Source organism: Streptomyces mauvecolor, assembly GCF_039532965.1.
Classification (GTDB): Bacteria; Actinomycetota; Actinomycetes; order Streptomycetales; family Streptomycetaceae; genus Streptomyces; species Streptomyces violascens.
The window spans coordinates 111,853-223,499 of record NZ_BAAASQ010000008.1 but is presented as its reverse complement, the minus strand read 5'-3'; the positions used below and the strand labels follow the sequence as shown (position 1 = coordinate 223,499).

The window sequence follows — 111,647 nt, the reverse complement described above, 5'->3', positions numbered from 1 at the left end:
ATCGTCGAGGAGCTCGACACGTACGGCTGCGCGCCGACCCACCGGCTCCTCACCGCGGCCCAGTGCCGGTCACTGGCCGCCGCGTACGACCGGGCCGACCGGTTCCGGGCGACGGTCGACATGGCGCGCTACCGCTTCGGATCAGGCCAGTACCGCTACTTCGCCGAGCCGCTGCCGGATGCGGTGCGTGAACTGCGCGCGGCCTTCTACCCCCTCCTTCTGCCCATCGCCCGCGACTGGGCGGAGCGTCTGGGCCGGCCCGCACCGTGGCCGGACACCCTGGAGGAGTGGCTGGCCCGGTGCCGCGAGGCCGGGCAGGCCACATGCGCGCAGATCCTGCTGCGGTACGGGCCCGGCGACTGGAACGCCCTGCACCGCGACGTGTTCGGCGAGGCGGTCTTCCCGCTCCAGGTCGTCGTCGGCCTGGACGCGCCCGGCACCGACTACACGGGAGGCGAGTTCCTCCTGGTGGAACAGCGGCCGCGGGCCCAGTCGCGGGGCACCTCGACCCTCATTCCGCAGGGCCACGGGCTGGTGTTCACCACCCGGGACCGGCCGGTGGCCTCCCGGCGCGGCTGGTCGGCGGCGCCCGTGCGGCACGGCGTCAGCACCGTACGCACCGGCCACCGCCGCACCCTCGGCCTCGTCTTCCACGACGCGGCCTGAAGGCGCGAACTCCCTCAGAAGTCGCCGTAGTTGACCTGCCAGGTGGGCAGTCCCATGCGGCGCCAGATCGCGACGACCCGGTCGCGGTCGTCGAGGCTCACCCGGACGTTGAACCGGTGGCGGACATGCGCGTCGAAGAGCTCGGCCTTCACCAGGTCGTCGCGTCGCCCGTCGCCGGCCGGCCGCATCCACAGCTCGTCGTACGGCACGTCGTGCGCGGCGAGCCACGCCTCGGTCTGCGGCCGGAACTCCTCGCCGCGGCCCGAGAGCAGCACGACCCTGTCCCCGTGCGCCTGCCGGAAGCCGGTCAGCGCGTCGCGGACGGACCCGTTGAGGCCGTCCTGCTCGCAGCGCGAGAAGTCGTACGGGTTGCGGTTGAGGTTGATGGCGAGCGTGCCGTCGATGTCGCACATCACCGCGCTGGGCAGGCTCTCGTCCGGGGTGTAGGGCTCGACCTCGGCGAGGACGACGGTGTCGTTCATCCAGGCGTCGGTGAGCCGCCATCCGTTGCGTACGGCCTTGGCGTGCTTGTCGGCGAGCAGGCGGATGATGTCCTCGCCGACCGGGTTGGCGCGGGCCGCGTCGCGGCGCAGGCACTCCTCGACGGGCACGTCCGTGAAGTCGTGCACGACGAACCGGGCCCGGCCCGCGACGGCGGCCTTGAGGCGCTTGGGGATGTTCGGGGTCAGATGTGTGTTGTCGACCACGACGTCGAATCCGGCGGCGATCGTCTCGCGCACGGCGGCGTCCTGGACCGCGAGGACGCTCTGCTCGGCGGTGTACGACCGCTCCCGCCCTTCGGCCGCGTTGTCGAACATGCCGCGCAGGTCGTCGAGGTTGACGCGGCGGCACTGGCCGTCGGAGTCCGCCACGAGCTTGCGGGCGGCGGTGGTCTTGCCGGAGGCGGGCAGTCCGGTCATGACGTGCACGGTGGGCATGGAACAGGTCAGCTTTCTTCGTCGTTCGTGAACGGGTCGGCGGCCGTCGGTTTGACGGACCGCCAGATCATGAGGCCGATGTCACGGCCGTCGAGCAGCTGGAACACGGCCGCGCGTACGGTGCGGTCCTGGATCTGCTGGGCGGCGCGGGCGAACGCGCCCCGGTCCTGGGCGAGCCGGGCGATCCCGCCGAAGTGCTCGGCGGCGAGGCGGGCCAGTTCGGCGGCCTGCCCGTCCAGGCGCGCCGCCACACTCTGCACCCAGGTGTCGAACTCGTCGGGGACCTGCTGAAGCATAGCTTCCAGCGGGTCGGCGCCGTCCGCGGTGAGTTCCGCGATCTCGCCGGGCGCGCAGCCCAGCGCCTGGCCGACCCGCTTGGGGTCCTCGCCGGCGAACCGGCGGAGGCCGAGGAAGCGCCAGATGTCCCGCTCGGTGATGCCGGTGAGCACCTTGTGCAGCCGTACGTACTCGCTGATCTTGGCTTTGACCCGCAACCCGGAGGCGTACCGCAGGACATAGCCCTCGGCGTCCGTGCCGGTGGCCTCGCGGCCGTCGGCGTGCACGTTGGACTCGGCGCGCGCCAGGAGTTCGGCGAGCGGCATCGCGGGCCACGTGCGCGCCACCGAGCCGACCGGCGCCCAGTCCTCGGCGGCCCGGGACAGGCCGATCTCCTCGCCCGTCGCGTCGTACGCGGCGAGGAGCACGAGGTCGCGGCGGCCGCCGTAGTCGACGACGATCCGGTTCTCGGGGTAGAGGATCTCCGCGAGGTAGGTGACTCCGGGCCGCAGCGCCGACGTGTCCCGCCCCTCGAGCCAGGCGGTCGCCCAGGCGGCCTGTTCGGAGGTGAACGAGCCCCGGGAGGCGACCCGCCAGCGGCCTTCGTAGTGGAAGGCGATGCCGAGCGAGCCGTCGACCTTGTCGTACACCTCGAACGGCTCGTCCGGGAGCGGTGGCGCGTAGGGGCGGCCGTGGGTGTGCTCGCCGACGTTGAAGAACTTGGGCAGGCAGTGCGCGACGACCGTCCCGCTCACGTCGTCGACCACGAGCCCGCGGCAGCGCGTGGTCACCTCGTCCCACGCCTGCTCGTACTGGCACGCCCTCGTGTAGGAGAGGATCGACAGCGGCAGTTCGGGGTGCGCCTTGCGGACGACATGGCCGGCGTCGATGGCGGCGGCCAGGCCTGCGGGCGGGACGATACGGTCGAGGTCGATCACTGCTTGCTCCAGGGAAAAGGTGCTGTCACCTGCAGCTTGACCGATCCCGACCGGCGGGGCGAGGGATTTTCGATCAGCGCTCAGGCCGCGAGCGGGATGCTGGGCGCGATGAAGTAGCCGTCCCGGTCGTACCAGCGGATCTCGGTGATGCGTATGTCGTGGAACCCGGTGCGCTGGAAGATGGGGTCCATGAGCGCGGCTCCCTCGGGCGCGTCGGCCGTCTCCAGGTCGAGGATGGTGACGGTGGGGTTCACGGGACTCGTCCGCCGGGCGACCTCACGGCCGGGCAGCGGGTTGCGCGCCGAGTCGATGTCGTGCAACAGAGCGGTGGCGACGTGCAGTTCGACGGTCATGGCGGACTCCAGGGCCGGGCTGCGACGGCCCGTGCGACGGCCGGGCGGTTGCAGGCGCGTATCTGCTTGAGGCCGCAGACCTTCTGGCGTACGCCTCGAGAGGCGCTGGACTGCCGCTGGAGCCGGCCTGGACGGCCGGTCGCGCGGGCGGCGGCCCCGGTTGGCTTCCAGAGCCGCCGCCCCGACGTTCCGTCAACCGAGCGCTACCCCTTGCTGGACCCCAGCGTCAGTCCCGCGATGAAGTGCCGTTGCAGCAGCAGGAACACGATCAGGGTCGGAAGCGCGACGATCACCGAGCCCGCCGCCAACAGGTTGTAGTCGGTGAAGAATTGGCCGCGCAGGTTGTTCAGCGCCGAGGTGATGGGAAGTTTGTCGCCGTCGGACATGAAGACCAGGGCCCACAGGAAGTCGTTGTACATCCAGGTGAACTGGAGCGTTGCCAGCGCTGCGAGGGCCGGGCGGCACAGGGGCAGGGTGATGCGCCAGTACTGGGTCCACACCCCCGCGCCGTCGACGATCGCCGCCTCCAGGATCTCCCGCGGCAGGGTGCGCATGAAGTTGGCGAGCACGAAGACGCAGAACCCGATCTGGAAGCCGACCTGGACGGCGATGACGGCCCAGTACGAGTCGAACATGGTCATCGAGTCGGACATCCAGTACGGCAGCGGGATGCGGTTGAACACGACGTACAGCGGCGTCACGATGACCTGCTGGGGCAGCAGGTTGCCCGCCGTGAACAGCATCAACAGGACCATGCCGCCCCGGAGTTCGAGGCGTGAGACGGCGAAGGCCACGAACGCGGCGAAGAACAGCACGATGATCACCCCCGGCACCGCGATGATCAGGGTGTTGACGAAGTACTTCGTCATGCCCGAGTCGGTGAACGCCTGCTTGTAGTAGGCGAAGGAGAGGTGCCTGGGCAGCGAGAAGTAGCCGTCGCGCGAGGTCTCCTCGTACGGGCGCAGCGACGCGTACACGGCGAGCAGCAGCGGTGCGAGGAAGGCGAGCGAGACCGCCATCAGGAACGCGTGCACGCCGAGGCGGCCCGGACGCACCCGGCGCCGGCGGGCGGCGGGGGCGGTCGCCGGGGCGGTGGTCGTGGGCGCGGGCGCGGTGTGGGTGGTCATCGGTTCTTCTCCCCTCGGATCTCCTGGACCAGGTACGTGATGACGAAGCCGAGGGAGACGGTCAGCAGCACCACGGCGATCGCCGAGCCGAACCCGATGCGGCTGGCCTCGCCGATGATGTTGTCGGTGACGAGCACCGAGAGCACTTCGAGGCCGTTGCGCCCGTGGTTGACGGCGTACACGATGTCGAAGGCGCGCAGCGACTCGATGACCGTGATGACGCCGACGATGACGTTGACCGGGCGGAGCGTCGGGAAGACGACCCGGAAGAAGGTCTGGCGCTCGCTCGCGCCGTCGATGGCCGCGGCCTCCTTGAGCGAGGGGTCGACGGCTTTCAGCCCTGCCAGGTAGAGGATCATCACGTAGCCGGTGTGCCGCCAGGCCGCGGCCAGCAGGATCATCCAGATGTTCAGGTTCGGGTCGCCGAGCCAGTCGGTCGGGTCGCTCCTGTTGCCGAGCACGGCGTTGAGCGCTCCCTGGTCGCGGGAGAAGACCAGCTGGGCGATGAATCCGACGACGGCGAGGGAGAGGACGACCGGCATGTACAGCGTCGACTGGTAGAAGCGGCTGAACCGCACGCCCTTGTCGATGAGCACGGCGAGCAGCAGCCCGAACGGCGTTGCCACGAAGCCGAGTACGCCCAGCCACATCAGGTTGTGCCGGACCGCCGGCCAGAACGGCGGGTAGTTGGTGAACAGGTCGGTGTAGTTCCGCGTGCCGACCCACTTGATGTCGCCGATGCCGTCCCAGCTGGTGAAGGACAGGACGACGGAGGCGAGGGTCGGGCCCCACACGATGGCGATGTCGAGCAGGACGGGCAGGCCAAGCAGCACGCCGAGGACGACGAGGTCGCGGGCGGTGAACCGCCTGGGGCCCCGTCGTCCTGTGCGCCGCGCGGTGATGAGCGCCACGGCTGAGTACTCCAAGTCGAAGCAAAGATGGGCCAGTTGGAGGAGCGCTGGGCTCTGGGGCCGGGGCTCTCAGCCCTCGGTGGCGAAGATGGACTTCTTCTGCCGCTCGATGTCGTTGACGAGGCCGTCGACGTCCTTCGGGTTGCCGATGAACTTCTGGATGGCCGGGATCATCACCGTGGAGGCGAAGTCGGGGCGGGTGTCGCGGTCCAGGAACTGCGAGATCTGCTTGGCCCCGGAGACCAGCTCGACCGCCTTCTTCTGCAGAGGGCTGTACTTCGCGGTGTCAGCCCCGGAGTTGACGGCGATGTTGTTCGGGTCGCCCGCGAGGTAGACGTCCTCCGCCTGGGGGGTGGCGAGCCACTTGAGCAGGTCCTTGGCGCTCTCCATGGACTGCTTGTTCTTCAGCTCCTTGGCGTTCCTGGCGAGCAGGAAGCCGTCGATGGGGGCCTCGACCGCGTCCTGGCCGTACTGCGGGTCGATCTCGGGGAACGGGAAGAACGCGATGTCGTCCTGGTCCTCCTTCGGGAACTGCTGGCCCACGTGCGGCAGTCCGAACACCGCCATGCCCGACTGCTTCTTCTGGAGGCTCTGCGCGGCCTCCTGCCAGGTGCGCCCGTTGGCGCCCTGCTGGCAGTACGGAAGGATGCGGCGCCAGCTGTCGAAGACGTCCTTGACCCGCTTGTCGGTCCACGCCTCCTTGCCGGCCATCAGGGACTTGTGGAAGTCGTAGCCGTTGGTGCGCATGTTGAGATAGTCGAAGGTGCCCATGGCGGGCCAGCCGTCCTTGTCGCAGAACGCGATGGGATCGAGCTTGTCCTTCTGCATCTGCTTGGCCAGCTCGACGTACTGGTCGAAGGTCTTGGGCGCCGTGTACCCGTGCTGCTGGAAGACGCTCGCGCGGTGGAAGACCGCCCACGGGTAGTAGTAGTACGGCACGAAGTACTGCTTGCCGTCCGCGCCGGTCGACTGCGCCTTGAGCGCGTCGGAGAAGCCCTGGAAGCCCGACCAGAGGTCGCTTATGTCGTAAAGGAGGCCCTTCTGCGCGAAGAACTGCATGCGGTAGCCCGCGAACCACATGAAGACGTCGTCCGGCTTGCCCTGCAGATAGCGGTTGATGTTCTCCTGGAAGGTGTTGTGGTCAACGGTGTTGACCTTGATCTTGCGGCCTTCCTTGGACTGCTTCTCGTACGCCGCGAACGCGTCGGCGAAGGCCTTTTTGGGCACGGTGTCCGAGGAATTCGAGCCCATCCGGATCGTCTTGGAGTCCCCGCCGGGCCCGCTGCCGCACGCCGCGAGCAGCGAGGGCAGCGCGACCGCCCCGGCTCCGACCGCCGCACCACGCAGAAGATTCCGCCGGGACATCCGATGTCCTGCCACGCTTTTGGGCGTTACAGGACCGTTGAACGATGACTGCGCCATGTCCCCCTCCTCCGGGGTGCAACCCAACACAACCAAACGCGAGGCTTGGATCACACCCCCAAGTCAGGGCGTCGTCAAGGGTTTTGACGCAACGGCGAGCAACCGTTACCGCTTCTCATCCAACAGAGTTCAACAAGCCCTACCGGAAACGCTCGTCACTGACGGGCAGCCGGCAAGGGCATGAAGTCGTCCCGCCTTGCCCGTTTTGGGCTCCGCGGGCAGAGACGTCGGAGCAGTCACTTCAGCAACGCCGCCGTGTCCGGCCGCCGCGCGGAAGCGGCCGCGGCCGCCCCCACCAGACCCGCGTCCGTACCCATCAGCGCGGGCGCGACGGTGAGGCGCTGGACGAAGGAGAGCGTGGCGTAGTCGCGCAGCGCGCGGCGCAGCGGGGTGAAGAGGACGTCCCCCGCGCCGGCCACTCCCCCGCCTATCACCGCGATCTCGATCTCGACCAGCGTCGCGGTCGCGGCGATGCCCGCGGCCAGGGCCTGGGCCGCACGCTCGAAGGAGGCGACGGCGACCGGGTCGCCGGCCCGGGCGGCCGCGGCGACGGCGGCGGCCGAGGTGTCGCCGTCGGGGCCGGGACGCCAGCCGTTCTCCAGGGCGCGGCGGGCGATGTTGGGGCCGCTGGCGATCCGTTCCACACAGCCGCGCGCCCCGCACGGGCAGGCGTCGCCGTCGAGGTCGACGCTGATGTGGCCGATGTGGCCCGCGTTGCCGGTGGGGCCGGGGTGCAGTTTGCCGCCGAGAACGAGTCCGCCGCCGACGCCGGTCGACACGACCATGCACAGCGCGTTGTCGTGGCCGCGGGCCGCGCCGAGCCAGTGTTCGGCGGCGGTCATCGCGACACCGTCGCCGACGAGCTCGACGTCGAGGCCGCCTGTCACCGCGCGCACCCGCTCGACCAGCGGAAAGCCGCGCCAGCCGGGGATGTTGACGGGGCTGACCGTGCCCGCCGACGCGTCCACGGGCCCGGCGCTGCCGATGCCGACCGCGCTCGTACGCTCCCACAGCGGGGATCCGGTCAGCTCGGCGAGGACCGCCTCGGCCGCGCGCATCACCGTGTCGCCGTCCTCATGGGCGGGAGTCGGCCGCTGGGCCCGGAGGAGAAGCCGGCCGTCGGCGTCCACCAGGGCTCCGGCGATCTTGGTGCCGCCGATGTCGAGCGCGGCCACGAGGTCGGTGTGCATCGAGGTCGGATCTCCTGGTGAGGGACGGGTAACGGCAGGTCAAGATGAGAGTCTCCATGCATGTGACAACGTTGTCCAGGGCCTATGCTCGACGCCACACACACCGTTATGGCACTCGACCGCGCCGGACGGCTCCCGACGACGACAGGACTGTGCACTGTGGCCGAGAATGCCCGCCACCACGAGCCCCGCTACGGCAACCGTCCGACGATGAAGGATGTCGCCGCGCGTGCCGGTGTCGGCCTCAAGACGGTGTCCCGGGTGGTCAACGGCGAGCCCGGGGTGACCCCGGACACCGAGCGCCGGGTGCAGGAGGCCATCGAGGCGCTGGGCTTTCGCCGCAACGACAGTGCGCGGGTGCTGCGCAAGGGCCGTACCGCCTCGATCGGCCTGGTCCTCGAAGACCTCGCCGACCCGTTCTACGGGCCGCTCAGCCGGGCCGTGGAGGAGGTCGCGCGGGAGCACGGGGCGCTGCTCATCAACGGCTCCAGCGCCGAGGACGCGGACCGCGAGCAGGAGTTGGTCCTCGCGTTCTGCGCCCGCCGGGTCGACGGGCTCATCGTGATCCCCGCCGGGTCCGACCACCGCTATCTCGAACCGGAGATAAAGGCGGGCGTGGCGACGGTGTTCGTGGACCGCCCGGCCGGGCGGATCGACGCCGATGTGGTCCTGTCCGACAGCTTCGGCGGCGCCCGCGCGGGCGTGGCCCACCTGATCGCGCAGGGTCACCGGCGGATCGGCTTCATCGGCGACCAGCCCCGCATCCACACGGCCACCGAGCGACTGCGCGGCTACCACGCGGCGATGGCGGACGCGGATCTGCCGGTCGACGCATCCTGGGTGTCGCTGGGCTCGACCTCCCCCGAGCGCGTGCGCGCGGCCGCCGAGTCGATGCTGGCGGCACCGGACGCGGTCACCGCGCTGTTCGCGGGCAACAACCGGGTGACGGTCACGGCGGTACGCGTCCTGGCGGGCCGCGAGCACCCGGTGGCCCTGGTCGGCTTCGACGACATCGAGCTGGCCGACCTGCTCGGCATCACGGTCATCTCGCAGGATGCCGCCGCCCTCGGCCGCACGGCGGCGGAGCTGCTCTTCCAGCGGCTCGACGGCGCCAACGAGACGCCCACGCGCGTGGAGCTGCCCACCGTCCTGATCCAGCGCGGCTCGGGCGAGATCCCGCCACCCTCCCTCGACTAGGCCGCCGCCCGGCGGGTCCGCGCGGTTCCCCGCGCCCCTGGCAGGACTGGTGTCGGGCGGGGTTTGCGCGGCCTCGGCCCCGGGCGGGGTCAGCAGGTCTTGAGGCCGGGGACCGGCTCGTTGTTGTTGCCGCCCTTCAGGTAGACCACGCTGACGTACACGTTCGTGTTGCCGCTGTCGTCGTCGGTCCTCGCCCACCAGGTGTTGGTCCACTTCCCGTACGTCTCGCGTCGGCCCAGGTCCGCCTGGCAATAGAAGTAGTTGGTACCCGCGTTGAGCACGCCCGCCGCGCCGCCGTCGTGCCGGATGGACTTCGCGCTACGCCACACCTGGCAGTTGAACTTGCCTCCCGCGATCGGCTGGCAGCTCCCGGCCGGGGGTGCGGTGCCGCCCGAGGTGCCGCCCGTGCCGGGGGCGCTCGGGGTGTTCTTCTTCGGGTCGGGCGCCTTGCCGGCGTCACCCTTCGCGTCGCCGCTCTTCCCGGCGTCCTCCTTGGCGGACGGCTTCGGGGTCGAACTCGCCCTGGACGAGGGCGAGTTGGGCGCGGCTCCCGCGGAGGGACCGGATGTGTTCAGACCTGCTGAGCCGAGCCGATCGTCCGCCGCGCCCGCGCCCGGCGTCGCGCCGTTCGCCGCCCCCACAGCCTGCTGGCCCCCTGTCGCGTCCCCGTGATCGAGGAGCGCGTACGCGACACCGCCACCGACGAGCAGCACGGCGGCCGCCCCGGCCGCGACCAGGACCTTGCCCCGGCTCCGCCCGGCCGAGGGGCGCGGCTCCGGAGTCGGTTCCGGGATCTGCGTCACCACCGGACCAAAGCCTTCCGGCTGCTCCGGCACGGGCGTGACCGGCCCGAATCCCTCCGGCCGGTGCGGCAGCACATCACGCACGGTCGCCGAGCGCGGCGGCGCGGGGGCCGGCGGCGAAATCCGCACCGCGGTCGGCCCCGTCTCCCCCGCGCCCGCGGCAGCCGCGACCTCCGCGAGCAGCCGGGCCGCGGTCCCCGCGTCGGGCCGCCGAGCCGGGTCCTTGTCCATGAGGCGCTGCAGTACGGGCCCGAGCGGCCCGGCCCGGCGCGCCTCGGGCAGTGGCTCGACCACGATCGCGTTCAGGGTCGACCAGGTGGAGGTGCGGCGGAAGGGGGCCGCTCCCTCGACGGCGGCGTACAGCGTCGCGCCGAGCGCCCAGACATCGGACGCGGGGCCGGGTTCCTGGCCCTGGGCCCGCTCGGGCGCCAGGTAGTCCAGGGAGCCGACCAGTTCGCCGCTGCGGGTGAGGTGTGTCTGGGAGCCGTCGCCCGGGTCGTCCATGGCAGCGATGCCGAAGTCGGTGAGGACCACCCGGCCCGAGGTGTCGAGCAGCACATTGCCGGGCTTCACGTCGCGGTGCAGCACGCCCGCCCGGTGGGCCGCGGCCAGCGCTTCGAGGACCTTGGCGCCGATGGCGGCGGCCTCGCCGGGCTCCAGGACGCCGCGTTCGCGGAGCACGTCATCGAGCGAGGGGCCGTCGACCAGCTCCATGACGATGACGGGCCGGCCCTCGTGCTCGGTGACGTCGTGGACGGCGACGACCGAGGGGTGGCGCACCCGGGCCGCCGCTCGCGCCTCGCGCTGCATGCGCAGACACAGATCGCCCAGCTCGGGCGCGGAGGCGTCGCTGAACGTACGCAGTTCCTTGACGGCGACCTCGCGGCCGAGCACTTCGTCGTGGGCACGCCACACGACGCCCATGCCGCCGCGGCCGAGCCGCTCGACGACCCGGTACCGGCCCGCCAGTAGTTGGCTCTCCCCCGTAGACACCGCTGCCCCGTCCCTCTGTGGCGATTGTGGTCGCGTACAGAGTACGGGGCAGGGGTGACAGCCCTCGGGGCCCGTCCGGTTCCGGTCCGGCTACGGAGCGGTGACGGTGAGGCTGCCGCGGCGGGGCGAGGCGAACGCGTCGAGGTCGGCGCGGGTCAGGCCGGTCAGGCGGGCCACCTCGGCGTTGTCGAGGGCGCCGCAGTCCAGGCCGCGCAGCAGGTAGCCGCTGAGCGCCTTGGCGGTGGCGGGCTCGTCCATGACGTCGCCCTCGGTCTTGGCGACGTACGCGGCGAGGCGTCCGGCGGCCTGTTCCAGGCCCTCGCGGTAGAAGGCGTACACGGCCGCGTAACGGGTCGGCATGTGGCCGGGGTGCATGTCCCAGCCCTGGTAGTAGGCGCGGGCCAGGGCACGGCGGGTGAGGCCGTAGTGGAGGCGCCAGGCCTCGTGGACGTGCCCGGTCGAGCCGACGGGCAGCACATTGGTCGAGCCGTCCGAGACGCGTACGCCGGTGCCCGCGGCGGCGACCTGCATGACGGCCTTGGCGTGGTCGGCGGCGGGGTGGTCGCTTGCCTGGTAGGCGGCGGAGACGCCGACGCAGGCGCTGTAGTCGAAGGTGCCGTAGTGCAGGCCGGTGGCGCGGCCCTGGGCGGCGTCGATCATCCTGGCGACGGCGGCGGTGCCGTCGGCGGCCAGGATGGACTGGCTGGTCTCGATCTGGATCTCGAAGCCGAGCCGGCCCTCGGGCAGGCCGTGCGCCTTCTCGAAGGCGCTGAGCAGCCGCACGAAGGCGGTGACCTGCTCGGGGTAGGTCACCTTCGGCAGGGTCAGGACGAGGCCGTCGGGCAGGCCGCCGTGCTGCATGAGGGTGGTGAGGAAGACGTCGGTGGTGCGGATGCCTCGGTCGCGTACGGCGGCTTCCATGCACTTCATGCGGATGCCCATGTACGGGGCCGCGGTGCCGTTCCGGAAGGCCTCGGCGATGAGGCGGGCGGCGCGCGCGGCGTCGGCGTCCTCCTCGGCGTCGGGGCGCGGGCCGTAGCCGTCCTCGAAGTCGACGCGCAGGTCCTCGATGGGCTCGCGCCGGAGCTTGGCGCGCACCCGGTCGTACACCGGGGCGGCGAGCTCGTCGGAGATGCCGAGCACCTTGGCGAAGGAGGCGGCGTCCGGGGCGTGCTCGTCGAGGGCGGCAAGGGCCTGGTCGCCCCAGGCCCGGATGGTGCCCGCGTCGAAGACGTCGCCGGGTACGTAGACGGTGTGCACGGGCTGGCGGGTGCCGGGGTCGCCCGGGTAACGGCGGGCGAGCTCCTCGTCCACCGCCACGAGGGAGGCACTGATCTCCTCGCTGACGACGCCGGCGAGGCTCGTTGCCACCTGCTCCTGCTGACCCATCCTGCACCCTCCACACGGTCGAAACTTTTCCGCTTCACGGAATCAACAATCCGTATAGCGAAGTTAATAGTCCGCCTCTCCTGCGTCAATGGTTGTCCGAAACGGCCCGGGGCCGCGCGGTGAAGATCACCACGCGGCCCCGGGACCGGAAGAACTCGCAGGTCAGCCCTTGCGGGAGTTGACCTCTTCGGTGAGCTGCGGGACGACCTGGAACAGGTCGCCGACCACGCCGTAGTCGACCAGGTCGAAGATCGGGGCCTCGGCGTCCTTGTTGACGGCCACGATGGTCTTCGAGGTCTGCATGCCGGCCCGGTGCTGGATGGCACCGGAGATGCCGTTGGCGATGTAGAGCTGCGGCGAGACGGACTTGCCGGTCTGGCCGACCTGGTTGGAGTGCGGGTACCAGCCCGCGTCCACCGCGGCGCGCGAGGCGCCGACGGCCGCGCCGAGCGAGTCGGCGAGGGCCTCGATGATCCCGAAGTTCTCGGCGCCGTTGACTCCGCGGCCGCCGGAGACCACGATCGCGGCCTCGGTCAGCTCGGGGCGGCCGGTCGACTCGCGCGGGGTGCGCGAGGTGACCTTGGTGCCGGTGGCGAGGGCGGAGAAGGTGACCGGCAGGGCCTCGACGGCGCCCGCGGCCGGGGCGGCCTCCACGGCGGCCGAGTTCGGCTTGACCGTGATGACCGGGGTGCCCTTGGAGACGCGGGACTTGGTGGTGAAGGAGGCGGCGAACGCGGACTGCGTGGCCACCGGACCCTCGTCGCCGACCTCCAGGTCGACGGCGTCGGTGATGATGCCGGAGCCGATGCGGACCGCGAGGCGGGCCGCGATCTCCTTGCCCTCGGCGGAGGACGGGACGAGCACGGCGGCCGGGGACACGGCGTCGTACGCGGCCTGGAGGGCGTCCACCTTCGGTACGACGAGGTACTCGGCGAACTCGGGGGCGTCGGCGGTGAGGACCTTGACCGCGCCGTGCTCGGCGAGCGCGGCGGCGGTGTTCTCGGCACCCGCACCGAGGGCGACGGCGACAGGCTCGCCGATGCGGCGGGCCAGCGTCAGCAGCTCGAGGGTGGGCTTGCGGACGGCGCCGTCCACGTGGTCGACGTAGACCAGAACTTCAGCCATGGGACTTCAATCTCCTGCAAGTGCGAAGAAAAGACGGGCAGTTGAGGGGCTCGGCGAGCCCTAAGTGCGGACTCGGCCCGGAAAGTTCCCGGACCGGCGGAGCACTTAGATGAACTTCTGGCTCGCGAGACTGCGACTTAGATGAACTTCTGCTCCGCAAGGAAGGCGGCGAGCTGCTTGCCGCCCTCGCCCTCGTCCTTGACGATCGTGCCGGCCGTGCGGGCCGGACGCTCGGCCGCGGAGTCGACCGCGGTCCAGGAGCCTTCGAGGCCGACCTCATCGGCGTCGATGTCCAAGTCGCCGAGGTCCAGGGACTCCACCGGCTTCTTCTTGGCGGCCATGATGCCCTTGAAGGACGGGTAGCGGGCCTCGCCCGACTGGTCCGTCACCGACACGACGGCCGGCAGGGACGCCTCCAGCTGCTCGGAAGCGGTGTCGCCGTCGCGGCGGCCCTTCACGACGCCGTCCTCGACGGAGACCTCGGAGAGCAGCGTGACCTGCGGGACGCCGAGGCGCTCCGCGAGCAGTGCCGGCAGGACACCCATGGTGCCGTCGGTCGACGCCATGCCGCAGATGACCAGGTCGTAGCCGGTCTTCTCGACGGCCTTGGCGAGGACCAGCGAGGTGCCGATCACATCGGTGCCGTGCAGGTCGTCGTCCTCGACGTGGACGGCCTTGTCGGCGCCCATCGAAAGCGCCTTGCGCAGCGCGTCCTTGGCGTCCTCGGGGCCGACGGTCAGCACGGTGATCTCCGCGTCGTCCGCCTCGTCGGCGATCTGCAGTGCCTGCTCGACCGCGTACTCGTCCAGCTCCGAAAGGAGGCCGTCGACGTCGTCGCGGTCGACGGTCAGGTCATCGGCGAAGTGCCGGTCGCCGGTGGCGTCGGGCACGTACTTCACACAGACAACGATCCTCAAGCTCACGCCGGCTCTCCTACTGCATCGTCATTTCTGGGCTGCCTTGTTGCACGCAGCATAGGCGCCTGATGGGGCGGTTTCCGGTCGGGGCGACCGGCGCTCCGAACGAAATATTACTCGCCAGTACACCCAGCTTGTTCCCAGTAAGCAAGCGCTTTGAACTGTGACCTTGCCAACGCTGAGTAATCGAACCGGTGAGGAACTCTCAGTCGCGCAGCGCGTTGAAGCGACCCTGGTGGTAGAGCAGCGGGCGGCCGGCGCCCGCGGGGTCGCCGACGACCGCCTGGCCGAGCACGATGCGGTGGTCTCCGGCCGGAATGCGGGCCACCACCTTGCACACCAGCCAGGCCAGGACGCCGTCGAGGACGGGCACGCCCTCGGGGCCGGTGCGCCAGTCGGTGGCCGGGCCGAACCGGTCTGCCCCACTGCGGGCGAAGGTGGCCGCCAGGTCCTGCTGGTGCTCGCCGAGTATGTGCACGCCGATGTGGTCGGCCTCGGCGACGACGGGCCAGCTGGAGGAACCGGTGCCGATCCCGAACGAGATCAACGGGGGCTCGGCCGCAACGGAGTTGAGCGAGGTGGCGGTGAAGCCGACGGGCCGGCCGCCGCGCTGGGCGGTGATCACCGCGACGCCCGCGGCATGCTGGCGGAAGACCGACTTGAACAGTTCGGGAGAGGCGGTCTGTGCGGTACGGAGCTCGGGCGAGGCCGTCATGGAATTGTCCTTCTGCAGTGGGTGCGACGGGGGCTGCGGGTGTTCAGCAGCCCGGACAGCGCGCACTCGCGTTGCGGGCGAGGTCCACGTGGGCGCGTCCGTAGAGAAGGAGGTCTGTCGGCACATCGTCAGACTGACGATTCGGCGCGGTCGCAGTCAAGTGGCTTCCCGGATATGGGAGATCCCTCACTGCGGACCTCGACGAGAAGGGGGGCGCGCACCTCACACCGCCTGCCCGAGGGCCGCGATGACGTCCGCGCGGCGCGGCTGTCCGGCCGCCCGGCGCACGATGCGGCCCGCCGCGTCCAGCACGAGCACGGTCGGGGTGCGCGCGATCTCCAGGTCCCGAACGAGAGCGAGCCGCTCCTCCGCGTCGATCTCCACGTGCGCGACGCCGTCCACCATCGCGGCCACCTCGGCCAGGGTGCGCCGGGTCGCCCGGCAGGGCTGGCAGAAGGCGCTGGAGAACTGCACCAGGGTGGCCCGCCGTCCGAGCCCGCACCCCAGCTCGGCCTCGCCGAGCCTGCGCCCGCCGTCGTCCACCGCGCCACCTTCCACAACCGACCCCGCCCACGTCTTCACGCCACCACTACCTGCCCTGTCGTACGGTTGCAGCGCGTATCGGTCCGCAATGATTCCCCGGGCCCCCACCTGCGAAGACGTGACGAGAATCTCCCCTGCGCACAGCGCCAGGACTGGCCAGCTCGTCGCGCATCGGGCACCATCTGCCCAAAGCCTAAAACCTACGGCTGCGTAACTTATTCTCCGGGAGCACCCTCCCCGGGCACACGAAGGGTCTCCCCTCAGATGGCAGAACTCGTCTATCGGCCGGTCATCGGCGCCGCACGCACGATGTTCAAGGCGCTCGACCTGAAGATCGACACCCAGGGTTCGGAGAACATCCCGCGCACGGGCGGGGCGGTGCTCGTCAGCAATCACATCAGCTATCTGGACTTCATCTTCACGGGGCTCGCGGCGCTGCCGCAGAAGCGGCTCGTGCGCTTCATGGCCAAGGAGTCGGTGTTCCGGCACAAGATCTCCGGCCCGCTGATGCGCGGCATGAAGCACATTCCGGTCGACCGCAAGCAGGGCGAGGACGCCTATCAGCACGCGCTGGCTTCGCTGCGTTCCGGTGAGGTGATCGGCGTGTTCCCGGAGGCGACGATCTCGCAGTCGTTCACGCTGAAGAGCTTCAAGTCGGGTGCGGCGCGGCTCGCCCAGGAGGCCGGGGTTCCGCTGATCCCAATGGCGTTGTGGGGCACCCAGCGGGTGTGGACCAAGGGGCGGCCGCGCAACTTCAAGCGCAGCCACATCCCCGTCACGATCCGGGTCGGCGAGCCCGTGGAGGCGCCCGCCGACCAGTTCGCGGGCGCCATCACGCGGCGGCTGCGCGAGCGCTGCCAGGAGTTGCTCGAAGCGGCTCAGCGCGCCTATCCCGTACGCCCGAAGGACGCGAGCGACACCTGGTGGGTGCCGGCGCATCTGGGCGGTACGGCGCCGACGCCCGAGCAGGTGAAGGCCGCCGAGGCCAAGGGCTGAATCGTCACTTCTGTACCGATACGGCGACCGGGGCATGGACGGTGATCCGCGCCCCGGGGCTGAACTTCTCCAGGAGCTCGGCCAGTTCGGCGCCGGCCGTGGCCAGGTCGCAGTGCGGCGCCATGCCCTCCAGGAGGAAGAGCGCGTTCACCGACTCCTCGGTGAGCCTGGTCCGCACTCCCTGACGCCAGTTCCAGCGGCGGCAGGTGACGCCCTCGTCGTCGCGCCACACCACTTCGCCCGTGTCCGGGTGCTCGACGGCCGGCTCGCCGCCCGCGACCGTGTGGAACGGCTCCTCGCCGGTGGCCCGCACCAGACGCATCGACCCCTTGATGTGATCGGTGTCCTCACCGCCGACCGGGACGAGGTGGGCGACGCTGATCGCGTTGTACACGTCGACGAGCCGGTTGATGCGCGGAAGGCCGCCGTCGGCCAGGGCTCGCTTGGCGAGCGCCTCGGCCGAGTTGCGGGTGCGGTTCGGCTTGGAGCCGAAGGCGGTGTAGGCGGCGCGCCAGGCGGCCATGTGCGGGTCCTCGTGCGGGGCCCGGCCCGCGAGGCGCTCGGCGAGCCGGCGCGCGGCGTCGTCGAGCAGCGCCGAACTCGCCTCGTCGCTGGGCGCGTTGACGAGTCCGGACGCCTCGACGGCGACGTGGGTGAAGCCGGGTGCGATGGCGCCGACTTCGTCGGACACCGTGAGTTCGAGCGTCATGATCGGTGGTGCCTCACAGTTCGGTCGGATGGATCGGCCACAGCGACGGCCGGTCGGGCGCGGCTTTGAGCGCCTTCATGACCGCCGGATGAGGTACATCATAAAGCACCAGATAGTCCACTTCACTAAACTCAGGCCGGGCCTTCCACGCGAGGCGTTCCTCGTCGAGCGAGAACTGGGCGTCGACCCCCGGTTTGTTGCCCCGCGCATCGATCCGCGCCCACGCGTCCCCACCGGGCAGCCGGACGGCGACCAGGCCGTGCACGAAGGGGTTGGAGCCGTCGTCGTCGGCGAGCCGCTGGTAGCAGAGGGCTGCGGGGATCGATTCGGCGCGCAGCAGCGCGGCCAGGGCGTGCGATTTGGCACAGCAGATGCCGGTGCACTCCGCCAGGACGTCGGAGGCCCGCCAGGTCACCTGCAGGTCACCGGCGTCCTGGGAGTGCGGGATCTCGTCCCGGACGAACTCGTAGGCAGCCTTGGCGTATGAGTATGCGTCGGTGGCGCCGTATGCGAGCCGGGCGGCCGCCTCGCGGACCAAGGGGTGCTGATGGTCGACGACGTCATCCGCAGCGAGGTAGGCGGCGAGTTGGGGGTTGCTTTGAATGAGCTCCATGGCACGCGAGCGTACGAATGCGGCCGACCGTAAGTCAATGACTTTACGGTCGACCGCATAGGTATTCAATTGTGTTCCGGTTAGCGGGCCATCTCTTCCTTCAGCGCCGCCAGGAAGCCGTCGACATCGTCCTCGGTGGTGTCGAAGGAGCACATCCAGCGGACGTCGCCGGCGCTCTCGTCCCAGAAGTAGAAGCGGTAGCGCTTCTGGAGCCGCTCGCTCACGTCGTGCGGCAGGCGCGCGAAGACGGCGTTGGCCTGCACCTCGTGGAGGATCTCCACGCCGTGGACCTGGCGCACGCCCTCGGCGAGGCGCTGGGCCATGGCGTTGGCGTGCCGGGCGTTGCGCAGCCACAGGTCCTTGGCGAGCAGCGCCTCCAACTGCACCGAGACGAAGCGCATCTTGGAGGCGAGCTGCATGGACATCTTGCGGATGTGCTTCATCTGCTGGACGGCGTCCGGGTTGAGCACGACGATCGCCTCGCCGAACAGCATCCCGTTCTTGGTGCCGCCGAACGACAGGACGTCGACCCCGACCGCGTTGGTGAACGTACGCATGGGCACGTTCAGCGAGGCGGCCGCGTTGGATATGCGGGCCCCGTCGAGGTGGACCTTCATCCCGCGCTCGTGGGCGTGCTCGCAGATCGCCCTGATCTCGTCGGGCGTGTAGACCGTGCCCAGCTCGGTGTTCTGGGTGATCGAGACGACCTGCGGCATCGCGCGGTGCTCGTCCTCCCAGCCCCAGGCCTGCCGGTCGATGAGCTCGGGCGTCAGCTTGCCGTCGGGCGTCGCCACGGTGAGCAGCTTGAGCCCGGCCATGCGCTCGGGGGCGCCGCCCTCGTCGACGTTGATGTGGGCGGTCTCGGCACAGACCACCGCACCCCAGCGGTCGGTCAGCGCCTGGAGCGCGGTGACGTTGGCCCCGGTCCCGTTGAAGACCGGGAAGGCCTCGGCGCCCGCGCCGAAGTGGCTGTGCATGACGCGCTGGAGGTGGTCGGTGTAGTCGTCCTCGCCGTACGCGATCTGGTGACCGCCGTTGGCGAGTGCGAGGGCCGCGAGGACCTCGGGGTGCGCGCCGGCGTAGTTGTCGCTGGCGAAGCCGCGCACCGCCGGGTCGTGGTGCTGTCGCGCGTCGGTCCTCACGGCTTGGGGGTCAGCCACAGGCGCTGTCCATTCACTTCCTGGGCGGGCCGGTCCCAGACGCCGGCGATGGCGTCGGCCAGTTCCTTGACGTCGGTGAAGCCCGCGAACTTCGCATTGGGTCGCTCGGCGCGCATCGCGTCGTGCACCAGTGCCTTGATCACCAGGATCGCAGCAGCGGCGCTCGGCCCGTCCTCGCCCCCCGCCTTGCGGAAGGCGTCGGCGAGCGCCAGCGTCCAGGCCTCGGCGGCGGCCTTGCCCGCGTTGTACGCGGCGTTGTTCGCGGTGGGCTTGTGCGCGCCGGACTGGCTGACCAGGACGAATCGGCCCCGGTCGCTGCGCAGCAGCGCGTCGTGGAAGGCCAGCGAGGTGTGCTGGACGGTCTTGATGAGGAGCTTCTCCAGGAAGTCCCAGTCGGCCAGGTCGGTCTCCGGGAAGGAGGTGCTGCCGCGCCAGCCGCCGACGAGGTGGACCATGCCGTCGACCCGCCCGAAGTCCTTCTGGATGCGGTCGGCCCAGTCGCGGGTCGCCTGGAGGTCGAGGAGGTCGACGGTGTCCCCGGTGACGGTGGCCCCGCCGTGGGCGTACCGCGCCGCGTCCACGGCCTCGGCCAGGCGCGCTGCGTCCTGGTCGGAGCCGACGACGACCGCGCCCGCCTCGGCGAGCCGCAGCAGCGCGGCCCGGCCGGCCGGTCCCGCGGCTCCGGCCACGGCGATGACGGCACCGTTGAGAGGTCCGTTGTTCATTTTCCTCGCCCCTTCCGTACGAGAGCTCACGCGGCAGCCCCGGTCGAGGCGGAAGCGGCGGTGATCCCCTTGGTGGAGGCGATCACGTCCTTCAGCTTCTTGGAGAGCGCCTCATAGAACATGCTGAGCGGAAACTCGTCCGGAAGCACGTCGTCGACGAGCTTGCGCGGCGGCTGGGACAGATCCAGGGCCTCGGGGCCCTTGGCCCAGCGCGATCCCGGGTGCGGGGCGAGATACGTGGAGACCAGCTCGTACGCGGCGAACCAGTGCACCAGCTTCGGACGGTCGATGCCGTCTCGGTAGAGCTTCTCGATCTCGGCGCACAGCTGGTTGGTGACCTGCGGGGCGCGGTCCCAGTCGATGTGCAGCTTGTTGTCGGTCCAGCGCACCACGTCGTGCTTGTGCAGGTAGGCGAAGAGGAGCTGGCCGCCGAGCCCGTCGTAGTTGCGGACGCGGTCGCCGGAGACCGGGAAGCGGAACATCCGGTCGAAGAGCACGGCGTACTGGACGTCACGGCCGTGCCGGTTGCCCTCGGCGTCCAGCTTCACCGCCTCCTTGAAGGCGGTGAGGTCGCAGCGCAGCTCTTCGAGGCCGTACATCCAGAACGGCTGGCGCTGCTTGATCATGAACGGGTCGAACGGCAGGTCGCCGTGGCTGTGGGTGCGGTCGTGGACCATGTCCCAGAGCACGAAGGCCTGCTCGCAGCGCTCCTGGTCGGCCACCATCTCCCGGATGTCCTCGGGGAGTTCGAGCCCGAGGATGCGGACGGAGGCCTCGGTCACGGCGCGGAAGCGGGCCGCCTCGCGGTCGCAGAAGATGCCGCCCCAGGTGAAGCGCTCGGGGGCCTCGCGCACGGCAATGGTCTCGGGGAAGAGGACCGCCGAGTGGGTGTCGTAGCCCGCCGTGAAGTCCTCGAAGGTGATGCCGCAGAACAGCGGGTTGTCGTAGCGCGTGGCTTCCAGCTCCGCGAGCCACTCGGGCCACACCATGCGCAGCACGACCGCTTCGAGATTGCGGTCGGGGTTGCCGTTCTGCGTGTACATGGGGAAGAGGACGAGGCGCTGGAGTCCGTCGGCGCGGTCGGCAGCCGGGTGGAACCGCAGCAGCGAGTCCAGGAAGTCCGGCACGTCGAAGGCGCTGTCGGCCCACTTGCGCAGGTCGGCGACGAGAGCGCGGTGGTAGGCCTCGTCGTGCGGCAGGAGCGGGGAGAGCTGCTCGACCGCGGCTATGACCTGGTCCAGGGTGGCCTCGACAACGGCACGGAGCGGGGCGCCCTCGGCGTCGAAGTCGATGGAGCCGTCCTTGGACTGCCAGGGCCGGATCTCCTCGACGGCATTCTTGAGCGCGGTCCATGCGGGGTGGTCGACCACCCGCCGGTCGGATACTGCGCCCCCCACGGCCGGGTCCTGCACAAGAATTTCCGTCATGTCACTTCCTCCACAGGAGAACCTCGCGTTAAGACACCGTATCCGCGTTCGGTTCCCCCGCTCAAGAGGTTTCCCAATAAATTATCCTGCCATCCCGCTGTCGCACCGCTCTTCTTCCTGTGTTAACGCAATGGCACGGCTATGGCTGCGGCAATGCCGTGATCGCGACCCGGCCGGCTGCGGCGGTGGCAGCCGGCACCGCCGCAGGGTGGAGAACCGGACAGCCACGACGGCCTGCCCGGCCCCGGACGAGACGTCGGCGCGAGTCGCGTCAAGGGCGGGAGGAATCGCCCACGGGCGGGTGACACGGGTTGGCCCACGCGGGGTGCGCACAGGTAGGACGGAAACCTTCCGCCCCGCAGCCCTCACCCCGGAGCCGCCCCCGTGAGTACCCGCGCAGTGCTTGTCGCAGCCGTCGTCACCGGCCTCGTCCTCGGGATCGCGTCAACCCGGTCGCAGGACGCCGATGCCCCGCGCGAGGCGGGGTCCGTTGCGGTGGCGGGCCGTTAGGCTGCGGCTGCCGCGTGCGCACGGGACCACCGCACGCGCCAATACCGCCGTCGACGGAAGCGAGGCCTGTCTTGACGTTCCTCACCATCGGTCATCGCGGGGTCATGGGTGTCGAGCCGGAGAACACCCTGCGTTCCTTCGTCCACGCAGAACGCGCGGGCATGGACGTCATCGAACTCGATCTGCACCTCAGCAAGGACGGCGCCCTGGTCGTCATGCACGACGCCGAGGTCGACCGCACCACGGACGGAAGGGGCCCCATCGGCGAGATGACCCTGGCCGAGCTGCGGGAGCTGGACGCGGGTCAGGGCGAGCGCATCCCCGTGTTCGAGGAAGTGCTCGACGCGGTGAAGACCCCGGTCCAGGCAGAGATCAAGGACGTCGCCGCGGCCCGCTCGCTCGCCGAGGTGATCCAGCGGCGCGATCTGGTGAGCCGGGTGGAGGTCCTGTCGTTCCACGACGAGGCGCTCGCCGAGATCGCCTCCCTCGTGCCCGGGGTGCGCACCGGGCTCGTCGACGACAGCTGGGGCCCCGACCTCATCGACCGGGCCCGGGCCGTCGGCGCGAAGACCCTGGTCCTGAGCATCCACCGGCTCACCCTGGAGACGGTCGAGCAGGCCCACGCGGCGGGGCTCAAGGTGATCGGCTGGACCGTCAACACCCAGGACCATCTGCGCCTGGTGCGCGCCCTGCAGCTGGACGGCGCGACGACCGACTACCCGGAGATCCGCCGCACCGGCCGCTTCACCGCGTAGTGCTCAGCGCGCTCAGCCCAGCTTCTTGACAAGGAGCTCGAATTCGAGGTCGTCGCGCTGCGGCACGCCGAAGCGCTCGTCGCCGTACGGGAAGGGCGTCATCGTTCCCGTACGGCGGTAGCCGCGCCGCTCGTAGAAGGCGATGAGTTCGTCCCGCACCGAGATCACGGTCATGTGCATCTCGCTCACGCCCCACTCGGCGCGGACGGTGCGCTCCGCCTCGGCGATGATCTGCTTGCCGAGGCCCGCGCCCTGGAGGGCGGGAGAGACCGCGAACATCCCGAAGTAGGCGGCGTCACCGCGGTGTTCGAGCTGGCAGCACGCGACGAGCACCCCGTCCCGCTCCACGGTGAGCAGCTTGCTCCCGGGACTCGTGATGACCGCGCGGACGCCTTCGGGATCGGTGCGCTGACCCTGCAGGATGTCGGCCTCGGTGGTCCAGCCGGCGCGGCTGGAGTCGCCGCGGTAGGCCGACTCGATGAGCGGCACCAGCGCCTCGACGTCGGCTTCGGTGGCGTCCCGGTAGCTCAGCTCTCCGGCGGCCCGGCTGACGGTGTCCATCGTGCGGTCTCCCTGCTGGTCGAATGCGCTGCGGCGGCCTCCCGAGCCTAACCCGGCCACTAGGGTCCCCGTCATGGTGCATGTACTGAGCAGCCGGACCCTTCTGCGCCCCACCGACCCCGAGCGTTCGCGTGCCTTCTACGGCGAACAGCTCGGGCTCGCCGTCTACCGCGAGTTCGGTACGGGGCCGGAGCGCGGCACGGTGTACTTCCTGGGCGGCGGCTTCCTGGAGGTGTCCGGCCGCGCCGAGCACCCGCCGGCGCCGGGCCTCCAGCTGTGGCTCCAGGTGGCGGATGCGGCGCAGGCGCACGAGGAGCTCGTGGGGCGACGGGTGACGGTCGTGCGGCCGCCGGTGCGCGAGCCGTGGGGGCTGATCGAGATGTGGCTCGAGGACCCGGACGGGGTGCGCATCGCGGTCGTGGAGGTCCCGGCCGACCACCCGCTGCGCTTCCGCCCCTGACGGCCCGGCGACTCCCGCGAACCCCCTCCCGACCGGTTGTGACCGATCCTGACCGGCGAAGATCCCCCGCGCGCTCCCTCTGTGTGTCCCTGCGCCCGCGTATGCGGCCCCGCGGCCGGGCATCGACCTGTCGGCAGGGCGATTCATCGAGCGGGGAGGTACGCCGTGCACGGTCCGGTGCTGCCCGGCTGGCTGCTCGTCGCGCTGTGCGCGGCGACGGGCTCGTACTGTCTGCTGCGGATGCGCAGCGGCTCCCCGCCGGCCCGCAGGGCGGCGGGCAGTGAGGCGGTCATGGGGTTCGGGATGGCCGCGATGGCCGTGCCGGCCGCGTTCCTGTCACCACCGCCGTGGATGCTGGCGGGGTATGCGGTGATCTTCGGCGGCGCCGCGCTCCGGGCTCTGTGGCCTGCGCGGGGCGGGGCGCACCATGTGCACCATGCGGTGGGCTCGCTGGCGATGGTCTACATGGCGCTCGCGATGACACCGGGTGCCGGGGGCGGGGCGCACGCCGGGCACGAGGGGCATGCGGCGGGCGGCGTTCCGCTGCTGACCGGGGCGCTGCTGCTGTACTTCGCGGGCCATGTCCTGTCCACGGGGGTGCGGCTGCTGCCCGCGGCGGGCGGGGGCGGGCCCGTGGCGGCGGTCTCCTGGAGCGCGCGGCCCGAACCGGCGCTGGCCTGCCGCCTGTCGATGGGGATCGCCATGCTCGCGATGCTGGTGACGGTCTGAGCGACATCGCGGGCATCGAAGGCTCCCATGGAGACGGCCCCATCGTGGCGTGCGTCACTTGGTGCCCGCGGCCATACCTATGACGGCGGCCCCGCTCATAGGCTGAGACCATGACGGTCTCCCTCGCGTTGCTGGTGCTCGGCCTCGTGTCCGCCGTCGCCGCTCCGCGACTCCTCGCCCGCGCCGACTGGGTCGAGCGCGAGCCCGTGGTGGCGTTGTGGGTGTGGCAGTGCGTGGTGGCGGCGGTCCTGCTCTGCTTCGGGCTCGCGATGGTCTTCAGCGCCGCGTCCGCCTGGCAGACCGTGCGCGGCCAGGTCTTCGCGTCCGCGCCCCGCGCCGTCGTCGAGGCGTACGCGCTCGGACCGTACGGCCCCTGGTCGGCGGCGCTCGCGGTGGTGCTCTTCCTCGGCGGCGCCTGGACCGGGGCGATGCTCACCCGGGAGATCAGGGACAGCTGGGCACGCCGGCGCCGGCGCCGGGCGGAGCTGCGGCTCCGCTCACCGCTGCTGCCGGGCGAGGAGCCCTCCGGCGAGCGCCTGGTGGTCCTGGAGGCGGCCCGGCCCGACGCCTGGTGGCTGCCGGGCCAGACGCCCCAACTGGTCATCACCACAGCGGCACTTCAGCGCCTGAAGGGTCGTCAGCTCGATGCGGTGCTCGCCCATGAGCTCGGCCACGCGCGGGCCCGGCACGACTGGCTGCTGCACTGTTCGGGAGCGCTCGCCCGGGGGTTCCCGCAGGTGCCGGTGTTCGCCGCCTTCCGCGACGAGATGCACCGCCTGGTGGAACTGGCCGCCGACGACGTGGCATCCCGGCGCTTCGGCCGCCTCACGATCGCGCTCGCACTGGTCGAACTCAACGAGCACCGCGGGGTGTTCGGGCCCTGCCCCGCCCCGGACGGCCAGCTCCCCCAGCGCGTGCACCGGCTCCTGTCGGCGGCCCCGCGGCTCCCCGCGAGCCACCGCCTGCGGCTGACCGCGTACGCCGCACTGGTCCCGGCGGTCCCCCTGGTCGTGGCCTTCGTGCCGGGCCTGCACGCCTTGGGCTAGCCGTACCCGGGCCGGATCGGCTTGGATCTCCCCCATGCTGCTCGCTCCCGCCGAGGCCCGCCCGCGCCCGGTCACGCCGCTCCGCGCCGGCCTCGTCTGTGCCCTGCTCGCCGCGGTACTGCTCGTTTTGGTGGTGGCCGAGTGGGGCCCGCTGATGGCACTCGACCGGACGGTCGCCGACGGGCTGCACCGCCGCGCCGTGGCCGACCCCGCGCTGACCCACGTCAACCGGATCCTCACCGACTGGGTGTGGGATCCGTGGACGATGCGGGCCCTGCTGGCAGTGGTCGTCGGGGTCCTTCTGTGGCGCGGCGAGCGGCTGCTCCCGGCGTGGGTCGCGGCGACGAGCGGCCTCGGTACGGCCGTGCAGCAGGGGCTGAAGGCGGCCGTGGACCGGGACCGGCCGCGGTGGCCGGACCCGGTGGACTCCGCCGGGTATGCCGCGTTCCCGTCCGGCCACGCGCTGAGCGTGACGGTGGCCTTCGGGCTGCTCATGTGGCTGCTCGCGCTGCACGGGGCCGGGCGCCGGACCCGTGCGGCGGTGCTCGTGACCGGAGCGGTCTCGGCGCTCGGCGTGGGGTTCACCCGGCTGTTCCTGGGGGTGCACTGGTTCTCGGACGTGGTGGGCGGCTGGCTGACCGGAGTGGCGATCGTGATGCTGAGCGCGGCGGCCCACGAGCGGTGGGCCTTGAACCGGCGGGGATGAGCGAGCGAGGATCGCGGGCATGACGATCAAGGGCGTTCTCTTCGACTTCTCCGGCACACTCTTCCGCGTCGAGCCGGTCCACGACTGGCTCTCCGCCGTCCTCGACGCCTCCGGCACCACTCTGCCGGACGCCGAACTCACCCGCTGCGCAAGGGAGTTGGAGGAGTCGGGCGCACTGCCCGGCGGCGCCAACCCGCTGAAGCTGCCCGACCATCTGGCCGACCTGTGGGCCGTACGCGACCGGAGCAGCGAGCTCCACCGGGAGACGTACACCGGTCTCGCGCGGCAGGTGGAGCTGCCCGATCCGCGCCTGTACGACCTGCTCTACGACCGCCACATGACCCCGGCAGCCTGGCGCCCGTACCCCGACACGAAGCGGGTTCTCGGCGGGCTGCGGCAGCGCGGCATCAAGATCGGCGTGGTCAGCAACATCGGGTGGGACCTGCGGCCGGTCTTCCGTGCGCACGGCATGGACGACTTCGTGGACGCGTACGTCCTGTCCTTCGAGCACGAGGTGCAGAAGCCGGACGAGCGGCTGTTCAGGGCGGCCTGCGAGGAACTCGGGCAGGACCCGGGCGAGGTTCTGATGGTGGGCGACGACCGGCGGGCCGACGGCGGCGCGGCGGCGCTCGGCTGTGCGGTGCACTTCGTCGACCACCTGCCGGTGGACGAGCGCCCCCAGGCCCTGCTGCCGGTGCTCGCGCTGGCCGGGGACGGCCGCTGAGCAGCGTCGAGGAGTGACCGGAAGGGGGCGGAGGAAAGGGGGGCCACCCGTTCGGGGTGATCCCCCGCGTCACCCCGAACGAGCAGCCGACGCCGCAGGTCAGACCCCGGCGAAGGGGTACCGTCCCACGACGGCCTGAGTATATTGGCTCCAAGCCAGTCAACGCAGGAGTTACAGCATGTCCCCGCGCAGCGCATCGGTCAATGAAGAATTGCGCAGGCGTTCTCGCGAGCGGCTGCTGCAAGCCACTGTGGAACTGGTGGCGGAACGCGGCTATGAGTCGACGACCCTCGGCGACATCGCGGACCGGGCCGGTTCGGCCCGCGGCCTGGTGTCGTACTACTTCCCGGGCAAGCGCCAGCTGCTCCAGTCCGCGGTGCACCGCCTCATGCATCTCACCCTCGAAGCGGGCCTGGAGCGCGAGCCGCAGACCACCGACGGGCACGAGCGCCTTGCCCGCGCCATAGACGCGATCCTCGGGCTCACGCATTCCCAGCCGGTCCTCATGCGGGCCCACATGGCGGGCATCCTGCAGGCCCAGGGGTTCGTGCAGTGCCCCGAGCAGCAGCGTCTGGCCGCCCTCCTGCGGGACACGGTGGAGCGGTACGGCTCGCAGGACGTGGACACCGAGTACCCGCTGCTGCGGGCCAACCTGATGGGAGCCGTCTTCGCCGCGCTCCTTCCGGGCGCCCCGATGGACGCGACGACCCTGCGGGCCGAGCTGTTCCAGCGGTACGGGCTCGACTGGGAGCTGGGCGCGCCGCCGGAACCGACCCCCTGACCGGCGGCGGATACCTATCCGCCATGCGCACCGCGGTGCCATCCTGAAGGTCCTCTGCGGTCTTCTGCGGTTCTCTCTCCCAAGGAGCACCCGCCATGCTGCGCATCGCCGTCGTCGGATCCGGGCCGAGCGGGGTCTACACCGCCCAGAGCCTGGTGGAGCAGAGCGCGGTCGCGGAGGTCCATGTGGACGTCCTGGACCGGCTGCCGTGCCCGTACGGCCTGGTCCGCTACGGGGTCGCCCCGGACCACGAGAAGATCAAGTCGCTGCAGAACAATCTGCGTACGGTCCTGGAGGACGGCAGGATCCGTTTTCTGGGGCATGTCGAGGTGGGTCCGGGCGGCGTCCCGCCCGAGCTGCTGCTGCGGCTCTACCACGCGGTGGTGTACTGCGTCGGAGCCAAGTCCGACCGGCACCTGGGGATTCCCGGCGAGGACCTGCCGGGCAGTTTCTCCGCGACCGAGTTCGTGTCCTGGTACAGCGCGCACCCCGACAGCGACGCCGACGCCTTTGTCCTGGGCGCCCGTTCGGCCGTGGTGATCGGTGCGGGCAATGTGGCGGTGGACGTCGCGCGCATGCTGGCGCGCGGCGCGGACGAGCTGCGGCCGACCGACGTGCCGCAGTCCGCGCTCGGCGCGCTCGCCGTCAGCCGGGTGCGCGAGGTCCACATGGCGGCCCGGCGCGGCCCCTCACAGGCCCGCTTCACCACCAAGGAGCTGCGGGAGCTGGGCGCGCTGCCGGGGGCGGACGTGACCGTGGACGCCGCCGAGCTGGCCCGGGACCCGGACTTCGTGGACCCCTCGGCGCTGCCGGGCGCGGTCCGGCGCAATGTGGAGGTGCTGCGCGGCTGGGTCGGGCGCGGGCAGCGGCACGGCGTGCGCCAACTTCATCTGCGGTTCTATCTGCGTCCCGCGGAGCTTGTGGAGCGGGACGGCCGGGTGGGCGCGGTGCGCTTCGAGCGGACGGTGCCGGACGGCACGGGCGGGGTGCTCGGCACCGGCACGTACGAGCACATCGAGGCACAGCTGGTGCTGCGGGCAGTCGGCTACCGCGGGGTGCCGCCGCAGGGGCTGCCGTTCGACCCGGCGACGGGGACGGTGCCGCACGCGGCGGGCCGGGTGCTGCGCGAGGGGACGGTGTCGCCGGGCGAGTACGTGGCGGGCTGGATCAAGCGCGGCCCCACAGGCGTGATCGGCACCAACCGCCCCTGCGCGAAGGAGACGGTGACCTCGCTGCTCCAGGACGCCCCGCGCCTCGCCGAGCGCCCGGTGGCGGCCGAACCCCTCGACGCACTGCGGGAGTTGGGCCTCCACCCGGTGACCTGGCAGGGCTGGCTGGCGATCGAGCGCGCCGAGGCCGAGCTCGGCGAGTCGCTCGGGCGCCGCTCGGTGAAGATCCCCGACTGGGACGGGCTCCTCACGGCGGCGCTCGGTACGGGCTGAGGCCGCGCCCGCACGGCTCAGGCGAGCGGCTCAGGCGTCGCCGCCGAGCCGCTCGGCCTCTCGTCCGGCCGCGTCCAGGATGCTGTCGAGCAGGCCCGGGAAGAGCGCGTCGAGGTCGGTTCGGCGCAGACCGTTCATCTTGGCGGTGCCCCGGTAGACCTGCTCGATCACGCCGGCCTCGCGCAGCACGCGGAAGTGGTGGGTGGTCGTCGACTTGGTGACGGGCAGCACGAAGTGCGAGCAGGAGAGTTCGTCCCCGGTCGTGGCGAGCGCCCGGACCACCCGCATCCGCATCGGGTCGGAGAGCGCGTGCAGGACGCACTCCAGGCGGATCTCGTCGCGCGCCGGGTGGGCGAGTTCACGGGTGTTCGTGGCGGTGGTCACGGAGCTCATTGTACGAGGCTCATCGTAGTTTGACATTCCCCGTACTACGAGAGTTATCGTACGAAGCGTTCCCGACGCCGCACCGGCGCCCCGGGCCATGTCGACTGGAGTCTGCCGTGTCTGCTGCGAGTGCCCTCTTCGAGCCCTACACCCTGCGGTCCGTGACCGTCCCGAACCGGGTGTGGATGGCGCCGATGTGCCAGTACTCGGCGGAGGCCTTCGGGCCGAACGCGGGCGTGGCCCACGACTGGCACTTCGCCCACTACGCGGCCCGCGCCGCCGGGGGCACCGGCCTGATCCTGGTCGAGGCCACGGCCGTCAGCCCCGAGGGCCGGATCTCGCCCGCAGACCTCGGCATCTGGAACGACACCCAGGTCGCGGCGCTGCGCCGGATCACCGCGTTCCTGGAGAGCCAGGGCACCGTCCCCGGCATCCAGATCGCTCACGCCGGCCGCAAGGCCTCCACGGACCGCCCCTGGCTGGGCGGCGCGCCGCTGGCTCCGGACAGCGAGGAGGGCTGGCAGCCGGTCGGCCCGAGCGCGGTGGCCTGGGACGAGCGCCACACCGTTCCCACCGAGCTGACGGTTGATCAGATCAAGGAAACCGTCGGCCTGTTCGCCGATGCGGCCCGCCGGGCCCTCGACGCCGGGTTCAAGGTCGTCGAGATCCACGGCGCACACGGCTACCTGATCGGACAGTTCCTCTCCCCGCACTCCAACAAGCGCACCGACGAGTACGGCGGCTCGTTCGAGAACCGCACCCGTTTCGCCCTCGAAGTCACCGATGCCGTACGCGCGGTGTGGCCCGAGGAGCTGCCGCTCTTCTTCCGCATCTCCGCCACCGACTGGCTGGAGGAAGGCGGCTGGAGCGCCGACGAGACGGTGCGCCTGGCCGCACTGCTCAAGGAGCACGGCGTGGACCTCCTCGACGTGTCGACCGGCGGCAACGCCTCGGGCGTACGCATTCCGACGGAGCCCGGCTACCAGGTGCCGTTCGCCGAGCGCGTGCACAACGAGAGCCCGCTCGCGGTCGCGGCGGTCGGCCTGATCACCGAACCGGAGCAGGCCGAGAAGATCCTCGCGAACGGCGAGGCGGACGCGGTCCTGCTGGGCCGCGAACTCCTGCGCAACCCGTCGTGGGCCCGCCAGGCGGCCCGTGAACTGGGTGGCGACGTGCACGTGCCGCACCAGTACCACCGCTCGGTCTGACACTCGACTGTCCTGCATGTCATGGGACTTGGAAGGGCTCGCTCACTCCGGTGAACGGGCCCTTCGTCGCACTGTCGCCGCGGTAAGCGATGCGGTACGAGCCCGGGGGTGCGTCCGGCGGGGATGTTCCGGGCGACCGCGGCGACGGAGGTCGCGCCGCCGGAGCGGGCCGAGCGCCACAGCGTGAACCAGGTTGACTGTGCGGGCCGGGCCCCGCTCTTCTCGAAGGCGAAGGCGCGGGCCCGCCGGCGGGTGTGGATGCCCGCGCTCTGCCGGTCCGCCTCGCCGTAGCCGGGCATGCCGCATTCGGCGGGCTCCCCGGCGATGTCGGCGATGCCGCGTTCGGCCCGAAATGCCGTACGGAGACGGCTAGTTGACGTGATCCGGGTCGGAGTCGGCGATCTGCTCGTAGAGCGGCTGGGCCTGGAACCAGCCCGCGAAGTGGCCGCCGAGCTGGCCGCGGGTGTGCAGGGCGGTGTCGCGGTCGATGTGCCGGGGGGTGCCGGCGGCCATGGCGAGGAGCTGGGCCTGGCAGGAGCGCTCCATGGTGATGAACCACCACACCGCCTCGGCGACGGAGTGGCCGACGGTGAGCAGCCCGTGGTTCTGGAGAATCACCGCCTTGTACGCGCCGAGGGCGGCCGCGATCCGCTTGCCCTCCTCGGCGTCGCTGACGACGCCCCGGTAGTCGCTGTAGAGGCCGTGGTCCTCGAAGAACGCGCAGGCGTCCTGGGTGATCGGGTCGAGCGGGATGCCGAGCGAGGAGAACGCCTTGCCGTGCAGGGAGTGCGAGTGGGCGGCGGCGATCGCGTCGGGGCGGGCCTGGTGGACGGCGGCGTGGATGACGAACGCAGCGCGGTTCACCGGGCGGGTGCCGTGCACGAGGTTGCCCTCGTGGTCGACGAGGATCAGGTCGGACGCCTTGATCCGGCCGAAGCTCATCCCGAACGGGTTCACCCAGAACCGGTCGGGGTGCTCCGGGTCGCGGACGGTGATGTGCCCGGCCACTCCTTCGGAGAAGCCGAAGCGGCCGAACAGCCGGAATCCGGCGGCGAGTTGCTCCTTGCGGTGGCGGCGCTCCTCCTCGACGTTCTCGAAGACGGGCGGCATGGGAATGGTGACCCCTTCGGGCATGGGGCCCGCCGCGCCCGCGATCACCTCGGCGGGGGCCTGAGCCGCGCCTTCGTCACTCATGTGCGTTCCTCCTGGAGGGAGTTGCCGAAGAGCCCGTATCGGATACATTCACGTATCCGATACGTCTCGGATGCTTTCCGAGTGCGTACGCGCTGTCAAGGGTCCGGGAGCGACAAGTGCCCAAGGGAACGACGAAGCGGCGGCCGCAGACGCTGGCCCGGCTGCTCGACGCCGCGCTGGAGGTGTTCGCCGAGTCCGGCTTCGGGGCGGCCAGGATCGAGGACGTCTGCCGGCGCGCGGGCTACACGCGGGGCGCGTTCTATTCCAACTTCTCCTCCAAGGAGGAGCTGTTCTTCGCGCTCTTCGACGCGCACGCGGCGCGCGAGCTGGAGCGGATCACCAGGCTGGCCGACGGGACGGACGACCGCGATCTGTCGGTGACGCGGGTCGCCGCGCTGCTCGCGCACGTCGAGCCCGACGAGCGCACCTGGTTCCTGGTGACCACCGAGTTCACCCTGTACGCGATCCGCAATCCGGAGGCGGCCGCCCGGCTCGCCGATCATGACGCGCGGCTGCGCGAGGAGGCGGCGGCCCTGCTCGGCGGCCTGCTGGCGAGGGCCGGGCTCCGGCCGCGCGGGGATCTGGCCGAACTCGTCCGGGTCGTGGTCGCGCTGCGTGAGGGAGCGCTCGGGCAGAGTTATGTGGAGCCGGACGCCCTGACGCCCGGCGCTCTGGCCGAGCAATTCCTCCCCTACCTCGTGGAAGCGGTGACGGAACCCCTCTGAGCTGCCTCTTTCCCGTCTTGGAGGCCGTTGTCAGTGGCCGGGTGCACACTGGCCACTATCCGGAACAACGGCGTTTTGGAGGGACCGGCATGACCGAGGTACTGCTCACGGTGGGTACGCGCAAGGGGCTCTTCGTCGGCCGCAGGCGCGGTGGGACCTGGGAGTTCGAAGGGCCGCACTTCAACGCCCAGGCGGTGTACTCCGTCGCCGTCGACACCCGGTACGAGCCGTCGCCCCGGCTTCTGGTCGGCGGGGACAGCATGCACTGGGGCCCGTCGGTGTTCCACTCCGACGACCTGGGCCGCACCTGGACCGAGCCGAAGCAACCGGCGGTGAAGTTCCCCGAGTTCACGGGCACTTCCCTTGAGCGGGTGTGGCAGCTGCGCCCGGCGGGGCCCGAGGCACCGGGTGTGGTGTACGCGGGGACGGAGCCGGCGGCGCTGTTCCGCTCGGAGGACGGCGGAGAGAGCTTCGAGTTGGTACGGCCCCTGTGGGAGCATCCGACGCGCTCGCGGTGGGTGCCCGGCGGCGGGGGCGAGGGCCTGCACACCATCGTCACGGACCCGCGCGACACCCGGGCGCTCACCGTCGCCGTGTCGACGGCGGGCGTGTTCCGCACAAAGGACGGCGGGGAGAGCTGGGCCCCCGCGAACAAGGGCGTCTCGGCGGTGTTCCTGCCGGACCCGAACCCGGAGTTCGGCCAGTGCGTCCACAAGATCGCCCAGGACCCGGCCGACCCGGACCGGCTCTATCTGCAGAACCACTGGGGCGTCTACCGCAGCGACGACGCCGGTGAGCAGTGGACGGACATCGGCGCGGGCCTGCCCTCCACCTTCGGCTTCGCGGCCGCCACCCATCCGCGCCGCTCCGGCACCGCCTACGTCTTCCCGATCACGGCCGACTCCGACCGGGTTCCGGCGGACAACAGGTGCCGGGTCTTCCGCACCGAGGACGCGGGCAAGAACTGGGAGCCGCTCTCGGCGGGCCTGCCGCAGGACGCCCACTACGGCACGGTGCTGCGCGACGCACTGTGCACGGACGACGCCGACCCGGCGGGGGTGTACTTCGGCAACCGCAACGGCGAGGTGTACGCGAGCGCCGACGACGGCGACAGCTGGAGCCTGCTCGCCTCGCACCTGCCGGACGTGCTGTGCGTACGGGCGGCGGTGATCGGCTGAGGTTGACGGGGGCGGGAATGCGGCGGGTGCTGCGCCAGTAGAGTGACGGCCGTGGCAGCACGACCGTTGAAAGAGATCGTCGAGCCCGGCTGGGCGGACGCACTGGAACCCGTGGCCGGAAGGGTCGCCGCGATGGGCGACTTCCTCCGGGAGGAGATCGCGGCAGGACGCACTTATCTGCCGTCAGGACCGAATGTGCTGCGGGCTTTTCAGCAGCCGTTCCACGAGGTGCGGGTGCTGATCGTCGGCCAGGACCCCTATCCGACGCCGGGGCACGCGGTGGGCCTGTCGTTCTCGGTGGCTCCCGAAGTGCGGCCGCTGCCGGGCAGTCTGGAGAACATCTTCCGCGAGCTGAACTCCGACCTGGGCGCGCCGAGGCCGTCCAACGGCGACCTGACGCCCTGGACCCGGCAGGGGGTGCTGCTGCTCAACAGGGCGCTCACGACGGCTCCCCGCAAGCCCGCCGCCCACCGGGGCAAGGGCTGGGAAGAGGTCACCGAGCAGGCCATCCGGGCGCTGGTCGCGCGCGGCACCCCGCTGGTGTCGGTGCTGTGGGGCCGGGACGCCCGCAACCTGCGGCCGCTGCTCGGCGACCTCCCGGCGATCGAGTCCGCGCACCCCTCCCCCATGTCGGCGGACCGCGGCTTCTTCGGCTCGCGGCCCTTCAGCCGTACGAACGAACTTCTCCAGCGGCAGGGCGCCCAGCCCGTCGACTGGCGCCTGCCGTGACGGACGGCGGCGCCCCCTGGGTGCTCGGGGTCGATTCGGGGGGATCCGGCGTACGGTTCGCGCTGCGCCGCGCCGAGCCGGGCTCCCCGGCCGAGGTCATCACCTCGAAGGAGCCGGTACGGACCGGTCCCGGCGGGATCGATGCCGGTCATCTCCTCGGTCAACTGCTTCCCGCAGCCGAGGAGTTGAGGGTACGCACCGGAGCGGCCCGGATCGCGGCGGTGGCGATCGGCGCGGCCGGGATGGCCACGCTCGGGGACGAACTGCGGGACGAGCTGCCCGGGGCCCTGGTCCGTTCGCTCGGCGTGCGCACGCTCGCCCTGGCCGCCGACGCGGTCACCGCGTACGCGGGGGCGCTCGGCGTGCGGGCCGGGGCGGTGGTCGCCGCGGGGACCGGGATGATCGCCCTCGGCACGGATCTCGCTGGATGGCGGCGGGCCGACGGCTGGGGGCATCTGCTCGGCGACTGCGGCAGCGGCGCCTGGATCGGCCGGGCCGGCCTGGAGGCGGCGCTGCGCGCCCACGACGGGCGGCGGGGCGGTTCGGCGGCGCTGCTCGACCGGCTCACGGCGGTGTTCGGTGCGCCCGGCGAGCTGCCCGGGATGCTGTATCCGCGCGGCGACCGGCCCGCCGTGCTCGCCTCGTTCGCGCCCGAGGTGGCGGGCTGCGCCGACGCCGATCCGGTGGCCGCGGGCATTCTGCGGGAGGCGGCCCGGCACATCGTCGGGGCGGCCGCCGCGGTCTGCCCGGCGGGCAGTGGCGAGGAGCCCCAAGTGGCGCTCACCGGCGGCCTGTTCAGGCTGGGCGAGCCCCTTCTCGTACCGCTGAGGGAGGAGTTCCGCCGTCAACTGCCGTATGCGCGCAGGGTCGAGGCGGCCGGGGATCCGCTCGACGGCTCGCTGCTCATCGCGGCGGGCCTCGCGGTCGGGGAGCTGCGACTGCCACGGGACCCGCGCATGTTGTGGGTCGCGACCGAGTGAGGGCGAGTGAGTCCGAGCGCGCATGAGTGCCCCGACAGATCAGGACAGTTGATCTTTATGCCACTCTCCGGGAAAAACGGGACAGATACCGCTCAGCTGTCCCCTCCCCGAACAGCCGCCCACGCAAAACCAGTAGCATGCGACGCCATGAGCACCCCCACTGGGCCAGCATCCGGCCTGCCCGTACGAATGCCGCGACCCCGCCAGTCCGGCCGGCACCGCCGCCCGGAACCGGTGGTTGCTCCGGAGGGCGCGCCCGCGCTCGTTCTCGCCGTTCCCGGCGTTCCCGGCCCGGCTGTGCGCAGCCTCGCCGACGAGGTCATCAGCATCGCCCGCTCGGAACTGCCCGGCCTGCACGCCCGCATCGGCTACCTGGACAGCACCGAAGCCGAATCCGCCGAGTACCCCACGCTCGACGCCGTTCTCGCCCACACCGCCGCCGAGCGCAGCGCGCGCGTCGAGCAGGCGCGTGCCGCGGGCCGCGAGGTCGCCGAGCCCGAGGGCCCGGCCGCCGTGGTCGTCCCGCTGCTCGCGGGCCCCGACAGCGCCCTGATCCGCCGGATACGTCAGGCGATCATGGACAGCCGCGCGGCCGCCGAGCTGACCGATGTGCTCGGCCCGCACCCGCTGCTCGCCGAGGGCCTGCACGTGCGGCTCTCCGAGGCCGGTCTGGCCCGCGCCGACCGCGCCCGGCTCTTCACGGTCGCGACCGCCGCCGACGGGATCATCCTGGCGACGGTGGGCGGCGAGGAGGCCGTCCAGGCGGCCGGGATCACCGGCATGCTGCTCGCCGCGCGCCTCGCCGTGCCGGTGATGGCCGCCGCCCTCGACCAGGAGGGCGCGATCGCGGCGATGGCCGCTCAGCTGCGCGGCTCGGGTTCGGTGCAGCTCGCCGTCGCCCCGTACCTGATCGGCCCGGAGGTGGCCGAGGGGCTGCTCGACGCCGCCGCCAAGGAAGCCGAGTGCGCGATCGCCGAGGCGCTCGGCGCCTACCCGGCGATCGGCAAGCTGGTCCTGTCGCAGTACGCGGCCGCGCTGGGCATCACCCCGCAGCCGCAGGGATCGCCGGTCCACTGACCGTACGTACAACGCGAAAGGCGGGGCCCGCACCGGACAGCCGGTGCGGGCCCCGCCGTATTGCTGCTCAGCTCGATGTCGATGCTCAGCCCGATGCTCAGCGGAAGACGACGCACGAGGCGGCGAGCGCGTCGATGGATCCGGCCCGGGTGGGGATGCCGGTGGCCGGGTCGATGTCGAACCAGGTCACGTCGCCGGAGCGCTCGTTGGCGGCGTACAGACGGCGCCCGGACGGGTCCAGGGTGAGATCGCGCGGCCAGTGCCCGCCGCAGTCCACGGTGGTGACGAGGCGGGCCTTCTCACCCGTTGCGTCAAGGGCGAGAACCGCGATCGAGTCGTGCCCGCGGTTGGCCGCCCATGCGTGGCGCCCGTCGAGCGCGACGACGACCTCCGAGGGGTACGTCGCCGTGGTGACCCCGTCCTCGACGACGGGCACTTCGTGGAGCGGTTCGAGGCTGCCGCCCTCCGCGTCCCAGCGGCACACGGTGAGCGTCGGCACGAGTTCGTTGAGGACGTACGCGTGGCGGCCGGCGGGGTGGAAGGCGAGGTGACGGGGGCCGGTGCCGGGCCGCAGGACGGTCTCGGAGTACAGCCGCAGGGCGCCGGTCCCGGGGTCGAGCGCACAGACGCGTACGGAGTCGGTACCGAGGTCGACACTGACGACCCAGCGGCCGCTCGGGTCGGCCAGCACCTGGTGGGCGTGCGGCTCCTGCTGGCGGTCGGGGTGCGGGCCGGAGCCGTGGTGCGCGAGGACGGACGCGGCCGGGCCCAGGCTGCCGTCGGTGCGGACCGGGAGCGCGGTGACGCTGCCGGAGTCGTAGTTGGCGGTGACGAGGTGCCCGGCGCCGAGGGCGAGATGGGTGGGGCCCGCGCCGCCCACCGGCACGGGCTCACCGAGCAGCCGGGGAACGTCTTCGCTGACGTCGAAGGCGGCAGCCGCCCCGTCGGCGTTCTCCCCCACGGCGTACAGGACGGCTCCGCCCTCCGCCGGCACCAGGAACGAAGGATTGGCGAGGGCATCCGAGGACCCGAGCGGGGTGAGCGCCCCGGTGGCCTCGTCCACGGCGACCGCGGTCACCCCGCGCCCGCCCGCCGTGGTGAACGACCCGATGAATGCCCGCGCGACCCTGTCCGTGCCCACCTTGCAGCCCCTCTCCGCCGTGACCGGCCCATACTCCGGAACCGGCCCGCACACCGCTGTGCTCCGGCGACGGTAGCAGGGGGTCTAGACCAGCTGGGGAGGGGTGAGCGGGATATCTCAGCCCGCGAAGAACGGGATCTCCGTGCCGTGCGCCTGGATCATGTGCCGCCTGATCTTCACCCGCGCGTCTACCTCGGCCGAGGGGTCGCTGCCCTGCACCGCATGACGAAGCTCGGCGACGAGGTTGGAGCACGGCTCGCACCCTTGCACGCCGTGGATCGGTGGGGCCGAAGGCGGCAGCGTGTAGTCACCGTTGCCGGGCGGATGGCTCGCATACATGCGTTGCTCCCCTGGATCGTGCCGGCTCGTTGTGACCGACTCGGTGATCGTCGCTCGCCCTCTCGGACGTATCTCCCCCCGAATTGAGGACAGTTGGGACGCCTCGGCGGTAGCTTCGAAGAAGGCCCAAACGTCCACGCCAAGGGGGTTGACAGGTGAATACGGGACTGCGCTCAGCCCTGGACGATGCGGGCATGACCCCCCGCAGGCTGGCCAACCTGGTGGGGGTATCGGCGAAGCAGGTGGAACGATGGCTCGGTGACGCCGAGTTGACACCGCACGCGAGGAACAGGGCCGATGCCTGCCGGGCGCTGGGAGTGGATGAAGAGATGGTGTGGCCGCAAGCCGTGAAGGACCGGATCAAGACGGGCAACGACCGCGAGCTCGTGCACTCGTACCCGTATCGCTCCGCCTGCCCGTCCACCGCGTGGGCCGAGCTGGTGGACGGGGCCGAGGAAGAGCTGTTCCTCGCCGGGTACACCAACTACTTCTTCTTCACGCAGGTCCCCGCGTTCCCCGAGACGCTCCGCCGGAAGGTGGCGTCAGGGTGCCGGGTGCGGTTCCTGCTGGGCGACCCGGGGGGCGAGGTGACGCGGCAGCGGGAGGCCGTCGAGGACGTGGCCCTGAGCGTGTCCACCCGGATCCGCATCACGCTGGAGCACCTGGAGCGCCTCGGCCTGGAAGGGCTGGAGGCTCGGTTCAGCGCACCGCTGGATGCCATCAACCATGTGTCGCTTTCCGTGTTCCGATTCGACCACGACGCGCTGGTCACGCCGCATCTCGCGCGGCTCGTCGGCCATGACTCGCCCTTGATGCACCTGCGGCGCCATGGCGACGGCGGCATGTTCGACCGGTTCGCGGAGCATGCCGAAGAACTCTGGGGCAGAGGCCTGCCGATCGGGAGGGAGCAGGCCCCGTCGGCCGAATGACGGGACCCGTCTCCGCTCAGGCCACGGCCAAGGCCGCCCGGGGCGAGGACCGCAGCGGTGCGGCCAGTTCTCCCAGGGCCCGCTCCAGGCCGTGCAGGTGGGTGAGGGCGGCCTCCGCGCCCGGGTGGTGGTGGGGGGCCGGGAGCGCGGTCAGGGCGGTCCACGGGGACGGGTCCGGCGACGGGGAGACCAGGGTCGCCACCGCCGCCTCCACGCGCTGGCACGCCGCGGTGAGGCGGGCGTCGTGCGAGGCGGCCGGGTCGGCGGCCACCATGGCCAGGCCCCGCACCTCGCGGGCGCAGTCGTCGAGCAGGACGAGGACCTGGTGGGCGCGGGCCCTGCGGGCACGCAACGGGCTGAGCGGGTGGACCAGCGGGGCCAGCGAGTGGCGGACGCGGCCAAGCAGGAGTTCCAGTTCGGCGGCGCGGGGCGCGGGGTCGGCGCTCTCGTCCCCGGCGAGCCGGTGCGCGGCCGCCGCGGTGCAGCGGTGTACGCAGTGCAGGGCCCGCTGGATCCACGCGTCGGTGGCGGCGTGCGTACTGACCGGCAGCACCAGGGCGACGCCGACAACCGCGCCGAGCGCACCCACCGCCGTCTCCTGGACGCGGAGCACGAGCAGCCCGGGGTGCAGCACGCCGAGCAGTCCGTAGAGCAGGCCCGCCATGACGGTGACGAAGAACATCATCCAGCTGTAGCTGGGCGCGGCCGTGTAGAAGATGCCGAAGACGCACACCGCGACCAGCACCGCGGTCGGGGCCGGCGCTCCGTGCAGCGGGATCGCGATGAGCAGCCCCGCGACGATGCCGGTGACCGTGCCGAGGACCCGGCGGAAGCCGCGTACCAGGGTCTCGCCGCGCGACGCGGTGTTGACGAAGATCCACCAGGCGGCGCCGACGGCCCAGTACCAGCGGGCCTCGGAGAGCGCCTGGCCCACGCCGAGCGCGATGCCGCAGGCCACCGTCGCCTGGAAGGCCTGGCGGGTGGTGGGGTGGGCGAGTCCGCGCCCGGTGAGCGGAGCCGGGGCCGCGGGCGGTGCGGTGCGCCGCTCGATGCACCACAGCCCGAACCTCACCCCCGCCGAGGCCGCGATCGCGAGTGCAACTGCACCGTAGAGTTCCGGCAGTTGGGAGGGAACCGCGTGCAGGAACTGGGTCGTGAAGAACATCATGAAGGCGAAGATCCCGAGCGCCTGGCCGCGCGGCCCCCAGCGTCGCGCGTACACCCCGGCGAAGATCACCGCGAGCCAGCAGACGTCGCGCAGCAGCGGGGTGCCGTGCAGCGCGGCAGCCAGGGCGAGCACCGGGAAACCGACGGCAGGGAGCAGCGCGGTGGTGACCATCTGGGAGCGGACCGTAGCGTCGCCGACCGTGAAAAGCGCGAGCAGCGAGGCGAGGCCCGCGGTGATCGACGCGGGCAGGGAGAGCCCGCAGAGTTCCGCGGCGGCCACCGACAGGCTCACGCCGAGAACGGCCCGCAGTGAAACACGCAGTCGCAAAAGCCCCGGGTCCGGAGCCACAAACATCCTCTTCACGACGGTCGCCGCGCCCCCTTTACGTGCACATTCGCTTCAGGCATGACAAAGGCGCCGCTGGGCCAGGACCGGCATCGTCACCGTCCCGCGCGCTGCGCGGCGCCATCTACCTTCAGAGGAAAACATCCGGAGTGACACTGGCTCAACCGAGCTCGGTATCACTGCGCCATTGGTACAGTCAAAGCCCTGCTGACAGGACCAGAAGGGAGCCAACGGGACATGACGGTGGACACACTCGACACCCGGATCCTGCGGTTGCTCATCGAGCAGCCGCGCACCAGCATCCGCGAGTACGCGCGCATCCTCGGCGTCGCCCGCGGCACGCTCCAGGCCCGGCTCGACCGGATGGAGCGGGACGGCGTGATCACCGGCACCGGCCCCGCGCTCTCCCCCGCGGCCCTCGGCCACCCGGTGCTCGCCTTCGTCCACATCGAGGTGACCCAGGGCCACCTCGACGAGGTCGGGGACGCGCTCGCGGCGGTGCCCGAGATCATCGAGGCGTTCTCGATCACCGGCGGCGGCGATCTCCTGACCCGGGTCGCGGCCCGCGACAACGCCCACCTCGAAGACGTCATCCAGCGCCTCATCCAGCTCCCGGGCGTCGTCCGCACCCGTACGGAGGTGGCGTTGCGCGAGCGGGTGGCCCACCGGCTGCTCCCGCTGGTCGAGTCGGTGGGGCGCGCCTCCGCGAAGTGAGCGGGGTGAAGCACTCCCGAAGTGGGTGCCCGCGGTGAGCCCCGCCGGGCACCTCCGCCAAGTGACCGACGCGGAACGCCTCCGCCCCTTGGCATGCTGGGACACATGAGCACATCACACACCTCTTCGGTCATCTTCGACCTCGACGGCACACTCGTGGACAGCGAGCCGAACTATTACGAGGCCGCGCGCCAGGTGCTCGCGCGCTACGGCCTCCCCGACTTCACCTGGGAGCAGCACGCCCGCTTCATCGGCATCGGAACCCGCGAGACGCTGGAGATCCTGGACCGGCAGCACACACTGACCGGTCCGATCGAGGAGATGCTGGCGGCGAAGAACGCGGCCTATCTGGAGCTGGCCCGCGCTTCCACCGAGGTTTTCCCGGAGATGCGCACGTTCGTGGAGCGGCTGCACGCGGCGGGCGTGCGGATGGCGGTGGCCTCGGGTTCCTCGCGCTCCGCGATCGACGCGATCCTCGCAGGCACCGGCCTCGATTCCTTCATGGAGCTCGTGGTGTCGGCCGAGGAGGTCGAGCGCGGCAAGCCCGAGCCGGACGTCTTCCTGGAAGCGGCCCGGCGCCTCGGAGCCGCGCCCGCCGACTGCGTGATCCTGGAGGACGCCCCGCCCGGAGCGGCGGCCGCGCACGCCGCCGGGATGCGCTGCATCGCCGTCCCCTACCTGTCGCAGAGCGCCGACGACCCGGCGTTCGCGACGGCTGGACTGCTCTTCCCCGGCGGCCAGCGCGAGTTCAGCGCGGAGCGGGCGTACGCGTGGATGACGGCAGAGGCCTGATCCTCAACACCCCTTGCCGACAAGGGCGTTCCACACGATTGACGGAAGGTCTGGACCAATCTACGGTGTGGGGCGCCACCCCCTCGCACCTCCTCAGGTCCCCCCACGGTCCAGGAGCCGCCGCGCCCCCACCGCAGCCGCTCCCGGAGGCAAGGAGCACAGCATGATCGGTCGTACGTTACGTCTGCTGGGAGCAGGCCTGCTGCTGGCGCTCGCCGCGCAGGCCCCGGTGGCCGCGGCGCCGAGCGCACCTCGGGCCGACACCTGCGCGGTCAAGTCGAGACCCTCGGGCAAGGTGCTCCAGGGTTACTGGGAGAACTGGGACGGCGCCGCCAACGGCGTTCATCCGCCGCTGGGCTGGATCCCCGTGACCGATTCCCGCATCGCCGGACACGGCTACAACGTCATCAACGCGGCCTTCCCCGTGATCCGTTCGGACGGCACCGTGCTGTGGGAGGACGGCATGGACTCGACGGTCAAGGTGCCGACGCCCGCCGAAATGTGTCAGGCGAAGGCGTCCGGCCAGACGGTCCTCATGTCCATCGGCGGGGCCGCGGCCGGCATCGACCTCAGTTCGAGCGCCGTCGCCGACCGGTTCGTGGCGACCATTGTGCCGATCCTCAAGCAGTACAACTTCGACGGCATCGACATCGACATCGAGACCGGCTTGGTGGGCAGCGGAAACATCAACACCCTGTCGGCCTCGCAGGCCAACCTCATCCGCATCATCGACGGCGTGCTCGCCCAAATGCCCTCGAACTTCGGCCTGACGATGGCCCCGGAGACGGCGTACGTCACCGGGGGCAGTGTGACGTACGGCTCGATCTGGGGCGCGTACCTGCCCATCGTGAAGAAGTACGCGGACAACGGCCGGCTGTGGTGGCTGAACATGCAGTACTACAACGGCAGCATGTACGGCTGTTCCGGTGATGCGTACGAGGCCGGCACGGTCGCCGGGTTCACCGCGCAGACGAGCTGTCTCAACAAGGGCCTCGTCGTCCAGGGCGCCACGATCAAGGTGCCGTACGACAAGCAGGTACCGGGTCTGCCTGCCCAGCCCGGCGCGGGCGGCGGCTATATGACGGCGAGTCAGGTCTCCCAGGCATGGAACACCTACAGCGGCGCGCTCAAGGGTCTGATGACGTGGTCCATCAACTGGGACGGCTCGAAGAACTGGACGTTCGGCGACAACGTCAAGGCATTGCAAGGCCGTTGATGTCCGTCCAGCCGTGCGCATGAGCCCGTGCGGCATGCGCCCCGCCCGGCTTCCGCCGGGCGGGATTCATGCGCTCACGGATCTCGCGGATCTCACGGATCAGATGTCGAGCACCAGACGCCCGGAGGAGCAGCGCGAGACGCACAGCATCATCGCGTCGCCCGCGTCCTGCTCGTCGGCGGTGAGCACCGTGTCCCGATGGTCGGGGGTGCCGTCGAGCACGACGGTCTCGCAGGTGCCGCAGACGCCTTCGCGGCAGGACGTCTCGATCGGGATCCCGGCGTCTTCGAGTGCCTCGACGATGGACTCCTCGGGGCCGACCTGAAGGGTGCGACCCGAACGGCGGCACTCCACCTCGAACCCGAGCTCGCCGCCCTGCGAGGCCGCGACCTCGACGGCGGCGAACCGCTCGACGTGCAGACGGTCACGCAGGCCGAGTTCGGCGCACTTCTGCTCGACGGCGACCAGGAGCGGCTCGGGTCCGCAGCAGTAGATGTGGGTGGTGGGCCCGGCCTGGGCGAGGATGCGGCCGAGGTCGAGGTGGCCGTGCTCGTCGAGGGGGTGGAAAGTCACCGCCCGCTCTTCGGCGACGAGTTCGAGCAGCTCGTCACCGAAAGCCATGGAGGCGCGCCTCCGTCCGCCGTGCCAGAGCTGCCACGGCCGCCCGTGCGCGCCGGCCTCCTTCGCCTGGGCGAGGATCGGGGTGATGCCGATGCCGCCCGCGACGAAGAGGTACGACTCGGCCTCCACCAGGGCGAAGTGGTTGCGCGGCCCCTTCACGGTGAGGGTGTCGCCGGGGCGCACCCGGGTGTGCAGATACCGCGAACCACCGCGCGAGGACGGTTCATTGAGGACGCCTATACGGTAACGGCCGACGTCACCCGGGTCGCCACAGAGGCTGTACTGACGGATGTGGTCACCGGCATGGACGTCGATGTGCGCACCCGCTTCCCAGGCGGGCAGCGGCTTGCCCTCGGGGTGGACCAGCTCGACGGAGAGAACGTCCTCGGCCTCCCATGTCATCCGGTGCACGAGCAGGTCGAACTGGGATTCCGGGGTGGTGCTCATGTCGTCCTCCTTGGCGGACCGATACGTCAAGATCGGGATGCGCTGCTGGCGGTGGATGCTAGCCCGCGCGCCCCGCCCCGCCAACGAGTGTTCAACTGCACGGTGTTCAGCCCCTGCCCCGGCCAGGGCCCCCTGTGCGAGCAACCCGGCACCGCCCGAGTCCGAAGGCAGGTTCAGGGGCGCGAGGAACTGCGCGAGCAACCACCGACGACCCGCACCCGAAAGACGGCATGGCACACCGTGCTGAGAGGGCGCCCATCACCACGGGCGCGACAATGGTGGTCCCGAACATGGCCGGCCCGCACACACCGGCACCCCGCACATATGGGCCAGCCACACAGATCGCCGGCCTCAGACCGCCCGGGGCCCATGCGGCAAGAACCGTCCGACCGCCCGCCGCGCGGCAGGGAACACGCCCGCAGCCGGGAGCTCCAGGACGGCCGGCTCCCGTACGCGCTGGAGCGGAACCGCGGGGCGGTACCACGTGCACGGGGAAGGAAGGGGGTTCGGCGGCCCGCCGGTGTGGGCCTTGAGGGCGACGCTGACCAGCGTGAGCAGCAGGTCCACGTCCGAGTCGCAGTCGAGCAGTATGGTCACCCACGCGGACCCCGGCTTCAGCCGGATCGCCGTGCTGTGCCGCAGCTCGGGACGCAGGCGCTCGATCGCCGTGTGGGTGAGATGCAGGTCGGCCGCGAATCCGGAATGGAAATGCACCACTTCGTACTCCGCCGTGAAAAGCGCCTCCCCAACTGCACATCGGGGTGGGCCACTTACCAGGTTCGGCCATGATTGCAACTGGTCCATGGCGCGATGAGCCGCGGTCATGACGCCATCCTCGCGCACACTTCACCCGGAGGACCACCCCCCGCCACCCATGGATGGGTTTCGTGGCCGGTCCACACCGGGCCACCTGCGGCCGGAGCGGCTTCTCCACGGGTGTTCACCCCCGCGTCATCTCCTGGCCAGGTGACCAGTTCTGACGGGTGAGGGGCTCTCCACGCCGCCCAGCGGCGCCGACTTGCCCTGGACGACGTCCGGCACCCCGCACATGCCTCCGAGGCAAGCGGAAGACCGCCTTCCGAAAACCTGCACATCCCATGCGCAACCCCGTCACCGAGGTCACGGACCGGCCTCGGGTCCGGACCGGGGGGCGGGGGTTTGGGGCGGGAGTGTCCCAGTTGGGAAAAGTGAGCCCCGGGCGCCAGGAATTCAACTCGTGAAGCTCGTGAAGAATCTGACCCCGATTCATGAACAGACCTCCACGCGACCGCAATTCGGAGCACCCGCCAACCCCTGGTCAGCCACACGACGATTGGCTGTGAAAGCTGTCCGCGTGTTTTGATCCTGGCCACTGCGGGAGCCCCGGCAAGGAGTTCCCGATAGGAAATGTCCCCATGAAAGGCAGTACTCACGATGAACAACGCTCCCCAGGTTGAGACCCTCGAGATCTCCGACGCCGACCTCGACAACGTGTCCGGCGGCCTCGTCGGCACCGCGCTCGGCAACGTGACCGGCACCGCCGACTCGATCCTCCCGGTCTCCGGCATCGTCGGCTCCGTCACGGGCCTCGTCGGCTCGGTCACCGGCGTGAACACCGGCGCCGTCACCGGCCTGGCCACGGGCCTCGTCGCCGGTCTCTGAGATCGCGCGTGAGCCCCGGAACCCTCTCGGTTCCGGGGCTTTGCGGATGATTTGCGGATGGTTCACGGTTAAGGAAAGAGTTTCTTGCAGTTTCGCCAACAGGCCCTTTCCAAACTGCAGTCACCGGAGGAAATCGACCTGCCGGTGCGTTTTGCGCGCCCGCAGGGCAGGCTCGTCCTTTTTGTCACTGTGGTGGTCATGGCCGCAGCCTGTTTCTGGGCCGTGACGGGTTCCGTTTCCTCCACGATCGACGCCCCCGGCATCCTCACGCACGCGCAGGGCAGCTATGTCCTGCAGAGCCCGGTCGCGGGCCAGATCACCGGTGTGTACGCCAAGGAGGGCCAGGCCCTCGCGGCCGACGCGCCGCTCCTCAAGGTGCGTACCGCGCAAGGTGACCGGACCGTCCGCGCGATCGCCGCGGGCCGCCTCACCAGCCTCTCCGCCACCATCGGCTCGGTCGTCGCCACCGGCGCGAACGTGGCGAGCGTGGAGCGTACCGGCGGCGCCGACGACCCGCTGATGGTGATGCTGTACCTGCCCGGCGACAGTGTCGCGAGCGTCCCCGCGGGCGCCTCCGTGGACCTCACCGTGCAGTCCGTGCCCGCCGAACAGTACGGGGTGCTGCGCGGCCGGGTGGCCGCGGTCGGCAGGGCGCCGCAGACACAGCAGCAGATCGCCGCGTTCCTCGGCGACGCCCAGCTCGCCGAGCAGTTCTCGCAGCACGGCAGGCCCGTGGGGGTCCTGGTGAAGCTCGATGCCGCGCCCGGCACGAAGTCCGGCTACCGCTGGTCGTCGGCCGGCGGACCTCCGTTCGCCGTCGACTCCATGACCCTGGCCACCGGCACCGTCCACCTGGCCGACCGGCGTCCCATCGATTGGCTCCTCCCGTGACCGCACCCCACGCATCCCCCACCGCCCCGCAGCTCCCTCCCACCGGCCATGGACGCAGACGCGCCGCCGGCTCTCCTGGCAGCAGCCGTCGTTCACGCGGTCGCCAGGCACCGAGGGCCGGGCGGACCACGACCGTGCGCAGCCCCACCGTCCTCCAGATGGAGGCCCTGGAGTGCGGTGCCGCCTCCCTCGCCATGGTGCTCGCCCACCACGGCCGCCACGTTCCCCTCGAGGAGCTGCGCATCGCGTGCGGCGTATCGCGCGACGGCTCGCGGGCCAGCAACGTCCTGAAGGCGGCCCGCAGTTACGGGCTCACAGCCAAGGGCATGCAGATGGAGCCGGCCGCGCTCGCCGAGGTGCAGGGGCCCGCCATCCTGTTCTGGGAGTTCAACCACTACGTCGTGTACGACGGCATGGGGCGGCGCCTGGGCCGGCGGGGCGTACACATCAACGACCCGGACAAGGGCCGCCGGTTCGTGCCGACGGAGGACTTCGACACCAGCTTCACCGGCGTCGTCCTCGTCCTGGAACCCGGCCCCGACTTCCGGCGCGGCGGCCGCAAGCCCGGCGTCATGGGCGCGCTGCCCGCGCGCCTTCGCGGCACCACGGGCACCATGCTGGCCTCGCTGCTCGCCAGCCTGCTGCTCGTGGCGGTCGGCGCGACGCTGCCCGCTCTGAGCCGTACGTACATTGATCTATTCCTGATAGGCCGTCAGACCTCGCTGCTGGGCGTTCTGTTCGCGGCCATGGGCACCATGGTGGCGCTCACCGTCGTGCTGACCTGGCTCCAGCAGGCGAATCTGCTGCGGGGGCGCATCATCTCGTCCACGCTCAGCAGCGCCCGGTTCTTCCGGCATCTGCTGCGGCTCCCGGTCACGTTCTTCGCTCAGCGCAGCCCCGCCGACCTCGTGCAGCGGCTCCAGTCCAACGACGCGGTCGCCGAGACGCTGGCCCGCGATCTGACCGCGGCGGCCGTGGACGGCATCGTCGTGCTGCTCTACGCCTTCCTGCTGTGGACCTACGATCCACAGCTGACCGTCATCGGGGTGGGCATCGCGCTGCTCAACGTCGTGGCGATGCGCATCGTCGTACGGCTGCGGGCAACGCGCACGCAGAAGCTGCGCGCCGACAGCGCGCGGCTGACCAACACCTCGTACACCGGGCTCCAGCTGATCGAGACGATGAAGGCCACCGGCGGCGAGAACGGGTACTTCCGCCGCTGGGCCGGCCAGCACGCCACGACCCTGGAGGAGCAGCAGCGCCTGGGTGTGCCGAGCGCCTGGCTCGGTGTCGTCGCGCCCTTGCTCGCCACCCTCAACAGTGCGCTGATCCTGTGGATCGGCGGACTGCGGGCGGTGGAGGGGCACATCTCGATCGGTCTGCTCGTCGCCTTCCAGGCCCTGGTGACCCGCTTCACCGCGCCGGTCACCCGGCTCAACGGCGTGGCGGGCCGCATCCAGGACTTCGCGGCCGACGTGGCCCGCCTCAAGGACGTCGAGAACTTTCCCGTCGACGCGCTGCACACCCGTCCCGAGCCGGCCGCGAGCACGCGCCGCCTCACGGGCCATGTGACGCTCGAAGACATCACCTTCGGCTACAGCCCGCTCGACAAGCCGCTGCTCACCGGGTTCTCGCTGACCGTCGGCCCGGGTCAGCAGGTGGCTCTCGTCGGCGGCTCCGGGAGCGGCAAGTCCACGGTGTCCCGGCTGATTTCGGGCCTCTACGCGCCCTGGGAGGGCACGATCCGCATCGACGGGCAGCGCCTGGAGGACATCCCGCGCGGGGCGCTCGCCGCCTCGGTCTCCTTCGTCGACCAGGACGTCTTCCTCTTCGAGGGCACGGTCCGCGACAACGTCGCGCTGTGGGACCCCTCGATCCCGGACGACGCCGTCGTGGCGGCCCTCGAGGACGCGGCCCTGTACGAGGTCGTCGCGCGCCGGGCGGGCGGCATCCACAGCCGGGTCGAGCAGGACGGGCGCAACTTCTCCGGCGGTCAGCGCCAGCGCCTGGAGATCGCGCGGGCTCTGGTGCGGAGGCCGAGCATCCTGGTCCTGGACGAGGTCACCAGCGCCCTGGACGCCGAGACCGAGCACGTCATCATCGACAACCTGCGCCGCCGCGGCTGCGCCTGCGTCGTCATCGCCCACCGCCTCAGCACCGTGCGCGACAGCGACGAGATCGTGGTGCTCGACCACGGGACGGTCGTGGAGCGCGGCCGGCACGAGGACCTGGTCGCCGCCGCGGGACCGTACGCCGAGCTGGTCAGGGAGCACTGAGGTGACGTCCGTACATCCCCTCGCCGAGCCCGGCACCGACCCGGTCGTCGGCGCGCTCGGCGGGCTCGGGCAGCACATCGACTGCGCCGGTCTGCGCAGCTTCTCGCTGGAGGGGCCGCAGGTGCTGTGGCTCGTGGTGAGCGGCGCCCTGGACCTGTTCGCGGTCGACGCGGTGGCCCAGGGCCACTGGCACTTCCTCGGCCGGCTCGAACCGGGCACCCTGCTGCTCGGCCCGGTCGAGGGCCCGCAGCACACCCTGGTCGGCCGCCCGCTGCGCGATTGCGTGCTGCGCCGCATCCCGCTGCGCGAGCTGTACCGGTACCCGGACGCCGGCGGGTACGAGGGGCAGTACCTCAGCCAGTACGACACCGGGGACGCGGCGCTCAGCCTCCTGGAGCACGCCTTCTCGCTCGGCGTCGGACGGGGCCAACGCGTCCTGTTCGAGGCGCCGTTGGACGGCCGTACCGCGCTCGACGAGGCGGTGGCCGACGACGACATCCTGTGGCTCCCGGTGTCGCCGGGCAGTGTGCAGTACGGGGCCGCGTTCAGCGCGGAGGCGGCCGGTGACCTGCTCGTCGACGGCGCCCTGTGGCAGAGCATGGTCAACCAGCAGTACCGGCTGCTCTCCGCGCTCGACCGCTGGATCGAGCGCCTCGAGCGTGCGCACGAGGACCGCACCGCGGCCGGCATCAAGGCGGGCGAGGCCGTCCGTGAGGAGGCCGACCGGGCGCTGCTCACCTCCATCGGCCGTACCCGCAAGGCACCCTCACGTACGGCGGGTTCGAGCGACGACGCGACGTACGCGGCGTGCCGCCTCGTCGCCGACGCGGCCGGGATCACGCTCGCGGACCCGGCGCTCGGCGGCGCGGTCAGCGACCGGATCGACGCGGTCGAGCGGGTCGCGGTCGCCTCCCGGATCCGCACCCGGCCGGTGCGGCTCGACGGGCGCTGGTGGCGCGAGGACTCCGGCCCGCTGGTGGGCCACCGCACCAGCGGCACCGCGGTCGCCCTGCTGTGGCGGCGCGGCGGATACGAGGCGGTGCACCCGGTGTCCGGCCGGCGCACCCGTATCGACGCCGACAACGCGGAGGAGTTCGAGCAGCGGGCCGTCATGTTCTACCGGCCGCTGCCGGAGCGGCCGCCCGGCACGTGGGGGCTGCTGCGCTTCAGCCTGCGCGGCACCCGCGCCGACGTGCGCAATCTGCTGCTCGCCGGTCTGGTGACGGTGGCGCTCGGCGCCCTGGTGCCGATCGCGACCGGGCAGGTGCTCGGCGTCTACGTGCCGCGCGCCGAGAGCAGCCTCATCGTGCAGGTGTCGCTCGCCGTGATCGTCTCCGGCATCGTGTCGGCCGCGTTCATGCTGCTCCAGAACCTCACCATCCTGCGCATGGAGGGGCGGATCGAGAGCACCCTGCAACCCGCGGTGTGGGACCGGCTGTTGAGGCTTCCGACGAAGTTCTTCGCCGAGCGCTCCACCGGTGAGCTGGCGAGCGCGGCGATGGGGGTCAGCGCGATCCGGCGGGTCCTGTCGGGCATCGGCCCGGTCGCCGTGCAGGCGGGCACGGTCGGGGCCATGAACCTGGTTCTGCTGCTGTGTTTCAGCGTGCCGCTCGCGCTGGTGGCGATCGCCATGCTGATCGTCATCGCCGCGGTGTTCCTCACCATGGGCATGTGGGAGCTGCGCTGGCAGCGCCGCCTGGTCGAGCTCGGCAACAAGCTCAACAACCAGGCGTTCCAGACCCTGCGCGGGCTGCCCAAGCTGCGGGTCGCCGCGGCGGAGAGCTTCGCGTACGGGGCGTGGGCGGGCGAGTTCGCGCGCAGCAGGGAGCTCCAGAAGCGGGCGGGCCGGATCAAGAACCTGACGACGGTCCTCAACGCCGTCTATCTGCCGCTGTGTTCGCTGCTCCTGTTCGTGCTGCTCGCGGGCCCGGCCCGCGGCTCCCTGTCGGCCAGCGCGTTCCTGACCTTCAACACCGCGATGACGATGCTGCTCACGGCGGTCACGCAGCTGACCGGCGCGTTCATCTCGGCCGCCGCCGTACTGCCCATGTTCGAGCAGATCAAGCCCGTGCTCGACGAGGCGCCCGAGGTGCGCGGGGCCAGCACTCAGCCCGGCGCGCTGTCCGGCGGGATCGAGGCGCGGGGCCTGTCGTTCCGCTACACCGACGACGGTCCGCTGGTCCTGGACGACGTGTCCCTGAACGTGGCGCCGGGCGAGTTCGTGGCGGTGGTCGGCCCCAGCGGCTGCGGCAAGTCGACGCTGCTGCGGCTGCTCATCGGCTTCGACGACCCGGTCTCGGGCAGCGTGCTGTACGACGGCCAGGACCTGGCGGCCCTCGACCGGGCGGCCGTGCGCCGCCAGTGCGGGGTCGTGCTGCAGAACGCCCAGCCGCTCACCGGGTCGATCCTGGACTGCATCTGCGGGGCGGAGGTGTTCACGCAGGAGGAGGCGTGGGAGGCGGCCGCGATGGCGGGCCTCGCCGAGGACATCAAGCGGATGCCGATGGGCCTGCACACCATGATCTCCGGCGGCGGCGCCATCTCGGGCGGCCAGCGCCAGCGCCTCATGATCGCCCAGGCCCTTGTCCGGCGCCCCCGCGTCCTCTTCTTCGACGAGGCCACCAGCGCCCTGGACAACGAGACCCAGCGCATCGTCATCGAGAGCACCCGGAGCCTGCGGGCGACCCGCATCGTGATCGCCCACCGGCTCTCCACCGTCCTGGACGCCGACCGCGTGATCGTCATGTCACAGGGCCGGATCGTGCAGCAGGGCCCGCCCGCCGAGCTCCTCGCCGACCCCCGCGGACGCCTGCACGAACTGGTCCGGCGGCAGCTGCGCTGAACGCCCGGCGCGGTGGCATTGTGGAGAGTGAGCACCACTTCACCGGTCCTGGAGAACGCCATGATCAAGAGGAATGTGCCGCCTCTCCTCCGGCCCCCGGCCCCCGCCGCGCGGCCCCGCACGCGGACGGCCCGTACCGCTCCGGGGAGGGTGTGACGGCCGTGCACAGTCGCTTCGAGCCCGACCGGCAGCTGACCGCCCGCATGCTGGTCACCCTGTTTCTGCTCGGCCTGCTGTACGTGGCGTTCGTCGGGGCCCTCCTGGTCCTGCTGAAGTCGACTCTGGTGGTCGTGGTGGTGGCGGCGGCCGTCCTCGTGTCGCAGTACTGGTTCTCCGACCGGATCGCCCTGTACGCGATGCACGGCCGCGTCGTGACCCGCGAGGAACAGCCCCAGTTGCACGGCATCGTCGACCGGCTCTGCGCGACCGCGGACATGCCGAGGCCTCAGGTCGCGGTCTCCGACACCGATCTGCCCAACGCGTTCGCCACCGGCCGCAACGCCGATCACGCGGTGCTCTGCGTCACGACCGGGCTGATGCGCCGCCTGGAACCCGACGAGCTGGAGGGCGTCCTGGCCCACGAGCTGTCGCACGTCGCGCACCGCGATGTCGCGGTCATCACCGTCGCCTCGTTCCTGGGCGTGATCGCGGGGCTCATCGTCCGCTTCGCCTTCTACTCCCAGATGTACGGGGGCCGCGGACGGCGCGACCAGAACACCATGGTCGTCCTGCTCGGCGTGATGGCGGTCTCGGCGGCCGTGTACTCGATCAGCTTCCTCCTCATCCGGGCGCTTTCCCGCTACCGGGAACTGGCCGCCGACCGCGCCGGGGCGCTGCTCACCGGGCACCCCTCGGCCCTCGCGTCGGCGCTGACCAAGCTCGACGGGGACATCGCCCGCATCCCGAGCAAGGATCTGCGGACGGCGAGCGCGTTCAACGCGTTCTACTTCATCCCGGCCTTCGGCAAGGGCGACAGCCTGTCCCGCCTCTTCAACACCCACCCGACCCTTGAGCAGCGTCTCGACGGACTGGCGAAGATCTCCGCGGAGCTGGGCCGTCCGGCCTGACCGCAGCACCTCCCACCCCCTGACCGAGGACGGAGCGCATGGGCTTCCTGGACATCCTGCTCGGCCGCACCCGGCCGGCGGCCCCCGACCTGGACCGGCTGTTCGGCCTGCCGTCGGCGGCCGTGACCCTCCAGGCGGCCGCGGACTTCACGCCGACCGGGCGGGGCTCGGTGTGCTTCACGACGGTGGAGGGCTCGGCATTCGCCGGGATCCGGCGGGACGTGGCGGACCTCCTGAACGCGGACACCGAACGGGACCCGTCCTCGGTCGAGTTCAGCCGCGACTCCTACGGCTACTCGTGGCTGCTGTCCCGCCGGAGCCCCGACGACCTGGCCTCGCTCGTCGGCGATCTGCACGCCGTGAACACCGCGCTCGAAGGATCCGGCTTCGGCCCTCAACTCCTGTGCTCCCTGGTCGGGTTCAGCAACGCGGACGACCGGGCGTTCGGGTTGGTGTACCTCTACAAGCGGGGCTCCTTCTACCCCTTCGCGCCGCTGCCCGGGGAGAAGCGGGACAACGCCCTTGAGCTGCGGATCAGGGCGGTCGTCGCGGACGACCTGCACATGGAGAGCGACCTGTCCCGCTGGTTCCCGGTGTGGGGCGCGCCGGGCCTGTGAGGCACGGATGCCCCGGCAGGGCTCCGGCCGGCGCCCGTTGAACGGGGGGTCGACCGTTTCCGTATGGAGGGACGTCCTTGCCCTCAGCCCGAAGGGCCTCTCGTGAGGCACGCAACGAAGTGCGGTGCGGCCCGCTGGGCCGTGGTGCTCGCAACCGTGAGCGCGGTCGCGGGCACCACGGCGGCGCTGCCCGCGAAGGGGCCCCTGCCGTCCGTCTCCGCGGTGGACGACTGCGCCAGGGGCGGCGTGGACGTCACGGCGAGCAACGGCGGCGATGCGCCCTTCACGTTCCGGCTGGCGGGTGTCTCGGCCGCCGTGGATCCGGGCCGGTCGCGGACCATCCTGGTTCCGGTCGCCGACCGCCAGAGCTACCGCTTCACCGTGCTCGGCCCGGGCGGCTTCCGCCAGGACGTGAGCGGCGTACTGAACTGCGCGGCGGCTTCCCCGTCGCCGACGCCGTCGCCGTCGCCACCCCCGTCGCCCGCGACCGGCGCGGACCGGGCGACCGGCTCCCGGCCCGTCACCGTCGCGCCCCGCGAGGCCGGCGCGGACGGGCGCCGGTTCGCGATCGCCGGGGTCACCGACCTCGACTCGCTGGTGACGGGAACGGTTCTGGTGCTGCTCGGCGCGATGCTCTTCGTCGTACGGCGGCTCAGGCTGTGAGCGGTGCTCGCCGGGCAGCGGGGCCGGTCCGGCTCAGAAGTCGGCCTGGGCCTTCACATCGGCGCGGCCCACCGACTCCAGGCCGTACATCGCGCAGTACAGACTGCGGATGTACTGGATGTCGGGGTCGTGGGTGTGGGCCTCGCGGGCGGGATAGAGCACCGTCAGCTCGTAACTGATCTCCCGGTTGATGGAGCCGGTCTTGTCGCGCCACTGGCCGCGGCCCTGCTGGATGGTAAGGCCGGACGGGAAGCGAGGGGTGATCACGTCGGCGACGAACTTCATGAACTGGTCGTCGGTTATGGGTGGTTCACCGTTGTGGCGGCCTGTCCCGAAGTAGAGATGGGTCGCCAGATATGGGCTGCCGTGGGCGGCCGTCTGCGTTTGTGCCGACGCGGTGGCGTTCGTGCCGTAGGCGACTTCGGACACCGGTCCTCCGGTGGCGAAGAGGAGAGCGACCGCCACGAGTGCGGCGGCCGCGGGCGTGGACACCCGGATCTGGAGCATGTTGTCCCTGTCTGTCGGCATGAAGTGGGGTGCTTTCCTGGCGGTGCCAGGGGGTCCTAGCGGGAAAGACGGTCCTGGCCCTCGGAGCGCGAGGGGACGGACGCGAGGAGAAAGGCCGCCGCGTCCCGCAGGTTCACCGGCGCCGCCGGGCAGCCGCGTAAGCGGGCGGCGGTGCGGGCGAGGGTCTCGGTCGTCCGTACGGAGCCGATGCTCGCGGCGCGCGGAGCGAGGTCCGCGATGAGGTCCTCGGCGTCGCGCCATGCTCCGGCTCCGGCGAGGGCGGCGAGGAGTTCCGCCGTGAAGAGGTGGCGGTAGGAGGGACCGGGGGCGGTGGCGGCCTCGTGCAGCAGAGGGATGGCGCGGTCCCAGTCGTGCAGCCTGGCGAGCACCCAGCCGTGGTGGCCGGTGAGTTCGGCCTGGTCGATCCACCAGGCCCAGGGCGGGTCCTGGCGGGAGGCGCCGTCGAGGAACCGGCTCCGGGCCCGCGAGATGAGTGCGTCGGCGTCCCGGTGGCCGCCCAGCATGGCGGTCGCGTGCGCCCTGCGTACCAGCACGAGCGTGCCGACCAGGGTCGGCAGCGGGCGGGGTCCGGACACGCGGGCGGCGGATGCCAGGGCGGCCCCCGGGCGTCCGGCGCGGGCGTGCAGCATGCTGTCGTTGAGCAGCACCAGGCGGGCGATCGCGCGGTCGCCGCAGAGTTCGGCGAGGGCCAGGGCGCGGGTGTTCATGCGGTGGGCCGTGTGGCTGAGGCCCGCGTCGAAGAGGATCCAGCCGATCACTTCGCAGAGTTCGGCGAGGGCGGCGAGCAGGTCACTGTCCTCGGCGTGCAGGGCGGCGGGGTCGGCCGACAGTTCGGGGACGTCGTGCAGGAGCTCGCGTACGGCGGGCACCGCGGCCGTCGCACCGTGCCCGGCGTCGAGGGCCACGAGGCGCTCAACCGCGCGCAGCGCAAAGGGAGTCAACAGCACTCCGGCGGAGGCGTCGGACACCTGTGTCATGACGGGATTCTGTCGGCCGCGCGCACCGCCCGGCCGTGGGTGAGGGCGGTGAACGAGGACGCGACCTGGGTCAGCCACTCCACCTCGTCGCGGAAGTCGTCGTACGGCGGCCGGGCGGGGATGTCGGCGGCGTCGGCCTGCTCGTCCCGTTCCTCGGCCGGGCGGTTCAGGACGGCCCGCACCTGGAGCGCCTCGCCGAGCGGCGAGGTGGGGTCCTCGGGGAGGCCGAGGGAGCGGGCGACCCGGGAGAAGTCGGCCAGCGAGAGCGAGGTGCGCAGCATCAGCTGTCCGTCGCGTATCTCGATGACGCGCCGGTAGAGGCTGTAGTGCGGGTCGCGCGGCGGGATCAGGTCGCGCGCCCAGGACCGGGGCGGGTCGAGCGCGATGTCCGGCGAGGCCTGATAGAGCGCCCACCACAGCGGCCGCAGCCGCAGGTAGGAGCGGTAGCTGCGCAGCCAGCCCGCGGCGCGGGTGAGGTGGATGCCCCAGGACGGAATGGTCCAGCCGGTGATCTGGAGCAGGGCGCCGATGGTGCCGCAGGACCACTGGATGGGGTCGAGCGCCGAGGCGTCGAAGTGCAGCCGGGTGCCGGCGATCTGAATGCTGCGGGTGACGCAGTAGACCAGGATCATGCTGGCGCCGACGGTGACCGTGCGCATACCGACTTTGAGCCATTGCCGGTTGGCCATCTTGGTGAATCGCAGCGAGAGCCGGACCGTCTCGAATTGCCCGATGCCGCAGATGACGAGATAGAACGACATGTACAGCGCGTAGCGGCCGTCTTGAATACTGAGAAGGATGGTCGACGTCGCCGTTTTCGCGCTGGCGACCGGGCTGACCGCGAGCGAGGCCACCACCAGGACACACAGCGCGGCACCGAAGAACAGCACCCGGCGCGTTGCCCGGTGCCGGGCCTCTTCGGGCGGTGACGACCAGTACACGAGGACGACCTGCTGGGCCGCGGTAAGGATGACGACGGCGACCTGGACAATCAGCGAGGTGATGTTGGGCAGGCCGAACAAGTCGGAAATGTGCACCCGCAGCGCGTCCAGGTCGACCAGGAAACTGATCCCGGAACACAGGAAGTAGACGCACAGCGCCCACAGGGCGACATCGTGCTTTCTGCGCAGCAGATCAGGCAGCCGGTAGGCGAAGGCCGCGAGGCCGCCGAGGGAACAGACCCAGGTGAGGACCAGGTTGACGGTATTCATGACTGGTCCGGATTGCCGACGCCGTTCTCGATGCGCGCGACGATCTCCGCGGCCTCCTCCGGCACGCCCCAGGCGGGTTCCAGCCACCTCTTGGTGGCGCGGGCCAGGATCAGCGAGGCCATCGTCTCGGCCTCCTGCTCCTCGTCGTCGCTGTAGCGGGAACGCATCAACATGCTCTGGACCACCGCCGGTTCGACATCCGTGAACAACTGACTCGTATCACTGTGGTCGAATTCCACGGAACCTCGGTGCGCGAAGGCGATATGAGACAGTTCATGGGCAATGATGTGCTCTTTGTGTGACGGGGAGGCAGCCTTCTCGTAAGCGATGATGTCGAAGTCGTCGAGTTTCAGCCACAGGCCGAAGAGATGGCGTTCCGGGAAGGGCATCGGAATGAGATGGATCGGCCGCTGATTCTGTGTACTGAGATAGCGGTGCAGTTCGTCGATGCCGCAGCCGTGCTCCATGCCCCAGTCCGCGAGCAGCGCCTCACAGGTTTGACGAACCTTTTTGAGACGGCGCCTGAGCCGACGGTCCTCCGGCGACGGTAACGCAGAGCCAGACACCTTCATCCTTTAGCCTTCCACGCCTTCCACGCTGGAGAAGCAGGCCGTTGCAATGCCGATTTCAGCGGTGCCGGGGATTCAGGCCGCCAAATCCCCTGCCGGACACCGCGGCCATGATGCCACACCCTTCAACTCTCCTACTGTTGAAGTGTCTTTCGCCGGACTCAGCCGAGAAAACTCAGCCGCACCTGCCGGTTCGGATTGTCCTTGTTCGTGTCCACCAGGCACACCGACTGCCAGGTGCCGAGCGCGAGCCGCCCGCCGACGACCGGCAGCGTGGCGTGCGGCGGCACGAGCGCGGGCAGGACGTGATCGCGGCCGTGGCCGGGGCTGCCGTGGCGGTGCTGCCAGCGGTCGTCGGCGGGGAGCAGCGTGTGCAGCGCGGCGAGCAGGTCGTCGTCGCTGCCCGCGCCGGTCTCCAGGACGGCGACGCCGGCCGTGGCGTGCGGCACGAAGACATTGAGCAGGCCGTCGCGGCCGGCCGCGCTCCGGGTCAGGAACTCCTCGCAGTCCTGGGTCAGATCGGTGACCGTCTCGTGGGAGCCGGTCGCGATGTTCAGGATGCGGGTGGTGAAGGCGTCGGACATGCTCCCCATCTTCCTGCCCGGGCGCCGCGTACGCGCGGGCGCCGCACCGGGGAACGCACCGCGGCCGCGCCCAACGGGCAAGATCGCGCGTCCGAGGAGCGAGACACCGTTGACCCCGTCCGGAACGGGTCGCTACGTTCGCGCCATGTTGCGTACAGCCCTGCTCACCACGCGCGGTCACATCGACCTGCTGCGGGTGGCGTCCGCCGCCTGTTGTCGCGGCTGCTGACGTCCTTTCAGGCGACGGGCACCCTTTCCCACCGGTGCTGATGTCTCTTTCTGCTGGTCACCGCTGCTGAGGCTCCTTGCCCCTCGGCCCGTTGCGTCCAGCGACGTCGTACGCCTCTCCCCCCGTCATTTCCAGAGCTCTTCCCGAGCCTTTCCGGGCCTCGCCGTCGACCGCCGACGCGTGCGGGCGAGTGGTCGCGTCCCGCGCCATCGCCCGGCGAAGGCCCGCACACACACGCGTCCGCGCCATGGCATCGTCCGCCGCTGCCCCAAGCACCCTTCATCTCCTTCGCCCGACCATGGAGTCCCCATGACCGTCGATCACGCCCCGCCGGATATTTCGGCCACATCCGGTGCAGCCACCCTCGCCACACCCGTCGGCCCCGCTCTCGAACCGGTCGTTCCCTCCGCTGCCCGGGGCAGTCGGCTGCGCTCCGTGCCGCGTTGGCTGCGACGCACCGTAGGGCCGCTCACCCTGCTCGTCCTGTGGCAAGTCCTCAGCGCCACCGGGGTGTTGAGCCCCGACACCCTCGCTTCGCCCGGCACCGTCGCCCGCGCCGGGGCCGATCTGATCGGGGACGGAACGCTGCCGTCGGCGATGGCCATCTCGCTCCAGCGGGTGGCCGTCGGCCTGCTCATAGGCGGCGCTGCCGGGATCACGCTGGCACTGCTCTCCGGGCTCTCCCGGCTCGGCGAGGACCTGATCGACGCCACTGTGCAGATGCTGCGCACCGTGCCCTGGGTCGGCCTGATCCCGCTGTTCATCATCTGGCTCGGCATCGGCGAAGCCCCCAAGGTGGCCCTGATCGCGCTCGGCGTGGCCTTCCATCTGTATCTCAACGTGTACGCCGGGATCCGGGGCGTCGACGCCCAACTCGTCGAAGCGGGGCAGGCGTTGGGGCTCGGGCGCTGGGGTCTGGTGCGGCATGTGGTGCTGCCGGGCGCCCTGCCCGGCGCGATGACCGGGCTTCGCTACTCGCTCGCCACCGCCTGGCTGGCCCTGGTGTTCGGCGAGTCGATCAACGCGGACGCCGGGATCGGCTTCCTGATGAACCAGGCCCGCGAGTTCTTCCGTACCGATGTGATCGTCGTCTGCCTGGTCGTGTACGCCTTCCTCGGCCTGCTCGCCGACGCCGTCGTCCGCACTCTCGAAAGGCTGCTCCTCCAGTGGCGACCGACCTTCACCGGCCAGTGACCACCACGGCCACCGCCGATGCCGTACGGGTCGAGGGGCTGACCCGGTCCTTCGACGGGCGGTCCGTCATCGACGGGCTCGAACTCACTGTGCGAGCGGGCGAGTTCACCGCACTGCTCGGCCGCAGCGGCTGCGGCAAGTCGACGCTGCTGCGAGTGCTCGCCGGGCTCGACCGGGAGATCGAGGGCACGGTGCTCGTGCCCAAGCGGCGGGCCGTCGCCTTCCAGGCACCCCGGCTCATGCCGTGGAAGCGGGTGTGGCGCAACGTACTCCTCGGACTTCCCGGCAAGCCCCAACGGGCCGTCGCGGAGAGCGCGTTGGAGGAGGTGGGGCTCGGGCACCGGTCCGGGGCCTGGCCCAAGACGCTGTCCGGCGGGGAGGCCCAGCGCGCCTCGCTGGCGCGGGCGCTGGTGCGCGAGCCCGATCTGCTGCTGCTCGACGAACCGTTCGGCGCGCTGGACGCACTGACCCGGATCAAGGCACAGCAGCTGGTCGCCGAGCTGTGGCAGCGGCGCGGCTGCGCGGTGCTGCTCGTCACGCATGACGTGGACGAGGCGCTGCTGCTCGCCGACCGCGTCCTTGTCATGCGGGACGGGGTCATCGCCCATGACGCGCCTGTCGATCTCGAACGGCCCCGCACGGTCGGTGCGCCCGGATTCGCCGGGCTGCGGTCCCGGCTCCTCACCGAACTGGGCGTCGAGCAGCCCGCCGCCCCTTCCCCATGAACCCCCTGCGAAGAAAGCACGTACTCATGCGACGCCACACCCTGCCCGTTCTGCTCCTGCCGCTCACCCTGCTCCTCGCCGCGTGCGGCGGGAACTCGGCCGCCGATACCAAGACCGGGACCTCCGGCAGTGTCACGCTCGACGTCGGTGACCAGAAAGGCGGTTCGCAGGCCATCCTGAAGGCGGCCGGAGAGCTCGACCATCTCGACTACACGATCAAGTGGTCCACGTTCACCTCGGGGCCGCCCCTGCTCGAAGCGGTCAACGCCAAGGCCGTCGACATCGGCGCGGTCGGCAACACGCCGCCGGTGTTCGCCGCGGGCGCCGATTCCAAGATCAAGGTGGTGGCGGCCAGCCACGGCTCGTCCGCCGGTGAGGCGATCCTCGTGCCCGAGGACTCCCCGCTGAAGCAGCCCTCGGACCTCAGGGGCAAGTCGATCGCCGTGGCCCAGGGGAGCTCCGCCCACTACCAGTTGCTGGCCACGCTGAAGAAGGCCGGGCTCGGCATCGGTGACGTCAGGCTCAGCTATCTCCAGCCCGCCGACGCGCTCGCCGCGTTCAACCGCGGCAAGGTCGACGCATGGGCGGTGTGGGACCCGTACACCTCGCAGGTCCTCGGCTCGAAGAAGGGGCGCGTGCTCGCGACCGGCGAGGGGGTCGTCAACGGCCTCGGGTTCCAGGTCGCGGCGCCCGCCGCGCTGGGCGACCCGGCGAAGGCGAAGGCCATCGGGGACTACGTCCAGCGCCTCAACCGCGCCCAGGACTGGGTCTTCAAGCACCCCGAGGCGTGGGCCAAGGTCTGGTCGAAGGAGACCGGGCTCCCCTACTCCGTGGCGCTCGACTCGGTGAAGCGCAGCAACGGCACCCGCGTCCCGGTGGCCGTGGACGATGCCGCGATCGCCTCGGAGCAGCAGATCGCCGACACCTTCGCCGACCTGAAGCTGATTCCGCGCCGCTTCTCCTTCAAGGACTACGTCGACACCCGCTTCAACGGCTCGCTCCCCGCCTCCACCACCGCGCCCCGCTCGTACGGAAAGGCCTCCTCCTGATGACCGTCCATCTGCACTGGTTCCTGCCCACCGGCGGCGACGGCCGGACCCTGGTCGACCGGCACGCCTACACCGACGGCGGCATCAAGCGCTCACGGATCACTCCGGTCACCGGGGTGCGCGCGCCCGACATCGAGTATCTGGCCCAAATCGCCAAAGCGGCCGAGCAGTTGGGGTTCGAAGCGGTCCTGACGCCGACGGGGACCTGGTGCGAGGACGCCTGGCTGACGACGGCCGCGCTCGCCCAGCACACCGAGCGGCTGAAGTTCCTGGTCGCCTTCCGGCCCGGCGTGATCTCCCCCGTCCTCGCCGCGCAGATGGCGGCCACCTATCAGCGCATCACCCGCGGCCGGCTGCTGCTCAACGTGGTGACCGGCGGCGACTCGACCGAGCAGCGCCGCTTCGGCGACCACCTGGACCACGACCGGCGCTATGCACGGACCTCGGAGTTCCTGTCCGTCGTACGGGGTGTCTGGCGCGGGAAGCCGTACGACTTCGACGGCGAGCACTACCAGGTGGAGGGCGGGCTGACCGCGCTGCCGCCGGATCCGCTGCCGGAGATCTTCTTCGGCGGCTCGTCGGCGGCGGCCGGACCGGTGGCCGCCGACCATGCGGATGTGTATCTGACCTGGGGCGAGCCGCCCGCGCAGGTGAAGCAGAAGATCGACTGGATCCGGGGGCTCGCGGAGGAGCGGGGGCGCACCGTCCGGTTCGGCATCCGCCTGCACACCATCTCGCGTGATGCGTCGCGCGAGGCGTGGGCGACGGCCGACCGGCTGCTCGGCGACCTCGATGCCGAGACGATCGCGGCGGCCCAACAGGCGCTCGGCAAGAGCGAGTCGGTGGGCCAGCAGCGGATGCTCGCCCTGCACGGCGGCTCGCGGGCCGACCTGGAGATCTCGCCGAATCTGTGGGCGGGCGTGGGGCTCGTCCGGGGCGGCGCGGGCACGGCGCTGGTCGGCAGCCATGCGGAGGTGGCCGACCGGATCGAGGAATACCACGACCTCGGCATCGAGCACTTCGTGCTCTCCGGCTATCCGCATCTGGAGGAGGCGTACTGGTTCGGCGAGGGCGTGACGCCCGAGCTCGCCGCGCGCGGTCTGCTGCCGAGGATCCCGGCTTCGCCGCTGCTCGGGGTGCCCGCGGAGAACGGGCGTCCGGCCTCCGCGCCGGGCGGGGCGCCGCTCCTGGTGGGTGGCGGGCGCTGAGCGGGCCTCGGCCACGGGAAGATCCCCGCACCTCGCGCGGTTAGTAGAACCGTGAACGACTTCGGGGTGCGAGACGTGGACGTGGTGGTCATAGGCGCCGGGCAGGCGGGCCTGTCCGGCGCCTACCACCTGCGGCGGGCGGGCCTGGAGCCCGACCGCGACTTCGTGGTGCTCGACCACGCGCCGCGACCGGGCGGTGCCTGGCAGTTCCGCTGGCCCTCGCTCACCTACGCCAAGGTGCACGGCATGCACGCGCTGCCCGGCATGGAGCTGACGGGGGCCGCCGCGGACCGCCCCTCCTCGGAGGTCATCGGCGGGTATTTCGGCGCGTACGAGGACGCCTTCGACCTGCGGGTGCACCGGCCCGTCGATGTCGGCGCCGTACGGGAGGGCGAAGGAGGGCGGCTGCTCGTCGAGACCTCCTCGGAGGGCGGCTATGCGACGCGTGCACTGATCAATGCCACCGGGACCTGGGATCGGCCGTTCTGGCCGCGCTATCCGGGCCAGGAGACGTTCCGGGGACGGCAGGTGCACACGGCGAACTATCCGGGCCCCGGCGCTTTCGCGGGACAGCGGGTCGTCGTGGTCGGCGGCGGGGCGTCGGGCACCCAGCATCTGATGGAGATCGCCGAGGTCGCGGCGGACACGACGTGGGTGACGCGCCGGCCGCCGGTGTTCCGCGAGGGCCCGTTCGACGAGGAGGCCGGACGTGAGGCCGTGGCGATGGTCGAGGAGCGGGTACGGCTCGGGCTGCCGCCGAGGAGCGTGGTGTCGGTGACGGGGCTGCCGCTGAACGACGCCGTCCGGGCGGCGCGCGCCAAGGGCGTCCTGGACCGCGTTGCGATGTTCGACCGGATCACCGAGCGCGGGGTGGCCTGGAACGACGGGCGGACCGTCGAGGCCGACGTCATCCTCTGGGCGACCGGGTTCCGCCCGGTCGTCGACCATCTCGCCCCGCTGCGGCTGCGCGAGCCGGGCGGCGGCATCCGCCTCGAGGGCACGAGGGCGGCCCGGGACGAACGCGTCCACCTGGTCGGCTACGGCCCCTCGGCATCGACGATCGGTGCGAACCGGGCCGGGCGGGCGGCGGTGCGCGAGATCAAACGGCTGCTCGACCGGAATCCGGTCGGGGTGTAGCCGGCCCGCCCGGAGGGCGGGCGCCATCCGGCTCAGCCCGCCTTGGCCGCCTTCTTCTGCTTCTCGTTGAACTCCCCCACATTCAGCTGCTGTTGGGCATAGCTGTCGGTGAAGCGGGTGTCGCCGGGGGCCACGGTCACGAAGTAGAGCCAGTTGCCCGGAGTCGGGTTCAGGGCTGCGCTCATCGCATGCCGGCCCGGATTTCCGATGGGGGTCGGCGGCAGGCCCTTGTGACGGTAGGTGTTGTACGGGCTGTTGGTCCTGGTCTCGGACGCCGTAGTAATCAGCGTCGAGCGGTTGAGCGCGTAGTTCAGGGTCGAGTCCATCTGGAGCGGCATGCCGAGGGCCAGGCGGTTGCGGATGACGCGCGCGACCTTGCCCATGTCGGCCGGGGTTTCGGCCTCGGCCTGCACGATTCCGGCGATGGTCACCATCTGATACGGCGTCAGCCTGCTGCGCCGGGCGCCCGCACTGGCCCGCTCCTGCCCGAACTGCTGGTTGGCGGTCTCGACCATGTAGGCCAGCAGTCCGCCCGGGGTCGTGTCGTCCGTGATCGGGTACGTCGCCGGGTACAGGTAGCCCTCGGGGTTTCCCTTGGCCTCGGCCGGAAGCTTGAGGTGCGTCTTCGCGGCGGCCGCCTTCGTGGTGCCGGGCGGCAGATCGAGACTCTTGTCGACGGCCGCGTACACCTGACTCGCCCGCCACCCCTCCGGCACGACCAGCGTCCGGGCCGGGGCGCCAGTGTCCCGCAGCAGCAGGAAGAGCGCCACAGCGTTCACCATGAGCAGCGCGAGCGCCAGCAGGAGGAGCAGTCGGCCACGCCGGGACAGCCCGGCCCGTCGACGGTACGAGGTCTCACTCATGGCGGCACGCTACCTCCACATATAAGACAAATCAGACATTCGCCAGTGGTCGACACGCAACGCGCCCAACCTTGGGGAACACACGAACAGGGGATCGGTTGTTCGCTGGTACGCGTGATCGTCACGGCATTCGTTGCTCAACTCCCTTGCGGCGACGGATGCTTGAGAGGCGCAAGCGACGGGCTGCAGACCGACGCTGCGCAGTCCCACAGCGGCATCTGTCCGATGCCCACCGCACAAGGAGAAAGCACCACCATGAACCTGATTACTGGCCTGCTCGCCGGCGTCCTCCACTTCATCGGCTGGCTCGTCTGACGATCGTCACGCCCGGCGCCGTCGCTCCCCGTCCCACGGGAGCGGCGGCGTCGCCGTGTGCGGGGACACCGGGGCTCAGCGCGTGACCGGGGCCAGCTCGGCGTCCCTGCGGACCAGGGCCGCGTATCTGCCGTCCTGGTCGAGCAGTTCCTCATGGGTGCCGCGCTCGGCGATCAGGCCGCCGTCGAGGACGACGATCTGGTCCGCGTCGCGCACGGTGGAAAGGCGGTGGGCGATGGTGATCGTGGTGCGGCCCTCGGAGAGCGCGTCGATGGCCTGCTGGACGGCGTGTTCGGTACGGGTGTCGAGCGCGCTGGTCGCCTCGTCGAGGATGAGGACGGGCGGGTCGCGCAGGATCGTGCGGGCGATGGCCAGGCGCTGTTTCTCGCCGCCGGAGAACCGGTAGCCGCGCTCGCCGACCAGGGTGTCGTAGCCGTCGGGCAGCGAGGCTATGTGGTCGTGGATCTGGGCCGCGCGGGCGGCCTCCTCCAGCTCCTCGTCGGTGGCCTCCGGCTTGGCGAAGCGGAGGTTCTCGGCGACCGAGGCGTGGAAGAGGTACGTCTCCTGGGAGACCACGCCGACCGAGCGGGCCAGGCTGTCGAAGTCCAGCTCGCGCACGTCGACGCCGTCGAGGGTGACGCGGCCGCCCGTCACGTCGTACAGGCGCGGCACCAGGTAGCTGAGGGTGGACTTGCCGGAGCCGGTGGGGCCGACCACGGCGAGGCTGCCCCCGGCGGGCACGGTCAGGTCGATGCCGGAGAGGGTCGGCCGCTCCTGCTTGTCGTCGTAGTGGAAGTCGACGCCTTCGAAGCGGACGGCGCCGCGCGCCTTGGTCAGGCGCACCGGCTCGTCAGGTTCGGTGATGTCCACCGGCAGGTCGAGGTATTCGAAGATCCGCTGGAAGAGGGCGAGCGAGGTCTGCATCTGGACGCCCGTGGACAGCAGGCTCACGGCGGGCCGGAACAGGCCCTGCTGGAGCGAGACGAAGGCGACCAGGGTGCCGATGGAGACGGAGGGGCCGCCGGTGTCCAGGGCCATGCCGGCCGCCCAGTAGATGACGGCGGGCATGGCGGCCATGACGATGCCGATGGTGGACATGCGCCAGCGGCCGGCCATGTTGGAGCGGACTTCGAGGTCGACGAGACGCTCGGACTCGGCGGCGAAGGACTTGGTCAGCGAGTCGGCCCGGCCCATGGTGCGACCGAGCAGGATGCCGCTCACCGACAGCGATTCGGTGACCTCGGCGGCCATGGCGGCCATCTGCTTCTGGCGCTGGGTGGTGATCTTCTTGCGTTCGCGGCCGACCCGGCGGCTGATCCACACGAACACCGGCAGCAGGAGCAGCGACACGAGCGTCAGGCGCCAGTCGAGCGCGAGCATCGCGACGACGGAGGCGACGACAGCCGTGAGGTTGGAGACCAGCGAGGTGGCGGTGGAGGTGACGGTCGCCTGCATGCCTCCGATGTCGTTGGCGATGCGGGACTGCACCTCGCCGGTGCGCGTCCGGGTGAAGAAGGCGAGCGGCATCCGCTGGAGCTGGGCGTAGACCGCGGTGCGCAGGTCGTGCATGACGCGCTGGCCGACGGTGGTGCTGATGAGCGTCTGCAGCACGCCGAACACGCTGTTCACGACAGCGGTGGCGATCATGCCGAGGGCGAGCAGGCTCAGCAGGCCCGTGCGGTTCTGCGGGATGGCCACGTCGAGGATCTCGCGCAGCAGGAACGGCGAGGCGACCGAGACGAGCGAGGACGCCGCGACGAGAAGGCCGACGATCGCGAGCCTGCCGCGGTAGGGGCGGAACAGGCCGAGGATGCGGCGGATCTGGGCCGGCTCTTGCGGGCCGGCGCCGCGGGGCGGGGGTGTCCAGGTGGATTGTTCGGGGCGCATGGGCTCCTTCGACAGGGTGTGAGGGCGTCCGCCCGAAGGCGGAACGGCGATGACTTCGGGAGCATAGCTCATTGTTACCTATACTCACAATGAACGGGGTCCTGTTATTGTTCCCGTATGCAGCCACACATTTCCCGGGCCCCCGACGCCGACGGCCTGCTGGCCGAGCAGTTGCTGCGGCTGACCCGCCGACTGCACCGGATCCAGAAGCAGCACCTGGAGCCGGTAGGCATCACGCCCGCGCAGTCCCGGCTGCTGCGCACGGTCGCGCACTGGAACGAGCCGCCGCGCATGGCCGACCTGGCCGCCCGCCTCGAAGTGGTCCCGCGCGCCGTGACCACGCTGGTCGACGCGCTGGAGGAGAGCGGGAACGTGCGCCGGGTGCCGGATCCGACCAATCGCCGGGTGATCCGCATCGAGCTCACGGACGCGGGCCGCGCCACGCTGCGGGCCCTGCGCAGCGCGCGCCGGGGCGCCGCGGAGGAGATCCTGGCTCCATTGACCGCCGGCCAGCGCGAGGTGCTCGGCGGACTTCTTACGGCTCTGGTGGACGGATCTCCGGAGCGCCGCTGCTGACGGACCCGAGGAGGCCGTGGCCATGCCACTCCTTGAGCCAGATCCGCGAAGCCTCCGCCCGCGAGGACGCCGCGAGCCGTCGCCCGACCGGGTCCCCGACCGCCTGGCGGCCGGCACTCCCGAGCCGCTGCGCTCGGAGCTGATCGCGCTGCTCGGCGCGGACAAGGTGTGCTGGAAGGTCTCCGACCTCGTACGGTACGCCTCGGACGCCAGCCCGTACCGCTTCGTCCCGCAGGTGGTCGTCGTCGCCGAGGACATCGACGACGTCTCCGCGGTCCTGTCGTACGCGCACGGCAGGGGCCGCGAAGTCGTCTTCCGGGCGGCGGGCACCAGCCTGAACGGTCAGGCGCAGGGCGAGGACATCCTGATCGACGTGCGCCGGCACTGGGCGGGGGTCGAGGTGCTCGACGACGGGCTGCGGGCGCGTGTGCTTCCGGGGACCACCGTCGTCCGCGCCAATGCCGCGCTCGCCCGGCACGGCCGGGTGCTCGGGCCCGATCCGGCCAGTGCGATCGCCTGCACGGTCGGCGGGGTCGTCGCCAACAACGCCTCGGGCATGACGGCGGGCACCACCCGCAACTCGTACCGCACCGTCTCCTCGCTCACCTTCGTACTGCCGAGCGGCACGGTCGTCGATACCGGCGATCCGACGGCCGACGAGGACCTCGCGCATGCCGAACCCCGGCTCTGCGAGGGCCTGTTGGCCCTCAAGGCGGAGATCGAGGCGGACGCGGAGCTGACCGCCCGGATCCGCGCCAAGTACGCGATCAAGAACACCAACGGCTACCGCCTGGACGCGTTCCTCGACGGGGCGACGCCCGTCGAGATCCTGCGCGGGCTGATGGTCGGCTCCGAGGGCACCTTCGGCTTCATCTCCGAGGTCGTCTTCGACACGCTGCCGCTGGACCGCCTGGTGTCCACGGCGCTGCTCTTCTTCCCCTCACTGCCCGCCGCGGCGGCGGCCGTGCCGCTGTTCAACGAGGCGGGCGCGATCGCCGTCGAGCTGATGGACGGCAATACGCTGCGGGCCTCCGTCCGTGTCAAGGGGGTTCCCGCCGACTGGGCCGGGCTCCCCAAGGACACCACCGCGCTCCTGGTGGAGTTCCGGGCGCCCCACGCGGCGGCCCAGGATGCGTACGAGCGGGCGGCCACGGAGGTGATGGCCGGGCTCGACCTCGTCGCGCCCGTCGCCTCGGTGACCAACGAACTCACCCGGGACGCGCGAACGATCGCCGGGTACTGGAAGGCCCGCAAGGCGTTCGTGACCGCGGTCGGCGGCTCCCGGCCCTCCGGCACGACGCTGATCACGGAGGACTTCGCGGTACCGCCCTCCAGCCTCTCCGAGGCCTGTGCGGCGCTGCTCGGACTCCAGGCCCGGCACGGTTTCGACGCGGCCGTCGCCGGCCACGCCGCGCACGGCAACCTGCACTTCCTGCTCGCCTTCGACGCGTCGAAGCCGACCGATGTCGAGCGGTACGCGGCGTTCATGGACGAGTTCTGCCGCCTCACGGTGGAGCGCTTCGACGGGTCGCTCAAGGCCGAGCACGCCACGGGCCGCAACATCGCGCCGTTCCTGGAGCTGGAGTGGGGGCCGAAGGCGACCGAGCTGATGTGGCGGACCAAGCACGTCATCGATCCCGACGGAGTGTTGGCGCCGCGCATCGTGCTCGACCACGACCCGCAGGCGCACCTTCGAGGCCTCAAGACCATCCCGAAGGTGGAGCTGATCGCCGATCCGTGCATCGAGTGCGGCTTCTGCGAGCCGACCTGCCCCAGCCGCGATCTCACCACCACACCCCGCCAACGGATCGTGCTGCGGCGGGAGTTGATGCGCCAGGCGGACGGCTCCCCGGTGGCGGCCGGGCTGCTCGACTCGTACGGCTACGACGCGGTCGACACCTGCGCAGGCGACTCCACCTGCGCCCTGGACTGTCCGGTCGGCATCGACACGGGCGCCCTGATGAAGGAGTTCCGGCACCGGCGGCACAGCCCGCGCGAGGAGCGCGTCGCGGCGCTCGCCGCCCGTCATTTCAAGGCGGTCGAGGCCTCCGCGCGCCTCGCCGTCGCGGCGGCGGACAAGGTCGGCGACCGGATTCTGGAGCGGGCGACCGGCCTCGCCCGGCGGGCCGTGCGCCCCGATCTCGTACCGGAGTGGCTTCCCCAGATCCCGGGCGCGGCCCCTGCCTCGCTCCCCCGCACCCAGCGGGTCGGCGCCTCTGCCGTGTACTACCCGGCCTGCGTCAACCGCATCTTCGGCGAACCCGAGGGCTTCCGCGGGCCCTCGCTCGCCCAGGCCCTGGTGGCCGTGTCCGAGCGGGCCGGGCGGCCGGTGTGGATTCCGGACGACGTGGCGGGCACCTGCTGCGCCACGATCTGGCACTCCAAGGGGTACGTCGAGGGCAACGCGGTGATGGCCAACCGCATCGTCCAGGCCGCGTGGGGCTGGACCGCCGGGGGTCTGCTCCCGCTGGTCGTCGACGCGTCGTCGTGCACGCTCGGCATCGCGCACGAGGTGGTGCCGTATCTCACCGACGACAACCGGGAGTTGCACGATGAGCTGAAGGTGGTCGACTCCGTGGTGTGGGCCGCGCAGGAGTTGCTTCCGCACCTCACGATTCTGCGCACGGCGCGGTCTGCCGTCCTCCATCCGACCTGCTCCATGCGGCACTTGGACGACGAGGCGTCGTTGCGGGCCGTCGCCTCGGCCTGCGCGGAGGAGGTCGTCGTGCCGGACGATGCGGGATGCTGCGGGTTTGCGGGAGACCGGGGGATGTTGCATCCCGAGCTGACCGCTTCGGCCACGGCGCGAGAGGCGGCTGAGGTCGGTGCGCTCCCCTACGAGGCGCATCTGTCGGCCAATCGGATGTGTGAGGTGGGGTTGGAGCGGGGTACGGGGCGGCGGTATTACTCGGTGATCCTTGAGCTCGAGCGGGCGACTCGACCGGGACCGGAGTATGTGAGGCGGAGCTAGGCGCGAGCGCGGGGCGCCGGGGCAGGGTTCGGCTGCGGGTCGTCCGTGGCCGGTCGCGCCCACGCGGCGGAGCCGCACAGTGTCACAGCCCCGCGCCCATGGAGGGCGCCCAGTACTGCATCGGGGCCCCGCAAAGCCCTTCTCCGCACCCCGACACGCGCACCCGCCCTCTTGCGCATCGCACACCTCACCCACCAAGGTCGCTACCTGGGTTCGGTAAAGGTCTCACAAACGTCAGCCCATGGGATTCCTGTCTCTCACCAGGAGGTTCGATGAACGACGCGGTGCCGGAGCAGCACGAGGTCAGTCGGCGGTCCGTTCTGGGGGCCGCGGGGGCCGCCGGGGCCGGGCTCGCTTTCGGGGCCGCACCCGCCGCAGCCGAGGAGGTTGCCGCGCAGGAACCCCGGCGCCAGGGCGGGACCATGATCGGGGTGCCTTTTCAGCGGCGTTCGGCCGTGCGGGTCGCGCTGATCGGGCTCGGCAATCGGGGCGGGGCGATGATCGACCTCTATCTCGCCGTGCCCGGCGTCAAGGTGGTGGCGTTGTGCGATCCGGTGAGGGCGAAGGCCGAGCGGGCCGCTGCCAAGGTCGTGGCCGCGGGGCAGCCGGCGCCGGCCGTCTACGTGCATGGCGACCACGACTACGAGCAGCTGTTCCGGCGCGGCGACATCGACTTCGCGCATGTCGCCACCCCCTGGGACTCGCACTTCGAGATCGCCAAGTCGGCGCTCCTGAACGGGGTTCACGTCGGCGTGGAGTGCCCCGTCGCGCTCCAGCTGGACCAGCTGTGGGACCTGGTGAACCTCTCCGAGCGCACCCGCAGGCACTGCATGCAGCTGGAGAACTGCTGTTACGGCCGCAACGAGATGCGGGTGCTGCGCATGGCGCACGCCGGGAAGTTCGGGGATCTGCTGCACGGCGCGGGCGCGTACAACCACGATCTGCGGGGCCTGATGTTCGACCCCGCGTACTACGAGGGCCCCTGGCGCAGGCTCTGGCACACCCGGCTGCGCGGCGACCTCTACCCCAACCACGGCTTCGGCCCGGTCGCCAACTACATGGACCTCAACCGGGGCGACCGCGCGGTCAGCATCGTCAGCGTCGGCTCGCCCTCGCTCGGCCTGGCCCAGTACCGGGCCGCCAACATGCCTGTGGGCGACCCGAGTTGGAAGGAGACGTACATCGAGAGCGATCGCACGATCAGCCTCGTGCAGACCGCCCGGGGCCGGGTGATCCGCCTGGAGCACGACGTCTCGACGCCGCATCCGTACAGCCGGATCAACAGCCTCGGCGGCACCAAAGGGCTCTTCGAGGACTACCCGGAGCGGATCTACATCGAGCCGGACCACAAGAACGACGAGTGGGGCGACTTCTCGAAGTACGCCGAGTGGGACCACTGGCTGTGGAAGGAGCACGCCGATCCGCCGGGCGGGCACGGCGGGATGGACTACATGCTGGTGTTCCGCCTCATGCAGTGCATGCGGCTGGGTCTCGTGCCCGACTTCGACGTGTACGACGCGGCGACGTGGACGTCTCCGGTCCCGCTGAGCAATCTGTCGATCAAGCAGCGCGGCCTGCCGCAGCGGATTCCCGACTTCACCCGCGGTGAGTGGAAGAAGTCCCGCCCCGGGATGGACTCCGCAAAGCCCGTAGAAGCGTGAGGCAGGGTGCCCCCGGCCCGGGGGCACCCGCGTTTCAGCAGTGCCGGACGTCCTCCGTCAGGGTGCCCTGGGCCGTTTTCAGGCTCCGGTCGTAGCAGCCGTCCGAGCCGTACAGACGGTAGCGCTCGGCGGAGGTGCCCACCGCGTGGCGCTGCTCGCGCGGCACGTTCATCGTCCAGGACGCGTCACCCCGATAGGTGTCGTCGAGGTGCGAGAAAGCAGTGGGGCGCGCGCCGCGCAGGGTGACGGCGTCCGCGCGGTCGCCGAGGGTGATGACGGTGCGCAGCCGGTTGTCCGCGGCGATGGTCGTCGTGCCGTCCATCGTGTAGGTCCGATTGTTCCGGGCGGTCACGGCGGGGCCCCGGCCATCCGTCGTCACGCTCTCGTCGTCGTGCCAGCTCCCCTTCAGCGCGTCGGTGTTCTCGCCCTCGGTCCAGCGGTGCACCGATTCGGCCGACACCGAGCGGGCCACCGTCGTGGTGACGCGGCCGTGCGAGGTGTCGAGGTAGCCGGCCGTGGTGAGCCGGTGGCTACTGCTCGCGTCGAGGCGCAGCTCCGGCGAACCAGGCTTGTACGTCGTCGAGTTGACCGGCTTCGTCTCGTCGTGCCGGGTCAGCGCGCCGGTGACGACCTTGCTGCCCTTGTCCTGCCAGATGAGCAGGTTCGTCGGAGTGGACCAGCCCGCCTGCCCGGCCGGGACCCCGGCGACGGACACCTCGACCTGATGCGGGCGGCCGTCATTCAGCAGCGCCGCGTACGGCGTCAGGTCGTACTCGACGGGCTTCACGTCGAAGGCGCGGGGCGCGGGGACGACGTACCAGAGGAAGGGGTTGGACCAGCCGCCCGTCCATACGGTGGGGAATGGCGCTGCTATTCCGGCGAGCTGGCCGTCGACCCTGACCTGCACCTCCCGGTTCGGCCCGGCGGGCGCCTTGCAGGAGTACGCGGCGGGGTCGGGGGCGGCGAGGTACCAGAACTCCTCGCAGCCGCCGCCCGAGCCGGTCGCGTACACCTCGGCGACGACGCGTTCGGCGTTGCGCGGGGTGGTGACCTGCGGGGTGTCCAGCGGGAGCACCTTGTCGGGGGTCGCGGCGGGCGCGGTGCGGCCCTCGGCAGCGTAGAAGGTGAGCGTCACCTTGACGTCGATGACACCCGTGTAAGTGTCGTCGACGGTGTTGCCGATGAGCATCTCGACGGGCTGCGCGGCGCGGAAGGTGTCGCTGTAGCGCGTGACGTCCTTCTCGACGTTCCAGGCGATGCCGTCCACCGAGGGCTCCGGCGTCGAGGTGCGCAGCACTTCCACGCCGCCGACGTGGAGATAGCCGAGGCGGTCGTACTGGCGCCCCTTGACCTTGCCGTCGAGGCGCAGCACCACCTTGCTCCAGCGGTCCCCGCAGCCCTGGGGAGGCGCGTAACTCCCCTTGTAGGGCGTGTAGTCGCGGAACTGGACTTCCGCCAGGGTGACTTGGCAGGACTTGGTGTGCGGGGTCGCCACCGGCGGCGCCGCGGTCAGCGGGTCGTGCCAGTCGGTGCCGAACTCGGCGGGCGGGGTGTCGGCAGCGGCGGCCGGGCCCGCGCCGAGCAGCAGACCGGCGGCCAGGGTGAGGCCGCCGAGCATGGACATGATCCTTCGTCGTCTCATGGGTCAGGAGTGAAGCGCGAGCGCGGCCGGGACGCCAGACCCGAGGGCCGGACCATGGCGGGTTCTGGGCCCCAACGCGGAAAAATCGATTGAAATCCGTAAGTGAAAAGGGCGAACCTTGCACGGCTCCAGCCACTCGATGCAAGGAATCCCGGGACGTCATGCAGATTCGCGATCTTCCCTTTACGGATCCAGGCGAACCGGACGTCCGCTCGGGTCCCCGCTTCCTCTACTGGCTGGGCCGCAATCAGCTCGGCGGCCAGCTCAAGTCCCTCGCCTGGGGGCTGCTCCACCAGTGCGGCATCGCCGGACTGCCGCTGACCGTCGGCCTGGCCGTACAGGCGGCCGTCGACCGCTCGGGCAACCGGCTCGCGCTGGCGGCGGCGCTCAACGTGCTGCTCGGCGTGGCCATCGCGGTCGGCGAGATGATGCTGCACCGCACCGCGGTCACCAACTGGATCACCGCGGCCGCCCGGGTGCAGCAGCTGCTCGCGCGCAAGACCGCCGAGCTCGGCTCGGTGCTCACGCGCCGGGTCGCGGCGGGCGAAGTGGTGGCGGTATCGACAGGCGACGTGGAGAAAATCGGATGGTTCGTGGAGGCGCTCTCGCGCTTCGCGGCGGCCGCCGCCGCACTCGTGATCATCTGTGTCGGTCTGCTCATCTACCAGCCCGCGCTCGGCATCGTCGTCGCGATCGGCGTGCCCGTACTGGCCCTGGCCGTCCTGCCGTTGCTGCCGCGCGCCACCAGGCGCGCGGACGTCCAGCGCGAAAAGGCGGGCCGGGCGACGGAGTTGGCGTCCGACACGGTCGCCGGCCTGCGCGTGCTGCGCGGCATCGGCGGCGAGGACCTGTTCCTCGGCCGCTACCGCGAGGCCTCCCAGGAGGTCCGCCGGGCCGCGGTGCACAGCGCCCGCATGTGGTCGCTGATCTCGGCGGTCCAGGTGCTCCTTCCCGGACTCCTGCTCATCACGGTCGTCCTGTACGGCGCGCGTCTGGCGCTCGACGGACGGATCGCGGTGGGTGAGCTGGTCACCGTGTACAGCGCGGTGACGCTGATGCTGTACCCGTTGCAGCACTTCGAGGAGATCGCGATGGCGTACTCGTTCTCGCGGCCCTCCGCGAAGCGGGCGGCGCGGGTGCTCGCGATCCAGCGGGTCACCGACCCGGCCGGGACGGACACGGGGGTGCCGTCCGGGCCGGAGCGGGCTCTGCCGTCCGGTGACCTGTACGACCCGGCGACCGGATTGCTCGCCCCCGAGGGCCGGTTCACGGCCGTGGTGTGCGGCGATCCGGACGCGGCGGGGCGGCTCGCGGACCGGCTCGGCGGACATGCCGCGGAGTCGGACGGGCTGGCGTCGGTGCTGCTCGGCGGGGTGGCGCTCGACGGTCTCGCGCTGGACAGCGCCCGCACCGTCGTCCTGGTCCAGGACAAGGATCCGGTGCTGCTCTCGGGCACGCTGCGCGAGCTGCTCGACGTGCCCTCGTCCGGGCAGGTCGAGGCGGCGGAGGCGCTGGCGGCGGCACAGTGCGGTGACGTACTGGAGGCGCTCGCGCAGGCGTCGGTCGACGACGGCCAGGACCCGATGGGCACCCGGATCACCGAGCGCGGCCGGTCCCTCTCGGGCGGGCAGCGTCAACGCCTCGCCCTGGCACGCTCGTTGGTGGCCGACCCCGAGGTCCTGGTGCTCGACGAGCCGACCTCGGCCGTCGACTCGCACACCGAGGCGCGGGTCGCGGACGGCATCAAGCGGCTGCGGGCGGGGCGGACGACGGTCGTGTTCACGTCGTCGCCGCTGCTGCTCGACCTGGCCGAGCGGATCGTGTTCGTGCACGACGGCGAGGTCGCGTCGGTCGGCGTGCACCGCGAACTGGTGCACACCGACGCCCGCTACCGAGCGGTCGTCACCCGCGAGACGGACGAGGAAGAGTCGAAGACGATGGCGCAGGCGGCGTCACGGGCCATGGAGAAAGTGGAGGAGTCGGCATGATCGGCGTGGCAGCACCGGAGTACGACCCGGCGGCCCCGCAGTCGGCCACCACCCTGCCGGTCGGCACCCCGGCGACGGTGCGTTCGTACGTGAGGGAACTCATGCGGCGCCACCGCAGGGCGTTCTCGGTCCTGGTCGGAGTGAACGCGGTCGCCGTGCTCGCCTCCATGGTCGGCCCGTACCTCCTCGGCGGCGTCGTGGAGGACCTCTCGCAGGGGTCCCGCGACCTTCACCTCGGCCGCGTGGCAGCCCTGTTCACGGCCGCGCTGATCGTCCAGACGGTGTTCGTGCGGATGGTGCGGCTGCGCGGCGGGATGCTCGGCGAGGAGATGCTGGCGGATCTGCGCGAGGACTTCCTGGTGCGGTCGGTCGGGCTGCCGCCGAGCGTGCTCGAACGGGCCGGTACGGGCGACCTGTTGTCCCGGATCACCACGGACATCGACCGCCTGGCCAACGCGATGCGCGAGGCCGTGCCGCAGCTGGCGATCGGCGTGGTGTGGGCGGCCCTGCTGCTCGGCGCGCTCGGGATCACGGCCCCGCCGCTGGCGCTCGCGGTGCTGATCGCGCTGCCGGTCCTGATCGTGGGCTGCCGCTGGTACTTCCGGCGGGCGCCCGCCGCCTACCGCTCGGAGGCCGCCGGTTACGCGGCGGTCGCCGCCGCGCTGACCGAGACGGTCGACGCGGGCCGCACGGTCGAGGCACACCGCCTCGGCGCCCGCCGGATCGCGCTCTCGGACCAGCGGGTCAAGGAGTGGACGGCATGGGAGCGGTACACGCTGTGGCTGCGCACGGTGCTCTTCCCCGTGGTCAGCGTCAGCCACATGACGATCATGGTGTCGGTGCTGACGATCGGCGGGGTGTTCGTCCTCAAGGACTGGATCACGGTCGGCCAGCTCACCACGGGCGCGCTGCTCGCCCAGATGCTGGTCGAGCCGGTCGGGCTCATCCTGCGCTGGTACGACGAGCTCCAGGTGGCCCAGGTGTCGATCGGGCGCCTGGTCGGCGTGCGGGACATCGAGCCCGACGCGGGTGACGCCGGGGTGCGCCCCGACGGGCGGCACGTCGATGCGGACGAGGTCCGCTTCGGCTACCGCGAGGGCGTGGACGTGCTGCACGAGGTGTCGCTGTCGGTGGCCCCGGGCACCCGGGTCGCCCTGGTCGGGCCGTCCGGGGCGGGCAAGTCGACGCTCGGCCGGCTGCTGGCCGGGATCTACTCGCCGCGCGAGGGCCGCGTCACGCTTGGCGATGCCGAGCTGTCACGGATGCCGGCGGAGCGGGTGCGCGAGCATGTCGCGCTGGTCAACCAGGAGCACCACGTGTTCGTGGGCTCGCTGCGGGACAACCTGCTGCTCGCCCGCACGGGCGCCGACGACGCCGAGCTGTGGGCGGCGCTCGGGGCGGTCGACGCGGACGGCTGGGCGCGGGCGCTCGACGACGGCCTCGGTACGGAGGTCGGCTCGGGCGGCCTGTCCCTGACCCCGGCGCAGGCCCAGCAGATTGCGCTGGCCCGGCTGGTCCTTGCGGACCCGCACACGCTGGTCCTGGACGAGGCGACCTCGCTCCTGGACCCGCGGGCGGCCCGCCACCTGGAACGCTCACTGGCCCGCGTCCTGGACGGCCGCACGGTGGTGGCGATCGCCCACCGGCTGCACACCGCCCACGACGCGGACGTCATCGCGGTGGTCGAGGGCGGCCGGATCAGCGAGCTGGGCAGCCATGACGAGCTGGTCGCGGCGGATGGCGCGTACGCGGCGCTGTGGCGCTCCTGGCATGGATGACCCTGCGGGGGCTCGGCACTCCGGTGCTGGGCCCCTGGCCCCGGTTCGTCGTTGAGCGCGGGTGTGGCATTTCAGCCCGTCATGGGGTCCCCCTGGCCCTTGAGGCCTTGGGGGAGTTTGAGGACGAGCGCCCTTAAGGCGCGAACGGGGTCTGGGGCGGAGCCCCAGGAAACCCTGCTTCGCCCCTTCACCAACCCCCGGCGGGTCTAGGGAGGGGGCGGGGTGGGGGTCAAATGAAGTTCAGCGCCCCCGCCGCCCCTATCCCGCCCAGCACCATGAACGCCGGCATCAGGACCTTCAGCTCCACCCAGCTGCCGGCACGGAAGCGCATGCCCTTCGGCGGGCCGATGGGGTGCCACCGCTTGCGGCCCAGCGGGATGGGCCACAGGATCGGGCAGCCCGAGACCGTCAGGGCGTCGCCGATGTCGTGGACGAGCGCGCCGAGCACGATCGGCAGACCCAGCCACAGGTACTCCTGGCCCGCCCCGCTGAACAGCCAGTCCGAGCCGTTGCCGGGCTGGTCGAGCACACCCGCCAGGATCCACGCGCTGGTGGCCCCGAGCGCCCACACCAGCACGTCGCTGGAGACCCGGGCGGCCCGCCACAGCAGGCCTTCCACCGCGAGGACGAGGTGCACGAAGAGGATCGCGAGGACCGCCCAGCGCCCGCCGAACACCGCCGCCGCCGAGGCGCCCGCCCCGATCAGGACGGCCCACAGCCAGGTGTGGGTGAGCGTGCGGTGGCCGCCGTTGCGGCGCGGGTCGCCGGGGCCGCGGGTCGCCTTGTAGACGGCGTGCGACAGCTCGTCGACGATGCCGCACAGGCCGCGGGACACCGGCCCGAAGGCGCGCGAGATGGTCGCCGACTTGTGATCGAGGTCGGGCGCGAGGGCCGCACCCGCCGTGATCAGGGCGCCCACGACGAGCACCGGCCACGGCATGGGATGTCCGGCGGCGGCCGCTGCCGCGCCCACCCCGAGCCAGGCCGCGGCCCCCGACAGTGAGTGAGCTGGTCCCATCATGGCCGTGCCCCGCCCCATTCCTCTTGCTCATGAGCTCAGTTGACGGCCTGTCCGGGGACGGGCCGAGCTGGCAGCCTACCTGCGATGATCTTCATGCCGACGGCCGGTTCCCGCTTCCGGTCCCGAGCCAGGCAAGATGGGGTCGTGACCCTTATCGATCAGCTGCCGCCGAGTGCCGACCCCGATGCCCTTTTCGAGGCCTTCTCCACCTGGGCCGAGGACCAGGGCATCAACCTGTACCCGGCCCAGGAGGAGGCGCTGATCGAGGTCGTGTCCGGGGCCAACGTGATCCTTTCCACCCCGACCGGCTCAGGAAAGAGCCTGGTGGCGGCGGGTGCGCACTTCGCGGCACTGGCTCGGGACGAGGTGACGTTCTACACCGCGCCGATCAAGGCGCTGGTCTCGGAGAAGTTCTTCGACCTGTGCAAGCTCTTCGGCACCGAGAACGTCGGCATGCTGACCGGTGACGCCTCCGTCAACGCGGACGCGCCCGTCATCTGCTGCACCGCCGAGGTGCTCGCCTCGATCGCGCTGCGCGACGGCAAGCACGCCGACATCGGCCAGGTCGTGATGGACGAGTTCCACTTCTACGCCGAGGCCGACCGCGGCTGGGCCTGGCAGATCCCGATCCTGGAACTCCCCCAGGCGCAGTTCGTCCTGATGTCGGCCACCCTCGGCGACGTCGCGATGTTCGAGAAGGACCTCACCCGCCGCACCGGCCGCGAGACCGCGGTGGTCCGCTCCGCGACGCGGCCCGTGCCGCTCTCGTACGAGTACGTGACGACGCCCATCACCGAGACGCTGACCGAGCTGCTCGAAACCCGGCAGTCACCGGTCTACATCGTGCACTTCACTCAGGCGCAGGCGGTCGAGCGGGCGCAGTCGCTCATGTCGATCAACATGTGTACCCGCGAGGAGAAGGACAAGATCGCCGACCTGATCGGCAACTTCCGCTTCACCACCAAGTTCGGCCAGAACCTGTCCCGTTACGTCCGCCACGGCATCGGCGTGCATCACGCAGGCATGCTGCCCAAGTACCGCCGCCTGGTCGAGAAGCTCGCGCAGGCGGGCCTGTTGAAGGTCATCTGCGGCACGGACACCCTCGGCGTCGGCGTCAACGTGCCGATCCGTACGGTCCTGTTCACCGCGCTCACCAAGTACGACGGCAACCGCGTACGCACCCTGCGCGCCCGTGAGTTCCACCAGATCGCGGGCCGCGCCGGGCGGGCCGGGTTCGACACCGCCGGGTTCGTGGTGGCCCAGGCGCCCGAGCACGTCATCGAGAACGAGAAGGCGCTCGCCAAGGCCGGCGACGACCCGAAGAAGCGCCGCAAGGTGGTCCGCAAGAAGGCCCCCGAGGGCTTCGTGGCCTGGTCGGACACCACCTTCGAGAAGCTGATCGGCTCCGATCCGGAGCCGCTGACCTCCCGCTTCCGGGTCACCAACATCATGCTGCTCTCGGTGATCGCCCGGCCGGGCAACGCCTTCGAGGCGATGCGGCACCTCCTGGAGGACAACCACGAGCCGCGCAAGGCGCAGCTGCGGCACATCCGGCGGGCCATCGCGATCTACCGCTCGCTGCTCGACGGCGGCGTGGTGGAGCAGCTGGACACCCCCGACGCCGAGGGCCGCACGATCCGGCTCACCGTCGACCTCCAGCAGGACTTCGCGCTGAACCAGCCGCTGTCGACGTTCGCGCTCGCCGCCTTCGACCTCCTGGACCCGGAGTCGCCGTCGTACGCGCTCGACATGGTCTCCGTCGTCGAGTCGACCCTGGACGACCCGCGGCAGATCCTCGCCGCGATGCAGAACAAGGCACGCGGAGAGGCCGTCGGCCAGATGAAGGCGGACGGCGTCGAGTACGAGGAGCGCATGGAGCGGCTCCAGGACATCTCGTACCCGAAGCCGCTGGAGGAGCTCCTGTGGCACGCGTACAACGTCTACAAGAAGTCGCACCCGTGGGTCGGCGACCACCCGGTCTCGCCGAAGTCCGTCATCCGTGACATGTACGAACGGGCGCTCACCTTCACGGAGTTCACCTCCTGGTACGAGCTGGCGCGCACCGAGGGCATCGTCCTGCGCTATCTGGCGAGCGCGTACAAGGCGCTCGACCACACCATCCCGGACGACCTGAAGACCGAGGACCTCGAAGACCTCATCGCCTGGCTCGGCGAGATGGTCCGCCAGGTGGACTCCTCGCTCCTGGACGAGTGGGAGCAGCTCGCCAACCCGGAGATCCAGACGGCCGAGGAGGCCCAGGAGAAGGCCGACGAGGTCAAGCCGGTCACGGCCAACGCCCGCGCCTTCCGTGTGCTCGTGCGCAACGCCATGTTCCGCCGGGTCGAGCTGGCGGCCCTGGACAACGTCGACGCGCTGGGCGAGCTGGACGCGGAGGCCGGCTGGGACGCGGACGCGTGGGGCGAGGCGATGGACAAGTACTGGGACGAGTACGACGACCTCGGCACCGGTCCCGACGCGCGCGGGCCCAAGCTCCTCGCGATCGAGGAGGACACGGCGCACGGGCTGTGGCGCGTCCGCCAGACGTTCGCCGACCCGAACGGCGACCATGGCTGGGGCATCAGCGCGGAGGTCGATCTGGCGGCCTCCGACGAAGAGGGCCGCGCGGTGGTGCGCGTCACCGACGTCGGCGAGCTCTGACCGCGCCCCCTTCTGCGAGAGGACTGCGACGAACATGACCAACCCTGCGGAGAGACTCGTCGACCTGCTCGACCTGGAGCGGATCGAGGTCGACATCTTCCGTGGCCGCAGCCCCGAGGAGTCCCTCCAGCGGGTCTTCGGCGGGCAGGTCGCGGGCCAGGCCCTGGTCGCGGCCGGGCGCACCACGGACGGCGAGCGCCCGGTGCATTCGCTGCACGCGTACTTCCTGCGCCCGGGGCGCCCCGGCGTGCCGATCGTCTACCAGGTGGAGCGGGTGCGCGACGGGCGTTCCTTCACCACCCGGCGGGTCACGGCCGTCCAGCAGGGCCGCACGATCTTCAACCTCACCGCGTCCTTCCACCGGCCGGAGCACGGCAGCATCGAGCACCAGCTCCCGCCGCGCCTCGACTTCCCCGAGCCCGAGTCGCTGCCCACGGTCACCGAGGAGATCCGCGAGCACCTGGGCGCCCTTCCCGAGGCGCTGGAGCGGATGGCGCGCCGCCAGCCGTTCGACATCCGGTACGTGGACCGGCTGCGCTGGACGGCCGAGGAGATCAAGGGCGCGGATCCGCGCAGCGCGGTCTGGATGCGCGCGGTCGGCCCGCTGGGCGACGACCCGCTGGTGCACACCTGCGCGCTGACGTACGCGAGCGACATGACGCTCCTGGACGCGGTGCGCATCCCGGTCGAACCGCTGTGGGGGCCGCGCGGCTTCGACATGGCCTCGCTCGATCACGCGATGTGGTTCCACCGCCCGTTCCGCGCCGACGAGTGGTTCCTGTACGACCAGGAGTCCCCGGTCTCGACGGGCGGCCGGGGCCTGGCCCGCGGCCGGATCTACAACCGCGAGGGCGAACTGCTGGTGTCGGTGGTCCAAGAGGGCCTCTTCCGTCCTCTGGCCACCCCCGCCGACTGATCAACTCACCTTATTCCAGAAGGAGTTACCGATGAGCCTGTACGACATCCCGCTGCGCACCCTGACCGGCGAGCCGACTTCCCTCGCCGACTACGAGGGCCGCGCCGTGCTCCTGGTGAACGTGGCGTCCAAGTGCGGTCTGACCCCGCAGTACGCGGGCCTTGAGCGCCTCCAGAAGGAGTACGGCGACCGCGGTCTGACGGTGCTCGGCGTGCCGTGCAACCAGTTCGGAGGCCAGGAGCCCGGCACCGCCGAGGAGATCGGCACGTTCTGCTCGGCGACGTACGGCGTGACCTTCCCGCTCCTGGAGAAGACCGACGTGAACGGCGCCGGCCGGCACCCGCTGTACGCGGAGCTGACGAAGACCACGGACGCCGACGGCGAGGCCGGCGACATCCAGTGGAACTTCGAGAAGTTCCTGCTCTCCCCGCAGGGCGAGGTGGCCGCCCGGATCCGCCCCCGCACGGAGCCGGACGCCCCCGAGGTCGTCGCCCTCATCGAGGCCAACCTCCCTGCCTGACCGGGCAGTTGACGCCAAGGCGCTCCCCCCTCCTGTGAGGGCGGGGCGCCTTTCGCGTGTCCGGGCCGGTCACCGGCGGCCGAGCGCCTTGGCATGCGTATGGGACCAGCTCGTGAGGATCGCTCCAGCGGCGATCACGACCGCGTACACGCAGAGCAGGGCCCAGAACCCGGCGGGCAGCCAGCCCAGCAGTCCGCGGTTGTCGTGGTCGATGAGCAGCCGGATCGCACCCTGCGTGAACAGGGCCATCATGATCGCGCCGACGATCTGCAACACGTCGTACTTCATGGTTCCTCTCCCGTCGGAATCCCTCACCCGTTGATACGAACGTACCAGTGCGAATGTGGTTAACCCCTGGCCAGAAGCGCCTTACGTCACACCAATTTCCCACCTATAGTCAGGATCGTGCGTGACGAAAAGGAAGCCCGCTGCGAGGTGTGCGGTACAGGTCTGGGGCCGGCGGGGCGCGGGCGTCCGGCCCGCTACTGCTCGCGGAGCTGTCAGGCGCGGGCGTACCGCGCCCGCAAGCGGCCACCGCTGCCCGAGCCGGAGCCGCAGGAGCCCGAGGACCGGGAGGGGCGGCGGCGGGAGATCGCCGGGGCAGTGTGGCGCATCGCGGCCGGGCGGGGTCTGCACGAGGCGAGCATGCGCGAGATCGCGGCCGAGGCGGGCGTCTCGCTGCGCTCGGTCCAGTACCACTTCGGGAGCAAGCACCAACTCCTCGTCGGCGCGCTGAAGTTGCTGCATGCGGACAACGAACGGCGGGCCCGCGAGCGCGTCGACCACGACCCGGACGATCCGCGCGCGCTGCTCAACGCGATTCTGGAGGAGTGCCTGCCGCTCGACGAGGAGCGGCGCTTCGGGCTGCGGGTCCTCTCCGCGTACTACTCCCGCAGCCTCACCGATCCCGCGCTCGCGGCGGTGTTCCTGAGCGCCGAGCATCCGCTGGAGGATCTGGTGGCGTGGATCATCGGGCAGGCGCAGGAGAGTGGCGCCTGCCGGCCCGGGCTCGACGCGCGGCACGAGGCCGATCTGCTGGTGTCGGGGGCCGTGGGGCTCGGCGGGGACATGCTGCACGGGCGGCGCGGCGCGGTCGAGGTGACAGCCGCCCTGGGCTATCACCTCGACCGGATCTTCAAGCCGCGCGCCGAGGGCTAGCGGATCGGCATGCCCGAGAGGGTGCGGGCGATGACCAGGCGCTGGATCTCGCTCGTGCCCTCAAAAATGGTGTAAATAGCCGCATCCCTGTGCATGCGCTCCACCGGGTACTCGCGCGTGAAGCCGTTGCCGCCGAGGATCTGGATCGCCTGGGCGGTGACCTTCTTGGCCGTCTCGCTGGCGTACAGCTTGGACATCGAGCCCTCGGCCGACTCGAACTTCTTGCCCGTCGTCGCCATCCAGGACGCGCGCCACACCAGCAGGCGGGCCGCGTCGATCTGGGTGCGCATGTCGGCGAGCTGGAAGGCGATGCCCTGGTTGTCGATGATCGGGCGGCCGAACTGCTCGCGGGTCTTGGCGTATTCGAGCGCGTAGTCGTACGCGGCCCGTGCGGTGCCGACCGCCATCGCGCCGACGGCCGGACGGGAGGCCTCGAAGGTGGCCATCGCGGCGTTCTTCACGCGCTCCCCGCCACCGGCCTTCGCCTTCTCGCGGGCCCGGGCGAGCCGCTCGTCGAGCTTCTCCTTGCCGCCGAGCAGGCAGTGGCCGGGGACACGGACGTCCTCAAGGACCACCTCGGCGGTGTGCGAGGCACGGATGCCGTGCTTCTTGAACTTCTGACCCTGCGTCAGGCCCGGGGTGCCCGGCGGCACGATGAAGGAGGCGTGGCCCTTGGAGCCGAGTCCGGCGTCGACGACCGCGACGACGACGTGGACATTGGCGATGCCGCCGTTGGTCGCCCACGTCTTGGTGCCGTTCAGGACCCACTCGTCCTTGGCCGCGTCGTACACGGCCCGGGTGCGCATCGAGGCGACATCGGAGCCCGCGTCCGGCTCGGAGGAGCAGAAGGCGGCGACCTTGACATCGGTCACGTCGCCGTACATCTGCGGGATCCAGGTGCCGATCTGCTCCTCGGTACCGTTGGCGAGCACGCCGACGGCGGCAAGTCCCGTGCCGACGATGGAGAGCGCTATACCCGCATCGCCCCAGAAAAGCTCCTCCATGGCGACCGGGATGCCGAGGCCGCTCGGGTCGAAGAACTGCTGCGCATAGAAGTCGAGGGAGTAGATTCCCACCTTGGCCGCTTCCTGGATCACCGGCCAGGGGGTCTCCTCGCGCTCGTCCCACTCGGCGGCCGCGGGGCGGATCACATCCTTGGCGAACCCGTGCAGCCAGTCACGGACCTGCTTCTGATCATCGTTGAGATCCATCGTGAACTCGGCCATGTCCCCTCCACCACTCCAAGCGTTACTTGCGGTAACCGAAGTCTGTTACCGACGGGTAGCCCATGTCAACCGACCACCGGCCGCCCAGCGCCGCGGCCGGGCGGAGTGTTACGTTGCGCAAGGCTTTCGAAAGATGGAACCCACGGAACATGCAGTACGGGCGGGGAGAAGAACCCATGGAGACCACACAGCAGGCCGAACAGCAGCGAACGGCGGCGGAGCGCCGGCGGCGCGAACTGCTGGAGGCGGCGGACCGGGTGGTGCTCCGGGACGGCCCGAAGGCCTCCATGAACGCGATCGCGGCGGAGGCGGGCATCACCAAGCCCATCCTCTACCGGCACTTCGGCGACAAGGGCGGGCTCTACCGGGCGCTCGCCAAGCGCCACACCGACGCCCTGCTCTCCGCGCTCCGCGCCGCGCTCGACGCGCCGGCCGAGCGGCGCGAGCGGGTCGAGGCGACGCTGGAGACCTATCTGACGGCCATCGAGGCGCGGCCCCAGGTGTACCGGTTCCTGATGCACCCCGCCGAGGACACTCCGGCGCCGGAGTCCGAGCAGGGCTTCGACGTGGGCCGGCACTCCGCGCCGCTGCTTCGCCGCATGGGCGAGGATCTGGGTGTGGTGATCGCCGAGCGGATCGATCTCGGGCCGGGCAGCGAGGTGCTCGCGCGGGTGTGGGGGCACGGGATCGTCGGCATGATGCATGCGGCGGGTGACTGGTGGCTGGGCGAACGCCCGTGCTCCCGCGGGGAGTTGGTGCGGGCCCTGGCCGACCTCTTGTGGGGGCGGCTGGCCGCGGCGGGCGACAGGGTGGGCGGGCCCAGCTTCTGATTCCCGGCCCCTTCCCGAAACCCGCCGGGGGTGAAAGGTGCTGGGGCTCCGCCCCAGACCCCGTATCGCGCCTTGAGGGAGCTCGTCCTCATGCGCCGGACGGGCTAGGGGTGGGCTGATGTCCGTCATAGCCTCACGGGCTGGAGATGCCGATGCGGGCCGGCACCGATCCCGCTGGGGGCCCGGGGAACTGCGCGACCAGCCACGCACGGTCCGCAGCCGGGCATCACACCCCCGACGGGTTTCGGGAAGGGGCGGGGTGGGGCCAGTCCGCCCGGCCGCCCCACGGCGCCTTGCGGATCGCCCGCCGCAGCCAGGACTTGCGCCACCCCGTGACCCGGTCCGCGTACACCACCCCCTCCAGGTGGTCGCACTCGTGCTGCAGGCAGCGGGCGAAGAACCCGGTGCCTTCGATGCGCACCGGGGCGCCGGAGAGGTCCACGCCCTCCACCACCGCGCGGTCGAAGCGCGAGGTCGGCGCCTCCAACCCCGGCAGGGAGAGGCAGCCCTCGGCGCCGCGCACCTCGATGCCGTCGGCCTCCACCAGACGGGGGTTGACGACGTACCCCAGATGCCGCACGTCCTCGTCGTCGGGGCAGTCGTACACGAACACCCGCCGGGCGACGCCGATCTGGTTCGCCGCCAGGCCGACACCGTCGGCCGCGTACATCGTCGCGAACATGTCCTCGACGAGCCGGTGCAGCTCGGGACCGAAGTCCGTGACGGGTTCGCAGGGGGCGTGGAGCAACCGGTCGCCGAGGAGACTCATCTCTCGTACGGAGCCGGAACTGCCGGGAATGGGGCGGTGGCGCATGGGCGCAAGAGTACGTTCCCAGGGGTGGAGGCCATTCCGGATGGTGGCGCGGTTCGGGCCGCCGACCGGATCTCGATAGGCTGACACCCGACCCAGGCGCAAGGAGGATCAAGGACGATGTCAGGACACGTTGGAGGTGCCGGGCCCCTGTCACCGCGAGCCAAGCTGGCGGTGACCGCGGGCAAGGCCGCCGCGGCGGTGTCGCGCGCGGCGGGCCGGGGCAGTGGATCGGTGATCGGCGGGCGCGTCGCGCTCAAGCTCGACCCCGATCTGCTCGGGCGGCTCGCCACTCATCTGGACGTCGTCCTGGTGTCGGCGACGAACGGCAAGACGACCACGACCCGGCTGATCGCCGAGGCACTGCGGGCCAGCGGCCCGGTGGTGTCGAACGCGCTCGGCGCCAACATGCCGGCCGGCATCACGTCGGCGCTGGCGGGCGGTTCGGATGCCAAGTACGGCGTGATCGAGGTCGACGAGAAGTATCTGGCGGGCGTCGCGCGCGATGTGACGCCGAAGGCGATCGCGCTGCTCAACCTCTCGCGCGACCAGCTGGACCGTGCCGCCGAGACCCGCATGCTCGCCGAGAAGTGGCGCGAGGGCCTGTCCGGCTCCAAGGCCGTGGTGATCGCCAACGCGGACGACCCGCTGGTCGTGTGGGCGGCGTCCTCCTCCCCCAATGTGGTGTGGGTGGCGGCCGGTCAGGAGTGGAAGGACGACGCCTGGTCGTGCCCCGCCTGCGGCGGTGTGATGCAGCGGCCCGGCGACGACTGGTTCTGCGGCGAGTGCGGTTTCCGCCGCCCGGCGCCCAGTTGGGTGCTCAACGGCGACTACGTACTGGACCCGCACGGCTCGGCCTGGCCGATCCACCTCCAGCTGCCCGGCCGCGCCAACAAGGCGAACGCCGCGACCTCCGCCGCGGTCGCCGCGGTGTTCGGGGTGCCGCCGCAGGTCGCCCTGGAGCGCATGTACCAGGTGCAGGCGGTCGCGGGACGCTACGACGTGGTCAGCTTCCAGGGGCGTGAGCTGCGGCTGCTGCTCGCGAAGAACCCGGCAGGCTGGCTCGAAACGTTTTCCCTCATCGACCCGCCGCCCACGCCGGTCGTCCTGTCCGTCAACGCCCGCGGCGCGGACGGCACGGACACCTCCTGGCTGTGGGACGTCGACTACACCCGGCTCGCCGGCCACCCGATCTTCGTGATCGGCGACCGCAAGCTGGACCTGGCGGTGCGTCTGGAGGTCGCGAACCTGGACTTCCGGGTCTGCGAAAGCCTGGAGGAGTGCACCCAGTTGGCGCCGCCCGGGCGGATCGAGCTCATCGCCAACTACACCGCGTTCCAGGACGTCCGCCGCGTCGTCGGCAACTGACCCCAGCAAGGAGCAAGCAAGCGACATGGCAGACAACAGCCTGCGCCTCGTGTGGGTCTACCCCGACCTGCTGAGCACCTACGGCGACCAGGGCAACGCCCTGGTCGTGGAGCGCCGGGCGCGCCAGCGCGGCCTGGAAGTGCACCGGCTCGACGTCCGCAGCGACCAGCCGATCCCGACCTCCGGTGACATCTACCTCATCGGCGGCGGCGAGGACCGGCCGCAGCGGCTCGCGGCCGAGCGGCTGCGCCGCGACACCGGGCTGAGCCGGGCCGCCTCCAACGGCGCGATCATCTTCTCGGTCTGCGCCGGGTACCAGATCCTGGGCCACGAGTTCATCAACGACCTCGGCGAGCGCGAGCCGGGCCTCGGCCTGCTCGACGTGGTCTCGACCCGCGGCGAGGGCGAGCGCTGCGTGGGCGACGTCCTCGGTGACATCGACGAGCGGCTCGGGCTGCCCCAGCTGACCGGCTTCGAGAACCACCAGGGCGTCACCCACCTCGGCCCGACCGCCCGCCCGTTCGCCCGGGTCCGCCTGGGCAAGGGCAACGGCACGGGCGACGGCACCGAGGGCGCGTACAACGACACCGTGTTCGGTACGTACATGCACGGCCCGGTCCTCGCGCGCAATCCGCAGATCGCGGACATGCTCCTGAAGCTGGCCCTCGACGTGAACGCGCTGCCGCCGACGGACGACCGCTGGTACGAGGCGCTGCGCGCCGAGCGCATCGCGTCGGCGACCCAGCCCGCGTAACGCCTGAAAAGGGCAAGAGCGGACACCTTGGGCAACTCGGTCCGGCTGGTGGGCGGTTCGTGCGTTCGTACCACGTCCATCAGTCGGACCTCCGATTCGGCCCCCGTCACCCTGCGCCGGTAGGGTGACGGGGATCCAACCGGACGACGTGGTCCGGTCGTCGGCCCACGTTGCAAAGGTTCTCCGGGCAATGCGAATTGGTGTGCTCACCTCCGGCGGCGACTGCCCCGGCCTGAACGCCGTCATCCGATCCGTCGTGCACCGCGCGGTGGTCGACCACGGCGACGAGGTCATCGGCTTCCACGACGGCTGGAAGGGCCTGCTCGAAGCCGACTACCGCAAGCTCGACCTCGACGCGGTCGGCGGCATCCTCGCCCGTGGCGGCACCATTCTCGGCTCCTCCCGCGTCCAGCCGGCGCATCTGCGCGACGGCGTCGAGCGCGCCAAGGGACACGTCGCCGAGCTCGGTCTCGACGCGATCATCCCCATCGGCGGCGAGGGCACCCTGAAGGCCGCGACCCTGCTGTCCGAGGCGGGTCTTCCGATCGTCGGCGTGCCCAAGACCATCGACAACGACATCGCCTCGACCGATGTCACCTTCGGCTTCGACACCGCCGTGGGTGTGGCGACCGAGGCCCTCGACCGTCTGAAGACCACCGCGGAATCGCACCAGCGTGTGCTGATCGTCGAGGTCATGGGCCGCCACACCGGCTGGATCGCGCTGCACTCGGGCATGGCCGCCGGCGCGCACGCCATCGTGGTGCCCGAGCGCCCCTTCGACATCGACGAGCTGACCGAGCTGGTCGGCCGGCGCTTCTCGGCGGGCAAGAAGTTCGCGATCGTCGTCGTCGCCGAGGGCGCCAAGCCGCGCGAGGGCTCGATGCAGTTCGACGTGGGCGGCACCGACATGTACGGCCACGAGCGATTCGCGGGCGTGGCCCGCCAGCTCTCCATCGAGCTGGAGCAGCGCCTGAACAAGGAGGCCCGCCCAGTCATCCTCGGCCACGTCCAGCGCGGCGGCACACCCACCGCGTACGACCGGGTGCTCGCCACCCGCTTCGGCTGGCACGCGGTCGAGGCGGCCCACCGCGGCGAGTTCGGCATGCTGACCGCGCTGCGCGGCACCGACATCGTGATGGTCCCCCTCGCCGAGGCGACGGCCACCCTGAAGACCGTCCCGGCCGAGCGCTACGCCGAAGCGGAGTGCGTCCTCTAACCGTTCTCCGGCTTCCGGTCGCCTCCGGATTGTTTTGTACGCAATGAACCGCCCCCGGCCGCATCACCGGCCGGGGGCGGTTCTAGTCTGGTGCGGGACAACCGGTACGAATCAGGAGTCAGCGGATGGATCACAGCGGGCACGGCATGGACATGAACATGGACCTGCCGCCGTTCACGCTGGCACGGGGGCTCGAATGGTCGGCGGACTCCTTCTTCCTCATCGGCTGCCTGCTCGGGCTCGGCCTGTACGCGTGGGGCGTGGTCCGGCTCAAGCGGCGCGGTGACAGCTGGCCGGTCAGCCGGATGATCTCCTGGACCGTGGGCGTCCTGACCATCGCGCTCGTCATGTGCACCAAGCTCAACGACTACGGCATGGTCATGTTCAGCGTGCACATGGTGCAGCACATGGTGATCAGCATGCTGTCGCCCATCCTCCTGCTGCTCGGCGCGCCGGTCACGCTCGCGCTGCGTGCGCTGCCGGTCGCCCCGCGCGGCCGCAAGGGCCCGCGCGAGCTGCTCCTGATGCTGCTGCACAGCCGGTACATGAAGATCATCACGCACCCGGCGTTCACCATCCCGCTGTTCATCGCGAGCCTGTACGGGCTCTATTTCACGCCGCTCTTCGACTTCCTGATGGAGTCCAGGACCGGGCACATCGCGATGATGGTCCACTTCCTCGCGGTCGGCCTGGTCTTCTTCTGGCCGATCATGGGCGTGGACCCGGGCCCGCACCGGCCCGGCTATGTGATGCGGATGCTGGAGCTCTTCGCCGGGATGCCCTTCCACGCCTTCTTCGGCATCGCCCTGATGATGGCCAGCGAGCCCATGATCGGCACGTACAAGAACCCGCCGGCCTCGCTCGGGATCGACGCGCTCGCCGATCAGCAGGCGGGCGGCGGCATCGCCTGGGCGTTCAGCGAGATCCCCTCGGTGCTCGTCCTGATCGCCCTGGTCTTCCAGTGGTACGCCACCGAGAAGCGGCACGCGCGCCGCACCGACCGGGCCGCCGAGCGCAACGGCGACAAGGAACTTCAGGCCTACAACGCCTATCTCGCCTCACTGAACACGCGCGGGCAGTAGCGCTGCGGCCCCTCCCGGGGAGACCATGGTCTTCACGGCGCCCGCCGGGAGGAAGGGGACGCTATGCCCCGTTCGACGAAGTCCATGATGGTGCTCACCCTCGTGATGCTGGTGGTGATCACGGCGTACACGGTGGCGCTCGGCAGCAGCGGCTGGCTGTGGTTCGGCTGGGTGGTGCTCGGGCTCACCGCGATCGGGACGGCCGCGACATCGCGCAGCACCTAGCCGCCCTCCCGGTCAGCCCAGTCTGACGGTGATCTTCTGGGTGGCTCCCCCGGTGCCGCTGAGGTCGCCGAAGGTGAGGGCGAGGGACGAGCCCGTGGTGGCACCGGTGACGGTGGCCGGTCGGGAGGTCACCGAGGCCACGGCGCGTCGCCAGGTCAGGGTCAGCGAGGTCTGCATCCGCATGGGGTCGCTGACGCAGATCACCGCGGTGCCGTCGCTCCGCTCACTGATCATCACCGCGCACGGCGCACTGGCGTCGAGCGCGCCGACGGTGCCGCCGAACCAGAAGGCGACCCCGGTGAAGCCGAGCGAGGGCACCTGGACGCCCTGCTGGCTGTCGGTGTTCGCGAGCACGCTCAGCCAGCCGGTGTCGGCGGCGCGGGCCGCCGTCCGGTCGGCGGACGCACCCGGCATCAGTACATAGGCGTATCCGGCGCCGGACGGATTCGTGCCGTGGTCGGCCCACAGGGTGAGGTAGCGGCGGCTGACCGGCGTCGTCGAGCCGCCCTTGTTGATGTCGCTCCAGCGGCCGGTCCGCTCCTCGCGCCTGGCCTGTACGGTCGCCCGGCCGGGGAAGACATATCCGCCGTGGCCCGCGAGGTGGACCCAGGAGGCGCCGGGCAGGGTCGCGGACCAGGGGTAGACGAGTGGCTGCACGGTGCCGTCGACGGTGAGGGCGGCGTTTCCGGTCGGCCCGAGGTTGCGGTTGTCGACGGTCGACTCGACCGCTGTGCCGTCCTTGCACGAGATGCCCGCGCCCAGGCACACGATGGCGTCGTCCAGGCAGAACCAGGACTTCTTCGCGAGCAGGGTGCCGCCCAGCCCCTTGAGGTACTGGCCGATCGCGGCCCGCTGCCCGTCGGTGGCGCCGCCCACCCAGTTCACGTCCGGTCTCGACGCACCCCAGTCGCCGCCCGCCGCATCGGCGAGGACCTTGCGCGAGGCGGTGGTCCCGGGCAGCCGGTAGGGGTCCACGGTGGGCCAGAAGGCATCGCTGTACTGCCCATTCGCATAGGTGTCGCCCCACCAGTAGAGCATCCCGGACCCGGTGTGCCAGCCGTGCAGGTTCTCGCCGTTGCCGGTCTCGTAGTACGTGATCCGCTTGTCGGCCATGCTGATGGCGGCGGCCCAGGTGGGACGGCGGTGGGTGGCCCGGGCCATGTGCGGGAAGAGGCGATGGCCGACGGGCTCGGCGATCTCGGCCACCGTGCCGTCGCCCTCAACTTCCTTGAGGCGGGCGAGACTTGAGATGGAGAGAAAGCTGTCGCCCATGGGCGGGCTGTAGTAGTCGCGCCGCATCCAGCCCTTGACGAGGCCGCGCCATCGGGCGTTCTCGGCGCTGTCGGCACCCTGGCCGAGCAGCACGATGGAGGCCATGATCGCGTGGCCGCGTAGGTGGTCGTCCTGCTGAAGGCCGCCCGCGGCGGAGATCCCCCGGCTGATGGCGCGTCCGGCGACACCGTCCAGGGCGAGGCCGTTGTACAGGAACGGCGCCCAGGCGTTCTCGACCGCGTCGAAGACGATCTGCCGGGCCGGGTCGGTGACCGCCCAGGCGGAGCCGGCGAGCAGGGCGAACAGCATGCCGAGGCCGCCGAGCACGACCGACCCGTAGGAGGCGGTGTACGGCACATAGGTGTGCTGGACGAAGGAGCCGTCGGCGTAGAGCCCGTCTCCCGAGGTCACATACGGGAAGACCGGCGAGAGCGCGTTCGCGGCCAGGGAGAGTTTCGCGGAACTCCTGCCGAGGACGCCGCGCAGCGCGAGCACCCGGCACAGGTCGACGCGGTTGGCGCCGGTGCTCGTACCGGAGTAGACGGAGACGGCACTGTCCGGTACGAAGTGGTCAACTGCCTTGAGATAGTTGTCCAGTTGGGCCGACGACAGGTGTTCGTACAGCAGGACGCAGCTGTCGAGCAGGGCCTGCGGGGCGCCTATCTGCCAGTTGTACCAGTTGCCATAGGTGGCGCGGTTCTCGTTGTAGACGTCGCCGTGGAGGTGGTCGAGGCCGGTGGCTATGGCGGTGGCGAGGGCGGTGTCGCCGGTGAGTCCGGTGCCGGGCTGGCTGTAGGCCTCGGCCATGGTGCGCAGCCGGGTGTAGCTGTCGTTCATCCTGGCCGAGTAGCCGAACGACTCCTGGTCGGTGTCCGGATCGGGGTCGGCGTACACGGCGTCGGGCCACAGCGATCCGCTCGCCGGGGCCATCGTGGAGAGCAGGGCCGAGGCGGAGGAGCCGAGGCCGGCGAGCTTGGACGTGAACGGTTCGGCGCCGGGGCTGAAGCCGTCGCCCAGGATCAGGGTGCGCCAGGTGGCGCGCAGCGCGTCGTAGGCGTCGGCGGCGTGCGCCTGCGGGGAGGCGGTGATCCCCAGAGCGAGGGCCGAGGAGCCGGTGGCACGGAGAAAGGCACGGCGGGACCAGGGAGTTGTCATGAAGACTCCAGCCCGAGAAGGGAGGGGAGAGATAAGGGGAGGGAGGGGCTCACGCGGTGACGTGAACGGTTTCTACTCTTCGCACTTCGTTCGCTCAAGAACTCGCGCACAAATGATCGTTTGATCGATCCGCTGTCGGGCCGGCCGACGGTGGTTACAGCGGCCCGGCCCTCCCCCTACACTGGCCACCCTTCTGCATGGTGAGGAGCTTGCGGGTGCTCTACTACATCCTCAAATACGCAGTCCTGGGGCCCCTGTTGAGACTGCTGTTCCGGCCGCGGCTGGAGGGTCTTGAGCACATTCCCGAGGAGGGCGCGGCGATCGTCGCGGGGAACCACCTCTCCTTCTCCGACCATTTCCTGATGCCGGTGATGCTGAAGCGGCGCATCACCTTCCTCGCCAAGCAGGAGTACTTCACCGGGCCCGGCATCAAGGGCCGGCTGACCGCCGCGTTCTTCCGGGCCATCGGGCAGATCCCGGTGGACCGGTCCGGCAAGGAGGCGGGGCAGGCCGCGATCCGGGAAGGGCTCGGGGTGCTCGCCAAGGACGAGCTGCTCGGCATCTACCCGGAGGGCACGCGCTCGCACGACGGCAGGCTGTACAAGGGGAAGGTCGGCGTCGCGGTGATGGCCATCCGGGGCGGAGTGCCGGTGATCCCGTGCGCGATGGTGGGCACGTTCGAGATCCAGCCGCCCGGCCAGGTCGTGCCGAAGATCAAGCGGGTCTCGATCCGCTTCGGCGAGCCGCTGGACTTCTCGCGCTACGAGGGGATGGAGGGCGAGAAGGCCATCCTGCGGGCGGTCACCGACGAGATCATGTACAAGGTCATGGAGTTGTCGGGCCAGGAGTACGTGGACCGGTACGCGGCCGATGTGAAGGCGGAGGAGTCGCGCAGGTTCCGGGGCATCATCAGCTGAGCCGAAGTTCCCGTGATCGCTCGGCCCTGGGCGGATCCGCGCACGGCGAAACGCCCTGTCCGTCTCGATCGGCGCGGGCGTAGCGTCCGGGCCATGACAAAGGGAACCGCGTTCGTCGTCGGAGCTACCGGACAGATCGGGCGGGCCGCCGTGCGCGCGCTCGCCGAGGACGGCTGGGAGGTGCGGGCCGCGTCACGCGGAGGCGGCGGAGACACCGGCTGGCCCGGGGACGTGCAGCGGGTGCGGCTCGACCGTGAGGACGACGCCGCCCTCGCCTCCGCACTCGGCGACGGTGTCGACGTACTGGTCGACATGGTCGCGTACGGGCAGGACCACGCGCGGCAGCTGGCCGGCCTCGGCGACCGGATCGGGTCCGCGGTGGTGATCTCCAGCGGCGCGGTGTACGAGGACGACAAGGGCCGCAGCTTCGACACCCAGGGCGAGCCCGACGGGTCGCCGTGCTACCCGGTGCCGATCCCGGAGTCGCTGGCCACCGTGGCTCCCGGCGAGGCGACATACGGCACCCGGAAGGTGGCTCTTGAGCGGGAGTTGCTCGGCTCGTCGATCCCCTCGACGCTGCTGCGCGCGGGGGCAGTGCACGGGCCGCACTGCCAGACACCGCGTGAACTGCACTTCGTGAAGCGGGCGTTGGACGGGCGGCCGGTGCGGGTGCTCGCGTACAACGGGCAGAGCCGGTTCCATCCCGCGCATGTCGCGAACATCGCGGAGCTGATCCGGCTGGCCGCGAACAGGCCCGGCGACCGGGTGCTGAACGCGGCGGACGGCGAGGCCCCTACGGTCGCCGAGATCAGCGCGGCCGTCGACGAGATCCTCGGCGTGCGCAGCGAGCTCGTCCTGGTGGACGGCCCCGCGCCGCAGGGCACGGTCGGCATCACGCCGTGGAGCACCCCGCATCCGATCGTCTACGCCATGGGTGCGGCCGAGCGGGAGCTGGGCTACCGGCCGGTGACCGGGTACGTGGAGTCGCTGCCCGCCACGGTCGAGTGGCTGGCCGGGCAGCTGAAGGGCCGGGAGTGGAGCGAGGCGTTCCCGAAGATGGCCAGGAACTACGCGGCCGTGGGTCTGTTCGACTACGCGGCCGAGGACGCCTGGCTGGCCGGGCGCGCGTAAGGAAGACGCATAAGGGAAAAGGGGCGACCGGACAACTCCGGTCGCCCCTGTCCGCTCAGCCAACGCCTACGGCACGGGAGTTGCGTGCGGGGTGCAGGTGTAGTCCGCCTTGTCGGTCTTGCCGGTGAGCAGGTAGTCGTCCACGCGCGAGTTGATGCACGGGTTGACGAGACCGGTCACACCGTGCGAACCGGCGCCCTTCTCGATGATGAGGCGCGAGTTCTTGAAGGCCTTGTGCAGTTCGACGGCGCCCTGGAACGGGGTGGCGGCGTCATTGGTGGACTGCACGATCAGGACCTGCGGGAGGCCCTTGCCCGTCTTGACCTCGACCGGGTTCTGCTGCTTGGTGGACCAGGTGGCACACGGCAGGTTCATCCAGGCGTTGGACCAGGTCAGGAACGGGTAGTCCTTGTTCAGCTTGGTGTTGTCGCGGTCCCACTTGCGCCAGCTGGTGGGCCACTTGGCATCCGCGCACTCGACGGCGGTGTAGACCGCGTTGCCGTTCTCGGAGGCGATGTTGCCCGCGATGTCAGACATGTCGGGAGCGGAGGCCTCGACGACCGGCTTGATGTCACCCGCCGCGTAGGCGCTGAGCGCCTTGGCGACCGGCACCCAGTACGAGTCGTAGTACGGCGCCTTCTGGAAGTACCCGAGCAGCTCGGCCGGGCCGACCTTGCCGTCGAGGGGGCTCTTCTTGGCGTCGGCGCGCAGCTTCAGCCACTGGGCCTCGACCTGTGCCCGGGTGGTGCCGAGGTGGAACTTGGCGTCGTACTTGGCGACCCAGTCCTCCCACTCGTTCCAGCGGGCCTGGAAGGCGACGTCCTGCTCCAGGTTGGCCTGGTACCAGATGTTGTCCTGGTCCGGGTTGACCACGCTGTCCACGATCATGCGGCGGACGTGCGAGGGGAACAGCGTGCCGTAGACCGCGCCCAGGTAGGTGCCGTAGGAGACACCCAGGTAGTTGAGCTTCTTCTCACCGAGGGCGGCACGGATGACATCCATGTCGCGGGCGGTGTTCGGAGTGGTCATGTACGGCAGCATCCAGCCGCTGCGCTCGGCACAGCCGTCCGCGTACTCGGCGGCGAGCTTGCGCTGGGCGCGCTTGTCGGCCTCGCTGCTCGGCACCGGGTCGGCCTTCGGCGCCTTGGCGTACTCCTGCGGGTCCACACAGGAGATCGGCGTCGAGTGGCCCACGCCGCGCGGGTCGAAGCCCACGAAGTCGTACGCCTTCGAGGTGTTCGTCCACAGCGGGTTCTTGGCGGTCACCCGGGTGGGGAAGCGCATGCCGGAGCCGCCGGGGCCGCCCGGGTTGTAAATGAGGGCACCCTGGCGCTCGGCCTTGGTACCGGTGTTGCCGATGCGGTCGACGGCGAGCTTGATCTGCTTGCCGTTGGGCCGCGCGTAGTCGAGCGGGACGCTCACATAGCCGCACTGGATGGGCTTGGCGATGCCCCAGTCGGCCGGGCAGTCCGTCCAGCTGATGCCCTGCTTGGCCGCCCTGTCGGCGGCGACCTGCGCGCCACGCGCCTCGGACCAACCGTGGTCGCGGTTGTCGGCGTTGGCGACCGGAGCCGCTATCGCGCCCACCATCAGCGTGCCCGCGATCAGTGTGCCGGCCGAGCCGAGCACTGCGGTGCGTCTCAAGTGGTACCTCCCCCTGCTGAAGTGCGCTGTCAGTCTCAGCGCGCCATTTGGGCCTGTCGGGGGATCCTTTCGTCTGTGAGCCCACTGTGCACAGGCCGTACAGGTGTTTTTTTACCGAACCGATAGCCGGAGAGTGGTGTTCCGCTGAGCGGTCAGCGTGTCGCGAGGTGCGCGTGCAGTACGTCGTCGAGCGTCCGGCGCAGCAGCCGGGCGTCCGGGGCCAGCGCCGTGACGAGGAAGCCGGGCCCGGCGAGCGGGGTGAGCACGGCACTCTCGCCGAGCAACCTGGCCTCGGCGGGCCTCTCGCTGAACTCCGGTCCCGCAACGAGCAGTTGGCCCGCCGCCCGGTGCCCGCCGAGCACCGCTCCCCCGTCCCAGCCACCGGGCGCGCCCGGCCCGTACGCCAGCTCCTGGTCGAGGAGCGGGCGGCCTGCGCGGTGCACGGTGAGCCGGGTGGCGAGGGTTCCGGGCGCCTCTCCGTGGCGCCCGAGCACCTGTTCCTCGCGGAACACGAGGCGGGCTCCGGCCGCGAGGTCGATCCGGGTGCGCATCGCGAGATCGCTGCCGTGCGCCGAGATGAGCTGCTCGGGGAGCCAGCGCAGTTCCGCGTCCTCGCCGACCACGAGCCGTACGTCGTAGTGCGCCCGCTCGCCGTCGCGGCCGGGCAGTGCGATGGTGGCGGCGGCCGAGTCCACGTCGAGCCGCGCCCCGTCGCGCACCTCGGCCTCGACGGCGATGCGGTCGCCGCCGAGCGGGGCGCTCATCGCGCCCACGACGGTGACCCGGTGGTACGGGCCGCGCGCCCGAGTACGGCGCAGCGCGAGCGGCCCCTCCCCTTCCAGGACGGGCAGCCCCTCGGGGGTGGCGACGATACGGGCGGTGGCGCGCACCCCCGGCGCGCCGAGGGTCAGGCCGCCCATGCCGCGAGCTGCACCCGCACCCAGCCGGCGACCTGGTCGACGCCCTCGTCGGACCTCAGCGACTGGAAGACGACGGGGAGTTCGGCCCGCTGTTCCTTGGCGTCGCGCGCCATCCGCCCGAGGTCGGACCCGACATAGGGCGCGAGGTCGGTCTTGTTGACGACGAGCAGGTCGGCGGTGGTGACCCCCGGACCCCCCTTGCGCGGAATGTCGTCGCCACCGGCCACATCGATGACGAAGATCTGGGCGTCGACCAGTCCCTTGGAGAAGGTGGCGGTGAGGTTGTCGCCGCCGGACTCGACGAGGATCAGGTCGAGCGGCCCGACCGCGTCCTCCAGGTCCTCGACGGCTTCGAGGTTGGCGGAGATGTCGTCGCGGATGGCGGTGTGCGGGCAGGCCCCCGTCTCGACGGCCTGGATCCGCTCCGGCGGCAGCACGGCGTTGCGCAGCAGGAAGGCGGCGTCCTCGCGGGTGTAGATGTCGTTGGTGACGACGGCGATGGAGAGCTGGTCGCGCAGCGCCCGGCAGAGCGCCGCCACGGTGGCGGTCTTCCCGGACCCGACGGGCCCGCCGAGCCCGACGCGCAGGGCCCGCCGGGTGCCGTCGGGGCGGTGGGCATCGGCACTGATGGCGGCGGGGCCTTCGTGGGAGTGGTCGAGGTGCATGGGGGCGACTCCGGGGGAGGGGGGTGGATGGGGTTCCGGACGGTGGGTCGGTCCGCTGTCGGGCTCGGGCTTTGGGCTAGGGCCCTTGGCCGGTCCGGCGATTGAGGACGAGCCCGTTCAGGGCGATGGGGGTCTGGGGGCGGAGCCGCAGTACGGAGGCAAGAGGGGGCTACGACGCAAACAGCCGCACCGGCCAAGCCGCATGCGCCTCGGCCATGACATCCAGGAGCGGCGCGGACGCCGCAGGCAGCGCATCAAGCCCCTCGACAACCGCCTCCGCCGCAGCGAGGGCGGCCCGCCGAGCCACCGCGTCAAGCTCCGGCGCAAGCCGGGCAAGGACGGCCGTCGCATCGAACGGGTCGAGGCTCAGCAGACGTACCACCGCCGTGGCCGGCCCGCTGACCACCTCGTACGCCACGCAGTGCGCCGCGTCCTCGGGACCGAGCCCCGCCGCACGGGCGGCGAGGCCGAGCACGATGGGCTGGTGAGCGCCGCGCGGGCGGGCCGTGGCCAGCGCGTCGAGTTCGGCGGACGGCCAGGTCGCCCGGGCCGCCCGCATCATCTGGCGGCCCAGTTTGCGGGCGGTGGCCCGCAGGGCGGGGGACGGGGTGCGGGCGTCGGCGGCCTCGTCCAGGGCGAGCGGGTCGAGACCCGCGGCCGCCGCCGCGGCGAGCGCCGCGGAGGTGAGGCCCGCGGTGTGCAGCCGCCCCCGGCAGAACTCCGCGAGGTCGGCGGCGTTGCGGACGCGCCCCGCCTTGACGGCCGGTTCGGCGCCGCCGGAGTGGGCGTGTCCACCGGCGGGGAAACGGCCGTCGGCGAGGACGAGCAGGGCTGCGCGACTCATGGAATGACAACCCGTCAGAAGAGGAAGTACCGCTGAGCCATGGGCAGTTCGACGGCCGGAGCAGGCTCCACCACGTCACCGTCGATGGTCACGGTGAACGTGTCGGGGTCCACCCGCACATCCGGCATCGCGTCGTTCTCGCGCATGTCCGCCTTGCCCACCCGGCGGGTGTTCTTGATGGCCACGAAGCGCTTGTCCAGGCCGAGCCGCTCGGGAAGGTCGTCCTCCAGTGCGGCCTGGGAAACGAAGTTGAGGGAGTTGGCGGCGGGTGCCTTGCCGTACGCGCCGAACATGGGGCGCGGCAGGATCGGCTGCGGGGTGGGGATCGACGCGTTCGCGTCGCCCATCTGCGCGTATGCGATCTGGCCGCCCTTGATGACGAGCTGCGGCTTGACCCCGAAGAACGCGGGCTCCCACAGCACCAGGTCGGCGAGCTTGCCGCTCTCGACCGATCCGATCTCGTGGTCGAGGCCCTGGGCGACGGCCGGGTTGATCGTGTACTTGGCGACATAGCGCCGCACCCGGTGGTTGTCGGCGCGCCCGTCCCCGGCCAGCGCGCCCCGCCGGACCTTCATGACGTGCGCCGTCTGCCACGTACGCAGAATGACCTCGCCGATGCGGCCCATGGCCTGGGAGTCCGAGGAGAGGATGGAGATGGCGCCGAGGTCGTGCAGGAAGTCCTCGGCCGCGATCGTCGAGGGGCGGATCCGGGACTCGGCGAACGCCAGGTCCTCGGGCACCGCCGGGTTGAGATGGTGACAGACCATCAGCATGTCGAGGTGTTCCTCGATGGTGTTGATGGTGTGCGGCCGGGTCGGATTGGTGGAACTCGGCAGCACATTGGGCTGCGAGACCACGGTGATGATGTCGGGCGCGTGCCCGCCGCCGGCGCCTTCGGTGTGGTACGCGTGGATCGAGCGGCCCGCGATGGCGGCGAGGGTGTCGCCGACGAAGCCGGCCTCGTTCAACGTGTCGGTGTGGATGGCGAGTTGGGCCCCGGTCTCGTCGCAGACGCTCAGGCAGGCGTCGATGACGGCAGGGGTGGCACCCCAGTCCTCGTGGATCTTGAACCCGAGGGCCCCGCCACGCAGCTGGGAGTGCATGGCCGCGCGCGACATGGTGTTGCCCTTGCCGAGCAGCCCGATGTTGACGGGCGCGTTCTCCAGGGCGGCGAACATGCGGGCCAGATGCCAGGGGCCCGGTGTGATGGTGGTGGCCTTGGTGCCCTCGGCGGGTCCCGTGCCGCCGCCGACCAGCGTGGTGATGCCCGAGGAGAGCGCCTGGTCGATGAGGGTGGGCGAGATGAAGTGGACGTGGGTGTCGACGGCTCCCGCGGTGAGGATCTTCCCGTTGCCCGCGATGATCTCGGTCTCGGGGCCGATGACGAGGTCGGGGTGGACGCCGTCCATGGTGTCCGGGTTGCCGGCCTTGCCGATGCCGGTGATCCGCCCGTCGCGGATGCCGATGTCGGCCTTGACGATGCCCCAGTGGTCGATGATCACGGCGCCGGTGACAACGGTGTCGGGCGCGCCTTCGGCTCGCGTGGTCCGCGCCTGCCCCATGGACTCGCGGATCACCTTGCCGCCGCCGAACACCGCCTCGTCGCCCGAGCGCCCGGGGCCGCCCGCGCGGTCCTCCTCGATCTCGACCAGGAGATCGGTGTCGGCGAGCCGGATGCGGTCGCCGGTGGTGGGGCCGAACAGGTCGGCGTACACGGCACGGTCGAGGTCAGTCATCGAGGGAACCTCCGGTCTCGCCGCGCAGCCCCGGCACGATGCGGCGGCCGGTCAGGGGGACGAGTTCTACGTCGACGGGAATGCCGGGCTCGAAGCGGACGGCGGTGCCCGCGGCGATGTTGAGTCGCTTGCCCCGGGCAACCGTACGGTCGAAGTCGAGGCCGGGGTTGGCCTCGGCGAAGTGGTAGTGGGAGCCGACCTGGACGGGCCGGTCGGCGGCGTTGAGGACGGTCATCCGCACGACCTCGCGGCCCTCGTTCACAACGATGGGGTCCTCGGCGAAGAGGATCTCTCCGGGAATCACGGCAGCGCTCCCCCGTCAGGCGATCGGTTCGTGGACGGTGACGAGCTTGGTGCCGTCGGGGAAGGTCGCCTCGACCTGGACGTCGTGGATCATCTCCGGGATGCCCGGCATGACCTCGTCCCGGGAGAGCAGCTTCCGCCCGGACGCCATGAGTTCGGCGACGGTGCGGCCGTCGCGGGCGCCTTCGAGGATGTGCGAGGTGATGAGCGCGACGGACTCGGGATGGTTGAGCTTCACCCCGCGGGCTCTGCGCTTCTCGGCCACATCCGCGGCTACATGGATGAGCAGCCGTTCCTGCTCGTGCGGCGTCAGTTGCACGCTTCCCACCTCACAGTCGTGCCCTTCCGTCCACGGACAGCCATGGACGGACCCAGCTGGCGTCGAGGGCGGAGACCGACCGGACAGGTGCTTGCCGCCCGAACGCAGCGGAACCGTATCCGACTTCAACATCCTGTTGAGCGCCACCTCCGGGCCCCTTGGCCAGGCATTGCACGTTAGAGCGGAAGTTTTTCCGGCGCGTTAACTGGCGCTTTAAGAACACATGATCAACAAAGGGGCGCCATGACAGGGCAGGTCCGTGTATAGGACACTCTCACCGCGGCGGGTGTGCGCACCGTCAGTCGCCGATGCGCGGACCCCGGTGTTCCGCGGCGATCCCGAAGCGCCGGGGCTCCGCCGGGGCGGACGTCGGCAGGGGGCTCCCGAACGAGAACGTCCTCGTCACCTGCTCCTCCTGCTGTGCCTCCGGCTCCGGCTCGGCCTCCAGTTTCGCCAGGTCGGCGGCGGAGACCAGGGCGACGAGCGGCTTCCCGTGGCGCGTCACCACGACCCGCTCACCGCCGTACACAACGCGGTTGATCAGCTCCGCGAGCTCTGCGCGGGCTTGCGTCACCGGAATCTCGTAGGCCATGCACCCAGCTTAGACTCCGCCCAACCGCGCCGTTAGATCCGTGGGAAACGGAAGTCGCGCAGGTCAGTGGGGTGCGAGGGACCCGGCCCGCAAGGGGCCCCGGCCGGGGGACGCGCTCCGGCCGGGGCCCCGCCGTGCCACGCGCGACAGATCAGGCGGCCGCGGCGGCCGCTTCCCACGCCGTCCTGGCCTCGGCCGCGTACACGTCCACGTACTCCTGCTCGGACAGCTTCTGCACCGCGTACATGATCTCGTCCGTCACGGCCCGCAGCACCAGACGCTCGTCCTCCATCCCGGCGTAGCGCGAGAAGTCCAGGGGTTCGCCGAAGCGGAGGGTGATCGGCACGCGCCGGGGCAGCCGGCGGCCCTTCGGCTGGGCCTCGAACGTGCCGATCATCGCCACCGGGACGACCGGGGCGCCGGACCGTAACGCCATCGCCGCGACCCCGACCTTGCCCTTGTACAGCCGCCCGTCATGGGAGCGCGTCCCCTCGGGAAAGACCCCCAACACCCCTCCGCCGTCCAGGACTTGGAGCGCGGTGTCGAGCGCCGACTGTGCCGCGTCCTTGCCGGAGCGGTCGACCGGGATCTGGCCGAGGGCGCGGAAGAACGCCGCGGTCGCCCGGCCCGTCAGGCCCGGAGCGGTGAAGTACTCCTGCTTGGCCAGGAAGGTGAGCCGGCGCCTGAGCGTCACGCCGAGCAGGAACTGGTCGGTGAACGACTGGTGATTCCCCGCGAGGATCACCGCACCTGCCTCGGGTACCCGCCCGGCCCCTTCGACGCACGGGCGGAACAGCCACCGCAGCAGCGGCACCAGCACCACGAGACGGAATGCGAAATAGAACACTTCAGTGAGCCCTCTCCCCAGGTGACCCCCGCGCCGACGCACGCTAGTGACCCGCGGAGATCGCCGGGAGAGGGCCTATTGAGCCAGGACTCGCGCCCCCTGGCGGCCAAAACCGCCCGCTCGCTGACAGCGAAACCCATCCGACCTGCACCTTCTTCGACATTTCCGGGCCGCACCCCCCTCTCGGTCTGTACGTCCTGTACATTTTTTACAGAGGCCTTCGGAACTCCGGTCGAGGAGAGGTATGTCATGAACCACCGCCCTGCCGCCCGCTACGTGCTGCCCGAGTTCCAGGAGCGCACCGCATCCGGCATCCGCACGCTCGATCCGTACTCCAAGCTGTTCGAGGAGAGGATCGTCTTTCTCGGCACCCCCGTCGACGACGCTTCGGCCAACGATGTGATGGCGCAGTTCATGCACCTCGAACACGCCGATCCGGACCGGGACATCTCGCTCTACATCAACTCCCCCGGCGGCTCGCTCACCGCCATGGCCGCGATCCACGACACGATGCAGTTCGTCACCTGCGATGTGGAGACGTTCTGCCTGGGCCAGGTGAGTTCGGTGGCCGCGGTGCTGCTCGCGGCCGGCACGCCCGGCAAGCGCCTGGTGCAGCCCGGCGCCCGGGTGCTCCTCCAGCAGCCCTCCATCGAGGAGCCACTGCAGGGGCAGCCGTCCGACATGGAGATCCAGGCGGCGGAGATCCTGCGCGGCCGCGCGCTGCTGACCCGGCTGCTCGCCCAGCACACCGGGAAGAGCACCGAGCAGGTGGCCGCCGACATCGAGCGGGACGTGGTCTTCGACGCGGCGGGCGCGGTGGCGTACGGGCTCGCCGACCACGTCCTGGAAAGCCGCAAGACGTCGCTGCGCGGGAGGTGAACCCGCCGTGCTGCCACCGGAACTCCCGCCGCTGCCCGCGCTGACGCGCGCCGAGGGCGACTTCATCGACTCCTATCTCGCGGTGGTCGATCTGCTCGGCCGGATCAATCCGGCACAGGGTCATGACACGTACGCCGCCCTCAGGGCCGCCCAGGCGCTGGTCGGCCGGGCGGCCGCGCTGAAGGAGGCCCTGACGCTGATGCACCAGCGCGGGGAGACCCATGTACATGCCCAGACACTGACGCGGGCGCTGCGGGTCCTGGACGGCGAGCGCCGCGCGGGACGGCTCCTGGTGCCTCCGCAGACGACGGGTTGAGTGCACCCGGGACCGCGAGGGATACCCGACGCGCTCATGAGGCCGACGAAACGCACCAGACGGGGTACCCCCGTTCGGCTCACCGGCGGCTACTTTCGACGGCCCTTATGAGCTGCTTATGGCTGTGGACAATCTGCTGAATCGATCCTTCCAGCGCTGGTACGAGGCTCCTCAGCCCCATTCGGAGGAGTGCCGAACGAGCCGTGTCCACCCGAACGGGGCAGTCGTGAGCACCCTCACACAAAGCCGTTTCGGGCCCGAAATCCGCGTGTCGGTGCGTGAAGATCCCAGAGACGACAAGCCCCCGCCGCCGCGGCGGGGCGGTCCGGGCGGACGCCGAGTCCTGCCGCCGTTCCGGACGACTGGTCGACAGGAGTGGACCGGCAGGAGTGGAGGACCCGAGTACTTCGGGAGGGCCGGACCCCGGCCGTCCCTCGGGGTGAAGCCGCTGACGCGGCCGGGCATCTTCGCCAGCCCGAACCCGACAGGTCATCCTTCGCAGGCGGTTTGACGAAGGGTTGCGCATGACCGCGCATACACACGTCTCGTCCCTGGCGGTCCGCCTCGGCACCGTCTGTGCCCTCACCCTCGCCGTGACGGGCGCGACGACACTGGCGCCGGGCGCCACGCACGAGGCATACGCCGCCGCCGTGGCCACCAAGGCGCTCCACGTGGCCGCGTCGAAGAAGGGTTCGCCCTACCAGTTCGGCGCCACGGGCCCGCACCGGTTCGACTGCTCGGGGCTCACGCTGTACTCGTTCAAGCAGGCGGGCCACAAGCTGCCGCGCACCGCCCAGCAGCAGTACAACCACGCCCGGCACATCTCCGGCTCCGCCCGCAAGGCCGGGGACCTGGTGTTCTTCCACTCGGGAGGCCGCGTCTACCACGTGGGGATCTACGCCGGGAACGGCAAGATCTGGCACTCTCCCAAAGCCGGCACGGTGGTGCGCCTGGAGCGGATCTGGAGCCACAGCGTCTGGTACGGGCGCGTGGGCTGACACTCCGTCGGACCGGGCGTCCCGGTGCGTGTCCCGCGTACCGGGGCGCCCTCGTACGCCCTCGGCGCGTCCCTAACCGCTCTGGACCGGCGCGGTCCACGGCAGGGCGATCCAGACCGTCTTGCCGCCGTCCGCGGTGGGTGCGACCGAGAGGCGCCCGCCGCACTCGGCCGCGAGCCAGCGGATGATCACCATGCCGCGGCCGTTGTCCTGCTGGACGGCGGCGGGCAATCGTTTCGGCCAGCGCGGGTGGCTGTCGGTGACCCCGATCCGCAGCTCCTCCTCGTGCTCCAGCTGGACGTCCACGGTGAAGGTGGGCGACTGGCCGAAGGTGTGCTGCACGGCGTTCGTGGCGAGCTCGGAGACGATGAGACGGACCGTGTCGGCGGCCTCGGCGTCGGAAGGCAGACCCCAATCGGTGAGGACCCCGGCGACATACCGCCGCGCCGCGGAGACCGAGGCGGGATCGCTCGGCAGGGTGACGGTTGCTTCGAGGTGGTCTGCCATGGCGACGCTGTCCCTTTCCCACCCGGGCCGGCTTGAGGACTCGTAGCGGTTGAGCGCTCGCGAAGACGACATCGGCCTCGGATTGTGCTTCGCGCCAGAGTGCCACTCATCGTGCCGGTCTCGGGTGCGATCCACCAAGATATGCATATATCTGTCGCTCAAAGCAGTGAACTCTCCGACGGTAGACCGTATTTGGGCTCACACTTACCCATCGCCGGAGACGAAGGAGGCGGCTATGGGGCACGGGCCGGCGGTGCGCAGACGCAAGCTCGGCGAGGAGTTGCGCAAGCTGCGCGACCGAACGGGGCTCACGAGCGGGGAGGCGGCAAGTCTGGTCGGCTGGCACCAGTCGAAGGTGAGCCGGATCGAAACCGGCCGCAGTGGCGTGAAGCCCGCGGACGTGGCCCGGCTGCTCGAAGCATACGGGGTACGCGACCCCCGACTTCGCGCGCTTTTGGAAGCGTTGGCCGATTCGGCGGGCGGCGTCGGGGTGGACTGGGCGCATGCGTACCGGGGTCTGCTGCCGACGCAGTACCGCGACTTCATCAGCCTGGAGTCGCAGGCGCGCACGGCGCGCACCCTGGAGACGTCGGTGGTGCCGGGCCTTTTGCAGACGCCGGCGTACGCCCGGGCGGTCACGCGGGCCGCGCTCGGCGGGCTGCCGCCGGACAAGGTGGATTCCCTCGTGGAGGTGCGGATCGCTCGTCAGGAGGTGCTGCGCGGCGATCCGCCGCTGGTGCTCAGCGCGGTGCTCGACGAGGCGGTATTGCGCCGCGGAGTGGGCGGCCCGGCGGCCATGCGGGAGCAGTTACGGCATTTGCTGGAGCTCGCCGCACTGCCGCACGTGCGGTTACAGGTCATCCCTTTCCATTACGGCGGCTATGTCGGCCTCACGGGCCCTTTCATTATCTTTTCATTTCCGGCCATTTCGGATCTGGATGTGGTTGTTATCGACCATTTGACGAGTAGCCTCTACCTCGAACGGAGAGAAGACCTTGAGGCGTACAGTGCCGCGTTCCTGACCGTTCAGGCACTCGCGCTTTCCTCCGAGGACTCGTTGGATCTCATCGCCCGGACAGCCCGGGAAGGACCGGGCTAGTTCGTGGCGAGTGGGGAGGCATGATGTCCGCACACCCTGCGCACGTTCCTTCCAGCACTTCCCTCACGAGTGCCACGTGGCGGCGCAGCAGCCGCAGCGTGGGCATGAACAACTGTGTCGAGACGGCGCGGCTCAATGGCGAGCTGCTTGCCGTGCGCGACTCCCAACGGATCGACGGGCCCGCGCTGCTCTTCGGCGCCCCCGCCTGGCAGCGCTTCATCTCCACCTTCATCGCAGCGAATTGACGGCTCGTCAAGCGGTGGGCGCGGTCTTCAGGATCGTGCCCACCGCCTTGTCGATCTGGCGCTCCGTCAGGTCCGCCCGTGCGGTCAGCCGGATCCGTGAAATGCCGTCCGGCACCGACGGAGGCCGGAAGCAGCCGACCACGAGCCCGGCGTCACGGCAGTCGGCGGCCCAGGCAACCGCCGCCTCCGGCGAGGGTGCCCGCACCGAGACGACCGCGGCGTCGGGCCGCACCGCCAGATGTCCGGCCGCGGTGAGCCGGCCGTGCAGCTCGGCGGCGACGGCGCGCGCCCGGCCCGCCAACTCCGGTTGCGTACGCAGCAGTTGCAGGGCAGCGAGCGCCCCGCCGGCCGCCGCGGGGGCGAGCCCGGTGTCGAAGATGAAGGTGCGGGCCGCGTTCACCAGATGGCGGACGACCCGGGCCGGGCCGAGGACCGCGCCGCCCTGGCTGCCGAGCGACTTGGACAGGGTGACCGTGGCGACCACGTCGTCCGCGCCCGCGAGCCCGGCCGCGTGCAGCGCGCCGCGCCCGCCCTCGCCGAGCACTCCGAGCCCGTGCGCGTCGTCCACGACCAGGGCGGCCCCGAACTCCCGGCATCCGGCGGCGAGTTGATCCAGCGGCGCGGCGTCGCCGTCCACCGAGAACACCGAGTCGGACACGACGAGACCGGGCCCGCCGTGCGCGTCCAGGGCCTTGCGGACGGCCTCCGGTTCGGCGTGCGGCACGACCTCGGTACGAGCGCGGGCGAGCCGGCAGCCGTCGACGATGGAGGCGTGGTTGCCCGCGTCGGAGACGATCAGCGAGCCGTGCGGGCCGAGCGCGGTGAGCGCCGCGAGGTTCGCCGCGTACCCGGAGGAGAAGACCAGGGCCGACTCGAAGCCGCAGAACGCGGCGAGCTCGCGCTCCAGCTCCGTGTGCAGCGCGGTCGTCCCGGTGACCAGGCGGGAGCCGGTGGCCCCCGCGCCCCAGCGGTGGGCGGCCCCGGCGGCGCCCGCCGTGACCGCGGGATGCCGGGTGAGCCCCAGGTAGTCGTTGCTCGCCAGGTCCAGGAGGTCCTGGTCGGCGGACCGGGGCCGCAGGGTGCGGACCAGACCGGCGCGCTCGCGGCGCTCCGATTCTCCATCGATCCAGTCGAACGGCGCTCGCGGCATGGTGGAGTCCCTTTTTGTAGGCTGCCGACAGACCCTAGCCGGTGCCATGCCAGGTCAGGGTGTGGCGATACACACACCTCAAACGGGCCGTGTTGTGGGATCCCTACCTTGGCCGCAGGCGGTGCCGTGCGCGAAGATCGGCGCCATGGACCTGCTGAACACGCTGGTGGACAAGGGGTTGCGGCGCGAACTGCCGACCCGCGAAGAGGCACTCGCCGTACTGGCGACCTCCGACGACGAACTGCTCGATGTGGTGGCCGCGGCCGGCAAGGTGCGCCGCCAGTGGTTCGGACGCCGGGTGAAGCTGAACTATCTGGTCAACCTGAAGTCGGGCCTGTGCCCCGAGGACTGTTCGTACTGCTCCCAGCGGCTCGGCTCCAAGGCCGACATCCTGAAGTACACGTGGCTCAAGCCCGACGAGGCGTCCAAGGCCGCGGCCGCGGGCGTCGCGGGCGGCGCGAAGCGGGTCTGCCTGGTGGCCAGCGGCCGCGGCCCCACGGACCGCGACATCGCCCGGGTCTCCGAGACGATCGAGACGATCAAGGAACAGAATGAGGGCATCGAGGTCTGCGCCTGCCTCGGCCTCCTCTCGGACGGCCAGGCCGAGCGGCTGCGCGCCGCCGGGGCCGACGCGTACAACCACAACCTGAACACGTCCGAGGGGACGTACGGGGACATTACGACCACGCACACCTATCAGGACCGCGTGGACACCGTGACCAAGGCGCACGACGCGGGACTCTCGGCCTGCTCGGGTCTGATCGCGGGCATGGGCGAGTCCGACGAGGACCTGGTGGACGTGGTCTTCGCGCTGCGCGAGCTGGACCCGGACTCGGTGCCGGTCAACTTCCTCATTCCGTTCGAGGGCACCCCGCTCGCCAAGGAGTGGAACCTCACCCCGCAGCGCTGCCTGCGCATCCTGGCCATGACCCGGTTCGTGTGCCCGGACGTCGAGGTGCGGCTCGCCGGCGGCCGTGAGGTGCATCTGCGCTCGATGCAGCCGCTCGCCCTCCACCTGGTCAACTCGATCTTCCTGGGCGACTACCTGACCAGCGAGGGCCAGGCCGGACAGGCCGACCTCGACATGATCGCGGACGCCGGGTTCGAGGTGGAGGGCGCGGGTACCACGACCCTCCCCCGGCACCGCGCGGACGCGGTCGCCGCGGCGGGCTGCGGTTCGGGCGCGAGCGCCTGCGGTTCGCACGAGGAGAGCGGCTGCGGCTCCCACGAGGGCGGCGGCTGCGGGCCCTGCGGCGGCCACGCCGCCGCCGCGGAACCCGAGCAGGCGCCCGCGGACCAGGCGCGCACCGATCTGGTGGCCGTGCGCCGCCGCGGGGCGGGGACGGATCTCGCGCCCAATGCCTGAGTACTCCCCCACCGATCTGCTCGATCTGGACCGCCGGCACGTCTGGCATCCGTACGGGCCGATGCCCCATCGGCAGGAGCAGCTCCTGGTCGAGTCGGCGTCGGGCGTACGGCTGCGGCTGGCCGAACCGGCTCACGGGCAGCGCGAGTTGATCGACGGGATGTCGTCGTGGTGGTCGGCCGTGCACGGCTACAACCACCCGGTGCTCAACGAGGCGGCGCGCGGCCAGCTCGACCGGATGAGTCACGTCATGTTCGGCGGGCTCACCCATGAGCCCGCCGTCCGGCTCGCCGCCCGGCTCGTCGAGATCACGCCCGGGCCGCTCCAGCACGTCTTCCTCAGCGACTCCGGTTCGGTCGCGGTCGAGGTCGCCGTGAAGATGTGCCTGCAGTACTGGCGCTCGGTCGGGCAGCCGCGCAAGCAGCGCCTGCTCACCTGGCGCGGCGGCTACCACGGCGACACCTGGCAGCCGATGTCGGTGTGCGACCCCGAGGGCGGGATGCACGAGCTGTGGCAGGGCGCGCTGCCCCGCCAGGTCTTCGTCGGCGCTCCGCCCGCGGAGTTCGAGGAGTCGTACGCGCATGAGCTGCGCGAGGCGATCGCGCGGCACGCCGACGAGCTGGCCGCGGTGATCGTGGAGCCGGTGGTGCAGGGTGCGGGCGGGATGCGCTTCCACGCGCCGGAGTATCTGCGGGTGCTGCGCGAGGCCTGCGACAAGCACGGTGTGCTGCTCGTCTTCGACGAGATCGCCTCCGGCTTCGGCCGCACCGGCGCGCTGTTCGCGGCCGACCACGCGGCGCTCTCGCCGGACGTCATGTGTGTCGGCAAGGCGCTGACCGGCGGCTATCTGTCGATGGCGGCGACGCTCTGCACGAGCCGGGTCGCCGAGGGCATCTCCTCGGGCGAGGTCCCGGTGCTCGCCCACGGCCCGACGTTCATGGGTAATCCGCTGGCCGCCTCGGTGGCCCTCGCCTCGATCGATCTGCTGCTCGGCCAGGACTGGCAGCGCGAGATCAAGCGCATCGAGAGCGGCCTGCTCGACGGCCTTGGGCCGGCCCGCTCGATCGAGGGCGTACGGGACGTCCGGGTGCTCGGCGCCATCGGCGTGGTCCAGCTGGACCACGACGTGGACATGAAGGCGGCGACCGCGGCGGCCGTGCGCGAGGGCGTGTGGTTGCGGCCGTTCCGGGATCTGATCTACACGATGCCGCCCTATGTGACGGGCGACGACGATCTGGCGCGCATCTGCCGTGCGGTGTGCGCGGCTGCGCGGGAGGGCTGAGATGGCGATTCTGGTCGTGAGCGGTACGGGCACCGAGATCGGCAAGACGATCACCACGGCGGCCCTCGCCGCGGTGGCGCTCGCCGCCGGCCGTTCGGTGGCCGTGCTCAAACCGGCCCAGACGGGGGTCGCGCCGGGCGAGCCCGGTGACGTCTTCGAGGTGCGGCGGCTCGCCGGCGAGGCGGTGACCGGGGTCGAACTGGCCCGGTTCCCCGAGCCGTTGGCGCCGAACGCCTCGGCCCGCCGGGCCGGGATGACGCCGGTGGGTCCCGAGGAGGTGGCCGAGGCCGCGGCGAAACTGGCCACCGAGCACGATCTCGTCCTGGTCGAGGGCGCGGGCGGGCTCCTGGTCCGCTTCGACGACGAGGGCGGCACGCTCGCGGACGCGGCCCGGCTGCTCGGTGCCCCCGTCCTGGTGGTGACGCCCGCCGGACTGGGCACACTGAACTCGACGGCCCTGACCGCCGAGGCCCTGCGGGCCCGGGATCTGGAATGCGCCGGGGTCGTCGTGGGCAGCTGGCCGGCCGAGCCGGATCTGGCCTCGCGATGCAA

The 111,647-nt window shown here is 71.0% G+C and carries 110 protein-coding genes (2 of these 110 only partly in view); 60 read left to right on the top strand and 50 right to left on the bottom strand.

Features of this window, described 5'->3' with window-relative positions; translation table 11 throughout:
• A protein-coding gene (locus ABD346_RS08910; RefSeq protein WP_344373605.1) for a 2OG-Fe(II) oxygenase crosses the window boundary here: on the top strand, positions 1-666 show its 3' portion. Its footprint begins 51 nt before the window's first position; the window shows 666 of its 717 coding nt (coding positions 52-717); its start codon lies off the left edge, out of view; it ends in the stop codon at positions 664-666.
• Positions 667-680: 14 nt separating this feature from the next.
• Here the strand turns inward: ABD346_RS08910 and ABD346_RS08905 are convergent, their stop codons facing one another.
• The 7 genes from ABD346_RS08905 to ABD346_RS08875 all read right to left on the bottom strand — a co-directional run bounded on the left by ABD346_RS08905 (position 681) and on the right by ABD346_RS08875 (position 7,821).
• Positions 681-1,604: a phosphatase domain-containing protein gene (locus ABD346_RS08905; RefSeq protein WP_344373604.1), complete on the bottom strand. Its 924-nt coding sequence runs from the start codon at positions 1,602-1,604 to the stop codon at positions 681-683.
• Between the two features lie 8 nt (positions 1,605-1,612).
• A complete protein-coding gene (locus tag ABD346_RS08900; RefSeq protein ID WP_344373603.1) occupies positions 1,613-2,818 on the bottom strand; it encodes a T4 RnlA family RNA ligase in 1,206 nt (401 codons plus the stop codon).
• Positions 2,819-2,898: 80 nt separating this feature from the next.
• Positions 2,899-3,171, bottom strand: coding sequence for a hypothetical protein (locus tag ABD346_RS08895; protein WP_344373602.1), 273 nt, complete (start codon positions 3,169-3,171; stop codon positions 2,899-2,901).
• A 203-nt stretch (positions 3,172-3,374) separates the two neighbouring features.
• Complete coding sequence (locus ABD346_RS08890) at positions 3,375-4,298, bottom strand: carbohydrate ABC transporter permease (RefSeq protein ID WP_344373601.1); 924 nt, start codon at positions 4,296-4,298, stop codon at positions 3,375-3,377.
• Entirely contained in the window at positions 4,295-5,209 is a 915-nt protein-coding gene (locus ABD346_RS08885; protein ID WP_344373600.1) for a carbohydrate ABC transporter permease, read from the bottom strand. Before ABD346_RS08885 ends, ABD346_RS08890 begins: the two co-directional genes overlap by 4 nt.
• Positions 5,210-5,278: 69 nt before the next feature.
• Positions 5,279-6,574 carry an ABC transporter substrate-binding protein gene (locus ABD346_RS08880; RefSeq protein ID WP_344373599.1) on the bottom strand — a complete coding sequence of 432 codons (1,296 nt, stop codon included), beginning with the start codon at positions 6,572-6,574 and terminating at the stop codon, positions 5,279-5,281.
• A gap of 293 nt (positions 6,575-6,867) precedes the next feature.
• Positions 6,868-7,821, bottom strand: a complete 954-nt coding sequence (locus tag ABD346_RS08875) for an ROK family protein (RefSeq protein ID WP_344373598.1) — start codon at positions 7,819-7,821, stop codon at positions 6,868-6,870.
• A 159-nt stretch (positions 7,822-7,980) separates the two neighbouring features.
• Here ABD346_RS08875 and ABD346_RS08870 point away from each other — a divergent pair, with 159 nt between their 5' ends.
• Positions 7,981-9,018, top strand: coding sequence for a LacI family DNA-binding transcriptional regulator (locus tag ABD346_RS08870; RefSeq protein ID WP_344373597.1), 1,038 nt, complete (start codon positions 7,981-7,983; stop codon positions 9,016-9,018).
• An 89-nt stretch (positions 9,019-9,107) separates the two neighbouring features.
• On the opposite strand, the gene ABD346_RS08865 is transcribed toward ABD346_RS08870, so the two are convergent.
• The 6 genes from ABD346_RS08865 to ABD346_RS08840 form a co-directional block, all read right to left on the bottom strand.
• Positions 9,108-10,814, bottom strand: coding sequence for a serine/threonine-protein kinase (locus tag ABD346_RS08865; protein WP_344373595.1), 1,707 nt, complete (start codon positions 10,812-10,814; stop codon positions 9,108-9,110).
• Between the two features lie 90 nt (positions 10,815-10,904).
• Complete coding sequence (locus ABD346_RS08860; RefSeq protein ID WP_344373594.1) at positions 10,905-12,203, bottom strand: DUF6986 family protein; 1,299 nt, start codon at positions 12,201-12,203, stop codon at positions 10,905-10,907.
• Between the two features lie 162 nt (positions 12,204-12,365).
• Positions 12,366-13,328: an electron transfer flavoprotein subunit alpha/FixB family protein gene (locus ABD346_RS08855; protein WP_344373593.1), complete on the bottom strand. Its 963-nt coding sequence runs from the start codon at positions 13,326-13,328 to the stop codon at positions 12,366-12,368.
• A gap of 137 nt (positions 13,329-13,465) precedes the next feature.
• Positions 13,466-14,251 (bottom strand): electron transfer flavoprotein subunit beta/FixA family protein, encoded by a 786-nt coding sequence (locus ABD346_RS08850; protein ID WP_344373592.1) that lies wholly within the window; start codon positions 14,249-14,251, stop codon positions 13,466-13,468.
• 199 nt (positions 14,252-14,450) lie between these two features.
• Positions 14,451-14,960: a flavin reductase family protein gene (locus ABD346_RS08845; protein ID WP_344373591.1), complete on the bottom strand. Its 510-nt coding sequence runs from the start codon at positions 14,958-14,960 to the stop codon at positions 14,451-14,453.
• Positions 14,961-15,182: 222 nt separating this feature from the next.
• A complete protein-coding gene (locus ABD346_RS08840) occupies positions 15,183-15,503 on the bottom strand; it encodes a TlpA family protein disulfide reductase (RefSeq protein WP_344373590.1) in 321 nt (106 codons plus the stop codon).
• Positions 15,504-15,767: 264 nt separating this feature from the next.
• Between ABD346_RS08840 and ABD346_RS08835 the strand changes: the two genes are divergently transcribed.
• The gene (locus tag ABD346_RS08835; protein ID WP_344373589.1) at positions 15,768-16,499 is read left to right on the top strand and encodes a lysophospholipid acyltransferase family protein; all 732 of its coding nucleotides are present in this window, start codon (positions 15,768-15,770) and stop codon (positions 16,497-16,499) included.
• A gap of 4 nt (positions 16,500-16,503) precedes the next feature.
• Here ABD346_RS08835 and ABD346_RS08830 read toward each other — a convergent pair whose 3' ends face one another.
• From ABD346_RS08830 to ABD346_RS08810, 5 genes are all read right to left on the bottom strand, one after another.
• Entirely contained in the window at positions 16,504-17,208 is a 705-nt protein-coding gene (locus tag ABD346_RS08830; RefSeq protein ID WP_344373588.1) for a B3/B4 domain-containing protein, read from the bottom strand.
• A 13-nt stretch (positions 17,209-17,221) separates the two neighbouring features.
• Positions 17,222-17,821, bottom strand: a complete 600-nt coding sequence (locus tag ABD346_RS08825) for a transglutaminase-like domain-containing protein (RefSeq protein ID WP_344373587.1) — start codon at positions 17,819-17,821, stop codon at positions 17,222-17,224.
• 80 nt (positions 17,822-17,901) lie between these two features.
• Positions 17,902-18,963: a threonine aldolase family protein gene (locus ABD346_RS08820; protein ID WP_344373586.1), complete on the bottom strand. Its 1,062-nt coding sequence runs from the start codon at positions 18,961-18,963 to the stop codon at positions 17,902-17,904.
• Entirely contained in the window at positions 18,960-19,706 is a 747-nt protein-coding gene (locus tag ABD346_RS08815; protein ID WP_344373584.1) for an SDR family NAD(P)-dependent oxidoreductase, read from the bottom strand. The genes ABD346_RS08820 and ABD346_RS08815 overlap by 4 nt, the downstream gene beginning before the upstream one ends.
• A 26-nt stretch (positions 19,707-19,732) precedes the next feature.
• A complete protein-coding gene (locus tag ABD346_RS08810) occupies positions 19,733-21,133 on the bottom strand; it encodes a DUF6421 family protein (RefSeq protein ID WP_344373583.1) in 1,401 nt (466 codons plus the stop codon).
• Positions 21,134-21,517: 384 nt separating this feature from the next.
• Between ABD346_RS08810 and ABD346_RS08805 the strand changes: the two genes are divergently transcribed.
• Together ABD346_RS08805 and ABD346_RS08800 are read left to right on the top strand one after the other, a co-directional pair.
• Entirely contained in the window at positions 21,518-21,643 is a 126-nt protein-coding gene (locus ABD346_RS08805; protein ID WP_344373582.1) for a hypothetical protein, read from the top strand.
• A 71-nt stretch (positions 21,644-21,714) separates the two neighbouring features.
• Positions 21,715-22,398 (top strand): glycerophosphodiester phosphodiesterase, encoded by a 684-nt coding sequence (locus ABD346_RS08800; protein ID WP_344373581.1) that lies wholly within the window; start codon positions 21,715-21,717, stop codon positions 22,396-22,398.
• A 12-nt stretch (positions 22,399-22,410) separates the two neighbouring features.
• On the opposite strand, the gene ABD346_RS08795 is transcribed toward ABD346_RS08800, so the two are convergent.
• On the bottom strand, positions 22,411-22,959 hold the full coding sequence (locus ABD346_RS08795) for a GNAT family N-acetyltransferase (RefSeq protein WP_344373580.1): 549 nt from the start codon (positions 22,957-22,959) through the stop codon (positions 22,411-22,413).
• Between the two features lie 73 nt (positions 22,960-23,032).
• Here ABD346_RS08795 and ABD346_RS08790 point away from each other — a divergent pair, with 73 nt between their 5' ends.
• The 7 genes from ABD346_RS08790 to ABD346_RS08760 all read left to right on the top strand — a co-directional run bounded on the left by ABD346_RS08790 (position 23,033) and on the right by ABD346_RS08760 (position 28,847).
• The gene (locus ABD346_RS08790) at positions 23,033-23,419 is read left to right on the top strand and encodes a VOC family protein (RefSeq protein ID WP_344373579.1); all 387 of its coding nucleotides are present in this window, start codon (positions 23,033-23,035) and stop codon (positions 23,417-23,419) included.
• 165 nt (positions 23,420-23,584) lie between these two features.
• Positions 23,585-24,148 carry a DUF5134 domain-containing protein gene (locus ABD346_RS08785; protein ID WP_344373577.1) on the top strand — a complete coding sequence of 188 codons (564 nt, stop codon included), beginning with the start codon at positions 23,585-23,587 and terminating at the stop codon, positions 24,146-24,148.
• 110 nt (positions 24,149-24,258) lie between these two features.
• Positions 24,259-25,194, top strand: a complete 936-nt coding sequence (locus tag ABD346_RS08780) for a M56 family metallopeptidase (protein ID WP_344373576.1) — start codon at positions 24,259-24,261, stop codon at positions 25,192-25,194.
• Positions 25,195-25,228: 34 nt separating this feature from the next.
• Positions 25,229-25,900: a phosphatase PAP2 family protein gene (locus tag ABD346_RS08775; RefSeq protein ID WP_344373575.1), complete on the top strand. Its 672-nt coding sequence runs from the start codon at positions 25,229-25,231 to the stop codon at positions 25,898-25,900.
• A 19-nt stretch (positions 25,901-25,919) separates the two neighbouring features.
• Positions 25,920-26,624: an HAD family hydrolase gene (locus ABD346_RS08770; protein WP_344373573.1), complete on the top strand. Its 705-nt coding sequence runs from the start codon at positions 25,920-25,922 to the stop codon at positions 26,622-26,624.
• Between the two features lie 178 nt (positions 26,625-26,802).
• A complete protein-coding gene (locus tag ABD346_RS08765) occupies positions 26,803-27,405 on the top strand; it encodes a TetR/AcrR family transcriptional regulator (protein ID WP_344373571.1) in 603 nt (200 codons plus the stop codon).
• Between the two features lie 95 nt (positions 27,406-27,500).
• On the top strand, positions 27,501-28,847 hold the full coding sequence (locus ABD346_RS08760; RefSeq protein WP_344373570.1) for an FAD-dependent oxidoreductase: 1,347 nt from the start codon (positions 27,501-27,503) through the stop codon (positions 28,845-28,847).
• Positions 28,848-28,877: 30 nt separating this feature from the next.
• Here ABD346_RS08760 and ABD346_RS08755 read toward each other — a convergent pair whose 3' ends face one another.
• A complete protein-coding gene (locus ABD346_RS08755) occupies positions 28,878-29,240 on the bottom strand; it encodes an ArsR/SmtB family transcription factor (RefSeq protein ID WP_344373569.1) in 363 nt (120 codons plus the stop codon).
• 107 nt (positions 29,241-29,347) lie between these two features.
• Between ABD346_RS08755 and ABD346_RS08750 the strand changes: the two genes are divergently transcribed.
• Positions 29,348-30,439 carry an NADH:flavin oxidoreductase/NADH oxidase gene (locus ABD346_RS08750; RefSeq protein WP_344373568.1) on the top strand — a complete coding sequence of 364 codons (1,092 nt, stop codon included), beginning with the start codon at positions 29,348-29,350 and terminating at the stop codon, positions 30,437-30,439.
• Between the two features lie 369 nt (positions 30,440-30,808).
• Here the strand turns inward: ABD346_RS08750 and ABD346_RS08745 are convergent, their stop codons facing one another.
• Positions 30,809-31,633: a class II aldolase/adducin family protein gene (locus ABD346_RS08745; RefSeq protein ID WP_344373566.1), complete on the bottom strand. Its 825-nt coding sequence runs from the start codon at positions 31,631-31,633 to the stop codon at positions 30,809-30,811.
• Positions 31,634-31,749: 116 nt separating this feature from the next.
• On the opposite strand from ABD346_RS08745, the gene ABD346_RS08740 reads away from it, so the two are divergent.
• The 5 genes from ABD346_RS08740 to ABD346_RS08720 all read left to right on the top strand — a co-directional run bounded on the left by ABD346_RS08740 (position 31,750) and on the right by ABD346_RS08720 (position 36,322).
• Entirely contained in the window at positions 31,750-32,358 is a 609-nt protein-coding gene (locus ABD346_RS08740; RefSeq protein ID WP_344373565.1) for a TetR/AcrR family transcriptional regulator, read from the top strand.
• A gap of 89 nt (positions 32,359-32,447) precedes the next feature.
• Positions 32,448-33,536 (top strand): WD40/YVTN/BNR-like repeat-containing protein, encoded by a 1,089-nt coding sequence (locus tag ABD346_RS08735; RefSeq protein ID WP_344373563.1) that lies wholly within the window; start codon positions 32,448-32,450, stop codon positions 33,534-33,536.
• Positions 33,537-33,587: 51 nt separating this feature from the next.
• Positions 33,588-34,265: a uracil-DNA glycosylase gene (locus ABD346_RS08730; protein WP_344373562.1), complete on the top strand. Its 678-nt coding sequence runs from the start codon at positions 33,588-33,590 to the stop codon at positions 34,263-34,265.
• Positions 34,262-35,245 (top strand): N-acetylglucosamine kinase, encoded by a 984-nt coding sequence (locus tag ABD346_RS08725; RefSeq protein WP_344373561.1) that lies wholly within the window; start codon positions 34,262-34,264, stop codon positions 35,243-35,245. Before ABD346_RS08730 ends, ABD346_RS08725 begins: the two co-directional genes overlap by 4 nt.
• A 147-nt stretch (positions 35,246-35,392) precedes the next feature.
• Positions 35,393-36,322: a sirohydrochlorin chelatase gene (locus tag ABD346_RS08720; RefSeq protein WP_344373560.1), complete on the top strand. Its 930-nt coding sequence runs from the start codon at positions 35,393-35,395 to the stop codon at positions 36,320-36,322.
• 97 nt (positions 36,323-36,419) lie between these two features.
• On the opposite strand, the gene ABD346_RS08715 is transcribed toward ABD346_RS08720, so the two are convergent.
• Together ABD346_RS08715 and ABD346_RS08710 are read right to left on the bottom strand one after the other, a co-directional pair.
• Positions 36,420-37,463: a lactonase family protein gene (locus ABD346_RS08715; RefSeq protein WP_344373559.1), complete on the bottom strand. Its 1,044-nt coding sequence runs from the start codon at positions 37,461-37,463 to the stop codon at positions 36,420-36,422.
• Positions 37,464-37,580: 117 nt separating this feature from the next.
• On the bottom strand, positions 37,581-37,802 hold the full coding sequence (locus tag ABD346_RS08710) for a hypothetical protein (protein WP_344373558.1): 222 nt from the start codon (positions 37,800-37,802) through the stop codon (positions 37,581-37,583).
• 329 nt (positions 37,803-38,131) lie between these two features.
• Here ABD346_RS08710 and ABD346_RS08705 point away from each other — a divergent pair, with 329 nt between their 5' ends.
• Positions 38,132-38,731, top strand: coding sequence for an XRE family transcriptional regulator (locus ABD346_RS08705; protein WP_344374437.1), 600 nt, complete (start codon positions 38,132-38,134; stop codon positions 38,729-38,731).
• A gap of 16 nt (positions 38,732-38,747) precedes the next feature.
• On the opposite strand, the gene ABD346_RS08700 is transcribed toward ABD346_RS08705, so the two are convergent.
• Positions 38,748-40,253, bottom strand: coding sequence for an FUSC family protein (locus ABD346_RS08700; RefSeq protein WP_344374436.1), 1,506 nt, complete (start codon positions 40,251-40,253; stop codon positions 38,748-38,750).
• A 228-nt stretch (positions 40,254-40,481) separates the two neighbouring features.
• Between ABD346_RS08700 and ABD346_RS08695 the strand changes: the two genes are divergently transcribed.
• From ABD346_RS08695 to ABD346_RS08685, 3 genes are all read left to right on the top strand, one after another.
• Entirely contained in the window at positions 40,482-40,958 is a 477-nt protein-coding gene (locus ABD346_RS08695) for an Lrp/AsnC family transcriptional regulator (protein WP_053728505.1), read from the top strand.
• A gap of 105 nt (positions 40,959-41,063) precedes the next feature.
• Positions 41,064-41,750 (top strand): HAD family hydrolase, encoded by a 687-nt coding sequence (locus tag ABD346_RS08690; protein ID WP_344373557.1) that lies wholly within the window; start codon positions 41,064-41,066, stop codon positions 41,748-41,750.
• Between the two features lie 163 nt (positions 41,751-41,913).
• On the top strand, positions 41,914-42,966 hold the full coding sequence (locus tag ABD346_RS08685; protein ID WP_344373556.1) for a chitinase: 1,053 nt from the start codon (positions 41,914-41,916) through the stop codon (positions 42,964-42,966).
• Between the two features lie 99 nt (positions 42,967-43,065).
• On the opposite strand, the gene ABD346_RS08680 is transcribed toward ABD346_RS08685, so the two are convergent.
• Together ABD346_RS08680 and ABD346_RS08675 are read right to left on the bottom strand one after the other, a co-directional pair.
• Positions 43,066-44,034 (bottom strand): PDR/VanB family oxidoreductase, encoded by a 969-nt coding sequence (locus ABD346_RS08680; protein ID WP_344373555.1) that lies wholly within the window; start codon positions 44,032-44,034, stop codon positions 43,066-43,068.
• Between the two features lie 351 nt (positions 44,035-44,385).
• On the bottom strand, positions 44,386-44,751 hold the full coding sequence (locus ABD346_RS08675; protein ID WP_450318150.1) for a luciferase domain-containing protein: 366 nt from the start codon (positions 44,749-44,751) through the stop codon (positions 44,386-44,388).
• Positions 44,752-45,447: 696 nt separating this feature from the next.
• Between ABD346_RS08675 and ABD346_RS08670 the strand changes: the two genes are divergently transcribed.
• The 7 genes from ABD346_RS08670 to ABD346_RS08640 all read left to right on the top strand — a co-directional run bounded on the left by ABD346_RS08670 (position 45,448) and on the right by ABD346_RS08640 (position 54,031).
• Positions 45,448-45,675 carry a hypothetical protein gene (locus ABD346_RS08670; protein WP_053728499.1) on the top strand — a complete coding sequence of 76 codons (228 nt, stop codon included), beginning with the start codon at positions 45,448-45,450 and terminating at the stop codon, positions 45,673-45,675.
• Between the two features lie 84 nt (positions 45,676-45,759).
• The gene (locus tag ABD346_RS08665; RefSeq protein ID WP_344373554.1) at positions 45,760-46,566 is read left to right on the top strand and encodes an HlyD family efflux transporter periplasmic adaptor subunit; all 807 of its coding nucleotides are present in this window, start codon (positions 45,760-45,762) and stop codon (positions 46,564-46,566) included.
• Complete coding sequence (locus tag ABD346_RS08660; RefSeq protein WP_344373553.1) at positions 46,563-48,842, top strand: NHLP family bacteriocin export ABC transporter peptidase/permease/ATPase subunit; 2,280 nt, start codon at positions 46,563-46,565, stop codon at positions 48,840-48,842. Before ABD346_RS08665 ends, ABD346_RS08660 begins: the two co-directional genes overlap by 4 nt.
• Before the next feature lies 1 nt (position 48,843).
• On the top strand, positions 48,844-51,684 hold the full coding sequence (locus tag ABD346_RS08655) for an NHLP bacteriocin export ABC transporter permease/ATPase subunit (RefSeq protein ID WP_344373552.1): 2,841 nt from the start codon (positions 48,844-48,846) through the stop codon (positions 51,682-51,684).
• Between the two features lie 161 nt (positions 51,685-51,845).
• Positions 51,846-52,751, top strand: coding sequence for a zinc metalloprotease HtpX (htpX, locus tag ABD346_RS08650; protein WP_344373551.1), 906 nt, complete (start codon positions 51,846-51,848; stop codon positions 52,749-52,751).
• Between the two features lie 38 nt (positions 52,752-52,789).
• Entirely contained in the window at positions 52,790-53,368 is a 579-nt protein-coding gene (gene pspAB, locus ABD346_RS08645; protein ID WP_344373550.1) for a PspA-associated protein PspAB, read from the top strand.
• Between the two features lie 102 nt (positions 53,369-53,470).
• A complete protein-coding gene (locus tag ABD346_RS08640; RefSeq protein WP_344373548.1) occupies positions 53,471-54,031 on the top strand; it encodes a phospholipase domain-containing protein in 561 nt (186 codons plus the stop codon).
• 33 nt (positions 54,032-54,064) lie between these two features.
• Here the strand turns inward: ABD346_RS08640 and ABD346_RS08635 are convergent, their stop codons facing one another.
• The 5 genes from ABD346_RS08635 to ABD346_RS08615 all read right to left on the bottom strand — a co-directional run bounded on the left by ABD346_RS08635 (position 54,065) and on the right by ABD346_RS08615 (position 57,900).
• Positions 54,065-54,559, bottom strand: coding sequence for a DUF3574 domain-containing protein (locus ABD346_RS08635; RefSeq protein WP_344373546.1), 495 nt, complete (start codon positions 54,557-54,559; stop codon positions 54,065-54,067).
• 35 nt (positions 54,560-54,594) lie between these two features.
• Entirely contained in the window at positions 54,595-55,536 is a 942-nt protein-coding gene (locus tag ABD346_RS08630; protein ID WP_344373545.1) for an NsdA family TPR-like regulatory protein, read from the bottom strand.
• Entirely contained in the window at positions 55,533-56,747 is a 1,215-nt protein-coding gene (locus tag ABD346_RS08625) for an MAB_1171c family putative transporter (protein WP_344373544.1), read from the bottom strand. The genes ABD346_RS08630 and ABD346_RS08625 overlap by 4 nt, the downstream gene beginning before the upstream one ends.
• The gene (locus tag ABD346_RS08620; RefSeq protein WP_189960521.1) at positions 56,744-57,319 is read right to left on the bottom strand and encodes a hypothetical protein; all 576 of its coding nucleotides are present in this window, start codon (positions 57,317-57,319) and stop codon (positions 56,744-56,746) included. The genes ABD346_RS08625 and ABD346_RS08620 overlap by 4 nt, the downstream gene beginning before the upstream one ends.
• 158 nt (positions 57,320-57,477) lie before the next feature.
• Positions 57,478-57,900 (bottom strand): YjbQ family protein, encoded by a 423-nt coding sequence (locus ABD346_RS08615; RefSeq protein WP_344373542.1) that lies wholly within the window; start codon positions 57,898-57,900, stop codon positions 57,478-57,480.
• Positions 57,901-58,438: 538 nt separating this feature from the next.
• On the opposite strand from ABD346_RS08615, the gene ABD346_RS08610 reads away from it, so the two are divergent.
• From ABD346_RS08610 to ABD346_RS08590, 5 genes are read left to right on the top strand one after another with little or no spacing between them, the layout of a single operon-like run.
• The gene (locus tag ABD346_RS08610; protein WP_344373541.1) at positions 58,439-59,323 is read left to right on the top strand and encodes an ABC transporter permease; all 885 of its coding nucleotides are present in this window, start codon (positions 58,439-58,441) and stop codon (positions 59,321-59,323) included.
• Positions 59,296-60,048 (top strand): ABC transporter ATP-binding protein, encoded by a 753-nt coding sequence (locus ABD346_RS08605; protein ID WP_344373540.1) that lies wholly within the window; start codon positions 59,296-59,298, stop codon positions 60,046-60,048. The genes ABD346_RS08610 and ABD346_RS08605 overlap by 28 nt, the downstream gene beginning before the upstream one ends.
• A gap of 26 nt (positions 60,049-60,074) precedes the next feature.
• A complete protein-coding gene (locus ABD346_RS08600; protein WP_344373539.1) occupies positions 60,075-61,097 on the top strand; it encodes an ABC transporter substrate-binding protein in 1,023 nt (340 codons plus the stop codon).
• Complete coding sequence (locus tag ABD346_RS08595; RefSeq protein ID WP_344373537.1) at positions 61,097-62,305, top strand: LLM class flavin-dependent oxidoreductase; 1,209 nt, start codon at positions 61,097-61,099, stop codon at positions 62,303-62,305. The genes ABD346_RS08600 and ABD346_RS08595 overlap by 1 nt, the downstream gene beginning before the upstream one ends.
• 51 nt (positions 62,306-62,356) lie before the next feature.
• Positions 62,357-63,442 carry an NAD(P)-binding domain-containing protein gene (locus ABD346_RS08590; protein WP_344373535.1) on the top strand — a complete coding sequence of 362 codons (1,086 nt, stop codon included), beginning with the start codon at positions 62,357-62,359 and terminating at the stop codon, positions 63,440-63,442.
• A gap of 32 nt (positions 63,443-63,474) precedes the next feature.
• Here ABD346_RS08590 and mltG read toward each other — a convergent pair whose 3' ends face one another.
• Positions 63,475-64,305, bottom strand: a complete 831-nt coding sequence (mltG, locus tag ABD346_RS08585) for an endolytic transglycosylase MltG (RefSeq protein ID WP_344373533.1) — start codon at positions 64,303-64,305, stop codon at positions 63,475-63,477.
• Positions 64,306-64,419: 114 nt separating this feature from the next.
• Here mltG and ABD346_RS08580 point away from each other — a divergent pair, with 114 nt between their 5' ends.
• Complete coding sequence (locus ABD346_RS08580; protein WP_344373531.1) at positions 64,420-64,620, top strand: hypothetical protein; 201 nt, start codon at positions 64,420-64,422, stop codon at positions 64,618-64,620.
• Between the two features lie 75 nt (positions 64,621-64,695).
• Here the strand turns inward: ABD346_RS08580 and ABD346_RS08575 are convergent, their stop codons facing one another.
• On the bottom strand, positions 64,696-66,507 hold the full coding sequence (locus ABD346_RS08575; protein WP_344373530.1) for an ABC transporter ATP-binding protein: 1,812 nt from the start codon (positions 66,505-66,507) through the stop codon (positions 64,696-64,698).
• Positions 66,508-66,624: 117 nt separating this feature from the next.
• On the opposite strand from ABD346_RS08575, the gene ABD346_RS08570 reads away from it, so the two are divergent.
• The 3 genes from ABD346_RS08570 to ABD346_RS08560 all read left to right on the top strand — a co-directional run bounded on the left by ABD346_RS08570 (position 66,625) and on the right by ABD346_RS08560 (position 71,715).
• Complete coding sequence (locus ABD346_RS08570; protein ID WP_344373528.1) at positions 66,625-67,083, top strand: MarR family winged helix-turn-helix transcriptional regulator; 459 nt, start codon at positions 66,625-66,627, stop codon at positions 67,081-67,083.
• A 22-nt stretch (positions 67,084-67,105) separates the two neighbouring features.
• Positions 67,106-70,054 (top strand): FAD-binding and (Fe-S)-binding domain-containing protein, encoded by a 2,949-nt coding sequence (locus ABD346_RS08565; RefSeq protein WP_344373526.1) that lies wholly within the window; start codon positions 67,106-67,108, stop codon positions 70,052-70,054.
• Between the two features lie 272 nt (positions 70,055-70,326).
• Positions 70,327-71,715, top strand: coding sequence for a Gfo/Idh/MocA family protein (locus ABD346_RS08560; protein ID WP_344373524.1), 1,389 nt, complete (start codon positions 70,327-70,329; stop codon positions 71,713-71,715).
• 34 nt (positions 71,716-71,749) lie between these two features.
• Here ABD346_RS08560 and ABD346_RS08555 read toward each other — a convergent pair whose 3' ends face one another.
• On the bottom strand, positions 71,750-73,357 hold the full coding sequence (locus ABD346_RS08555; RefSeq protein ID WP_344373523.1) for a peptide-N4-asparagine amidase: 1,608 nt from the start codon (positions 73,355-73,357) through the stop codon (positions 71,750-71,752).
• Between the two features lie 161 nt (positions 73,358-73,518).
• Here ABD346_RS08555 and ABD346_RS08550 point away from each other — a divergent pair, with 161 nt between their 5' ends.
• Together ABD346_RS08550 and ABD346_RS08545 are read left to right on the top strand one after the other, a co-directional pair.
• Positions 73,519-75,345 (top strand): ABC transporter transmembrane domain-containing protein, encoded by a 1,827-nt coding sequence (locus tag ABD346_RS08550; RefSeq protein WP_344373521.1) that lies wholly within the window; start codon positions 73,519-73,521, stop codon positions 75,343-75,345.
• Positions 75,342-77,123, top strand: a complete 1,782-nt coding sequence (locus ABD346_RS08545) for an ABC transporter ATP-binding protein (RefSeq protein ID WP_344373519.1) — start codon at positions 75,342-75,344, stop codon at positions 77,121-77,123. The genes ABD346_RS08550 and ABD346_RS08545 overlap by 4 nt, the downstream gene beginning before the upstream one ends.
• Before the next feature lie 229 nt (positions 77,124-77,352).
• Here ABD346_RS08545 and ABD346_RS08540 read toward each other — a convergent pair whose 3' ends face one another.
• Complete coding sequence (locus ABD346_RS08540) at positions 77,353-78,144, bottom strand: metal-dependent hydrolase (protein WP_344373517.1); 792 nt, start codon at positions 78,142-78,144, stop codon at positions 77,353-77,355.
• An 84-nt stretch (positions 78,145-78,228) separates the two neighbouring features.
• On the opposite strand from ABD346_RS08540, the gene ABD346_RS08535 reads away from it, so the two are divergent.
• From ABD346_RS08535 to ABD346_RS08525, 3 genes are read left to right on the top strand one after another with little or no spacing between them, the layout of a single operon-like run.
• Entirely contained in the window at positions 78,229-80,802 is a 2,574-nt protein-coding gene (locus tag ABD346_RS08535; RefSeq protein WP_344373516.1) for a DEAD/DEAH box helicase, read from the top strand.
• Between the two features lie 34 nt (positions 80,803-80,836).
• Positions 80,837-81,718 carry an acyl-CoA thioesterase gene (locus ABD346_RS08530; RefSeq protein WP_344373514.1) on the top strand — a complete coding sequence of 294 codons (882 nt, stop codon included), beginning with the start codon at positions 80,837-80,839 and terminating at the stop codon, positions 81,716-81,718.
• 31 nt (positions 81,719-81,749) lie between these two features.
• Positions 81,750-82,238, top strand: a complete 489-nt coding sequence (locus tag ABD346_RS08525; protein WP_344373513.1) for a glutathione peroxidase — start codon at positions 81,750-81,752, stop codon at positions 82,236-82,238.
• Positions 82,239-82,307: 69 nt separating this feature from the next.
• Here the strand turns inward: ABD346_RS08525 and ABD346_RS08520 are convergent, their stop codons facing one another.
• Positions 82,308-82,526: a hypothetical protein gene (locus tag ABD346_RS08520; protein ID WP_344373512.1), complete on the bottom strand. Its 219-nt coding sequence runs from the start codon at positions 82,524-82,526 to the stop codon at positions 82,308-82,310.
• A gap of 117 nt (positions 82,527-82,643) precedes the next feature.
• Between ABD346_RS08520 and ABD346_RS08515 the strand changes: the two genes are divergently transcribed.
• On the top strand, positions 82,644-83,396 hold the full coding sequence (locus ABD346_RS08515) for a TetR/AcrR family transcriptional regulator (protein ID WP_344373510.1): 753 nt from the start codon (positions 82,644-82,646) through the stop codon (positions 83,394-83,396).
• Here ABD346_RS08515 and ABD346_RS08510 read toward each other — a convergent pair.
• Complete coding sequence (locus ABD346_RS08510; RefSeq protein WP_344373508.1) at positions 83,393-84,622, bottom strand: acyl-CoA dehydrogenase family protein; 1,230 nt, start codon at positions 84,620-84,622, stop codon at positions 83,393-83,395. The two genes, ABD346_RS08515 and ABD346_RS08510, sit on opposite strands and share 4 nt — an antisense overlap.
• A 176-nt stretch (positions 84,623-84,798) precedes the next feature.
• Between ABD346_RS08510 and ABD346_RS08505 the strand changes: the two genes are divergently transcribed.
• Positions 84,799-85,452, top strand: coding sequence for a TetR/AcrR family transcriptional regulator (locus ABD346_RS08505; RefSeq protein WP_344373506.1), 654 nt, complete (start codon positions 84,799-84,801; stop codon positions 85,450-85,452).
• Between the two features lie 226 nt (positions 85,453-85,678).
• Here the strand turns inward: ABD346_RS08505 and def are convergent, their stop codons facing one another.
• The gene (def, locus tag ABD346_RS08500) at positions 85,679-86,266 is read right to left on the bottom strand and encodes a peptide deformylase (RefSeq protein ID WP_344373504.1); all 588 of its coding nucleotides are present in this window, start codon (positions 86,264-86,266) and stop codon (positions 85,679-85,681) included.
• Positions 86,267-86,383: 117 nt separating this feature from the next.
• Between def and ABD346_RS08495 the strand changes: the two genes are divergently transcribed.
• The 5 genes from ABD346_RS08495 to ABD346_RS08475 all read left to right on the top strand — a co-directional run bounded on the left by ABD346_RS08495 (position 86,384) and on the right by ABD346_RS08475 (position 90,908).
• A complete protein-coding gene (locus ABD346_RS08495) occupies positions 86,384-87,631 on the top strand; it encodes a Mur ligase family protein (RefSeq protein WP_344373502.1) in 1,248 nt (415 codons plus the stop codon).
• Between the two features lie 25 nt (positions 87,632-87,656).
• Entirely contained in the window at positions 87,657-88,385 is a 729-nt protein-coding gene (locus ABD346_RS08490; RefSeq protein WP_344373500.1) for a type 1 glutamine amidotransferase, read from the top strand.
• Between the two features lie 190 nt (positions 88,386-88,575).
• Complete coding sequence (locus ABD346_RS08485) at positions 88,576-89,601, top strand: 6-phosphofructokinase (RefSeq protein WP_189960544.1); 1,026 nt, start codon at positions 88,576-88,578, stop codon at positions 89,599-89,601.
• Positions 89,602-89,726: 125 nt separating this feature from the next.
• A complete protein-coding gene (locus tag ABD346_RS08480; protein ID WP_344373497.1) occupies positions 89,727-90,683 on the top strand; it encodes a cytochrome c oxidase assembly protein in 957 nt (318 codons plus the stop codon).
• A 63-nt stretch (positions 90,684-90,746) separates the two neighbouring features.
• A complete protein-coding gene (locus ABD346_RS08475; protein WP_199826864.1) occupies positions 90,747-90,908 on the top strand; it encodes a hypothetical protein in 162 nt (53 codons plus the stop codon).
• Between the two features lie 12 nt (positions 90,909-90,920).
• Here ABD346_RS08475 and ABD346_RS08470 read toward each other — a convergent pair whose 3' ends face one another.
• Positions 90,921-93,335 (bottom strand): polysaccharide lyase 8 family protein, encoded by a 2,415-nt coding sequence (locus ABD346_RS08470; protein ID WP_344373493.1) that lies wholly within the window; start codon positions 93,333-93,335, stop codon positions 90,921-90,923.
• A 215-nt stretch (positions 93,336-93,550) separates the two neighbouring features.
• On the opposite strand from ABD346_RS08470, the gene ABD346_RS08465 reads away from it, so the two are divergent.
• Both ABD346_RS08465 and ABD346_RS08460 read left to right on the top strand, forming a co-directional pair.
• A complete protein-coding gene (locus ABD346_RS08465) occupies positions 93,551-94,252 on the top strand; it encodes a lysophospholipid acyltransferase family protein (RefSeq protein WP_344374434.1) in 702 nt (233 codons plus the stop codon).
• A 93-nt stretch (positions 94,253-94,345) separates the two neighbouring features.
• Positions 94,346-95,383 carry an NAD-dependent epimerase/dehydratase family protein gene (locus ABD346_RS08460; protein WP_344373492.1) on the top strand — a complete coding sequence of 346 codons (1,038 nt, stop codon included), beginning with the start codon at positions 94,346-94,348 and terminating at the stop codon, positions 95,381-95,383.
• A 66-nt stretch (positions 95,384-95,449) separates the two neighbouring features.
• Here ABD346_RS08460 and ABD346_RS08455 read toward each other — a convergent pair whose 3' ends face one another.
• The 9 genes from ABD346_RS08455 to ABD346_RS08415 all read right to left on the bottom strand — a co-directional run bounded on the left by ABD346_RS08455 (position 95,450) and on the right by ABD346_RS08415 (position 103,253).
• Positions 95,450-96,973: an alpha/beta hydrolase gene (locus ABD346_RS08455; protein WP_344374433.1), complete on the bottom strand. Its 1,524-nt coding sequence runs from the start codon at positions 96,971-96,973 to the stop codon at positions 95,450-95,452.
• Positions 96,974-97,179: 206 nt separating this feature from the next.
• Positions 97,180-97,947, bottom strand: a complete 768-nt coding sequence (locus ABD346_RS08450) for an urease accessory protein UreD (protein ID WP_344373490.1) — start codon at positions 97,945-97,947, stop codon at positions 97,180-97,182.
• Positions 97,935-98,612, bottom strand: a complete 678-nt coding sequence (gene ureG, locus ABD346_RS08445) for an urease accessory protein UreG (protein WP_344373488.1) — start codon at positions 98,610-98,612, stop codon at positions 97,935-97,937. Before ureG ends, ABD346_RS08450 begins: the two co-directional genes overlap by 13 nt.
• 169 nt (positions 98,613-98,781) lie before the next feature.
• Positions 98,782-99,456 carry an urease accessory protein UreF gene (locus ABD346_RS08440; protein ID WP_344373485.1) on the bottom strand — a complete coding sequence of 225 codons (675 nt, stop codon included), beginning with the start codon at positions 99,454-99,456 and terminating at the stop codon, positions 98,782-98,784.
• 14 nt (positions 99,457-99,470) lie between these two features.
• The gene (locus tag ABD346_RS08435) at positions 99,471-101,192 is read right to left on the bottom strand and encodes an urease subunit alpha (protein ID WP_344373484.1); all 1,722 of its coding nucleotides are present in this window, start codon (positions 101,190-101,192) and stop codon (positions 99,471-99,473) included.
• A complete protein-coding gene (locus ABD346_RS08430; protein ID WP_344373482.1) occupies positions 101,185-101,496 on the bottom strand; it encodes an urease subunit beta in 312 nt (103 codons plus the stop codon). The genes ABD346_RS08435 and ABD346_RS08430 overlap by 8 nt, the downstream gene beginning before the upstream one ends.
• 15 nt (positions 101,497-101,511) lie before the next feature.
• On the bottom strand, positions 101,512-101,814 hold the full coding sequence (locus ABD346_RS08425; RefSeq protein ID WP_161247375.1) for an urease subunit gamma: 303 nt from the start codon (positions 101,812-101,814) through the stop codon (positions 101,512-101,514).
• 298 nt (positions 101,815-102,112) lie between these two features.
• Positions 102,113-102,406 (bottom strand): type II toxin-antitoxin system Phd/YefM family antitoxin, encoded by a 294-nt coding sequence (locus ABD346_RS08420; protein WP_344373479.1) that lies wholly within the window; start codon positions 102,404-102,406, stop codon positions 102,113-102,115.
• Between the two features lie 151 nt (positions 102,407-102,557).
• A complete protein-coding gene (locus ABD346_RS08415; protein ID WP_344373477.1) occupies positions 102,558-103,253 on the bottom strand; it encodes a lysophospholipid acyltransferase family protein in 696 nt (231 codons plus the stop codon).
• A gap of 249 nt (positions 103,254-103,502) precedes the next feature.
• On the opposite strand from ABD346_RS08415, the gene ABD346_RS08410 reads away from it, so the two are divergent.
• The 3 genes from ABD346_RS08410 to ABD346_RS08400 all read left to right on the top strand — a co-directional run bounded on the left by ABD346_RS08410 (position 103,503) and on the right by ABD346_RS08400 (position 105,446).
• Entirely contained in the window at positions 103,503-104,132 is a 630-nt protein-coding gene (locus ABD346_RS08410) for an ATP-dependent Clp protease proteolytic subunit (protein WP_344373475.1), read from the top strand.
• 7 nt (positions 104,133-104,139) lie between these two features.
• Positions 104,140-104,448: a hypothetical protein gene (locus tag ABD346_RS08405; protein ID WP_344373473.1), complete on the top strand. Its 309-nt coding sequence runs from the start codon at positions 104,140-104,142 to the stop codon at positions 104,446-104,448.
• Between the two features lie 524 nt (positions 104,449-104,972).
• The gene (locus ABD346_RS08400) at positions 104,973-105,446 is read left to right on the top strand and encodes a C40 family peptidase (protein WP_344373471.1); all 474 of its coding nucleotides are present in this window, start codon (positions 104,973-104,975) and stop codon (positions 105,444-105,446) included.
• A gap of 72 nt (positions 105,447-105,518) precedes the next feature.
• Here the strand turns inward: ABD346_RS08400 and ABD346_RS08395 are convergent, their stop codons facing one another.
• The gene (locus tag ABD346_RS08395) at positions 105,519-105,953 is read right to left on the bottom strand and encodes an ATP-binding protein (protein WP_344373470.1); all 435 of its coding nucleotides are present in this window, start codon (positions 105,951-105,953) and stop codon (positions 105,519-105,521) included.
• 235 nt (positions 105,954-106,188) lie between these two features.
• Between ABD346_RS08395 and ABD346_RS08390 the strand changes: the two genes are divergently transcribed.
• Both ABD346_RS08390 and ABD346_RS08385 read left to right on the top strand, forming a co-directional pair.
• A complete protein-coding gene (locus ABD346_RS08390; protein WP_344373468.1) occupies positions 106,189-107,052 on the top strand; it encodes a helix-turn-helix domain-containing protein in 864 nt (287 codons plus the stop codon).
• Between the two features lie 20 nt (positions 107,053-107,072).
• Entirely contained in the window at positions 107,073-107,297 is a 225-nt protein-coding gene (locus tag ABD346_RS08385) for a DUF397 domain-containing protein (protein ID WP_381228342.1), read from the top strand.
• A gap of 7 nt (positions 107,298-107,304) precedes the next feature.
• Here ABD346_RS08385 and ABD346_RS08380 read toward each other — a convergent pair whose 3' ends face one another.
• Positions 107,305-108,447, bottom strand: a complete 1,143-nt coding sequence (locus tag ABD346_RS08380; RefSeq protein WP_344373464.1) for an 8-amino-7-oxononanoate synthase — start codon at positions 108,445-108,447, stop codon at positions 107,305-107,307.
• A 145-nt stretch (positions 108,448-108,592) separates the two neighbouring features.
• On the opposite strand from ABD346_RS08380, the gene bioB reads away from it, so the two are divergent.
• The 3 genes in view from bioB to bioD are tightly spaced (at most 1 nt apart) and all read left to right on the top strand, a layout consistent with a single transcriptional unit that may run on beyond the window.
• Positions 108,593-109,813, top strand: a complete 1,221-nt coding sequence (gene bioB, locus ABD346_RS08375) for a biotin synthase BioB (protein WP_344373462.1) — start codon at positions 108,593-108,595, stop codon at positions 109,811-109,813.
• On the top strand, positions 109,806-111,095 hold the full coding sequence (locus ABD346_RS08370; protein ID WP_344373460.1) for an adenosylmethionine--8-amino-7-oxononanoate transaminase: 1,290 nt from the start codon (positions 109,806-109,808) through the stop codon (positions 111,093-111,095). The genes bioB and ABD346_RS08370 overlap by 8 nt, the downstream gene beginning before the upstream one ends.
• A 1-nt stretch (position 111,096) precedes the next feature.
• Positions 111,097-111,647, top strand: partial view of a dethiobiotin synthase gene (gene bioD, locus ABD346_RS08365; RefSeq protein WP_344373458.1) — the 5' portion only. 142 nt of this gene lie beyond the right edge of the window; the window shows 551 of its 693 coding nt (coding positions 1-551); its start codon is at positions 111,097-111,099; its stop codon lies beyond the right edge, outside the window.

What these genes read in the sequence shown, in the direction of transcription:
- ABD346_RS08905 (WP_344373604.1), bottom strand. Translation starts at nt 1,604, where the DNA reads ATGCCCACCGTGCACGTCATGACCGGACTGCCCGCCTCCGGCAAGACC.
- ABD346_RS08895 (WP_344373602.1), bottom strand. Translation starts at nt 3,171, where the DNA reads ATGACCGTCGAACTGCACGTCGCCACCGCTCTGTTGCACGACATCGAC.
- ABD346_RS08890 (WP_344373601.1), bottom strand. Translation starts at nt 4,298, where the DNA reads ATGACCACCCACACCGCGCCCGCGCCCACGACCACCGCCCCGGCGACC.
- ABD346_RS08880 (WP_344373599.1), bottom strand. Translation starts at nt 6,574, where the DNA reads ATGTCCCGGCGGAATCTTCTGCGTGGTGCGGCGGTCGGAGCCGGGGCG.
- ABD346_RS08875 (WP_344373598.1), bottom strand. Translation starts at nt 7,821, where the DNA reads ATGCACACCGACCTCGTGGCCGCGCTCGACATCGGCGGCACCAAGATC.
- ABD346_RS08860 (WP_344373594.1), bottom strand. Translation starts at nt 12,203, where the DNA reads ATGGGTCAGCAGGAGCAGGTGGCAACGAGCCTCGCCGGCGTCGTCAGC.
- ABD346_RS08855 (WP_344373593.1), bottom strand. Translation starts at nt 13,328, where the DNA reads ATGGCTGAAGTTCTGGTCTACGTCGACCACGTGGACGGCGCCGTCCGC.
- ABD346_RS08845 (WP_344373591.1), bottom strand. Translation starts at nt 14,960, where the DNA reads ATGACGGCCTCGCCCGAGCTCCGTACCGCACAGACCGCCTCTCCCGAA.
- ABD346_RS08835 (WP_344373589.1), top strand. Translation starts at nt 15,768, where the DNA reads ATGGCAGAACTCGTCTATCGGCCGGTCATCGGCGCCGCACGCACGATG.
- ABD346_RS08830 (WP_344373588.1), bottom strand. Translation starts at nt 17,208, where the DNA reads ATGACGCTCGAACTCACGGTGTCCGACGAAGTCGGCGCCATCGCACCC.
- ABD346_RS08825 (WP_344373587.1), bottom strand. Translation starts at nt 17,821, where the DNA reads ATGGAGCTCATTCAAAGCAACCCCCAACTCGCCGCCTACCTCGCTGCG.
- ABD346_RS08815 (WP_344373584.1), bottom strand. Translation starts at nt 19,706, where the DNA reads ATGAACAACGGACCTCTCAACGGTGCCGTCATCGCCGTGGCCGGAGCC.
- ABD346_RS08810 (WP_344373583.1), bottom strand. Translation starts at nt 21,133, where the DNA reads ATGACGGAAATTCTTGTGCAGGACCCGGCCGTGGGGGGCGCAGTATCC.
- ABD346_RS08795 (WP_344373580.1), bottom strand. Translation starts at nt 22,959, where the DNA reads ATGGACACCGTCAGCCGGGCCGCCGGAGAGCTGAGCTACCGGGACGCC.
- ABD346_RS08790 (WP_344373579.1), top strand. Translation starts at nt 23,033, where the DNA reads ATGGTGCATGTACTGAGCAGCCGGACCCTTCTGCGCCCCACCGACCCC.
- ABD346_RS08780 (WP_344373576.1), top strand. Translation starts at nt 24,259, where the DNA reads ATGACGGTCTCCCTCGCGTTGCTGGTGCTCGGCCTCGTGTCCGCCGTC.
- ABD346_RS08775 (WP_344373575.1), top strand. Translation starts at nt 25,229, where the DNA reads ATGCTGCTCGCTCCCGCCGAGGCCCGCCCGCGCCCGGTCACGCCGCTC.
- ABD346_RS08770 (WP_344373573.1), top strand. Translation starts at nt 25,920, where the DNA reads ATGACGATCAAGGGCGTTCTCTTCGACTTCTCCGGCACACTCTTCCGC.
- ABD346_RS08765 (WP_344373571.1), top strand. Translation starts at nt 26,803, where the DNA reads ATGTCCCCGCGCAGCGCATCGGTCAATGAAGAATTGCGCAGGCGTTCT.
- ABD346_RS08760 (WP_344373570.1), top strand. Translation starts at nt 27,501, where the DNA reads ATGCTGCGCATCGCCGTCGTCGGATCCGGGCCGAGCGGGGTCTACACC.
- ABD346_RS08755 (WP_344373569.1), bottom strand. Translation starts at nt 29,240, where the DNA reads ATGAGCTCCGTGACCACCGCCACGAACACCCGTGAACTCGCCCACCCG.
- ABD346_RS08745 (WP_344373566.1), bottom strand. Translation starts at nt 31,633, where the DNA reads ATGAGTGACGAAGGCGCGGCTCAGGCCCCCGCCGAGGTGATCGCGGGC.
- ABD346_RS08735 (WP_344373563.1), top strand. Translation starts at nt 32,448, where the DNA reads ATGACCGAGGTACTGCTCACGGTGGGTACGCGCAAGGGGCTCTTCGTC.
- ABD346_RS08720 (WP_344373560.1), top strand. Translation starts at nt 35,393, where the DNA reads ATGAGCACCCCCACTGGGCCAGCATCCGGCCTGCCCGTACGAATGCCG.
- ABD346_RS08710 (WP_344373558.1), bottom strand. Translation starts at nt 37,802, where the DNA reads ATGTATGCGAGCCATCCGCCCGGCAACGGTGACTACACGCTGCCGCCT.
- ABD346_RS08705 (WP_344374437.1), top strand. Translation starts at nt 38,132, where the DNA reads ATGGTGTGGCCGCAAGCCGTGAAGGACCGGATCAAGACGGGCAACGAC.
- ABD346_RS08700 (WP_344374436.1), bottom strand. Translation starts at nt 40,253, where the DNA reads ATGTTTGTGGCTCCGGACCCGGGGCTTTTGCGACTGCGTGTTTCACTG.
- ABD346_RS08695 (WP_053728505.1), top strand. Translation starts at nt 40,482, where the DNA reads ATGACGGTGGACACACTCGACACCCGGATCCTGCGGTTGCTCATCGAG.
- ABD346_RS08690 (WP_344373557.1), top strand. Translation starts at nt 41,064, where the DNA reads ATGAGCACATCACACACCTCTTCGGTCATCTTCGACCTCGACGGCACA.
- ABD346_RS08685 (WP_344373556.1), top strand. Translation starts at nt 41,914, where the DNA reads ATGATCGGTCGTACGTTACGTCTGCTGGGAGCAGGCCTGCTGCTGGCG.
- ABD346_RS08680 (WP_344373555.1), bottom strand. Translation starts at nt 44,034, where the DNA reads ATGAGCACCACCCCGGAATCCCAGTTCGACCTGCTCGTGCACCGGATG.
- ABD346_RS08670 (WP_053728499.1), top strand. Translation starts at nt 45,448, where the DNA reads ATGAACAACGCTCCCCAGGTTGAGACCCTCGAGATCTCCGACGCCGAC.
- pspAB (WP_344373550.1), top strand. Translation starts at nt 52,790, where the DNA reads ATGGGCTTCCTGGACATCCTGCTCGGCCGCACCCGGCCGGCGGCCCCC.
- ABD346_RS08635 (WP_344373546.1), bottom strand. Translation starts at nt 54,559, where the DNA reads ATGCCGACAGACAGGGACAACATGCTCCAGATCCGGGTGTCCACGCCC.
- ABD346_RS08630 (WP_344373545.1), bottom strand. Translation starts at nt 55,536, where the DNA reads ATGACACAGGTGTCCGACGCCTCCGCCGGAGTGCTGTTGACTCCCTTT.
- ABD346_RS08625 (WP_344373544.1), bottom strand. Translation starts at nt 56,747, where the DNA reads ATGAATACCGTCAACCTGGTCCTCACCTGGGTCTGTTCCCTCGGCGGC.
- ABD346_RS08620 (WP_189960521.1), bottom strand. Translation starts at nt 57,319, where the DNA reads ATGAAGGTGTCTGGCTCTGCGTTACCGTCGCCGGAGGACCGTCGGCTC.
- ABD346_RS08615 (WP_344373542.1), bottom strand. Translation starts at nt 57,900, where the DNA reads ATGTCCGACGCCTTCACCACCCGCATCCTGAACATCGCGACCGGCTCC.
- ABD346_RS08610 (WP_344373541.1), top strand. Translation starts at nt 58,439, where the DNA reads ATGACCGTCGATCACGCCCCGCCGGATATTTCGGCCACATCCGGTGCA.
- ABD346_RS08600 (WP_344373539.1), top strand. Translation starts at nt 60,075, where the DNA reads ATGCGACGCCACACCCTGCCCGTTCTGCTCCTGCCGCTCACCCTGCTC.
- ABD346_RS08595 (WP_344373537.1), top strand. Translation starts at nt 61,097, where the DNA reads ATGACCGTCCATCTGCACTGGTTCCTGCCCACCGGCGGCGACGGCCGG.
- mltG (WP_344373533.1), bottom strand. Translation starts at nt 64,305, where the DNA reads ATGAGTGAGACCTCGTACCGTCGACGGGCCGGGCTGTCCCGGCGTGGC.
- ABD346_RS08575 (WP_344373530.1), bottom strand. Translation starts at nt 66,507, where the DNA reads ATGCGCCCCGAACAATCCACCTGGACACCCCCGCCCCGCGGCGCCGGC.
- ABD346_RS08570 (WP_344373528.1), top strand. Translation starts at nt 66,625, where the DNA reads ATGCAGCCACACATTTCCCGGGCCCCCGACGCCGACGGCCTGCTGGCC.
- ABD346_RS08565 (WP_344373526.1), top strand. Translation starts at nt 67,106, where the DNA reads ATGCCACTCCTTGAGCCAGATCCGCGAAGCCTCCGCCCGCGAGGACGC.
- ABD346_RS08560 (WP_344373524.1), top strand. Translation starts at nt 70,327, where the DNA reads ATGAACGACGCGGTGCCGGAGCAGCACGAGGTCAGTCGGCGGTCCGTT.
- ABD346_RS08555 (WP_344373523.1), bottom strand. Translation starts at nt 73,357, where the DNA reads ATGAGACGACGAAGGATCATGTCCATGCTCGGCGGCCTCACCCTGGCC.
- ABD346_RS08550 (WP_344373521.1), top strand. Translation starts at nt 73,519, where the DNA reads ATGCAGATTCGCGATCTTCCCTTTACGGATCCAGGCGAACCGGACGTC.
- ABD346_RS08545 (WP_344373519.1), top strand. Translation starts at nt 75,342, where the DNA reads ATGATCGGCGTGGCAGCACCGGAGTACGACCCGGCGGCCCCGCAGTCG.
- ABD346_RS08540 (WP_344373517.1), bottom strand. Translation starts at nt 78,144, where the DNA reads ATGATGGGACCAGCTCACTCACTGTCGGGGGCCGCGGCCTGGCTCGGG.
- ABD346_RS08535 (WP_344373516.1), top strand. Translation starts at nt 78,229, where the DNA reads ATGATCTTCATGCCGACGGCCGGTTCCCGCTTCCGGTCCCGAGCCAGG.
- ABD346_RS08530 (WP_344373514.1), top strand. Translation starts at nt 80,837, where the DNA reads ATGACCAACCCTGCGGAGAGACTCGTCGACCTGCTCGACCTGGAGCGG.
- ABD346_RS08525 (WP_344373513.1), top strand. Translation starts at nt 81,750, where the DNA reads ATGAGCCTGTACGACATCCCGCTGCGCACCCTGACCGGCGAGCCGACT.
- ABD346_RS08520 (WP_344373512.1), bottom strand. Translation starts at nt 82,526, where the DNA reads ATGAAGTACGACGTGTTGCAGATCGTCGGCGCGATCATGATGGCCCTG.
- ABD346_RS08510 (WP_344373508.1), bottom strand. Translation starts at nt 84,622, where the DNA reads ATGGCCGAGTTCACGATGGATCTCAACGATGATCAGAAGCAGGTCCGT.
- ABD346_RS08505 (WP_344373506.1), top strand. Translation starts at nt 84,799, where the DNA reads ATGGAGACCACACAGCAGGCCGAACAGCAGCGAACGGCGGCGGAGCGC.
- def (WP_344373504.1), bottom strand. Translation starts at nt 86,266, where the DNA reads ATGCGCCACCGCCCCATTCCCGGCAGTTCCGGCTCCGTACGAGAGATG.
- ABD346_RS08495 (WP_344373502.1), top strand. Translation starts at nt 86,384, where the DNA reads ATGTCAGGACACGTTGGAGGTGCCGGGCCCCTGTCACCGCGAGCCAAG.
- ABD346_RS08490 (WP_344373500.1), top strand. Translation starts at nt 87,657, where the DNA reads ATGGCAGACAACAGCCTGCGCCTCGTGTGGGTCTACCCCGACCTGCTG.
- ABD346_RS08485 (WP_189960544.1), top strand. Translation starts at nt 88,576, where the DNA reads ATGCGAATTGGTGTGCTCACCTCCGGCGGCGACTGCCCCGGCCTGAAC.
- ABD346_RS08480 (WP_344373497.1), top strand. Translation starts at nt 89,727, where the DNA reads ATGGATCACAGCGGGCACGGCATGGACATGAACATGGACCTGCCGCCG.
- ABD346_RS08475 (WP_199826864.1), top strand. Translation starts at nt 90,747, where the DNA reads ATGCCCCGTTCGACGAAGTCCATGATGGTGCTCACCCTCGTGATGCTG.
- ABD346_RS08470 (WP_344373493.1), bottom strand. Translation starts at nt 93,335, where the DNA reads ATGACAACTCCCTGGTCCCGCCGTGCCTTTCTCCGTGCCACCGGCTCC.
- ABD346_RS08460 (WP_344373492.1), top strand. Translation starts at nt 94,346, where the DNA reads ATGACAAAGGGAACCGCGTTCGTCGTCGGAGCTACCGGACAGATCGGG.
- ABD346_RS08455 (WP_344374433.1), bottom strand. Translation starts at nt 96,973, where the DNA reads ATGGTGGGCGCGATAGCGGCTCCGGTCGCCAACGCCGACAACCGCGAC.
- ABD346_RS08450 (WP_344373490.1), bottom strand. Translation starts at nt 97,947, where the DNA reads ATGGGCGGCCTGACCCTCGGCGCGCCGGGGGTGCGCGCCACCGCCCGT.
- ureG (WP_344373488.1), bottom strand. Translation starts at nt 98,612, where the DNA reads ATGCACCTCGACCACTCCCACGAAGGCCCCGCCGCCATCAGTGCCGAT.
- ABD346_RS08440 (WP_344373485.1), bottom strand. Translation starts at nt 99,456, where the DNA reads ATGAGTCGCGCAGCCCTGCTCGTCCTCGCCGACGGCCGTTTCCCCGCC.
- ABD346_RS08435 (WP_344373484.1), bottom strand. Translation starts at nt 101,192, where the DNA reads ATGACTGACCTCGACCGTGCCGTGTACGCCGACCTGTTCGGCCCCACC.
- ABD346_RS08420 (WP_344373479.1), bottom strand. Translation starts at nt 102,406, where the DNA reads ATGGCCTACGAGATTCCGGTGACGCAAGCCCGCGCAGAGCTCGCGGAG.
- ABD346_RS08410 (WP_344373475.1), top strand. Translation starts at nt 103,503, where the DNA reads ATGAACCACCGCCCTGCCGCCCGCTACGTGCTGCCCGAGTTCCAGGAG.
- ABD346_RS08400 (WP_344373471.1), top strand. Translation starts at nt 104,973, where the DNA reads ATGACCGCGCATACACACGTCTCGTCCCTGGCGGTCCGCCTCGGCACC.
- ABD346_RS08395 (WP_344373470.1), bottom strand. Translation starts at nt 105,953, where the DNA reads ATGGCAGACCACCTCGAAGCAACCGTCACCCTGCCGAGCGATCCCGCC.
- ABD346_RS08390 (WP_344373468.1), top strand. Translation starts at nt 106,189, where the DNA reads ATGGGGCACGGGCCGGCGGTGCGCAGACGCAAGCTCGGCGAGGAGTTG.
- ABD346_RS08385 (WP_381228342.1), top strand. Translation starts at nt 107,073, where the DNA reads ATGATGTCCGCACACCCTGCGCACGTTCCTTCCAGCACTTCCCTCACG.
- ABD346_RS08380 (WP_344373464.1), bottom strand. Translation starts at nt 108,447, where the DNA reads ATGCCGCGAGCGCCGTTCGACTGGATCGATGGAGAATCGGAGCGCCGC.
- bioB (WP_344373462.1), top strand. Translation starts at nt 108,593, where the DNA reads ATGGACCTGCTGAACACGCTGGTGGACAAGGGGTTGCGGCGCGAACTG.
- ABD346_RS08370 (WP_344373460.1), top strand. Translation starts at nt 109,806, where the DNA reads ATGCCTGAGTACTCCCCCACCGATCTGCTCGATCTGGACCGCCGGCAC.